This is a genomic window from Ruegeria sp. BHSC026, assembly GCF_059613065.1.
In genome coordinates, this window is record NZ_JBXWRV010000006.1 from 54,542 (window position 1) to 167,914 (window position 113,373).

General features: G+C 63.7%; 106 protein-coding genes and 1 riboswitch (2 of these 107 only partly in view). Of the genes, 60 read left to right on the plus strand and 46 right to left on the minus strand.

Annotation, left to right across the window (positions count from 1 at the left end; translation table 11 throughout):
• The 4 genes from pcaF to AC2FME_RS09600 form a co-directional block, all read right to left on the minus strand.
• On the minus strand, positions 1-466 hold the start of the coding sequence (gene pcaF, locus AC2FME_RS09585) for a 3-oxoadipyl-CoA thiolase (protein ID WP_496800301.1). 737 nt of this gene lie to the left of the window's left edge; 466 of the gene's 1,203 nt are visible here — the first part of the coding sequence; its start codon is at positions 464-466; its stop codon lies off the left edge, out of view.
• Positions 467-657: 191 nt separating this feature from the next.
• Positions 658-1,050, minus strand: coding sequence for a carboxymuconolactone decarboxylase family protein (locus AC2FME_RS09590; protein WP_170357019.1), 393 nt, complete (start codon positions 1,048-1,050; stop codon positions 658-660).
• Positions 1,034-2,158 (minus strand): aromatic ring-hydroxylating oxygenase subunit alpha, encoded by a 1,125-nt coding sequence (locus AC2FME_RS09595; protein WP_496686807.1) that lies wholly within the window; start codon positions 2,156-2,158, stop codon positions 1,034-1,036. Before AC2FME_RS09595 ends, AC2FME_RS09590 begins: the two co-directional genes overlap by 17 nt.
• Positions 2,155-3,042 carry a MurR/RpiR family transcriptional regulator gene (locus AC2FME_RS09600; RefSeq protein ID WP_496800302.1) on the minus strand — a complete coding sequence of 296 codons (888 nt, stop codon included), beginning with the start codon at positions 3,040-3,042 and terminating at the stop codon, positions 2,155-2,157. Before AC2FME_RS09600 ends, AC2FME_RS09595 begins: the two co-directional genes overlap by 4 nt.
• A 68-nt stretch (positions 3,043-3,110) precedes the next feature.
• On the opposite strand from AC2FME_RS09600, the gene AC2FME_RS09605 reads away from it, so the two are divergent.
• The 6 genes from AC2FME_RS09605 to AC2FME_RS09630 are packed head-to-tail and all read left to right on the plus strand — an operon-like array spanning position 3,111 to position 10,730.
• Positions 3,111-5,564 carry an FAD-dependent oxidoreductase gene (locus tag AC2FME_RS09605; RefSeq protein ID WP_496800303.1) on the plus strand — a complete coding sequence of 818 codons (2,454 nt, stop codon included), beginning with the start codon at positions 3,111-3,113 and terminating at the stop codon, positions 5,562-5,564.
• Complete coding sequence (locus tag AC2FME_RS09610; RefSeq protein ID WP_496800304.1) at positions 5,561-6,640, plus strand: alcohol dehydrogenase family protein; 1,080 nt, start codon at positions 5,561-5,563, stop codon at positions 6,638-6,640. Before AC2FME_RS09605 ends, AC2FME_RS09610 begins: the two co-directional genes overlap by 4 nt.
• Positions 6,637-7,215, plus strand: coding sequence for a dimethylsulfonioproprionate lyase family protein (locus AC2FME_RS09615; RefSeq protein WP_496800305.1), 579 nt, complete (start codon positions 6,637-6,639; stop codon positions 7,213-7,215). The genes AC2FME_RS09610 and AC2FME_RS09615 overlap by 4 nt, the downstream gene beginning before the upstream one ends.
• Complete coding sequence (locus AC2FME_RS09620) at positions 7,212-8,318, plus strand: mandelate racemase/muconate lactonizing enzyme family protein (protein WP_496800306.1); 1,107 nt, start codon at positions 7,212-7,214, stop codon at positions 8,316-8,318. The genes AC2FME_RS09615 and AC2FME_RS09620 overlap by 4 nt, the downstream gene beginning before the upstream one ends.
• Entirely contained in the window at positions 8,315-9,421 is a 1,107-nt protein-coding gene (locus AC2FME_RS09625; RefSeq protein WP_496800307.1) for a mandelate racemase/muconate lactonizing enzyme family protein, read from the plus strand. Before AC2FME_RS09620 ends, AC2FME_RS09625 begins: the two co-directional genes overlap by 4 nt.
• A gap of 10 nt (positions 9,422-9,431) precedes the next feature.
• Positions 9,432-10,730, plus strand: a complete 1,299-nt coding sequence (locus tag AC2FME_RS09630; RefSeq protein WP_496800308.1) for an aspartate aminotransferase family protein — start codon at positions 9,432-9,434, stop codon at positions 10,728-10,730.
• On the opposite strand, the gene AC2FME_RS09635 is transcribed toward AC2FME_RS09630, so the two are convergent.
• From AC2FME_RS09635 to AC2FME_RS09645, 3 genes are all read right to left on the minus strand, one after another.
• Positions 10,727-10,942, minus strand: coding sequence for a DUF1127 domain-containing protein (locus tag AC2FME_RS09635; protein WP_496679012.1), 216 nt, complete (start codon positions 10,940-10,942; stop codon positions 10,727-10,729). The genes AC2FME_RS09630 and AC2FME_RS09635 overlap by 4 nt on opposite strands.
• A 124-nt stretch (positions 10,943-11,066) precedes the next feature.
• Positions 11,067-11,462 carry a carboxymuconolactone decarboxylase family protein gene (locus AC2FME_RS09640; RefSeq protein ID WP_496686819.1) on the minus strand — a complete coding sequence of 132 codons (396 nt, stop codon included), beginning with the start codon at positions 11,460-11,462 and terminating at the stop codon, positions 11,067-11,069.
• 2 nt (positions 11,463-11,464) lie between these two features.
• Complete coding sequence (locus tag AC2FME_RS09645; protein ID WP_496798877.1) at positions 11,465-12,283, minus strand: cyclase family protein; 819 nt, start codon at positions 12,281-12,283, stop codon at positions 11,465-11,467.
• Between the two features lie 251 nt (positions 12,284-12,534).
• Between AC2FME_RS09645 and AC2FME_RS09650 the strand changes: the two genes are divergently transcribed.
• From AC2FME_RS09650 to AC2FME_RS09675, 6 genes are all read left to right on the plus strand, one after another.
• Positions 12,535-14,631 carry a 3-hydroxyacyl-CoA dehydrogenase NAD-binding domain-containing protein gene (locus AC2FME_RS09650; protein ID WP_496800309.1) on the plus strand — a complete coding sequence of 699 codons (2,097 nt, stop codon included), beginning with the start codon at positions 12,535-12,537 and terminating at the stop codon, positions 14,629-14,631.
• Positions 14,631-15,806: an acetyl-CoA C-acyltransferase gene (locus AC2FME_RS09655; RefSeq protein WP_496800310.1), complete on the plus strand. Its 1,176-nt coding sequence runs from the start codon at positions 14,631-14,633 to the stop codon at positions 15,804-15,806. Before AC2FME_RS09650 ends, AC2FME_RS09655 begins: the two co-directional genes overlap by 1 nt.
• A gap of 103 nt (positions 15,807-15,909) precedes the next feature.
• Positions 15,910-17,100, plus strand: a complete 1,191-nt coding sequence (locus AC2FME_RS09660; RefSeq protein WP_496800311.1) for an acyl-CoA dehydrogenase family protein — start codon at positions 15,910-15,912, stop codon at positions 17,098-17,100.
• Between the two features lies 1 nt (position 17,101).
• Positions 17,102-18,229, plus strand: coding sequence for an acyl-CoA dehydrogenase family protein (locus AC2FME_RS09665; protein WP_496800312.1), 1,128 nt, complete (start codon positions 17,102-17,104; stop codon positions 18,227-18,229).
• Complete coding sequence (locus tag AC2FME_RS09670; RefSeq protein ID WP_170444354.1) at positions 18,210-18,629, plus strand: PaaI family thioesterase; 420 nt, start codon at positions 18,210-18,212, stop codon at positions 18,627-18,629. The genes AC2FME_RS09665 and AC2FME_RS09670 overlap by 20 nt, the downstream gene beginning before the upstream one ends.
• 39 nt (positions 18,630-18,668) lie before the next feature.
• Positions 18,669-20,159, plus strand: coding sequence for a class I adenylate-forming enzyme family protein (locus AC2FME_RS09675; RefSeq protein ID WP_496800313.1), 1,491 nt, complete (start codon positions 18,669-18,671; stop codon positions 20,157-20,159).
• A gap of 108 nt (positions 20,160-20,267) precedes the next feature.
• Here AC2FME_RS09675 and rpe read toward each other — a convergent pair whose 3' ends face one another.
• Positions 20,268-20,957, minus strand: a complete 690-nt coding sequence (gene rpe / locus AC2FME_RS09680; protein ID WP_496678997.1) for a ribulose-phosphate 3-epimerase — start codon at positions 20,955-20,957, stop codon at positions 20,268-20,270.
• A gap of 183 nt (positions 20,958-21,140) precedes the next feature.
• Between rpe and phnC the strand changes: the two genes are divergently transcribed.
• From phnC to AC2FME_RS09705, 5 genes are all read left to right on the plus strand, one after another.
• Positions 21,141-21,962, plus strand: coding sequence for a phosphonate ABC transporter ATP-binding protein (gene phnC / locus AC2FME_RS09685; RefSeq protein WP_496800314.1), 822 nt, complete (start codon positions 21,141-21,143; stop codon positions 21,960-21,962).
• A gap of 68 nt (positions 21,963-22,030) precedes the next feature.
• Positions 22,031-22,933, plus strand: a complete 903-nt coding sequence (phnD, locus tag AC2FME_RS09690) for a phosphonate ABC transporter substrate-binding protein (RefSeq protein WP_496800315.1) — start codon at positions 22,031-22,033, stop codon at positions 22,931-22,933.
• Positions 22,934-22,999: 66 nt separating this feature from the next.
• Entirely contained in the window at positions 23,000-23,881 is an 882-nt protein-coding gene (gene phnE / locus AC2FME_RS09695; RefSeq protein ID WP_496800316.1) for a phosphonate ABC transporter, permease protein PhnE, read from the plus strand.
• Positions 23,878-25,245: a phosphonate ABC transporter, permease protein PhnE gene (gene phnE / locus AC2FME_RS09700; protein ID WP_496800317.1), complete on the plus strand. Its 1,368-nt coding sequence runs from the start codon at positions 23,878-23,880 to the stop codon at positions 25,243-25,245. Before phnE (AC2FME_RS09695) ends, phnE (AC2FME_RS09700) begins: the two co-directional genes overlap by 4 nt.
• Positions 25,246-25,269: 24 nt before the next feature.
• The gene (locus AC2FME_RS09705) at positions 25,270-25,887 is read left to right on the plus strand and encodes an LbetaH domain-containing protein (protein ID WP_496795503.1); all 618 of its coding nucleotides are present in this window, start codon (positions 25,270-25,272) and stop codon (positions 25,885-25,887) included.
• A 6-nt stretch (positions 25,888-25,893) separates the two neighbouring features.
• Here AC2FME_RS09705 and phnF read toward each other — a convergent pair whose 3' ends face one another.
• Positions 25,894-26,610: a phosphonate metabolism transcriptional regulator PhnF gene (phnF, locus tag AC2FME_RS09710; RefSeq protein WP_496800318.1), complete on the minus strand. Its 717-nt coding sequence runs from the start codon at positions 26,608-26,610 to the stop codon at positions 25,894-25,896.
• Between the two features lie 102 nt (positions 26,611-26,712).
• Between phnF and phnG the strand changes: the two genes are divergently transcribed.
• From phnG to AC2FME_RS09745, 7 genes are all read left to right on the plus strand, one after another.
• Positions 26,713-27,174 (plus strand): phosphonate C-P lyase system protein PhnG, encoded by a 462-nt coding sequence (phnG, locus tag AC2FME_RS09715; RefSeq protein ID WP_496800319.1) that lies wholly within the window; start codon positions 26,713-26,715, stop codon positions 27,172-27,174.
• The gene (gene phnH, locus AC2FME_RS09720; protein WP_496800320.1) at positions 27,171-27,746 is read left to right on the plus strand and encodes a phosphonate C-P lyase system protein PhnH; all 576 of its coding nucleotides are present in this window, start codon (positions 27,171-27,173) and stop codon (positions 27,744-27,746) included. Before phnG ends, phnH begins: the two co-directional genes overlap by 4 nt.
• Positions 27,747-27,749: 3 nt before the next feature.
• Positions 27,750-28,841 (plus strand): carbon-phosphorus lyase complex subunit, encoded by a 1,092-nt coding sequence (locus AC2FME_RS09725; protein ID WP_496678983.1) that lies wholly within the window; start codon positions 27,750-27,752, stop codon positions 28,839-28,841.
• Between the two features lie 238 nt (positions 28,842-29,079).
• Complete coding sequence (locus tag AC2FME_RS09730; protein WP_496795507.1) at positions 29,080-29,940, plus strand: alpha-D-ribose 1-methylphosphonate 5-phosphate C-P-lyase PhnJ; 861 nt, start codon at positions 29,080-29,082, stop codon at positions 29,938-29,940.
• Positions 29,937-30,707: a phosphonate C-P lyase system protein PhnK gene (gene phnK / locus AC2FME_RS09735; RefSeq protein ID WP_490360369.1), complete on the plus strand. Its 771-nt coding sequence runs from the start codon at positions 29,937-29,939 to the stop codon at positions 30,705-30,707. Before AC2FME_RS09730 ends, phnK begins: the two co-directional genes overlap by 4 nt.
• A 24-nt stretch (positions 30,708-30,731) precedes the next feature.
• On the plus strand, positions 30,732-31,415 hold the full coding sequence (phnL, locus tag AC2FME_RS09740; protein WP_496800321.1) for a phosphonate C-P lyase system protein PhnL: 684 nt from the start codon (positions 30,732-30,734) through the stop codon (positions 31,413-31,415).
• On the plus strand, positions 31,412-31,960 hold the full coding sequence (locus AC2FME_RS09745; protein WP_496800322.1) for a ribose 1,5-bisphosphate phosphokinase PhnN: 549 nt from the start codon (positions 31,412-31,414) through the stop codon (positions 31,958-31,960). Before phnL ends, AC2FME_RS09745 begins: the two co-directional genes overlap by 4 nt.
• Here the strand turns inward: AC2FME_RS09745 and AC2FME_RS09750 are convergent.
• Positions 31,942-32,625 (minus strand): DUF1045 domain-containing protein, encoded by a 684-nt coding sequence (locus AC2FME_RS09750; RefSeq protein WP_496800323.1) that lies wholly within the window; start codon positions 32,623-32,625, stop codon positions 31,942-31,944. The two genes, AC2FME_RS09745 and AC2FME_RS09750, sit on opposite strands and share 19 nt — an antisense overlap.
• Before the next feature lie 52 nt (positions 32,626-32,677).
• On the opposite strand from AC2FME_RS09750, the gene AC2FME_RS09755 reads away from it, so the two are divergent.
• Positions 32,678-33,820 carry an alpha-D-ribose 1-methylphosphonate 5-triphosphate diphosphatase gene (locus AC2FME_RS09755; RefSeq protein WP_496800324.1) on the plus strand — a complete coding sequence of 381 codons (1,143 nt, stop codon included), beginning with the start codon at positions 32,678-32,680 and terminating at the stop codon, positions 33,818-33,820.
• Here the strand turns inward: AC2FME_RS09755 and AC2FME_RS09760 are convergent, their stop codons facing one another.
• The 7 genes from AC2FME_RS09760 to AC2FME_RS09790 are packed head-to-tail and all read right to left on the minus strand — an operon-like array spanning position 33,821 to position 40,320.
• A complete protein-coding gene (locus AC2FME_RS09760; protein WP_496686850.1) occupies positions 33,821-34,297 on the minus strand; it encodes a class I SAM-dependent methyltransferase in 477 nt (158 codons plus the stop codon).
• Positions 34,298-34,316: 19 nt separating this feature from the next.
• Positions 34,317-35,069, minus strand: a complete 753-nt coding sequence (locus AC2FME_RS09765; protein ID WP_496800325.1) for a polysaccharide deacetylase family protein — start codon at positions 35,067-35,069, stop codon at positions 34,317-34,319.
• Positions 35,066-36,208 carry a glycosyltransferase family protein gene (locus AC2FME_RS09770; RefSeq protein ID WP_496800326.1) on the minus strand — a complete coding sequence of 381 codons (1,143 nt, stop codon included), beginning with the start codon at positions 36,206-36,208 and terminating at the stop codon, positions 35,066-35,068. The genes AC2FME_RS09765 and AC2FME_RS09770 overlap by 4 nt, the downstream gene beginning before the upstream one ends.
• Positions 36,205-36,789: a histidine phosphatase family protein gene (locus tag AC2FME_RS09775; RefSeq protein ID WP_496800327.1), complete on the minus strand. Its 585-nt coding sequence runs from the start codon at positions 36,787-36,789 to the stop codon at positions 36,205-36,207. The genes AC2FME_RS09770 and AC2FME_RS09775 overlap by 4 nt, the downstream gene beginning before the upstream one ends.
• Positions 36,786-37,862: a glycosyltransferase family 4 protein gene (locus tag AC2FME_RS09780; protein WP_496800328.1), complete on the minus strand. Its 1,077-nt coding sequence runs from the start codon at positions 37,860-37,862 to the stop codon at positions 36,786-36,788. Before AC2FME_RS09780 ends, AC2FME_RS09775 begins: the two co-directional genes overlap by 4 nt.
• Positions 37,862-39,109, minus strand: a complete 1,248-nt coding sequence (locus tag AC2FME_RS09785; RefSeq protein WP_496800329.1) for a glycosyltransferase — start codon at positions 39,107-39,109, stop codon at positions 37,862-37,864. Before AC2FME_RS09785 ends, AC2FME_RS09780 begins: the two co-directional genes overlap by 1 nt.
• Entirely contained in the window at positions 39,106-40,320 is a 1,215-nt protein-coding gene (locus tag AC2FME_RS09790) for a glycosyltransferase family protein (protein ID WP_496686956.1), read from the minus strand. Before AC2FME_RS09790 ends, AC2FME_RS09785 begins: the two co-directional genes overlap by 4 nt.
• Positions 40,321-40,683: 363 nt before the next feature.
• On the opposite strand from AC2FME_RS09790, the gene AC2FME_RS09795 reads away from it, so the two are divergent.
• Entirely contained in the window at positions 40,684-43,059 is a 2,376-nt protein-coding gene (locus AC2FME_RS09795) for a mechanosensitive ion channel domain-containing protein (RefSeq protein ID WP_496800330.1), read from the plus strand.
• Between the two features lie 23 nt (positions 43,060-43,082).
• Here AC2FME_RS09795 and AC2FME_RS09800 read toward each other — a convergent pair whose 3' ends face one another.
• The 5 genes from AC2FME_RS09800 to AC2FME_RS09820 are packed head-to-tail and all read right to left on the minus strand — an operon-like array spanning position 43,083 to position 50,300.
• A complete protein-coding gene (locus AC2FME_RS09800; protein WP_496800331.1) occupies positions 43,083-44,432 on the minus strand; it encodes a CoA transferase in 1,350 nt (449 codons plus the stop codon).
• The gene (locus AC2FME_RS09805) at positions 44,429-45,583 is read right to left on the minus strand and encodes an ABC transporter permease (protein ID WP_496678964.1); all 1,155 of its coding nucleotides are present in this window, start codon (positions 45,581-45,583) and stop codon (positions 44,429-44,431) included. Before AC2FME_RS09805 ends, AC2FME_RS09800 begins: the two co-directional genes overlap by 4 nt.
• Positions 45,580-46,608: an ABC transporter permease gene (locus tag AC2FME_RS09810; RefSeq protein ID WP_496678962.1), complete on the minus strand. Its 1,029-nt coding sequence runs from the start codon at positions 46,606-46,608 to the stop codon at positions 45,580-45,582. The genes AC2FME_RS09805 and AC2FME_RS09810 overlap by 4 nt, the downstream gene beginning before the upstream one ends.
• 13 nt (positions 46,609-46,621) lie before the next feature.
• Positions 46,622-48,535: an ABC transporter substrate-binding protein gene (locus AC2FME_RS09815; protein ID WP_496711835.1), complete on the minus strand. Its 1,914-nt coding sequence runs from the start codon at positions 48,533-48,535 to the stop codon at positions 46,622-46,624.
• The gene (locus AC2FME_RS09820; RefSeq protein WP_496742368.1) at positions 48,528-50,300 is read right to left on the minus strand and encodes an ABC transporter ATP-binding protein; all 1,773 of its coding nucleotides are present in this window, start codon (positions 50,298-50,300) and stop codon (positions 48,528-48,530) included. Before AC2FME_RS09820 ends, AC2FME_RS09815 begins: the two co-directional genes overlap by 8 nt.
• Before the next feature lie 234 nt (positions 50,301-50,534).
• On the opposite strand from AC2FME_RS09820, the gene AC2FME_RS09825 reads away from it, so the two are divergent.
• From AC2FME_RS09825 to AC2FME_RS09855, 7 genes are all read left to right on the plus strand, one after another.
• Entirely contained in the window at positions 50,535-51,032 is a 498-nt protein-coding gene (locus tag AC2FME_RS09825; RefSeq protein WP_496686866.1) for a class I SAM-dependent methyltransferase, read from the plus strand.
• Positions 51,033-51,124: 92 nt separating this feature from the next.
• Positions 51,125-51,754, plus strand: a complete 630-nt coding sequence (locus AC2FME_RS09830) for a glutathione S-transferase family protein (protein WP_496800332.1) — start codon at positions 51,125-51,127, stop codon at positions 51,752-51,754.
• A 78-nt stretch (positions 51,755-51,832) separates the two neighbouring features.
• Positions 51,833-54,235, plus strand: a complete 2,403-nt coding sequence (locus tag AC2FME_RS09835; RefSeq protein ID WP_496800333.1) for a GcvT family protein — start codon at positions 51,833-51,835, stop codon at positions 54,233-54,235.
• A 2-nt stretch (positions 54,236-54,237) separates the two neighbouring features.
• Positions 54,238-55,782 carry a trimethylamine methyltransferase family protein gene (locus AC2FME_RS09840; protein WP_496800334.1) on the plus strand — a complete coding sequence of 515 codons (1,545 nt, stop codon included), beginning with the start codon at positions 54,238-54,240 and terminating at the stop codon, positions 55,780-55,782.
• 1 nt (position 55,783) lies between these two features.
• Positions 55,784-56,470, plus strand: a complete 687-nt coding sequence (locus AC2FME_RS09845; protein WP_496711830.1) for a TetR/AcrR family transcriptional regulator — start codon at positions 55,784-55,786, stop codon at positions 56,468-56,470.
• A complete protein-coding gene (locus AC2FME_RS09850) occupies positions 56,457-57,761 on the plus strand; it encodes an NAD(P)/FAD-dependent oxidoreductase (protein WP_496800335.1) in 1,305 nt (434 codons plus the stop codon). The genes AC2FME_RS09845 and AC2FME_RS09850 overlap by 14 nt, the downstream gene beginning before the upstream one ends.
• Positions 57,762-57,815: 54 nt before the next feature.
• On the plus strand, positions 57,816-58,547 hold the full coding sequence (locus AC2FME_RS09855) for a hypothetical protein (RefSeq protein ID WP_496686874.1): 732 nt from the start codon (positions 57,816-57,818) through the stop codon (positions 58,545-58,547).
• On the opposite strand, the gene AC2FME_RS09860 is transcribed toward AC2FME_RS09855, so the two are convergent.
• Positions 58,535-61,963, minus strand: a complete 3,429-nt coding sequence (locus AC2FME_RS09860; RefSeq protein WP_496800336.1) for an indolepyruvate ferredoxin oxidoreductase family protein — start codon at positions 61,961-61,963, stop codon at positions 58,535-58,537. The two genes, AC2FME_RS09855 and AC2FME_RS09860, sit on opposite strands and share 13 nt — an antisense overlap.
• A 139-nt stretch (positions 61,964-62,102) precedes the next feature.
• Here AC2FME_RS09860 and AC2FME_RS09865 point away from each other — a divergent pair, with 139 nt between their 5' ends.
• Positions 62,103-62,564, plus strand: coding sequence for an Lrp/AsnC family transcriptional regulator (locus AC2FME_RS09865; RefSeq protein ID WP_496682521.1), 462 nt, complete (start codon positions 62,103-62,105; stop codon positions 62,562-62,564).
• Here the strand turns inward: AC2FME_RS09865 and AC2FME_RS09870 are convergent, their stop codons facing one another.
• The gene (locus AC2FME_RS09870) at positions 62,565-62,957 is read right to left on the minus strand and encodes a DUF3307 domain-containing protein (RefSeq protein WP_496711826.1); all 393 of its coding nucleotides are present in this window, start codon (positions 62,955-62,957) and stop codon (positions 62,565-62,567) included.
• Between the two features lie 125 nt (positions 62,958-63,082).
• On the opposite strand from AC2FME_RS09870, the gene AC2FME_RS09875 reads away from it, so the two are divergent.
• A complete protein-coding gene (locus tag AC2FME_RS09875) occupies positions 63,083-66,169 on the plus strand; it encodes a cyclic nucleotide-binding domain-containing protein (protein WP_496800337.1) in 3,087 nt (1,028 codons plus the stop codon).
• Between the two features lie 6 nt (positions 66,170-66,175).
• On the opposite strand, the gene AC2FME_RS09880 is transcribed toward AC2FME_RS09875, so the two are convergent.
• The 9 genes from AC2FME_RS09880 to AC2FME_RS09920 form a co-directional block, all read right to left on the minus strand.
• The gene (locus tag AC2FME_RS09880; RefSeq protein ID WP_496682527.1) at positions 66,176-66,463 is read right to left on the minus strand and encodes an ArsR/SmtB family transcription factor; all 288 of its coding nucleotides are present in this window, start codon (positions 66,461-66,463) and stop codon (positions 66,176-66,178) included.
• A gap of 115 nt (positions 66,464-66,578) precedes the next feature.
• A complete protein-coding gene (locus AC2FME_RS09885) occupies positions 66,579-67,811 on the minus strand; it encodes a mandelate racemase/muconate lactonizing enzyme family protein (RefSeq protein WP_496682528.1) in 1,233 nt (410 codons plus the stop codon).
• A 31-nt stretch (positions 67,812-67,842) separates the two neighbouring features.
• On the minus strand, positions 67,843-68,937 hold the full coding sequence (locus AC2FME_RS09890; protein ID WP_496800338.1) for a Zn-dependent alcohol dehydrogenase: 1,095 nt from the start codon (positions 68,935-68,937) through the stop codon (positions 67,843-67,845).
• Between the two features lie 80 nt (positions 68,938-69,017).
• The gene (locus AC2FME_RS09895; protein WP_496711821.1) at positions 69,018-70,217 is read right to left on the minus strand and encodes a TCR/Tet family MFS transporter; all 1,200 of its coding nucleotides are present in this window, start codon (positions 70,215-70,217) and stop codon (positions 69,018-69,020) included.
• A gap of 117 nt (positions 70,218-70,334) precedes the next feature.
• A complete protein-coding gene (locus AC2FME_RS09900) occupies positions 70,335-71,048 on the minus strand; it encodes an alpha/beta fold hydrolase (protein WP_496743104.1) in 714 nt (237 codons plus the stop codon).
• A 13-nt stretch (positions 71,049-71,061) separates the two neighbouring features.
• Positions 71,062-71,850 carry a 3-oxoadipate enol-lactonase gene (gene pcaD, locus AC2FME_RS09905; RefSeq protein WP_496800339.1) on the minus strand — a complete coding sequence of 263 codons (789 nt, stop codon included), beginning with the start codon at positions 71,848-71,850 and terminating at the stop codon, positions 71,062-71,064.
• Between the two features lie 73 nt (positions 71,851-71,923).
• The gene (locus AC2FME_RS09910; protein WP_496686885.1) at positions 71,924-72,898 is read right to left on the minus strand and encodes a threonine ammonia-lyase; all 975 of its coding nucleotides are present in this window, start codon (positions 72,896-72,898) and stop codon (positions 71,924-71,926) included.
• Entirely contained in the window at positions 72,895-73,722 is an 828-nt protein-coding gene (locus AC2FME_RS09915; protein WP_496800340.1) for an alpha/beta fold hydrolase, read from the minus strand. Before AC2FME_RS09915 ends, AC2FME_RS09910 begins: the two co-directional genes overlap by 4 nt.
• Positions 73,722-74,408: a haloacid dehalogenase type II gene (locus AC2FME_RS09920; RefSeq protein WP_496711817.1), complete on the minus strand. Its 687-nt coding sequence runs from the start codon at positions 74,406-74,408 to the stop codon at positions 73,722-73,724. Before AC2FME_RS09920 ends, AC2FME_RS09915 begins: the two co-directional genes overlap by 1 nt.
• A 128-nt stretch (positions 74,409-74,536) precedes the next feature.
• Here AC2FME_RS09920 and AC2FME_RS09925 point away from each other — a divergent pair, with 128 nt between their 5' ends.
• Positions 74,537-74,965, plus strand: coding sequence for an FKBP-type peptidyl-prolyl cis-trans isomerase (locus AC2FME_RS09925; RefSeq protein WP_149775631.1), 429 nt, complete (start codon positions 74,537-74,539; stop codon positions 74,963-74,965).
• Positions 74,966-74,976: 11 nt separating this feature from the next.
• Here AC2FME_RS09925 and AC2FME_RS09930 read toward each other — a convergent pair whose 3' ends face one another.
• From AC2FME_RS09930 to fabA, 4 genes are read right to left on the minus strand one after another with little or no spacing between them, the layout of a single operon-like run.
• Positions 74,977-75,171, minus strand: coding sequence for a hypothetical protein (locus AC2FME_RS09930; RefSeq protein ID WP_496686888.1), 195 nt, complete (start codon positions 75,169-75,171; stop codon positions 74,977-74,979).
• A gap of 59 nt (positions 75,172-75,230) precedes the next feature.
• Positions 75,231-76,022, minus strand: a complete 792-nt coding sequence (locus AC2FME_RS09935; protein ID WP_005978083.1) for an enoyl-ACP reductase FabI — start codon at positions 76,020-76,022, stop codon at positions 75,231-75,233.
• A 5-nt stretch (positions 76,023-76,027) separates the two neighbouring features.
• Entirely contained in the window at positions 76,028-77,257 is a 1,230-nt protein-coding gene (fabB, locus tag AC2FME_RS09940) for a beta-ketoacyl-ACP synthase I (protein WP_496686890.1), read from the minus strand.
• Between the two features lie 48 nt (positions 77,258-77,305).
• Complete coding sequence (gene fabA, locus AC2FME_RS09945) at positions 77,306-77,815, minus strand: bifunctional 3-hydroxydecanoyl-ACP dehydratase/trans-2-decenoyl-ACP isomerase (protein WP_149775635.1); 510 nt, start codon at positions 77,813-77,815, stop codon at positions 77,306-77,308.
• Between the two features lie 187 nt (positions 77,816-78,002).
• On the opposite strand from fabA, the gene irrA reads away from it, so the two are divergent.
• Positions 78,003-78,422 carry an iron response transcriptional regulator IrrA gene (irrA, locus tag AC2FME_RS09950; RefSeq protein ID WP_490360294.1) on the plus strand — a complete coding sequence of 140 codons (420 nt, stop codon included), beginning with the start codon at positions 78,003-78,005 and terminating at the stop codon, positions 78,420-78,422.
• A gap of 111 nt (positions 78,423-78,533) precedes the next feature.
• Positions 78,534-79,331 (plus strand): phytanoyl-CoA dioxygenase family protein, encoded by a 798-nt coding sequence (locus AC2FME_RS09955; RefSeq protein WP_496800341.1) that lies wholly within the window; start codon positions 78,534-78,536, stop codon positions 79,329-79,331.
• A 10-nt stretch (positions 79,332-79,341) separates the two neighbouring features.
• Here the strand turns inward: AC2FME_RS09955 and AC2FME_RS09960 are convergent, their stop codons facing one another.
• Entirely contained in the window at positions 79,342-80,205 is an 864-nt protein-coding gene (locus AC2FME_RS09960; RefSeq protein ID WP_496800342.1) for a hypothetical protein, read from the minus strand.
• Between the two features lie 122 nt (positions 80,206-80,327).
• On the opposite strand from AC2FME_RS09960, the gene miaB reads away from it, so the two are divergent.
• From miaB to AC2FME_RS10040, 16 genes are all read left to right on the plus strand, one after another.
• Entirely contained in the window at positions 80,328-81,647 is a 1,320-nt protein-coding gene (miaB, locus tag AC2FME_RS09965; protein ID WP_496795536.1) for a tRNA (N6-isopentenyl adenosine(37)-C2)-methylthiotransferase MiaB, read from the plus strand.
• Positions 81,648-81,921: 274 nt separating this feature from the next.
• Positions 81,922-82,587 carry an outer membrane protein gene (locus AC2FME_RS09970; RefSeq protein ID WP_496800343.1) on the plus strand — a complete coding sequence of 222 codons (666 nt, stop codon included), beginning with the start codon at positions 81,922-81,924 and terminating at the stop codon, positions 82,585-82,587.
• A gap of 139 nt (positions 82,588-82,726) precedes the next feature.
• Positions 82,727-83,749, plus strand: coding sequence for a PhoH family protein (locus AC2FME_RS09975; RefSeq protein ID WP_496682556.1), 1,023 nt, complete (start codon positions 82,727-82,729; stop codon positions 83,747-83,749).
• Between the two features lie 35 nt (positions 83,750-83,784).
• Positions 83,785-84,279 (plus strand): rRNA maturation RNase YbeY, encoded by a 495-nt coding sequence (ybeY, locus tag AC2FME_RS09980; protein ID WP_496682558.1) that lies wholly within the window; start codon positions 83,785-83,787, stop codon positions 84,277-84,279.
• Positions 84,280-84,315: 36 nt separating this feature from the next.
• Positions 84,316-85,200, plus strand: a complete 885-nt coding sequence (locus AC2FME_RS09985) for a hemolysin family protein (protein ID WP_496682560.1) — start codon at positions 84,316-84,318, stop codon at positions 85,198-85,200.
• Positions 85,197-86,702, plus strand: a complete 1,506-nt coding sequence (lnt, locus tag AC2FME_RS09990; protein WP_496800344.1) for an apolipoprotein N-acyltransferase — start codon at positions 85,197-85,199, stop codon at positions 86,700-86,702. The genes AC2FME_RS09985 and lnt overlap by 4 nt, the downstream gene beginning before the upstream one ends.
• Positions 86,703-86,744: 42 nt before the next feature.
• A riboswitch (SAM-SAH riboswitch) is annotated at positions 86,745-86,794 on the plus strand.
• Positions 86,795-86,799: 5 nt separating this feature from the next.
• On the plus strand, positions 86,800-87,981 hold the full coding sequence (metK, locus tag AC2FME_RS09995) for a methionine adenosyltransferase (protein ID WP_496800345.1): 1,182 nt from the start codon (positions 86,800-86,802) through the stop codon (positions 87,979-87,981).
• 127 nt (positions 87,982-88,108) lie between these two features.
• Positions 88,109-88,819, plus strand: a complete 711-nt coding sequence (trmB, locus tag AC2FME_RS10000) for a tRNA (guanosine(46)-N7)-methyltransferase TrmB (protein ID WP_496682565.1) — start codon at positions 88,109-88,111, stop codon at positions 88,817-88,819.
• A 68-nt stretch (positions 88,820-88,887) separates the two neighbouring features.
• The gene (gene aroA / locus AC2FME_RS10005) at positions 88,888-90,234 is read left to right on the plus strand and encodes a 3-phosphoshikimate 1-carboxyvinyltransferase (RefSeq protein WP_005978051.1); all 1,347 of its coding nucleotides are present in this window, start codon (positions 88,888-88,890) and stop codon (positions 90,232-90,234) included.
• Complete coding sequence (gene cmk / locus AC2FME_RS10010) at positions 90,231-90,848, plus strand: (d)CMP kinase (protein ID WP_496800346.1); 618 nt, start codon at positions 90,231-90,233, stop codon at positions 90,846-90,848. The genes aroA and cmk overlap by 4 nt, the downstream gene beginning before the upstream one ends.
• 320 nt (positions 90,849-91,168) lie before the next feature.
• Positions 91,169-92,845: a 30S ribosomal protein S1 gene (rpsA, locus tag AC2FME_RS10015; protein WP_496682571.1), complete on the plus strand. Its 1,677-nt coding sequence runs from the start codon at positions 91,169-91,171 to the stop codon at positions 92,843-92,845.
• Between the two features lie 273 nt (positions 92,846-93,118).
• The gene (gene ihfB / locus AC2FME_RS10020; RefSeq protein WP_149775649.1) at positions 93,119-93,403 is read left to right on the plus strand and encodes an integration host factor subunit beta; all 285 of its coding nucleotides are present in this window, start codon (positions 93,119-93,121) and stop codon (positions 93,401-93,403) included.
• Positions 93,404-93,410: 7 nt separating this feature from the next.
• On the plus strand, positions 93,411-93,761 hold the full coding sequence (locus AC2FME_RS10025; protein ID WP_496682576.1) for a lipopolysaccharide assembly protein LapA domain-containing protein: 351 nt from the start codon (positions 93,411-93,413) through the stop codon (positions 93,759-93,761).
• 8 nt (positions 93,762-93,769) lie between these two features.
• Positions 93,770-94,414 (plus strand): phosphoribosylanthranilate isomerase, encoded by a 645-nt coding sequence (locus AC2FME_RS10030; protein WP_496800347.1) that lies wholly within the window; start codon positions 93,770-93,772, stop codon positions 94,412-94,414.
• Between the two features lie 118 nt (positions 94,415-94,532).
• Positions 94,533-95,780: a tryptophan synthase subunit beta gene (gene trpB / locus AC2FME_RS10035; protein ID WP_496682055.1), complete on the plus strand. Its 1,248-nt coding sequence runs from the start codon at positions 94,533-94,535 to the stop codon at positions 95,778-95,780.
• A 456-nt stretch (positions 95,781-96,236) separates the two neighbouring features.
• Positions 96,237-97,892 carry an autotransporter domain-containing protein gene (locus AC2FME_RS10040; protein ID WP_496800348.1) on the plus strand — a complete coding sequence of 552 codons (1,656 nt, stop codon included), beginning with the start codon at positions 96,237-96,239 and terminating at the stop codon, positions 97,890-97,892.
• A 27-nt stretch (positions 97,893-97,919) separates the two neighbouring features.
• Here AC2FME_RS10040 and AC2FME_RS10045 read toward each other — a convergent pair whose 3' ends face one another.
• The 7 genes from AC2FME_RS10045 to AC2FME_RS10075 form a co-directional block, all read right to left on the minus strand.
• On the minus strand, positions 97,920-98,297 hold the full coding sequence (locus AC2FME_RS10045) for a DUF2237 family protein (protein ID WP_496681978.1): 378 nt from the start codon (positions 98,295-98,297) through the stop codon (positions 97,920-97,922).
• 9 nt (positions 98,298-98,306) lie between these two features.
• Positions 98,307-99,470 (minus strand): serine hydrolase domain-containing protein, encoded by a 1,164-nt coding sequence (locus tag AC2FME_RS10050; RefSeq protein WP_496681980.1) that lies wholly within the window; start codon positions 99,468-99,470, stop codon positions 98,307-98,309.
• 78 nt (positions 99,471-99,548) lie between these two features.
• Positions 99,549-100,229, minus strand: coding sequence for an aminoacyl-tRNA hydrolase (pth, locus tag AC2FME_RS10055; protein WP_496686909.1), 681 nt, complete (start codon positions 100,227-100,229; stop codon positions 99,549-99,551).
• Between the two features lie 129 nt (positions 100,230-100,358).
• Complete coding sequence (locus tag AC2FME_RS10060; RefSeq protein ID WP_496681983.1) at positions 100,359-101,006, minus strand: 50S ribosomal protein L25/general stress protein Ctc; 648 nt, start codon at positions 101,004-101,006, stop codon at positions 100,359-100,361.
• Positions 101,007-101,116: 110 nt separating this feature from the next.
• Complete coding sequence (locus tag AC2FME_RS10065) at positions 101,117-102,283, minus strand: alpha-hydroxy acid oxidase (RefSeq protein WP_496711324.1); 1,167 nt, start codon at positions 102,281-102,283, stop codon at positions 101,117-101,119.
• Between the two features lie 158 nt (positions 102,284-102,441).
• Positions 102,442-103,233, minus strand: coding sequence for a tryptophan synthase subunit alpha (trpA, locus tag AC2FME_RS10070; protein ID WP_496681988.1), 792 nt, complete (start codon positions 103,231-103,233; stop codon positions 102,442-102,444).
• 78 nt (positions 103,234-103,311) lie between these two features.
• Positions 103,312-103,797 (minus strand): acyloxyacyl hydrolase, encoded by a 486-nt coding sequence (locus tag AC2FME_RS10075; protein ID WP_496681990.1) that lies wholly within the window; start codon positions 103,795-103,797, stop codon positions 103,312-103,314.
• A gap of 194 nt (positions 103,798-103,991) precedes the next feature.
• On the opposite strand from AC2FME_RS10075, the gene ychF reads away from it, so the two are divergent.
• The 6 genes from ychF (at position 103,992) to AC2FME_RS10105 (ending at position 112,052) form a co-directional block, all read left to right on the plus strand.
• Positions 103,992-105,089 carry a redox-regulated ATPase YchF gene (gene ychF, locus AC2FME_RS10080; RefSeq protein WP_005978002.1) on the plus strand — a complete coding sequence of 366 codons (1,098 nt, stop codon included), beginning with the start codon at positions 103,992-103,994 and terminating at the stop codon, positions 105,087-105,089.
• Positions 105,090-105,161: 72 nt separating this feature from the next.
• Positions 105,162-106,043, plus strand: coding sequence for a LysR family transcriptional regulator (locus AC2FME_RS10085; protein ID WP_496795544.1), 882 nt, complete (start codon positions 105,162-105,164; stop codon positions 106,041-106,043).
• Positions 106,044-106,129: 86 nt separating this feature from the next.
• Positions 106,130-107,833: an NAD(P)H-dependent oxidoreductase subunit E gene (locus tag AC2FME_RS10090; RefSeq protein ID WP_496800349.1), complete on the plus strand. Its 1,704-nt coding sequence runs from the start codon at positions 106,130-106,132 to the stop codon at positions 107,831-107,833.
• 11 nt (positions 107,834-107,844) lie between these two features.
• A complete protein-coding gene (gene fdhF, locus AC2FME_RS10095; RefSeq protein ID WP_496800350.1) occupies positions 107,845-110,628 on the plus strand; it encodes a formate dehydrogenase subunit alpha in 2,784 nt (927 codons plus the stop codon).
• Positions 110,629-110,745: 117 nt separating this feature from the next.
• Positions 110,746-111,534, plus strand: a complete 789-nt coding sequence (locus AC2FME_RS10100; protein ID WP_496682002.1) for a cyclase family protein — start codon at positions 110,746-110,748, stop codon at positions 111,532-111,534.
• Entirely contained in the window at positions 111,531-112,052 is a 522-nt protein-coding gene (locus AC2FME_RS10105) for a thioesterase family protein (RefSeq protein WP_496800351.1), read from the plus strand. Before AC2FME_RS10100 ends, AC2FME_RS10105 begins: the two co-directional genes overlap by 4 nt.
• A 21-nt stretch (positions 112,053-112,073) precedes the next feature.
• Here AC2FME_RS10105 and AC2FME_RS10110 read toward each other — a convergent pair whose 3' ends face one another.
• Positions 112,074-113,373 carry the 3' portion of a translocation/assembly module TamB domain-containing protein gene (locus AC2FME_RS10110; protein WP_496800352.1) on the minus strand. It continues 2,792 nt past the right edge of the window, so 1,300 of the gene's 4,092 nt are visible here — the last part of the coding sequence; its start codon lies off the right edge, out of view — the gene reads right to left on this strand; the stop codon is at positions 112,074-112,076.

A 113,373-nucleotide genomic window follows, 5' to 3' on the forward strand; every position in this document is an offset into this window, starting at 1 on the left:
TTTTTTCCATCTTCGGGTTCACGAAGCGCCAGCCGATGGTGGTGTCATAGACCGAATTGGCGCGGGAAAAGGCGCTGGTGGCCTTGGGCATCACGAAGGGCGCGCGCGACATGCTTTCGACGCCACCGGCAATCGCCATGTCATAATCGCCCGCCTTGATGGCCCGCGCGGCCATGCCGACCGCATCCATGCCGCTGGCGCACAGGCGGTTGATCGTGGTGCCGGGCACCTGAACCGGGAAACCGGCCAGCAGGGCGGCCATGCGGGCCACGTTCCGGTTGCTTTCGCCGGCCTGGTTGGCATCGCCCAGGATCACGTCATCCAGGCTAGCCCAGTCCACCTGCGGGTTCCGCTCTTTCAACGCGGCCAACGGGATCGCGGCCAGATCGTCGGTGCGAACCTGGGACAAGGCCCCGCCATAGCGTCCGATCGGGGTGCGCTGTGCGTCGCAGATGAAAGCGTCCATGCGTCAGAACCTCGTGTCTTGAGCTCAGGTCATTAGGTGACCGCTTGGTCGGGTAATACGCCCGGAAGCGATTCGCAGCAAGGAAAATGTAACGCAACTGTGCATCAAATCGAAATTCAGTAACATATTCGTGCTGAAACGAGGAAACCCGCGCGGGGCGGGTGATCTCGATCTGCGGCGGTGGGGGGTGGCTAAAGCTGACCGGCCTCGGTCAGAACCTTGCGCGCCACGCGAAAGCATTCCAGCGCCTGCGGGACGCCACAATAGATGCCGACGACGTGGATGATCGCCCGGATTTCCTCCTTGCTGACGCCGTTGTTCAGGGCTCCGCGACAGTGGATCTCCCACTCGTGCATCTTGCCCAGGGCGCCGATCATCGACAGGTTCATCATCGAACGGGTCTTGGGATCGATCACCTCGTCCCCCCAACCAAAGCCCCAGCACCAGGCTGTCATGGCCTCCTGAAACGGGCGGGTGAAATCATCCGCCGCAGCCAGGTTCTTTTCCACGTATTCGTCGCCCAGCGTCGCCTTGCGCTGTGCCAGTCCTTTCAGGAACAGGTCTTCGTCAAAGATGTCGGCCATCGTCTACTCCGCTTGCATCTGTATCCACCGCCTCGCGCATCCATTGCTGCAAGCGGGCGATCGAATGTTCCGACAATACGCCGCAAGCCGGGTCCAGCACCAGCGGGCCGGGGCGATAGCCGCGCGATTTCAGGCCGCGATGCACGCTTTCAACCAGCTGGATGTCTTCTTCGACCGTGGTTTCCCGGTCCTGCACCGCCAGTTGGCGGATCACCGCGCTTTCGGACCCGCCCTCGGTGTACCATCCGCGCCAGACGGTACAGTGATCGGCATCATGCGCGCGCCAGTGATAGGTGTTCAGGACATTGCCGGGATAGCACTGGAACGAGAACATCGGCCATAGAAACCATGACCGATAGTCGCCCGCATGGGGCACCGAAAGGTCGATGGGATAGGTCATCTTGTCGAGGCTCTGACACTCGGTCGTATGGCGCAGAACGTATCCGCCGCCTGCATCGGGTTGAATGTCATAGGTTTCGGGTTTGACCACACCGGTGGCAAAGGTCGGGTGATTGGTCGGGCAGTGATAGCATTCCGAGTAGTTCTCGATACTGACCTTCCAGTTGCAGTTTTCGGGTATCTCGACCCATTCCAGCGGTTCAAGATCGTCAATGTGTGGAACGAATGCACGGATTTCCGCTCTCACCCCGGGGTACCAATCGTCCATCGGGGCGGCGTCATCGTCGAGGTTGACGAAGATGAAGCCGTTGAACAGCTCGGTCCTCACCGGGGTCAAGCAGATCGCGCTGCGGTCGAAGCCCGGAACCGACTTGATGTTGGGTCCGGCGCGCAGGTGCCCGGTGAGCTCATAGGTCCACGCGTGATAGGGGCAGACGACGACGCGGGTGTTGCCGGCCCCGGTCACCATTTCATGCGCGCGGTGCTGGCAGACGTTGTAGAAGGTGCGGATTTCGCCATCGCGCCCGCGGATGCAGAACAGGTTCTGACCTGCGATTTCAAAGGCGAAATAGTCGCCCGGTTCGCGCACCTGCGCCACATGGCCGGCAAATTGCCAGGTGCGGGCCAGAAGGCCCTGTTTCTCCTGCTCGAATATCGCCGGGTCGGTGTAATAGCGGGCTTCCAGCGAGCGGGTCAGCGGTGCGGTCATTCAGGCTCCTCCGCATATAGGCCAAGTTGGTGCCGGCGGCGGTGAAACCGCTCGACACGCTCGACGATTTCATCGCTGGACAGGGCGACCACGAAAGACAGAAGCGTCTCTAGCAGCGCAATGGTCGAAACCGATGACGGAAAGAACTGGGGCGTGTCGGCGGCGACGACAAACCCATGTTGCGCGTTCAGAATGACCGGGCTGGCGGGGCTGTCGGAAATGCCGACCACGGTCATGCCCTGTTCGCGGGCCAGCTTTACCGCCTCGACCACCTCGGTCCGGTAGGGGTGGCAGGTCATCGCGATCAGCACGTCCTGTTCGTCGGCCCAGGCCAGATCGTCCACCGGGGTCGAGCCGGGCCGGGGAATGGCGTGGAACTGCTTCATCCCGGTCGAGGCCAAATAGGTAAAGTTGCGCGCGTTCGCGTTGTTGACGCCGACGCCCAGCGTGAAAATCTGCCGGGATGTCCAGATCGCCTCGGCTGCAGCCTGCAACCGGGTGGCGTCGATCCCGGCGAAGGTTTCCTCGATATTTCGGATCGCGGCTCCGACCATGTCGGCATAGAGCCCGCCCAGTTCGCCGGATTTGCCGATCTCCTGCAGCCAGCGGGCGCGGTCCGGGAACGACACGGTGCCACGCCGGATGGCGTCGCGGAACGGCGCGCGGAAATCCTCGTACCCCTCAAACCCCACCTGCCGCGCCATGCGGACGAAGGTGTTGGGTTTCACGTTCGCGGCCTCGGCGATCTCGCGCACGGTCGAAACGCCCACATCCGCCGGATTTTCCAGCACATAGCGGGCGGCTTTCTGCGCCTCGGGCGTTAGTGCGTCCCATTCACGGGTCAGCCGGTCAAGAACGGCATTTGATACATTTGTGTCATTCATGATTGACGATGGTACAAATGTGGCCTTAGCCTGTCGAGAAGAAATGCGACTCGGTGAGAGGAAAAATCATGTCCGGGAAGGAACTGCCGTCACAGGCCCGCGTGGTGATCGTGGGCGGAGGTGTCATGGGCGTGGGTCTGGCCTATCACCTGGCGCACGAGGGCTGGACGGATGTCGTTCTGCTGGAAAAGGCCGAGCTGACCAGCGGCAGCACCTGGCATGCGGCCGGGCAGATCACCCACTCGACCAGTTCCTTTGGTCTGGGCAAATGCGTGGACTACAACATCGCGCTTTATTCCGGAGCGCTTGAGGCCGAAACCGGGCAGGCGGTGACATGGCATGGCTGCGGCTCGTTCCGGCTGGCCTATACCGAGGACGAGATGGACTGGCTGCGCCACACCCTGTCGGTGGGCCGGTCACTGGGCTTCAACATCGAGCTGGTGGGCCCCAACCGCGTGGCCGAACTGCACCCGTTCTACAACCTCGACGGGGTTCTGGGCGCGCTGCACACGCCGGATGACGGGCATGTGGACCCGACGAACGTGACCATGGCCATGGCGGCGGGGGCGCGTCAGCTCGGCGCGCGGATCATCCGCCGCTGCCGGGCCACCAACATCACCCAGGCGGCCAATGGCGAATGGGTGGTCGAGACCGAACGGGGCACGATCCGCTGCGAACACGTGGTGAATGCGGGTGGCACTTATGCCCGGCAGATGGGCGAATGGTCGGGCCTGCAACTGCCGATGACCTCGATGACCCACCACTATTTCGTGACCGAACCGGTGCCACAGTTCCAGGACCTCGATCACGAGTTGCCGGTGATCCGCGATGACCGCAAGGTCTCGGGCTATATCCGCATGGAGCAGAAGCGCGGGCTGATCGGGATCTACGAAAAGGAAAATTCGAACTCGGTCTGGCATGACCACTGCCCGTGGGACTACGAAAACTGGCTGTTCGATGCCGATTACGACCGGGTCATGCCGTGGCTCGAAGAGAGCCTGAACCGGATGCCGATTTTCGCCGATCTGGGCATCCAGCGCGAGGTTCACGGGGCGATCTCGCACCCGCCCGACGGCCATCCGCTGATCGGCCCGGCGCCGGGGGTGCGAAACTATTGGTGCTGCTGCGGCACGCAGATCGGCATCGGCTGGGGCCCGGGCCTGACGCGCGAACTGGCGCGGTGGATGGTGCATGGCGCGGCCGACATTTCGATGCGCGACTATGATCCGCGCCGGTTCGGGGCATATGCCACCAAAGACTGGCAGGTCACCAAGGCGCATGAGGATTACAAACTGCGCCACGAAATTCCGTTTCCGCATTTCAACCGTCTTGCCGGGCGGCCGATCAAGCCGTCCCCGCTGTATGACCGGCTGAAAGCCAAGGGGGCGGTGTTCGAAGAGGTCTATGGCCACGAGCGCCCCCGCTGGTTCGCAAAGGATGGCGTTGAACAGCGCGACCATTATTCTTTCCGCCGCAATGTGGTGCATGACATGGTCGCCGTTGAATGCAGGGCCGTGCGCGAGGCGGTCGGCATTATGGATATCTCGGCCTTCACCAAGGTCGAGGTCAGCGGCCCGGATGCCCGGGTCCTGCTGGACCGGTTGGTTGCCAACCGCCTGCCGCAAAAGGTGGGCGGCATCGCGCTGACCCATATGCTCAACCGCCGTGGACGGATCGAGCTGGAGACCACGGTCGTGAAACTGGCCGAAGGCCGGTACTACCTCGTCTGTGCTGCCTTCTTCGAGCAGCGCCTACTGGACCACCTGACCCAGCATCGCGCCGAAGAAAACGTCGATATCATCCTGCGATCCGACGACTGGGCCGCGCTCAGCCTCAATGGCCCCCGGGCGCGCGAGGTTCTGGCCGCCTGCACCGATGCCGACCTGAGCAATACCGGTTTCAAATGGCTGACCGCGCAGGAAATCGACGTGGCGGGTCACCGGCTCTGGGCTTTCCGCATGTCCTATGCCGGTGAATTGGGATGGGAACTGCACATGCCGCGTGACAGCGCCTTGGCCGTCTACGATGCGCTCTGGGCCGCGGGCGCGCCGCATGGAATCGCCGATTACGGGTCGTTCGCGATGAACGCGCTGCGGATGGAGAAGGCCTTCAAGGGCGCGGGTGAGTTGACCAACGAGGTCACCCTGGCCGAAGCCGACGTGCTGCGCTTTGCCCGCACGGACAAGGAATACCTGGGCAAGGACCGGACTCTGAACCCCGATCTGCGCTGGGTCTGCGCCTATCTGGAGATCGAACCGGATGGCCAGAACGATGGGCATGGCGGCGAGGCGGTCCTGCTGAACGGCAAGGTCGTGGGTTCCACCGCCTCGGTGGCCTACGGGCATACGGTCGGCAAGATCCTTGCCTTTGCCTATGTCAAACCGCAGGCCAATGTGCCGGGAACCGAAGTGCAGGTGGTGATTGCGGGCGCGCCGCGTCGCGGGCGGATCCTGGGCGCGCCCGCCTATGACCCGCAAAGCCTCCGGCCCCGCACCGATACCGCGATGGAGGCTGCGGAATGATCCCGAAAACCATGAAGGCCATGGTCCTGACCGGGCATGGCGATCTGGACAAATACGAATGGCACGAGGACTGGCCCACGCCCACACCCGGCCCGATGGAGGTGCTGATCAAGGTGGGCGCCTGCGGGTTGAACAACACGGATGTGAACACCCGCACGGGCTGGTATTCCAAGGCGGTGGACGAGGCGACCACCGGCGGCGCCTATTCCGAGGTGGATGACGACGACAGCACCTGGGGCGGCGCGCCCCTGACCTTCCCGCGTATTCAGGGCGCGGATGCGGTCGGAACGGTCGTGGCCGTGGGCGAGGGGGCCGATCCCGCGATCATCGGCCGGCGGGTGATCGTGGCGGGCTGGCTGCGCGACTGGTCCGATCCGATGAACCGCGACAAGGCCGGATATTTCGGCTCGGAATGTGACGGCGGCTTTGCTGAATACACCAAGGCCGACATCCGCGGCGTGGCGCCGGTCGACTCCGACCTGAGCGATGCCGAACTGGCGACCTTCAGCTGTTCCTATGTCACGGCCGAGGGCATGTTGGACAGGGCGCAGGTCGGCGAGGGCGACACGGTTCTGATCCCCGGCGCCTCGGGCGGTGTGGGCGGGGCGCTGATCCAGTTGTCCAAGCTGCGCGGCGCCCATGTGATCGCCATGGCCAGCGCGGCCAAGCACCCCGAGGTCGCCAAACTGGGCCCGGATCGTATTCTGCCGCGCAACCCCAGGAACCTGCGGGCCGAGTTGAAAGGCGAACGGATCACCGTCGTCGCCGACGTCGTGGGCGGAGAGATGTGGCCCAAACTGATCGACATGCTGGAGCGTGGCGGGCGCTATACCTGTTCGGGCGCGATTGCCGGTCCGATCGTGCAGTTCGACCTGCGCACCTTCTATCTGCGCGATCTGACCTTCACCGGGTCGACCGTGAACACGCCGCAGAACTTCTTTGATGTCGTGAAATACATAGAAAATGGGCAAATCAAGCCAGCTTTGGCCGCCACTTACCCGTTGACTGAGCTGCGAGAGGCCCAGCAGGCCTTCATCGACAAGCATCATACCGGCAATATCGTGGTGATCCCATGACCCTGGAAAACGTTCTCGAAGCTGCGCGGCACCTGCATCAGACCCTGCCGGCGCTGTCCGAATTCGGCACCTGGCCCACCGACCTGACCGCAACCGGTTTGCAACCGCGAGCGATCCCCGCCACGGCACTGGTGCAGGCGCTGGATCAACCCGGATCACCCCGGACAACGGGGTTGGTTCAGGCGATCCGGTCGGCGGCGCATCTTGCCCACTGGAAACGCACCTATACCGAGGCAGAGGTCGGTGCCGATTTCCGCAATCGGTACGGGTATTTCGAGCTGTTCGGGCCAACCGGTCATTTCCATTCGACCCAGCTGCGGGGCTATGTCGCCTATTGGGGCGCCGGGCTGGACTATGACTGGCACAGCCATCAGGCCGAGGAGCTTTACCTGACGCTGGCGGGTGGCGCGGTCTTCAAGGTTGAAGGAGATCGGGCCTTTGTTGGCGCTGAGGGCACGCGGTTGCACGCCAGTTGGCAAAGCCATGCCATGTCCACGGGGGATCAGCCGATCCTGACATTCGTACTGTGGCGGGGCGAGGGATTGAACGACCTGCCCAGGATGGACGCCGCATGAAGATCACCCGCATCTCGGTCTTTCACGTCGATCTGCCGCTTGAACATCCCTATTGGCTGTCCGGCGGACGTCTGAAATTCGAGGTGCTGGATGCCACTTTCGTCAAGATCGAAACCGATGCCGGGCTGACCGGCTGGGGCGAGGGCACGCCATGGGGCCACACCTATGTGCCCGCGCACGGGCCGGGCATCCGGGCGGGGATCGAGACCATGGCGCCCTTCGTACTGGGGCTGGACCCGCGCCGGGTTCTGGAGGTCGTGCGGGCGATGGACCACGCGCTGCCCGGGCACCTTTACGCCAAATCGCCGATTGACATGGCCTGCTGGGACATCGCCGGGCAGGCGACCGGGCTGCCGATTGCCGATCTGATGGGTGGCGGGTCACGCAGCCCTGCGCCGATCGCGTCCTCGGTCGGGGCCAAGACCGTCGAGGAAACCCGCGCGGTGATGGATCGCTATCGCGGCCGCGGCTATTGGGTGCATTCGGTCAAAGTGGGCGGCGACGTGGATCGCGACATAGAACGCATACGCGATGTCGAGGCGCATCGCCCGGCGGGTGAGCGCATCCTCTATGACGTCAACCGCGCCTGGACGCGGCAGCAGGCGCTGCGGGTGATGAAGGCCACCGAGGATCTGGGCGTGATGTTCGAACAACCGGGCGAGACGCTGGACGACATCGCCGCCATCCGGGCCCTGCATTCCGCGCCGGTCAGCGTGGATGAAAGCCTGGTCACCCTGCAGGACGCCGCGCGCATTGCCCGCGACGGGCTGGCCGAGGTCTTCGGGATCAAGCTCAACCGTGTCGGCGGCCTGACCAAGGCTGCTCGGATGCGGGACATCGCGCTGGCGCATGGCATCGACATGTATGTAATGGCCACCGGCGGCTCGGTTCTGGCCGACACCGAGGCGCTGCATCTGGCCGCCACCATCCCCGACCACAACCGTCTGGGCGTCTGGGCCTGTCAGGACATGCTAACGCTGGACGTTGCGGGCGGGCGCGGCCCGCGCAACCGTCAGGGTCATCTGGAACTGCCCGAGGCCCCCGGCCTTGGCCTGGCCCCGGATGAAGATGCACTGGGCGATCCCAAGGCCGTGTACCAATGACTCGCATCACCCGCATTTCGCTCTGGCATGTGCCGCTGACCAGCCACCAGGCCTATTACATGGCTGACGGCAAGGCCTGCGACACGGTTGAAACGGTGGTTCTGGCGCTGGACACCGATGACGATCTGACCGGCTGGGGCGAGGTCTGCCCGATTCCGCATTACCTGCCCGCCTATGCGCGCGGCGTGGCCCCGGCGGTTCAGGACATGGCCGAGGTTCTGCTGGGCGCCGACCCGATCGGACCCGAGGCGTTGATGGCGCGGCTGGACCGGCACCTGCCGGGGCATGTCTATGCCAAATCGGCGATTGACATCGCGCTGTGGGATCTGACGGGGCAGGTGGCAGGGCTGCCGCTGCACGCGCTGCTGGGCGGTCGGCGGGCGCAGACGATGCCGCTCTATCACTCGATCACCTGTATCGCCCCGGCCGAGATGGCCCGCATCGCCCGCGAGGCGCAGGCGCAGGGCATCACCCAGTTCCAGGTCAAGCTGGGCGCGGATGCCGATTGGCAGGCCGATGTCGAACGCCTGCGTCTGGTGCGCGAGGCGGTGGGCGACGGGCCGCTGGTCTATGGCGATTGGAACTGCGGCGCCACGTCTCTGGACGCCAGCCGGGTGGGGCGGGCGGTTGCGGATCTGGATGTGATGCTGGAACAACCCTGTGCCACGATTGAAGATTGCGCCCGCGTGCGCGCTGCCACCGGTCTGCCAATGAAGCTGGACGAATGCGCACACGACACCGCTAGCCTGCTGGCCGCGCATGCGCTGGGCTGCATGGATGCGGTCGCGGTAAAGCTGTCGAAATTCGGCGGGCTGTCGGCTGCGCGCCGGGCGCGTGATCTGTGCCTGCATCTGGGCGCGAAGATGTGCGTCGAAGACACCTGGGGGTCTGACATCACCACAGCCGCCCTGCTGCATCTGGGCGCGGCCACCGAACCCGCGCGCTTGATGAACGTGTGCGACCTGTCGGGCTATGTCGCGCCGCGGCTGGCGCCGGATGGCCCGGCCCGCAAGGGCGGTCGGATCGCGCCGCCCGACGGGATCGGCCTCGGTGTCTCGCCAGACCGCGAATACCTGGGCGCGCCGGACGTGATACTGGATTAGGGAGGCGACCATGCCGCGACATCTCAGCCAATCCGACTGGGGCCAGCGCGCCCGCGCGGTGCTGCCCGGCGGCGGCTTTGGCAATTTCGACCCGTCGGTCTTCATCCGCGAGGGCCGGGGCAGCCGCGTCTGGGACGAAGACGGGAAGGAATATGTCGACCTGCTGATCGGCTCGGGGCCGATGCTGCTGGGCCACGGCCACCCCGAGATCTTGGAGGCCGTCGCCGAACAGATGCCCAAGGGCATGACGTTCTTCGCCAACAACGCGCGCGCGGTCGAACTGGCCGAAGAAATCTGCGCTGCCGTGCCCTGCGCTGATCAGATCCGCTATGTCTCGTCCGGCGGTGAGGCTGACATGTACGCGATCCGGCTGGCCCGCGCCTTTACTGGCCGCGACAAGATCGTGAAGTTCGAAGGCGGCTATCACGGCATGAGCGCCGAAGCACAGATGAGCCTGGCCCCGTCACGAACGGTGAATTTCCCGCAGGCGGTTCCCGACAGCGCGGGCATACCGGCCAGCGTTCAGGCCGATATGCTGATCGCGCCGTTCAACGACCCGGATTACATCCGCTCGCTGCTGGCCGAGCACGGCAACCAGGTCGCGGGCATCATCGTCGAGCCGCTGCAACGCATCATCCCGCCCGAACCCGGCTTCTTGCAGCTACTGCGAGACGAGGCCGACAAGTACGGCATCGTGCTGATCTTTGACGAGGTGGTGACCGGGTTTCGTTTCGCCTATGGCGGCGCGCAGGAGCTGTATGGCGTGACCCCCGACATCGCCACGCTGGGCAAGATCATCGGCGGCGGCTTTCCCCTGGCCGCGATCGCCGGGCGGGCCGAGATCATGGCCCATTTCGACAAACCCGCCGTTGGGCCTGAGAAATGGCTGATGCAGCTGGGGACTCTGTCAGGCAATCCGGTGGCAGCGGTGGCCGGGCTCAAGACGATGGAGGTGTTGCGCCGTCCCGGTCAGTACGACCGGCTGCGCGCCAATGGTCAGCGTCTGATGGATATGGCCTCGTCCGCGCTGACCAAGCAGGGGGTCGCCCATCGTATTATTGGCGATTCGACCCTGTTCGAGATCGTGTTCACGGACGGAAAAGTGCGGGATTACAGGGATGTAGTCCGCGCGGATACGGCCAAGGCCACCCGGTTCAATGCGGTTCTAATGCAGAACGGGATGTTCAAGTCACCGGGCAAGACCTATCCGTCCCTGGCGCTGACCGAAGCGGACTTTGACCTGTGCAAAGCCGCCTATGCCAAGGCCGCGCAGGCCGTGGTCGAGATGCAGGATGCGGGCGTGTCTTAGTAGACGCCCGCCATCACCAAACGCACGATGTCTTCGCGCTTCATGCCACGCGCGGCCAGTTCTTCGTCGGTCAGCGCGTGCAGTTGCTTGATCTTGACGACTTTGGCGTTGGCCTCGCCCATGCGGATCAGCGCCTCGTAGATGCCGTAGAACACATCGGCCACTGTCGACAGCAGGTTGAAGACCGCCGGGCGGCGCGTCGTATGTGCCATGAGCAGAACTCCTCTGGTCTGAAGTTGACCCCGCGTAGTTAGACCCGATGCTGCGGTGCAGCTAGGGTTCTGCCCGAATACCCGCCGTGCGTCTGATGCAAATCTGCGGGCAGAATGCAGGATTTCAGGCTTTGAACCGGTCATCCACCGGCACCTGCAAGGCTGTGGCCAGAGCGTTGGTCTGGCTAGCCATCGCGATCACCGCCAGCAGCTCGGCCTGCATTTGGTCGGTCATGCCCTTGGCGCGGGCCGCGGCCGAATGGGAGTGCACGCAGTATTCGCAATTGTTGGCGATCGAAACCGCCACATACAGCATTTCCTTCATCAACGGGTCCAGCGCGCCGGGGGCCATGACGGTCTTGAGCCGCTCCCACGTCGCTTTCAGCAACACCGGGTCATGGGCCAGAGCGCGCCAGAAATTGTTGATGTAATCAGTGTTGCGGGTGGCGCGGATGTCATCGAAGACGGCCAGCGCCTCGGCGCTGACCTCTTCGTCCGTCAACAGGCGAACCGTTGCCATGCTCAGACCATCGCGAAGATGCGCGCCGGGCCGCCCGACCCGCCACGATGGGCCGGCGCGCCGACCACCAGCGTTGCTCCGCTGGCGGGCACCTTGTCGAGATTGGCCAGGTTCTCGATGCCGTAGCGGTTGGTGGGCAACCACGCGTAATGCGTCACGAAATCGGCCGATGGCCCGTGGTCCAGCGACAGTGTGTCAACGGCCAGCGCAACGGCGCCGGTTCCTTCGATCAACATCTGCGCCGCTTCGACGTGGAAGCCAGGGAAATGCATCTTGCCTTCGCCGTCGGCGTTGCGGAACTCGGGCGTGGCGGTTTTGGCGGCCCATCCCGAATGCATGGCGACGCAGGCGCCATCGGGGATGTCGCCATTTGCAGCGATCCACGCTTTCAGATCGTCGGGGGTCACCTGCGCATCCGGGTCCTCGGCCGCGCGGGCGGCAATGTCCACCACGCACAGAGGGCAGACGAGGTTCGCGACCGGGATTTCGTCCACCGACTGCCCATCCGCCGAGAAATGCAGTGGGGCATCGACATGCGTGCCGGTGTGTTCGTTGACGGTCAGGTTGAACAGGTTGAAGCCATGTTCCTTGAAATTGAAGGCTTGGGTCGCCTCGATCCCCGGTTGGCCGAAATAAGTGGGGAAATCGGCATCGTAGACATGGGTCATGTCCAGCACCTCGCCATGACCCGCGGCCAGTGCAGGGGGTGCTGCCACCGTTCCGAGCGCCGTGCCTGCCGCCATCGCCGCGCCAGCCTTGAAAAAGGAACGGCGGGACAGCATCCGGTCTTTCACCGCGTTCATTACGCAAACGTCACACATTTCAAAACTCCCTGTTCTGCAATCTGTTTTCGTTCCCGGCCGAATTCATTGGCCGGGTGGGCAAAGCCTAGCACGGTTTTCCGCGATCCGGTTCACAAGTTGTTTTGACCCCGCTCGCCGACAACAAATGCGGCCCGGAGGCGTAGTCGGGTATAAGGGGTTGAACCCGCGCGCGGACGGGTTCAATCTGTTGCGGAATATTGTTCCGCAATGCGGAACAAGCTCTGGTTGGCAAGAGGAGACCAAGTCTGATGTCCGAGGCGGTGGAATACGAACGGATTGGCGATATCGCGGTGCTGGCGGCGAACAACCCGCCGGTCAATGCGCTGGGCGTGGACGTGCGCCGGGGCCTGCTGGCCGGAATTGAACGGGCCGAGGCCGAGGGCGCAAAGGCGGTGTTGATCTACGGCAAGGGGCGGACCTATTTCGCAGGGGCCGATATCCGCGAGTTCGGCAAACCCCCGCGAGAGCCCTGGCTGCCGGGCCTGTGCGACCGGATCGAAGCCTCGCCCCTGCTGGTGGTTTCGGCGCTGCACGGCACGGCGCTCGGTGGCGGGCTCGAGGTTGCGTTGTCCAGCCACTACCGCATCGCGCTCCCCTCAGCCAAGGTCGGCCTGCCCGAGGTCAATCTGGGCATCCTGCCCGGTGCCGGCGGTACTCAGCGTCTGCCGCGCGTGGCCGGGGTCGAGGCCGCGCTGGATATGATCACAACCGGCCGCCATGTCCAGGCCGACGAGGCGCTGAAGCTGGGCGTGATCGACAAGGTGCAGGATGGCGACCCGCGCGAGATCGGGCTGGCCTATGCGCAGGAGCTGCTTGACTCGAGCGCGCCCCGTCGCGCAGTCGGAGAGATGCCTGCGCCGGACTCTGTCGATTTCGATGAGGTCTACGAGGCCGTTCTGAAGAAGGGCCGGGGCCAGCTGTCCCCAGCTGTCGCCGTGCGTGCCGTGCAAGCCGCCTGCGAGGCGGCCAGCTTTGCCGAGGGCATGGCGCGCGAGCGGGAACTGTTCATGCAGTTGATGGAGTCGGATCAGCGCAAGGGCCTGATCCACGCCTTCTTCGCCGAACGCGCCGTGGGCAAACTGCCCGAACTGAAGGGTGTCGAGCCGCGTCCGGTGCATCAGATCGGGGTCATCGGCGGCGGCACGATGGGCGCGGGGATCGCCACCGCCGCCCTGCTGGCGGGTCTGCCCGTGACCTTGCTGGAGATGACGCAGGAGGCCGCCCATGCCGCCAAGGACCGGATCGCCGGAAACCTGTCAGGTGCTCTGAAGCGCGGCAAGATCAGCCAACAACAGCATGACGCGATCCTGTCGGACCAGTTGCAGCTTGCCACCGGCTATGATGCGCTGAGCGCCGTCGATTTGGTGATCGAGGCCGTGTTCGAGGATATGGACGTCAAGAAACAGGTCTTTGCCCAGCTGGATGCGGTCTGCAAACCGGGGGCGGTTCTGGCGACCAACACCTCGTATCTGGACGTCAACGAAATTGCAGCCGCCACTACGCGCCCGCATGACGTGATCGGGCTGCATTTCTTCTCGCCTGCCCATGTGATGAAGCTGCTCGAGATCGTTGTGGCCGACAAGACCGCGCCCGAGGTGGTCGCCACCGGCTTTGCGCTGGGGCATCGGCTGAAAAAGGTCTCGGTGCGGGCGGGGGTGTGCGACGGGTTCATCGGCAACCGCATCCTCAGCACCTATCGCACCTGCGCCGACCACATGGTCCTGGACGGGGCAAGCCCGTTCCAGATCGACAAGGCGCTGACCGATTTCGGCTTTGCCATGGGGCCGTTCGCAGTGTCCGATCTGGCCGGGCTGGATATCGGCTGGGCGGTGCGCAAACGCAAACGCGCCGAGGGGCTGGACCCGCGTGCCCGCGACAGCAGCTATGCCGACAAACTGTGTGAGGCCGGGCATTTCGGACAGAAGACCGGTAAGGGCTTCTATGTCTATGAAAAGGGCAAGCGCGGGGGCTCGCCCAACCCCGAGGTTCTGGACCTGATCGCGGCCGACCGCGCGGCGCAGGGCATCAACCCGCGCAAATTCACGGATGACGAGATCGTGCGGCGATATATGGTGGCGATGGTCAATGAGGCCGCCAAGGTGGTGGGCGAGGGCATCGCGCGCCGCCCCTTGGACGTGGATGTGGTGCTGCTCTATGGCTATGGGTTCCCGCGTTATCGCGGCGGGCCGCTGAAATGGGCGGATCTGCAGGGTCTGCCGGGTATTCTGGAGGATATCCGCGCCTGGTCGGCCGAGGACGACTATTTCTGGCAGCCCGCGCCACTGCTGGAAAAACTGGTGGCCGAGGGCCGCAGCTTTGATGATCTGAACAAGGGCGCCGAGTGATGAAACAAGCCGTAATCGTATCCGCCGCGCGCACCGGGCTGGCCAAGTCGTTCCGGGGCTCGTTCAACATGACCCACGGCGCCACGATGGGCGGCCACGCGGTTCAGGCCGCGGTCGAACGGTCGGGGCTGGATGGCGCCGAGATCGAGGATTGCATCATCGGCTGTGGTTTCCCCGAAGGCGAGACCGGTGGCAACATCGCCCGCCAGATCGCCATCCGGGCCGGTCTGCCGGTCAGCGTTTCGGGAATGACGGTGAACCGGTTCTGCTCGTCGGGGCTGCAGACCGTGGCGCTGGCGGCGCAGGCCATCACCGAGGGCGGCGCGGGCCCCATCGTGGCCGGTGGGGTCGAGAGCATCTCGCTGGTCCAGCCGAAAACCCGCCCAGTGCCTGAGGCGTGGATTCAGGAGCACAAGCCCGCAATCTACATGACGATGATCGAGACCGCCGACATCGTGGCCGAGCGCTATGGTATCAGCCGCGAAGAACAGGACGCCTATGGCCTGCGGTCGCAGCAGCGCATCGCGGCGGCGCAGGCGGCCGGCAAATTCGATGAGGAAATCGTGTCGATGCAGACGATTATGGCGGTCAAGGACAAAGAGACCGGCGAGATCTCGCACCGGAAGGTCACCGTGGACCGGGATGAATGCAACCGGCCGAACACGACGCTGGAGGGTCTGGCCGGTCTGGAGCCTGTGCGTGGCCCCGGAAACTACATCACTGCGGGCAATGCCAGCCAGCTGTCGGACGGCGCAGCCGCCGTTGTCGTGATGGACAGCGCCGAGGCAGAGCGCCGGGGTCTGGAGCCCATGGGCGCGTTCAAGGGGTTCTGCGTGGCGGGGTGTGAGCCCGACGAGATGGGTATCGGCCCGGTCTTTGCTGTGCCGCGCCTGCTGGAACGGCATGGTCTGAGCGTTGATGACATCGACCTGTGGGAGCTGAACGAGGCCTTCGCCTCGCAGGCGCTGTACTGCCGCAACCGTCTGGGGATCGATGACGAGAAATGCAACGTGAACGGCGGCTCGATCGCCATCGGGCATCCATTCGGCATGACCGGCGCGCGGATGGTCGGCCATCTGCTGCGCGAAGGGCGGCGGCGCGGGGCAAAGCTGGGTGTCGTGACCATGTGCATCGGCGGCGGTATGGGCGCGGCCGGTCTGTTCGAGATCTATTGAAGAAAAGGGGCGCCGGGCCAGCCCATCGAGGGCCGGCCCGGCGCAGCCCGGCCCATAGGGCCGAGCAGGCAAGGTTCCGATCGCGTCGAGGAGGAGGGCGGCTGTGGACTTGAATTATACGGACGAGGAGAAGGCCTTTCGCGACGAGGTTCGCGCCTTTTTGGCCGAGAAACTGCCCAAGGAGATCTCGGACAAGATCCGGGCTGGCCGGAACATTGGCAAGGAAGGGTATGAGTGGTGGCATGCCACTCTGAACGAGCGCGGCTGGTTGAATTTCAACTGGCCGAAGGAGTTTGGCGGCGCCGAGTGGAACGCGGTTCAGCGCCATATCTTCGAGGAGGAATGCGCCGCCGCCTATGCGCCGCGCATCGTGCCGTTTGGCCTGTCGATGCTGGGCCCGGTGCTGCAGAAATTCGGGTCGAAGGCGCAGCAGGATTATTTTCTGCCGCGCATCCTGAATGGTGAACACTGGTGGTGCCAAGGCTATTCCGAGCCAGGCGCCGGGTCGGACCTGGCCTCGCTGAAGACCCGGGCGGTGCGCGATGGCGACCACTATGTCGTCACTGGCCAGAAGACCTGGACCACGTTAGCGCAATACGCCAACTGGATCTTCTGCCTGGTGCGCACCGACCCCGATGCCAAGGCGCAGGAGGGGATCTCGTTCCTGCTGATCGACATGAATACGCCGGGGATCGAAGTGCGCCCCATCGTCCTGCTGGACGGAACGCCCGAGGTGAACGAGGTGTTCTTTGACGATGTGCGCGTCCCGGTCGAAAATCTGGTGGGCGAGGAGAACAAGGGCTGGACCTATGCCAAGTATCTGCTGACGCATGAACGCACCAACATCGCCGGGGTTGGCTTCAGCCAGGCGGGGCTGGACATGGTCAAGCGGATTGCCCGGATCGAAACCGCGAATGGCCGCCCCCTGATCGAGAACCCGCATTTCGCCGCCCGGCTGGCACGGGTCGAGATCGACCTGATGGCCATGGCCACCACCAACATGCGCATCATCAGCCAGGCTTCGGCCGGACAGGCACCGGGGGTGGAAAGCTCGATGCTGAAGGTCAAGGGTACAATCATCCGGCAAGAGATCAACGACCTGGCCCGCCGCGCGGTGGGGCCTTATGCGATGCCTTTCGCCTCCGAGGCGGTGGCAGGCGACAACGACCCGATCGGGCCGGACTATGCCGCGCCGGTCGCCGCCCAGTATTTCAACAACCGGAAACTGTCGATCTTCGGCGGGTCGAACGAGATCCAGCGCGGTATCATCGCCAAGGTCAAGATGGGGGGCTGAGATGGATTTCAACCTGACCGAAGAACGGCAGATGCTGCAGGACACTCTGCGGCGCTATTTGGCCGACCGCTACACTACTCCGGTGCGTAACGACATTCTGGACAGCGCGGCGGGGTTCAGCGCCGACATCTGGCGCGAACTGGCCGATCTGGGCGTTCTGGGCGCGCTGTTCGACGAAGCGGATGGCGGGTTCGGCGGGGCGGGCTTTGACATCGCCACCGTGTTCGAGGAACTGGGCCGGGCCGGGGTGGTCGAGCCGGTTCTGGACAGCTGCATTCTGGGCGGTCGGCTGATCGCGCAGGCGGGCACCCCCGATCAGCGAGTGTTGCTGGATCAGGTGATCTCGGGCGCGCTGCATCTGGCGCTGGCGCATGGTGAGCCTGCCAGCCGGTATGACCTGAGCCGGGTCGAGACCACCGTGCGGACCGACGGCACGGATCTGATCCTGAACGGGCGCAAGGCCGTGGTCGTGAATGCCGAGGCCGCCGGGCAGCTGATCGTATCCGCGCGCGAAACGGGCGGGCCGTTCGATCTGGATGGCATTTCGCTGTTTTTGGTGCCTGCTGGCACACCGGGTCTGGGCTTGCGCGGGTATCCGATGCTGGCCGGAGGCCGCGCGGCCGAGGTCACTCTGGACGATGTGCGCCTGCCGGAAGCCGCGCGTCTGGGTGCCGCGAGGCAGGGGTTCGAACCGCTGATGAAAGTTGTGGCCGCAGCCAATGTCGCGCTGGTCGCCGAGGTTCTGGGCGCGGTGGAACGCGCGGTGGAACTGACGCGGCAATACCTGATGACGCGCAAGCAGTTCGGCCGCCCGATCGGGACCTTTCAGGCCCTGCAGCACCGGTTCGCGGATATGCTGATCGAGCTGGAGCAGGCGCGCTCGGCGGTGATCAACGCGGCCGGTCAGCTTGAAGCCCCCGATCGCGACCGGCAGATCGCCGCGGCCCGCAACCTCGTGTCGCGGGTGGGCCGGCTGGTGGCCGAGGAAACGATCCAGATGCATGGCGGCATCGCCATGACGCAGGAATACGAACTGGCGCATATTGCCAAGCGGATCGTCATGTCGGATCACAGGTTCGGCGACGCGGATTATCACTTGGAGAGGTTCATTGCACTCGGCGCGGCCTGAAGACGACCCAAGGGTCCGGCGATCGGGCTGTCAGAACGCGATCGGGTTCGAGGTGGATCTGTCCGACCCCGACGGCCGTGCCCGGTGTCATTTGACCATCCGGGCGGATCACTTGAACAGCCAGGGCATCCTGCATGGCGGCATCATCGCCATGCTGCTGGACGTGGCTTGCGGTAACACCGCCTCGGCCTGGTTCGACCGGGACGAACATCCGCTGGTTCTGACCCTGTCGCTGAACACAAGCTATGTGGCGGCGGTGCGTCAGGGGCGCGTGACGGCCACGGGGCGCGCAACGGGTGGCGGGCGCACGCTGGCCTATGTGACCGGAGAGTTGCACAGCGACGACGGAACCCTGATCGCAACGGCGGCGGGAGTGTTCAAGCGCACCATGAAACGCTGAGCGCAAAACCGGTTCCGGCGCAGGGGAGGGCGAAGGAGCATGAACAAATGGCATGACTATCCGGATGCCCAGATCCGGACCCGCCCGCGGGCCCGCGCCTTTGCCGACGGGTTCGGCGCCGATTGGAGCTTTGCTGACCTCGACTGCGCGATTTCCGAGCTGTCAGACATCCTGCTGGCCTCGGGGGTGCGCCCGTGCGATCGGGTCATGCTGGTGCTCGAGAATTGCTGTGCGGCGGTGGCCGCGTTGTTTGCCTGTTCCCGAATCGGCGCCTGCGTGGTGCCGGTGAACGCCCGTCAGACCGCGGCTGAGTTGGCATGCATTGTGGATCACGTCACTCCGTCAGTGATCCTGTTCACATCGGCGGCGTCTTCGGAGGCGCGACGCCATGCGCACAGGGCCGGGGCCCAGCCTGTTTCCGGGGCCTTCGGGCAGTTGCACCTGGCCGCGCCGTACCCGAGCGCGCCCGACCCCGATCTGGCGGATGTCGCGGCGATGCTGTTCACCACCGGCACGACCGGAACGCCCAAGGGCGTGATGCTGACCCATGAAAACCTGCGGTTCGGCGGGCTGACATCGGCAAATTTTCGAGGACTGACGCAGGATGACGTGGTCTATGGGGTACTGCCGATTTCGCACATCTTCGGGCTGGCCTCGATCGTCACCGGATCGGCGCTGGCCGGGGCCTTCGTCCAACTGGATGCCCGGTTCGCGGCGGACCGCGCCTTTGCCGCGTTGAACGCGGGCGTCACGGTGTTTTCGGGTGTGCCGCAGATGCATGCCCTGCTGATGCAATATGCCCAGGAACAGGGGTTGGAGCGGTTGCCGTCGGACGCCCTGCGCTATACCTCGTCCGGGGCCGCCCCGCTGGACCCGGCGTGGAAACGCAAGGCCGAGGCCTTCTATGGCGTCGCGCTGCAGAATGGCTATGGCATGACCGAAAGCACGGCGGGGATCTGCGCCTCGCACAACCGGATCGGGGATCCAGATATCTCGGTCGGCCCGCCTTTGCCGGGGGTCGAACTGCGCATTGACGAAACCATACCAGGCGGCGGAGATGGCGTGGGCGAGATCCTGACGCGCGGCCCCCATGTGATGAAGGGGTACTATCGCAACGGCGAGGAAACGGGCCGGGTGCTTGCCCAGGGGTGGCTGCGCACGGGCGACCTCGGCCGTCTCGACGCGCAGGGAAATCTACACGTCGTTGGCCGCGCCAAGGAACTGATCATTCACGGCGGCTTCAACGTCTATCCGCCTGAGGTCGAGGCCGCGCTGAACGACCACCCGCTGGTGATCCAGTCTGCGGTGATCGGGCATCGGGTGGGCGGCGACGAACAGGTGCTGGCCTTTGTTCAAGTGCCTGAAATCGGCGCTGTGTCCGAGGCAGAGTTGGCGGAGTTCGTGGCCGCACGTCTTGCGGGCTACAAACGGCCCAGCCGGATCGTGCTGGCCACGTCACTGCCCGCCGCGCCCACGGGCAAGATCCTCAAGCACAAGCTGCTGACGCATTTCGCGGATCAACTGGCCTAGGGGCAGGGCCGGGAAAACGCTTTCGCGCCCGCGCGACATCTGCTGCGCCGGGCCCAACAGGAGGAGGCGTTTTGTCAAAAAAACGTCGACGATTGGCGGGGGCCGCCGTCAGACCGCGTGGTCTTCGGCTGCGGCGCGAATGGCGCGGATGTTCTGGCCATAAACGTCCGGGTTCGCAACCGACCCGCCCTTGAAGACCGCTGAACCGGCAACAAGAACGTCGGCACCGGCCGCTGCGACCAGCGGGGCGGTCGATGGGTCGACGCCCCCGTCGATTTCGATATGCACCGGGCGGTCGCCGATCATCTCGCGCAGGCGGCGCACCTTCGCGGTCATGTCGATGAATTTCTGCCCGCCAAAGCCGGGGTTCACCGTCATCACGCAGACCAGATCGGCCAGATCCAGCAGATGCTCGACTGCTTCGGCCGGAGTGCCCGGGTTAAGCGCCACGCCTGCCTTCATCCCGGCCGCTCGGATCGCTTGCAGTGTGCGGTGCGTATGTGGGCCGGCTTCGACATGGGCTGTCAGAAAATCCGCGCCGGCATCGGCATAGGCCTGGATGTAGGGGTCGACCGGCGTGATCATCAGATGCACGTCCATCACCGTCTTGACATGCGGCCGGAACGCTTTGACCGCCGGCGGGCCGAAGGTGAGATTTGGCACGAAATGCCCGTCCATCACGTCAACATGGACCCAGTCAGCGCCTTGGGCCTCGATGGCTTGGATCTCCTGTCCGAAATTGGCGAAATCGGCGGATAGGATCGACGGTGCGATCTTGATCTTGCGGTCAAAGCTCATGGCGGCCTCATGTGACAGATCTGACGTTTCAGGTGTTGGGCCCGCGTATAGACGGGACGAGCGGCATTGCCCAGCCCCACCGTACCGCGTCAATGTCGCGCCTTTGCAAAAGTTTTACCAGACCGACACACAGACGTTGAACAGGGTCAGTAGCTGACCACCATCAACAACTGGGGGTGGCCCGTGCTGCGCATCGAAAACCTGACCAAGCGCTTCGGCGACATTACCGCCGTCGACACCGCAACGCTGGACGTCGACAAGCCATGCATGATCGGGATCATCGGGCGGTCGGGTGCCGGCAAGTCCACCCTGCTCCGCATGATCAACCGCCTGACCGATGCCAGCGCCGGGCAGATCCTGTTTCACGGGCGCGACGTGACCACCCTGAAGGGGCGCGACAAACGCGCCTGGCAGGCGGATTGCGCGATGATCTTCCAGCAATTCAACCTTGTGCCCCGCATGGACGTGGTTTCGAACGTGTTGCATGGAACGCTGAACCGGCACTCGACGCTGGCGACCCTGTTCAACCTGTTCCCGACCGCGGACATCCACCGCGCCATCGACATTCTGGACCGTCTGGGCATCGCCGAACATGCCCCCAAAAGAGCCGAGGCGCTGTCGGGCGGGCAGCAGCAACGCGTCGCCATCGCGCGGGCGCTGATGCAGGACCCCAAGATCATCCTGGCCGATGAGCCCATCGCCTCGCTGGACCCGATGAATGCGCAGGTCGTGATGCAGGCCCTGCGCCGCATCCACGAAGAGGATGGCCGCACCGTGATCGCCAATCTGCACACGCTGGACACCGCGCGCCGCTATTGCGACCGCGTGGTAGGCATGCGCGACGGACGCATCGTGTTCGACGGCCTGCCCGAGCAGCTGACCACCGGCGTCGCCCGCGAGATCTACGGAGCTGATGCCAGCTTCTCCGAGGCCGCGACCTCGACCGAGATCGAAACGCTGGATGCCACCCGGAAGGCTCTGATGGAAGCCGAGGCCACGATCTGAGCCCCAACTACCTCATTCATCGCCCGGCCCGATGAACGGGGTGGGCCAATCAACCCGGAGAGAGACAGATGAAGAAACTTGTTGCCGCCCTGGTCGCGACCACTGCCCTGAGCGCGCCTGCCATGGCCGAGGAGATCGGGGAATTCCGTATCGGCATCCTGGGCGGAGAAAACGCACAGGACCGGCTGAACAACAACGAATGTCTGCGTGAGTACACCGAGGACGCTCTGGGCGTCGAAACCAAGCTTTTCGCCCCGGCGGACTACAACGGCGTGATCCAGGGACTGCTGGGCGGCACGATCGATATGGCCTGGCTGGGGGCCTCGGCCTATGCCAAGACCTATCTGAGCGACCCCGAGGCGGTCGAGCCGGTTTTGGTCAAGGTCAACACCGACGGCGGGTTCGGGTATCATTCCATCGGTTTCGCCCGCAAGGACAGCGGCATCGCGTCGCTGGCCGACATGAAGGGCAAGGTTTTCGGCTTCGGCGATCCCAACTCGACCTCGGGCTACCTGATCCCGTCGATCGAGATCCCTCAGGCCATCGGCGCCACGATGGAGGCGGGTGACTATTTCGGCCAAGTCAAGTTCACCGGTGGGCACGAACAGACCATCGTGGCCGTCAGCAATGGCGACGTGGATGCCGGCGTGACCTGGGCCGACGGTCTGGGTGAATGGGAAGACGGATACAACTCGGGTGCCCTGCGCAAGGCGGTCGATGCCGGTCTGGTGGACATGAACGATCTGGTCGAGATTTGGCGGTCCAAGCCCATCCCCGAAGGCCCGGTCGTGCTGCGCAAGGCGCTGCCGGCCGAGATCAAGGCGAAGATGACGGCGCTGATGGCCGGATTGGCCGAAAAGGACCGTGACTGTTTCTATGGCGTGGCGGCGGGAGAAGCCAAAGGGTTCGAACCGATCACCCATGCGGCCTATGAAAGCATCATCGAGGCCCGCAAGCTGAAGTCGAACTGACGCCAAGCCTTGCCGCCCCGGGGTCCGGCCTGAGGCCGGGCCTCGCCGTCCATCCGGGAGAATTCCATGACAGATCTGACCGGCAGCGCCCGAAGCGTAGACGATGTCCGCGACGACTATGTCGCGATGACCCGCCGAAAGCGGGTCTATGGCGGAATTCTTCTGATCCTGTTCGTGGCCTTGATGGCTGCGGGGTTCCGCACCGCCGACAGGCGCAATGCCGGCAGTTTCACCGACGGCCTGCACCGCGTTCTGGACTATCCGGCCGAGGTGCTGTCCGAGGCGTGGGACAAGATTGCGGACATGCCCGCGAACCTTGTCGCGTATTTTCCGGCCCTGGTCGAAACGTTGAACATCGCGGCAGCGGCCACACTGGTCGGCACGCTGGCAGGAGCATTTCTGGCGCTGGTCTCGACACGGGGGCTGGCGCCCTGGCCTCGGCTGATCCCCCTGTTTCGCCGCCTCGCCGATGTCTGCAGGGCCGTCCCCGAGATCGTGATCGCGCTGGTTCTGATCTTCGTGCTGGGTGGCGGTCCGGTTCCGGCCATGATCGCAATCGCCATCCATACCGCCGGTGCGCTGGGCAAGTTGTTTTCGGAGGTCAACGAAAACGCGTCGCTGAAACCGGTCGAGGGGTTGCAGTCGGTCGGTGCCACCTGGACGCAGCGGATGGTTCTGGGCGTGATCCCACAAGTCGGCCCGAACTATGTCAGCTATGCCCTGCTGCGGTTCGAGATCAACATCCGCGCCTCGGCCATCCTGGGGTTCGTCGGCGCGGGGGGCCTTGGTTATGAGCTGCGCAACGCGATGTCGTGGGGGCAGGGACGGTATGACGACGCGGCGGCGATCTTTCTTCTGCTGTTCGTCACGATCGTGATCGTCGACCAGGTTTCGGGGTCGGTGCGAACCCACCTGACCGAGGGCGCGCAGAAAGGAACCGCCGCATGACGACTTTTGCCACCGATCTGCCCCGCGAGGCGCTGAAGGCCCGGGCCGACCGCCTGTTCGCGCGCAAACGCCTGACCAGTCTCGCGCTGCCCGGTCTGGTTCTGGTCTACCTGATCTATGTGTTCTTTGCCTTCGACATGCCCGGTCTTGCCGGACGGGCGAACTGGGAAAACGGCCGGATTCTGATTTCTGACAGCTTCAGCTACAAGACCCATGTGACCCGCGACAACCGCACTGGCGACGTCTCGGTCGCAATCGAGGGCGAGCGCAAGGGCGCCTATCCCGAGGGTCAGGCGCCCGACTGGGTGACCCTCGGCGAAACCACGGTGATCGACCTTGAGGGCGGCCATGTCGTTCGCTTCGGTCCTGACTCTGTCGAATATGAAATCCCCGGCTATGGAACGGTGCGCGCCACGCCCAGCCGATCGGCGGGAGTGCAGGCCCAGCTGCCTTCGGGCGCGGTGCCCGAATGGATCAGCCTGTCGCGAAACCGGCTGGCGATCACCACCGAAGCCGGGCGCCTGACCGTGACGCGCAAGCGGGCCGAGGTGTTCCGATACTTCGCTGGCTGGGAGCTGTTCTGGTTCACGCTGGACAGCCCCTATCATGGCAAGTCCTTTGCCCAGTTGGTCGGGCTGGCCGCCAGCGGTCAGGCAGGGGCCATATTCAACGATTTCTGGACCAACAAGATGTGGCGCCATCAGGACGTGGCCTGGGCGATTTTCGAAACCATCCTGATGGCCTTTCTGGGAACATTCGGCGCCGCGCTGATCGCCCTGCCGCTGGCCTTCGCGGCGACGCGGAACTTCAACCCTTTGCGCTCAGCCCGGTTCATCGTGCGGCGCGTCTTCGATTTTCTGCGCGGGGTGGATGGCCTGATCTGGACGGTGGTGCTGGCGCGCGCCTTCGGGCCCGGGCCGCTGACCGGGGCGCTGGCCATCCTGGTCACCGATACCGGCACCTTCGGCAAGATCTTTTCCGAGGCGCTGGAAAACGTCGACCAAAAGCAGATCGAAGGCGTAGAGTCCACCGGGGCCAATGCGCCGCAGAAATATCGTTTCGGGGTAATCCCGCAGATCACGCCGGTACTGCTCAGCCAGGTCCTGTACTTCCTGGAATCCAACACCCGCAGCGCGACCGTGATCGGGGCGATCACCGGCGGTGGGATCGGTCTGTTGCTGACACAGGCGATCATCACCCAGAAAGACTGGGAGGAGGTGGCCTATTACATCGTGCTGGTCATCCTGATGGTCATGCTGATGGACTGGTTCTCGGGCTGGCTGCGCAGGCGGCTGATCCAGGGCGGGCCACCCAAGGCGCGAAAACCGTGCGACCCGCAGGCCAAGCCCCTGATGTTGCCCTGAATCGCATACGAGGACTTGCAGACCATGGCGCGCTTGCGACCGGACCAGCCCGTCATCCACCCGGATTGCCAGATAACCGGCAGCAGCTTTGGCGCCTTTGTCGAAATCGGTGCCGGAACGCGGGTGACGAATTCGGTTATCGGGGACTACTCCTATTGCGACCGGACCTGCGACATCGCCAATGCCCGGATTGGAAAATTCGCCAATATCGCCAGTTTCACCCGGATCGGGGCCACCGACCATCCGATCGAGAAAGCGTCTCTGCATCACTTCCACTATCGCTCGGCCGACTATTGGGACGATGCCGAGGATGATGCGGACTGGTTCGCCCTGCGCGCGGGGCGGCTGGCGCATATCGGGCACGACACCTGGATCGGCCACGCGGCCATCATCAAGCCCGAGGTGACGATCGGGCACGGGGCAGTCGTCGCCTCCGGGGCGATCGTGACCAAGGACGTGCCGCCTTATACCATCGTCGGCGGTGTCACTGCCCAACCCATCCGACGCCGGTTCCCGGAGCGGGTGGCCGAGCGGATGATGGCTCTGGCCTGGTGGGACTGGGACAATGCCCGCCTGCGCGCGGCGCTGCCCGATTTCCGCGCGTTGCCCGCCGAGGCGTTCCTGGAAAAATACGAAGATTGACCGGCATCACCCGTGGTCGTCATCCAGCGTCAGGGTGACCCGCTCACCGGCAAAGACGGTCTTGCCGTATTCAACCGGATGCCCCTGCGGATCGGCATTGATGCCGACCGAATGCAGAACCGGCGCGCCCTCGATCAGTTGCAGGTGCCGGGCCTGAACCGCGTCTGCCGCGCGGGCGGTCAGGCGGGTCGAGATACGGGTATAATCCGCCACGCCGCAGTGCCGTAGCGCCCGCGTGACCGAGCCGTTCTCGGCCAGCGCCTCGGGCAGGTCCGGCAGGCGGGCGGCAGGAAAGACGCTTTGGAACACCGCGATCGGTTGTCCATCGGCCAGCGACAACCCGTCATAGACATGCACCGGGTCGCCGGGGGTCAGCTTCAGCGCCTCGGCCTCGGTCTTGTCGGCGGCGCGGGTGATCAGCGACAGTACCCGCTTGCCCGGAATCTTGCCGCTGGCCGAGATGTTCTGGTGGTACCGGACCCGTTTGCCGATCGGGTAATCGGTCGCTGCTGCCGAAACGAACACGCCGGCCCCGCGGCGTGGATGCACCAGGCCTTGCTTGGCCAGTTCGGCCAGGGCCCGGCGCACCGTGTGGCGGTTCACGCCGTGGGTTGCGGCCAGCTGCGCCTCGGTCGGCAGGCGGTCGCCGGTGGCAAAGCGGCCCTCGGCAATGTCGGCGGTCAGCGCCAGCGCGATGGTCTTCCAGATCGGTGTTTGGCTCATGTCATCAAAACTTCACAGCATATTCGTTGCGAGTCACCCATTGCCTCGTTATGATTTGTCTAGTTGTATAGTAGTTGTAGACAACTTGGCCAAGAGGCTTTGATGGCGGAACAGACAAAAATTGCGACAGGTGATCGACGGGCCTGGCTGGGCCTTCTGGCACGTGCGCCGGCCGAGAAGCTGGCGGCCTTGTGGTCCGGCTATGGCGCGCGTCCCGAATTCCAATGGCTGCGCGCGCCTGAGATCGGCGGTGTCATGGTGCAGGGGCGGACAGGCGGCACGGGCGCGCCGTTCAACCTGGGCGAGATGACGGTCACGCGCTGCGCTCTGGTCTTGGCTGACGGAACCGAGGGCCACGGATATGTGCAGGGGCGCGACAAGACCCATGCCGAAACCGCCGCTCTGATCGACGCGCTGATGCAGACCGGGGACGCGGACGCCGTGCGGGCGAAAATCCTGGAGCCGCTGACCCGCCAGGTCCAGGCGGCCAAATCGGCCCGGGCCGCGAAGGCCGCGGCCACCAAGGTCGAGTTTTTCACGATGGTTCGGGGAGAGGATCAATGACCCCACAGACCCGTTTTTCAGGCGGTTTCACCGATGCGCCGGTTCAGGCGGCCCACGCCTTTCGTGCGGCCATGACCGTGATGGCCCGGCCGGGCGAGTTGCGGCAGCTGGTCGGCGCGACCCCGCCCGACGGCCTGTCGGTCGCCGCGGGAACGCTTCTGCTGACGCTATGCGATCCGGATACAGGCGTTTATCTGGCGGGCGGGGCCGATAGTTCGGCCATTCGCCAATGGCTGACCTTCCATACCGGTGCGCCCCTCGTGCCCGCCGAGCAGGCGGATTTCGCCGTAGGCTGCTGGCCGGACCTGGTGCCGTTGGACCAATACCGGATCGGCACACCGGAATATCCGGACCGATCCGCCACCCTGATCGTGGAGTGCGACGCGCTGGACCTTTCCGGTGCAGTCCTGCGAGGTCCGGGCATCCGCGACACCGCACGCCTTTCCGTGCCCGACGTTGCGGCGCTGCAGTCCAATTCGGACCTGTATCCGTTGGGGTGCGATTTCTTCTTCACCTGCGGGGATACGGTCGCGGCCCTGCCGCGCAGCACCCGCATCCAGCCCGAGGGTTAGGCCATGTACGTAGCCGTCAAAGGGGGCGAAAAAGCGATCGAAAACGCCCATGCTTGGCTGGCCGAAGAACGCCGGGGCGATCCCAGCGTGGCTGAATTGTCCTTGGCGCAGATCCGCGAACAACTAAGCCTTGCGGTGAACCGCGTGATGGCCGAGGGCTCTCTGTACGACCCCGATCTGGCCGCACTTGCGATCAAGCAGGCGCGCGGTGATCTGATCGAGGCGATCTTCCTGATCCGCGCCTACCGTACCACCCTGCCGCGGTTCGGCTATTCGACCCCGGTCGATACCGGCGGCATGGCCTGCGATCGCCGGATCTCGGCCACGTTCAAGGACGCACCGGGCGGGCAGGTTCTGGGCCCGACCTTCGACTACACGCACCGTCTGCTGGATTTCAAACTGGCCGCCGATGGCGCGGTGCCTGCAGCCCCCACCGCCGCGCCGCGCCATGAGCCGACCCCGCGCATCACCGAATTCCTCAAGGACGAAGGCCTAATTCAAGATGAACCCGCCAGCGATGAACCGCCGGGCGACCTTACGCGCGAACCGATGGAGTTCCCGGCCGACCGCCCCCTGCGCCTGCAATCGCTGACGCGTGGGGACGAGGGGTTCGTGCTGGGCATGGCCTATTCGACCCAGCGCGGCTATGCCCGCAACCACGCTTTCGTGGGCGAGTTGCGCATCGGCACCGTCGCGGTCGAGATGGAAATCCCCGAACTGGGTTTCGCGATCGAAATCGGCGAGATCGCCCTGACCGAATGCGAAACGGTGAACCAGTTCAAGGGATCAAAAACCGAGCCGCCGCAGTTTACGCGCGGCTATGGGCTGGTCTTCGGCCAGTCCGAGCGCAAAGCCATCGCCATGGCGCTGGTGGACCGCGCCTTGCGCTGGGAGGAATTGGGCGAAGACGATCTGGGTGCCCCGGCGCAGGATCAGGAATTCGTCCTAAGCCATGCCGACAACATTCAGGCGACCGGCTTTCTGGAGCATATCAAGCTGCCGCACTACGTCGATTTCCAGTCCGAACTGGAACTGGTGCGCAAATTGCGCCGCGAGGCCCAAGAACGCGTGGCATCACCGGAGGCGGCAGAATGACTTCCGTGATCTGCCTGCATCCTGTCCGCTTGATGGGTTGTCTTGTCGGCAGCAAACGGCCGTGTGGCGGTTTCCGAGCCGATCGCGGCCCATTCGCCATGTTGGTCGCGTCGCATGGCCCGGCGCCGTCGCCGGGAGTGTATCCTGCGCCAGAGAAAGTACACCATGACGACCGCGAAGGCCGAGGCAACCAGATAACCGTCCACAACAACACCAAAAACCGAAAGTGATACATCAAATGAATGAGTATAACTTTGCATATTTGGACGAACAAACCAAGCGGATGATCCGTCGGGCCATTCTCAAGGCTTTGGCGGTGCCTGGCTATCAGGTGCCTTTTGCAAGCCGCGAGATGCCCATGCCCTATGGCTGGGGCACGGGCGGGGTTCAGGTCTCGGCCGCGACGCTGACCCCCGACGATACGTTCAAGGTCATCGATCAGGGTGCCGATGACACGACCAATGCCGTGTCGATCCGAAAGTTCTTTGAAAAGACGGCGGGCGTGGTCACGACCGAAGAGACCGGGAAGGCGACCATCATCCAGACCCGCCACCGTATCCCCGAGGCCCGGCTGCGCGCCGATCAGATCCTGGTCTATCAGGTCCCGATCCCCGAACCACTGCGGTTTCTGGAACCGCGCGAAACCGAGACACGCAAGATGCACAGCCTGCAGGAATACGGGTTGATGCATGTGAAACTCTACGAAGACATCAGCCAGCACGGCGCGATTTCCACGGCCTATGCCTATCCGGTCCGGGTGGCTGAGCGCTATGTGATGGACCCGTCTCCGATCCCGAAATTCGACAATCCGAAACTGGAAATGGACGCGATCCAGCTGTTCGGGGCCGGGCGCGAGCAGCGGATCTATGCGGTGCCGCCGCATACGCGGGTGGTCAGCCTCGATTTCGAGGACTACCCGTTCGAGGCCACCAAGGCCGATCATGCCTGCGATCTGTGTGGGGCCGAAGACAGCTATCTGGACGAGGTGATCACGGACGATGCAGGCAACCGGATGTTCGTGTGCTCGGACACCGATTACTGCCGGTCCCGCCGCGACGCCGGACACCAAGGGCGTTTGACGCAGGAGGGCGCAGCATGACCCCGCTGTTGCAGGTCAAAGGCATCGAGAAACGCTATGGCGCGCGGATCGGGTGCCGGGATGTCAGTTTCGACCTCTACCCCGGCGAGGTGATGGGGATCGTCGGCGAAAGCGGGTCGGGCAAGTCGACCCTGCTGAACTGTCTGGCCGGGCATCTGAAACCGGATGCCGGGCAGGTAATCTTCGACACCCGCACCGATGGGCCGGTGGACACGGTCACGATGTCGGAACCGGCCCGCCGGATGCTGGGGCGCACCGACTGGGCCTTTGTGCATCAGCATGCCCGCGACGGGCTGCGCATGTCGGTCAGCGCCGGTGGCAATATCGGCGAGCGGCTGATGGCCGTAGGGAGCCGGCATTATGGTCAGATCCGCGGGCAGGCGCTGGATTGGCTGGGCCGGGTCGAGATTGCAGAATCTCGTGTGGACGACCGACCCAGCGCGTTTTCGGGCGGCATGCAGCAACGGTTGCAGATCGCGCGCAACCTGGTGACCGGTCCGCGGCTGGTCTTCATGGATGAACCGACCGGCGGGCTGGATGTCTCGGTGCAGGCGCGGCTGCTGGACCTGCTGCGCGGTCTGGTGCGCGAGATGGGGCTGAGCGCCATCATCGTCACCCATGATCTCGCCGTGGTCCGGCTGCTGGCGGACCGGTTGATGGTGATGAAGGATGGCGAGGTGGTCGAGGCGGGGCTGACCGATCAGGTGCTGGACGACCCGCAGCATGCCTATACGCAACTGCTTGTGTCCAGCGTTCTGCAGGTCTGACACCGTGCGAAAGGGTGAACCGCGATGATCGAACTGACAGATGTGAGCAAGAGTTTCGTCCTCCACAATCAGGGCGACGCCGTGATCCCGGTGATGGCTGGCGCGTCGCTGCGGGTCGGGGCCGGAGAATGCGTGGCCCTGACCGGGGCCAGCGGGGCCGGGAAGTCCACGCTGATGCGGGTGATCTACGGTAATTACCTGGCGGCCTCGGGTCAGGTGCGGGTGGGTGGCCTGGACGTCGCACGGGCCCAACCGCGCGAGATCTTGCAACTGCGCCGCGAAACTCTGGGCTATGTCAGTCAGTTTCTGCGCGTGGTGCCGCGGGTGCCGACGCTGGACGTCGTGGCCGAGCCGTTGCTGGCTCTGGGCGTGGACCGGCAGGCCGCACGCGGCAGGGCCAGCGCACTGCTGCGCCGGCTCAACATCCCGGAACACCTTTGGGGGCTGAGCCCGACGACCTTTTCGGGTGGCGAGCAACAGCGCGTGAACATCGCCCGTGGCTTCGTGCATGACTATCCGGCGCTGCTGCTGGACGAGCCGACCGCCAGCCTGGATGCTGAGAATCGCGAAACCGTGTTGTCGCTGATCGACGAGGCCAAGGCGCGCGGGGCCGCCATTGTGGGCATATTCCACGACGCCGAGGCGCGCGATCGGGTCTGTGACAGGGCGGTGGATGTTTCGGACTTCGCGCCGGAGCGGTTGATATGAGTCTGGCACCGGTCATTGCCGTGGTGGGGCCGTCTGGCGTGGGCAAGGACAGCGTGATCCAGGCGCTTCTGGACCGAGAACCGGGATATTGCCGCGTTCGGCGGGTGATCACCCGACCCATGGGCGAACAAGGCGAGGATTTCGAACGCGTGACCGAGGCGCAGTTCCATCTGCTGGCGTCCAATGGTGCCTTTGCGCTGCACTGGCCCGCGCATGGGTTGCTCTACGGAATCCCGGCCTCGATCCTGGACCAGCGGCGCGCGGCCCGTGGCATTCTGGTCAACCTGTCCCGTTCGGTCCTGCTGCCGGCGCAGGAAGTGTTCGGAGATCTGGTTGTCGTCTCGTTGACTGCCTCCCCCGAGGTTCTGGCGCGACGGCTCAGAGATCGCGGGCGGGAAAGCACGTCCGCGCAGGCCAATCGGTTGGGGCGGGCCAAGACCCCGCTGCCGAACGGTTTGCGGCGGGTAATCACCGTGGACAATTCTGGCCCGCTCGCGCGGACCGTCGATCAGATCCTGCGGCAGCTTCAGGGCGAAAGGGCATAGCGATGGATCACGTGAAACCGCCCGTCCTCGGCCTCGCCGACCAGCGCCAGATCCGCAATGTGGAACGGGGCAGGCAACAAGGGGGCAAGGTGATACTCCAGAACCGCCTGGGTTCGGCCGAGGGTGTCTTTGTCCAGCTTGCCCGACAGGGTGATGTGAAATCGAAAGGCGTCCAGCACGTAAGGATAACCCCAGGCCGCCAGGTTGGCCTCTTGCGCGGGCGTCAGGCGGGCCGCGCGCCGGCGGGCCAGATCCGCATCGGTCAAGGGTGCCCGAAACCCGTCCAGCTCGCGGACGCAGGCCGCGGCCAGCGCGTTCAGCGCGTCGGTATCACCCAAGGGGCGCAGGGCCAGGAACCGGCCCAGCCGGGCGATTTCCAACCCGTCCAGTGTCAGCGCGCTCTGTACCGCCGCGAGGCGCGCACAGGCCGCCTCGAGTGCAGGCAGTGTCTGCCCGGCGCGCAGGCGAAAGGGCGGCTTCAACGTCGCGTGCAGGCCGTATTTGCGCGGAACCTCGGTGATGCTGGCAATATCGAGGCCATCGACCGCAGGATGCCCAACCTCGGTCCCGGTCTCGGCGTCCCAGCCCAGCCAGGCCGTTGCGAATGCGGCCCAATCCGCGCTGTGGGGGGGAACGAAATAGATCGCGTAGCGCCTGTATGTCACCTTGGCCTCCTGTTGCGTGGCCTCTTGTTAGAACAAACCGTGTGAAATTCCGATGACAGATGAACTGATCCTTGCCAATGCCGCACTGGTTCTGCCCGACGAGATCGTACGCGGCTGTGTCCGGGTCGCCGGCGGAACCATCGCCGCGGTCGATCCCGGCCCTCGGGTTCCAAGGGGTGCGATCGATTGCGAGGGAGATTTCGTCGGCCCCGGTCTGGTCGAACTGCACACCGACAATCTCGAGCGTCACATCCAGCCGCGGCCGGGCGTCGACTGGCCCCACGCCGCCGCGATCATCGCGCATGACGCGGAACTGGCCGGTACCGGCATCACCACGGTGTTCGATGCGATGCGGGTCGGGTCGATCCCGTCGGGTGCGCGGCGGTATCTGCCCTACGCGCGCGGGCTCTCGCGCGAACTGTGGGACTTGCGGGCGCAGGACGCGCTGAAGATCAGCCACTTCCTGCATTTGCGGGCCGAGCTCTGCTCGGAAACCCTGATCGAGGAGTTGGCCGACTTCGGCCCCGAGGACCGGGTCGGCATCGTTTCGCTGATGGATCACACGCCGGGGCAGCGCCAGTTCCGCGACCTGTCCAAGTTAGAGGCCTATCTGAAGGGCAAATACGCGATGAACGACGACATGTTTCTGCAACATGTTGCCCAATTGAAGGCCTTGCGGGACCGCAACGGAGACCGGCACGAACACGAAGCCGTGCGGGCCGCGCGTCGGTTTGGGGCGGTTCTGGCCAGCCATGACGACACCACGCCCGAGCAGGTGCGGGTGTCGGCGGGTCACGGCATTCGCCTGGCCGAGTTTCCCACCACCGTCGAGGCCGCCCGGGCCTGCCATGACCTCGGCATACAAGTGATGATGGGGGCGCCCAACGTGATCCGAGGCGGATCGCATTCCGGCAACGTGGCGGCGCGCGACCTGGCCCGACACGGATACCTGGACATCCTGTCGTCCGACTATGTGCCTTCGGCCTTGCTGTTGTCTGCCGTACAACTGGGCCGAATGTGGGGGGACATGGCGCGCGGATTGAAGACCGTGACCTTGGCCCCGGCGCGGGCCGCCGGACTGATGGATCGGGGCGCGATTGAAGCCGGAATGCGCGGCGATCTGATCCGGTTCCGGATGCGGGACGCGGTGCCGGCCCTACGCGCGGTGTGGTCACGCGGGCGCCGCGTGGCTTGATCAGGCGCGATAGAAAAGATAGCGGTCGGGCGCGATGCTGTCGGGGCCGCGTATCTGTTCGAACCCCACCAGCGGCTGACCCGAGATCAGGAAGCCGCCGGGTACCATGACCCGGGCGATCAACGGGCTGAGCCGGGCGGCTTCGGCCACGTCTTCGTGCTTGATGCCGCGTCCGAAATCGTAATGCGCCAGCGCCACGCACGGGCCGCGATCGGCCAGTCTGGCCAGCATCGGCTCGGCCTCGCCCTGCAGGAAATCCTCGGCGGGGGGTGTGCTGTCGGGGTGGCATTGCAGCACCCGGTCCATCACCCAGATGCGCCTTTGGGGCAGGATTTCGCGCAGATGATCATAGGTGCGGCCGTTTCCCAGACCCATGTCCAGCACGTCGCCGTCCAGGCCCGCGATCTGCGCCGCAGCCCAGTTCAGCCCGTCGCGCTGGGCGGTCAGACGGCGCAGCATGGAATCCAGTCGGCTCATCGGGGTCTCCCTTGGTCGTTCAGTGCGCGGGTACTGTCCAGATGCGGACCGGACCCTGCAGCAGGTGCGTCAGCAGTGCTTCGGTGAAATCCCAGATCTGTTGATCATGGACCAGATGGTGGGTCAACACGCCAAAAGGCTCCTGGGGGTCCGCGCGGCCCAGCCGGCGGTCGCGCAGCAACGCCGTGGTTTGGGCGATCAGCCCATCGGGGTCGGCTAGCCCGCGCGTGCCACGCCAATCAATCGGGTCCAGATGGGTATTCACCTGCTCAAGCCCCGGCGCCGCCAGCCTTTGAGTGCGCGGCGTTGCCGTCGACAGGAACCGATAGCCCAGTTCGGGCAGCGTCGCGGCGAATTCTGGCGCGATCCGGTTCCAGGGCGGCACGAACATCGGGCGCAGCCGGTCCCGGAAATGGTCGCGCAATTGCGCAAGGCCGCGGCGGGCATCGTCCTTGATGGCCTCAAGTGGCCGATGCAGGCGGAATTCGGCCTTCTTCTCACCGGCGGGCGCGTGGTTGTGGTGGGCCCAGCCATGAACCACCGGAATCAGCTCGGGCGTCCGGGCGATCAGGGTGGCAAGATCCGGCTGGGCCGCCTGCGGAATGACGGCCAGATGAACCGGCAGGCCCAGCCGCCGCGACAGGTCCGCCAGGCGTTCGAGTTGCGGCGTCGCCGCCACGGCATCATCATCGCGCCACCACAGCGGCAATGTCTGCCCGGCCTGGGACCAGGTACGCAGTTCGTCCGCCAACGGGGTCCAGTCCCAGGTCATCCGCGCGCCCCCCGCAGCTGCAGGGCGATTTCGACCGTCCGATGCGCACCGTCAAAGCCTTGCGTGGCCGGAATGCGGGGGCCCTGTTCCATGACTGCTGCGACCGAACGGGCCAAAGCGTCTCCGGTCAGCTCCGCCGAGGACAAAACGCGCATCGCCGGCAAATGGGCGAGGCTAAGGGCTCGCAGGGTCTGCTCCACCTCCTTGCCGTCATCAAACGGGATCAGGACGCCCGGTGTACCCGCTTGCAACAGGTCCATTGCGGTGTTGTACCCGCACATGCTGACGGACGCCCCCGCCAGAGGCAGCATGTTGCGAAAATCCGGGCGGACCGGCTCGATCGTGATCGGCCAGCCTTGGGCCAGTGTGCGCAGTTCATCCATGCGGGTTTGGGCGTCGCCGCCGCCGACCAGCAGCCGCCAGCGGCTGTCTGGCATCTTTCGGGCGGCCTCGATGGCCGCGCGAAAGATCGGCTGCCCCACCGAACCGCCGCCAGCGCTCACCAGAACCTCGCCTGTCCCGATGCCGTCGCAATGGGGCAGCGGCGCCGGCGGTGCGACGAAACCGGTGTAGTGCAGGCGGCTTTCCAACCGCTCAGACACCGGCCAGCTGACGCTAAGGGGTGTGACTTGTGGGTCGGAATGCACCAGCACGCCGTCGAAGAATTCGGCCACGATCTCGTCGGCCCGTTCGGCCTTCGCGGGCTTGGAAGGGGGTGCCAGGATGTCGCGGATCGAACTCAGCACAACCGGTCGCGCCGGTAGGTCCTTTGCCGCCGACAGCAGGGCAAGAAACTCGGCGCTCAGGCTGCGGCGGCCGAAGGGGAACAACTCGGTAATCAGAATGTCGGGCTGACCGGTTTGCACCGCGTCCGCTAGCATTGCGGACCGTTTCGCCAGATAGTCGGGGTCAGCGGGCTGGCCGCTTTCGGTCAGCAACCGCGTGAAATCGGTGCCGTCCGAGCGCAGCGGCGGCAGTTGAACGAGGCTCAGGCCGGCACGATCCAGTTGCGGCGCGGGTATCCCGCCCGAGACGACCGTGACCGCGTGCTCGGCCTGGGCAAAAGCCCGCCCCAGCGTCAGGGCCCGGCTGAGATGCCCGGTTCCCAACAGATGGGTGACGGCGATCATGACCTTCATGACATGTCCTCGCGCGGGGTCAGGCTGACCGGTTCGGGTTCGGGCTGCATCCGGTCCAGATCGACAACATACAGGCGGTTGCGTTTGATACGGAATGGCGCAGGGCCGGCAAACCCCCACCCCCAGGCCCGGGCCAGAATGACGCGCATGATCCCGATATGGCAAACGGCGACCGCATCGGTTTGCAGACCGGCCAGCCAGGGCTCGAGCCGGGCCCAGAGCTCAGCCGGGCTTTCGCCGCCGAGGGGGCGGTAATCCCAGCCCCAATCCTCAATATGGCGGTAGCCGCTGTCGGGGTCGGCGATCAGGTCCCGCCCGCGCTTTCCTTCCCAGTCGCCCCAGTCCATCTCGGTCAGGGCCGGATCGGTGCGCGGCGCGCGCCCGGTGACCAATTGTGCCGTTTCGGTCGCGCGGCTCAGCGGGCTGGACCACAACTCCGCCTCGTTCCAAGGGGGCGGCAGGCGCAGGCCGGACAACTGGGCGCGGGCTTCGTCGTCCAGAGGAATGTCGCTGCGGCCCTGAATGCGTCCGGCGCGGTTCCAGGTGGTATGACCGTGTCGCAGCAGGGCCAGACGTGTCATGTGCGGTCCTCCAGCAGGGGTGCGACGCCAGCCCAGAACTGGTCCGAGGCCGCAGGCATCAGGTGGCGTTCGGCGATATGAATGCGGGCCTTCCCGCCTTCGGTTCGTCGCAGGTCGGTATCGGCCAGAAAGTTGTCGATACGGGCGGCCAGCGCCTGCGGCCCTTCCTCCGGCTTGGGATAGCACGAGGGCGCCAGCACGTCCCGCACTCCGGGGCGATCCTGCGCCACCACCGGCACTCCGGCGGCCTGCGCCTCGAGATAGGTCATGCCATAGGCCTCGTTCACGCCCGGCCAGACCAAGAGCGCGGCGCGCGTATAGGCATCCTGCATCGCGGGGGCGTCCAATTGCCCAAGAAAGCGCACCCGCGCGCCGAAAGGGGCCATCAGAGCCTGAACCTGCGCCCGGGCCGGGCCGTCGCCGGCGATGTCCAGCGACCAGTCCCCTTGCAGCAGGGCCAGCGTCTCGGCCAGGATCGTATACGACGCCAGTTTGTCGCCGGGCCGCATCATGCCCACGGCCAGCATCGGTCCGTCGCAGCGCGACCGGGGCGGCAGATCCGTACGCGGCAGGAACGGCGGCAGCTCGATCAGCGCCTGATCGCCATACCGTTCCCGCTTCAGCGTGATAAGGTCATTCGCCGTGTGATAGAAGATCACCCGGGCCGCATCGCACGCGTCATGGGCAGCGCGGGCGAACCCGGCCCATGGCCCGGTCAGGCGCGACAGGGCGCGGGTGCTTTCAAGTTGCACGTAAGGAAGGCCGCGGGCCTTGGCCACAACCGGCCCCAGCAGATCGGGCGCCTTGTAATAGTTGTGGTAGGTTACCCAAAGCCCGGTATCGCCGGGAAGGTCGGCGATCAGCCGTTCGGCCTCGGACCGGGCGGCCCGACGCAGCGCGGCCTGGACCGATGCGTCCCCCGTCTTGTCATAGATGCGCAGGCGCGAGACCAGATCGACCGGGGTTCCATTGGCCCCGATTGCGGCCATCAGGTTACGAGCCATCTGCCGGTCGCCCGACGGTATCGGACTGTCCGGCGCTTTCATCGGCGCGTAGAAGGCCACCCGCGTCATCACCCCTGATCCGCGCACAAGGCCCGCAGCCGGGCCGACAACCGTGCGATGCCGGGTTCCATGCGGAATTCGGAAATTAACCGGTCATGGGCCGCGTCGGCCATAGCCGCGGCTTTCGCGGGTTCTGCCGCCAGGGCCGAGATCGCACCCGCCAGTGCGTCAGGCTTGTCGGCGGACAGAACCCCGTGCACCCCATTTTCGATGAATTCGGGGATGGCCGAAACCGGCGTGGACAGGATCGGCAGCTTCTGAGAAGCGGCCTCCATCAACACATTGGGCAAACCATCCCGGTCGCCATCCGCCGCGATGCGGCTGGGCAGAACGAACAGGTCGGCTGCGCGCATGGCCGCGATCACCTCGGGCTGGTGGCAGGCACCCCGCCAGGTGATGCGGCCCGACAGACCCAGGGTTGTGGCCAGGTCTCGCAGGCCGTCCGACAAGGCACCGCCGCCGATATGGGTCCAGTGCCAGTCGAGCTGCGCGGGCAAAAGCGCCAGCGCCTTCAACAGACGGTCAAAGCCTTTCTTTTCGACCAGCCGGCCCACCGAGAGCATGCGGAACGGCGCGCCGACCTTTCGCAATGGGCGGTCTGGCGCGTGCGGGAATCTGGACAGGTCCAGCCCGTGATAGATCAGCTCGACCCGGGCCGGATCGTCGGCCAGCTCGCGCAGGTGGCGCGCGCCGACCGCAGTGCAGGTGGCGCCGAAGGCCGCGCCATGGGTGCCGGCCTGCAGCTTTTCGCGCTTTTCCCAGTCGGGCGAGGTCCAGATGTCTTTGGCATGGGCCGAAAAGCTCCACGGCAGACCCCGCATAATCGCGGCATAGCGCGCGACCGAGGACGGCGTATGCATGAAATGCGCATACAGTGCGCGGGTTTCGGCGGGCAGTTCGGCGGCCAGAACGCAGGCCTGACCGAACCGGCGGATGCGGTTGTGCGTGGGGTCGCGCCGCAGATCCTGCCGCCACTGCCGATAGGCGCGGTCGTATCCCGGCAAGGCTTGCGCGGCCCGGCGCCCCGCCCAGACCCGTTCGGGTTCTTCAAACAGGTATTCCGGCAGGTAATGGACCGTGCCGGCGAACCGGTCGTGCAGCGGGTGGCGCTTGGTGTCTGTCGGGTGGCGCAGCGACCAGATGTCGAAGTCGTGGCCCGCCTCTTGCAGGGCAACCAGTTCCTGGGCGATGAACGTCTCGGACAGGCGTGGCCAGCCCTTGACCAACACCGCCAGCCTAGGCGCGGTTCTGCTCATCCGGTGGCGCGCTCCCGTTCCTGCGACAGCAGGGCATCGACGCGGCCGGTAACATAGTCGAGCCCGTCCAGCAGGCCGGCGCGGATCGCCTGCGACGGCAGTGGCTGGTTCGGCAGGTTGCGGATGGCAGCAATCATCGCCTGTGGCGTCAACCCATCGCGGGTTTCGTCCAGCATGCGGACGAGGCCCAGGTCTTCGGCGCGCGAGGCGCGGATCCATTGTTCCAGTCGCGGCGTGGTGCGCGGCACGATCACGGCACGTTTGTCAAACGACAACACCTCGCAGAAGGTGTTGTAGCCGCCCATGCACACAACTCCCGCCGCACCCGCGAACAGGGTCTCGATCTGCGATTCGAACCCCACCGCGGTCACCCGCCCGTTCAGGGCCGCGACACGGGCTTCGAACTCGTCGCGCAATTCGCCCGACAGGAAGGGGCCATAGACCAGAACGGCGCGCGGCGACAGGTCCGGGTCCTGCTCGTAGGCCGACAGCACAAGGTTGACCATGGCCTTGCCATCCCCGCCGCCGCCGGGCGTGATCAGGATGTACGGCTGTTCCGGCGGAGTGCCGACCGGGCCCAGGTCGCGGCGCAGATAGCCGGTCCAGTGAATGCGGGCCTGGGTCGCGGGGCTGAGAGGCAGGCCCCGGGTCGGGTCATAGACCGAACGCAGACCATAGACCCAGATTTCGTGGTAGAATTTTTCGGTGGCGGTAACCGCATCCTTGCGGGCCCATTCGGCGGCCAGAACTTCGGGTTCATCGAGCACGTCGCGCAGGCCCAGAACCAGCTTGGCATGGCCCGTTTCGTGCAACTGCTCGAGCGTCGGCAGCAGTTCGCCACGGAACCCAGTGGGCTCTTTGTCGACGATCAGAACATCGGGGGCGAACTGGCGTACGGCGGTCTGGATCAGGCCTGACCGCAATTCGGTCACTTCGTCGATCCCCATGCCGATGGTCTGCGCCGCATAGGAGCCATCCGCGCGTTTGGTCACGCCGGGCAGGCGCACATGGTCGACGCGTCGTGGAAAGGTGAACCGACCGGCGACCGGGGATCCGGTCAGGATCAGCGCCGAGGCCTGCGCGTTGGCCTGCGTGATCGCGGACGCCAGCGCGCGTGATCGTCTGAGGTGGCCCAGACCGAACGTGTCGTGGCTGTAGAACAGGATGCGCGGCGCGCGGCCGGTGATTTGGTCTTTTGTGCCTAGGCCCATGCCTTCGCCCGTTTCATTGGTCTCGGTGCATTTTCCGCGCGTTCGCACCTGATAGCGTATCTTTTCCGGGTCCGCTTGCCAAAGGCGCTGTTTCAGCGCCGCAAATGCGTCAGGCATTGCGATTCGGCAACAGCCCTAGGGCATTTGCCGACGTGGACCCGAAACGGGTTTGCTGGCGCGGGATGGCCGGTCTCGGATGTGTTACTCGGAAATCAGGCATTTGAAAATATGCCGGCCGTCAGGAATGTTGGAAAAAAACACGCCACTACACGTTGTCGGGAAATCCCGGCCGGACGGTTTGAACAGGGCCGCGCGCGCCTGTAGGCTGGCGGACAGCCGATATGAAATTGGGTGCCAAGCTTTATGAATCTGACAATTCTTGTCCGCGTGATGTGCCTGTGTTGGGCGATGATGGTCGCAGGTGCGATGCAGGCGCCGGCCCAGACCTCGCTGATTCCGGGGTATCCGACGGGGTCGGACGACCAGGTCGGGACGAGCAGCGACTCGGATATTGCCGCCGCCATACGCGCGGCAACCGAGGCAGGGGCCAGCGTCATCGTGATCGACAGTGCCGGAAATGTGGTGCCCTCGGGTGCCGGGTCCACCGCTCTGGCTGAGGACGCGCCGCATGATCCGATGTCGGAAAGCTCGCAGTTGATGAAGGCGCAGGAGCGCGTTGCCAAATTCAGCGAGGCCGTCCGTTCGCGGTTCGAGGCGTTGCCCTATTCGATCTTCGAGGTGCGATACATTCTGGAACAGACCAGCCCCGATGGTCGGATCATGACCTATCTCGAGGTTCTGGGCTGGAACATCCTGTTCCTGCTGCTGGGTCGGTGGCTGTCGATCGAGCTGTACGGCAAGCGTTTTGCCCGACGGTGGGTCGTCGCCCGGATCAAGGAAAACCCGCAAGGGTATCGAGAAAAGATGCCATTCCTCGTGTTCCGGTTCCTGATGGGAATCGGGGCCACCGTCTTTGCCATGCTGATGGCGCTGTTGGTGGGCTATCTGTTCTTCGGCCAGTCTGAGGACGTCTCGATCCAGTTCACGGTGACCGCCATCTTCACGGCCTTTTTCCTGTCGCGTACGGTTTCGGACCTGTGGCGCATGGTGCTGTCACCCTATCTCAGTCAATATCGCCTGCCGCCGTTTTCGGACCGGGACGCCAAGCGGCTTTACATCTGGGCCTCAGCGCTGGCGACTTACGACATCACCGCGGTTCTGTTTTCGACCTGGGTGGCGGATTTTGGCCTCAACTACAACGTTTATGCCATGGTATATGGCAGCCTGACCCTGATCGGGCTGGTCGGAAACATCCTGATGATCCTGTTCAACGCGCGGGCGATCTCGAACGCAATCCGGGGCGGGCGCAGGCCGGATCAGGTGTCGTGGCTGCTGCGCTTCGTATCCTTCGGATGGGCGCCGGTGCTGATCGTCTACCTGGTGTTTAGTTGGTTCAAGTTGGCGGTGGATCTGGTTCTCGAAACCGAGGATTCGATTCCGATCGTGGCCAGCAGCTATCTGATCTTCATGTCCGTGGTCATCGCCTACGGAGCCATGAACTATGTTCTGGAACGGTATTTCGACCGCAATCGCCAGATCGAGGCGATAAACGCCGAGGCAGACACGGATTACGAGGCGCGCGAGACTTCGGAAACGCCCGAGGCCGAGCAGCGGCGCCACACGATGGTCACCTACGAGGATCTGGCCCGGCGGGTGGCCGGCATTCTGGCCTTCGTGGTCGGCATCTATGCGCTGGTGGTCATCTGGAATCCCGAAGCCAGTTGGAGCGAGGATCTGCCCGTCGGGCGCGCGCTGGACGTGATGGTGATCCTGTTCATCGGGTATATCCTGTTCCATTTCTTCCGGATCTGGATCGATATGAAAATCGCCGAAGAAGTCGAGGATGGTGGCGGTCAGGCCGAATTGGGCGACGAGGGCGGCGAAGCCAGCCAGAGCCGGTTGGCAACACTGCTTCCGCTGTTCCGCGGCGCCATTCTGGCCATCGTGGTGGTCTCGATCGGGTTGATCGCCCTGATGGAGGTTGGCATCAATGTCAGCCCGCTGTTTGCCGGCGCCGGTGTCGTCGGCCTGGCGGTGGGCTTTGGGGCGCAGACGCTGGTGCGGGATATCTTTTCGGGCGCGTTCTTTCTGTTGGACGATGCGTTCCGCAAGGGCGAATATGTCGATATCGGCGACGTGAAGGGGACGGTCGAAAAGATCTCGGTCCGGTCGATGCAGCTGCGCCACCATCTGGGGGCGCTGAACACCATACCCTTCGGCGAGATCAAGGTGCTGACCAACTATTCCCGCGACTGGGTCATCATGAAGCTTCCTCTGCGGGTGACCTATGACACCGATGTCGAAAAGGTGCGCAAGCTGATCAAGAAGCTGGGGCAGGAATTGCTGAGCGATCCGGTGATCGGCGACAATTTCATCCAGCCTCTCAAATCGCAGGGCGTGATCGAGATGCAGGATTCCGCGATGATCATCCGGGTCAAGTTTATGACCAAGCCGGGCGATCAATGGCTGGTGCGCAAGCGGGTCTATCAGGAGATCAGGGAACTGTTTGCGCGCGAAGGCATCCAGTTCGCCCACCGTGAAGTGACTGTGCGACTGGCCGACGGCAAGGAGGCCGGCGACCTGACGCCGCAGCAGCGCGAGGCGGTGACCGGTGCGGTTCAGGCCGCGATCGACGAAGACTATCTGGACGATATCGGGCCGGGCGGCGATGACCGCTGACCGAGCGGCGGTGGCGCGTGGGGTCAGGACGGCTCCCACACGGGGGAGGAGGTGCCCAGCCGGGACGCGTGCAGGGGCCAGTGCATGCCGGCCGGCCCGACGTTCAGTGCGGGCTTCAGACGATGACCCGGCCCCCACCCCGATTGCTCGGTGTCGTGGGCATAGTCCGCAGGGGTCGGCTTGGTGATGTCTTCGGTGGTCTCGGTCTTGGCGAGGCTGGCCAGAAGCTCGGCCGTGCGGGCCAGCGACAGCCGGGCATCCATGACGGAACGGCCCAAGGTGGCCTCGGTCAGGGCCGAGAGGACGGCGGCGGCCATCAGGTAGCCGGTCGCGTGGTCCAAAGCCTGAACCGGCAGCGGGGTCGGCTTTTCGGCCTTGGCCCACAGACGGCCGGCATCGGCGATGCCTGCGCTCATCTGTACCAAGCTGTCGAATCCGCGCCGAGCCGCCCAAGGCCCCTGCCAGCCATAGGCGTCCAGCGTGACCTCGATGCGGTTGGGTGCAATCTCGTCGCGTTTGGCCTTGTCGAGGCCCAGTGCGTCCAGCGCCCCTGGGCGATAGCCGTGCACGAACACATCGGCTTGGGCCAACAGCTCCTGCAGTCGGTCCATTCCTGCCGGCGATTTCAAATCCAGATAGGCACAGCGCTTGCCCAGTGAAATGTCGGGGATCACCCCGGGCTCGTCCCAGTCCGGAGGGTCGATTCGCAACACCTGCGCCCCGAAACCCGCCAGTGTCCGGGTCGAGACTGGCCCGGCCAGAACGCGGGTCAGGTCCAGCACCCGCAGCCCCGACAAGGGGCGGGCAGCGGTTGCCCGGGGCCGGTCGCGCAGCGTGATCCGGCGCGGACCGTGCCAGCCGATCAAGGGGTCGCGGGCGACGGCGCGGCCTTGCGGGTGGTCGAGCCACTCGGTGCGGCTGCGCATGGCTGCCGCAACGCCGCCTTCGGCCACGATCCGGGTCTCCAGATCCGAGATCGACCAGTTGCGGATGGCCTGCGTCACCGCAGTGCGGTCGGCCGGGGTGTCCAGCACCCTGAGCGCGGCCGCCCGATGGTGGGGCAGGTTGGTGTGCAACCGGATCCAGCCGTCGGCAGCCTGATAGTCGCCGGCGATCGGATCCCAGAGGTTCGGCATTTCCCACCCGTCGGGCTTTAAGGAATACCCGAACCAGAGGGACGCCAGACGACGATCGACCGACACGGCCGGCGTCGCTGCGGCAAGGTTGGCCGCCTGCATGAACCGGGCAAGTTCGAACCCGACGGCGGCGAAACTGGCGGTGGCCAGGTCCGAGACGGCAAAGGCGCTTGGCAGCGCACCGGACCCGCTGACCCGATAGGCTCCGGCCGGCGGAAGCGCCGCCAGCAGGCTCATTGCTGATAGGGGTCCAGACTGTCGCGCAGCCCGTCACCCAGGAAATTGAAAGCCAACACCACCACGATGATCGGCAGCATCGGGATGGCGGTCCAAGGGTAGATCTCGATCGAGGCGAGGTTCTGCGCGTCGTTCAGCATCACGCCCCAGCTGACCGCCGGTGCCCGCAGGCCGAGGCCCAGGAAGCTGAGCGCCGTTTCCCCCAGGATCATGGCCGGTATCGACAGCGTGGCCGAGGCAATCAGATGCGACATGAAGTTGGGCAGCAGATGCTTGCGGATCACCCGGCCGGAACTGGCGCCCATCATCTCGGCAGCGCGGACATATTCCTCTTCGCGCAGCGACAGGAATTTGGCACGCACGGAACGGGCCAGGCCGGGCCAGTCGAGGATGCCGAGGATGATCGAGATGATGAAGAACACAGCCACCGGTGACCAGTTCGATGGCACTGCCGCCGACAGCGCCAGCCACAGGGGCAGTTCGGGCAGCGACCGCAGGATCTCGATCACGCGGTTGATGACCCAGTCGATCCGCCCGCCGAAATAGCCGGCTAGTGATCCGAACAGGATACCCAGGAAGAACGAGACCGAAATGCCGATCAGGCCCACCGTCAGCGACAGCTGCGCGCCGTAGAGGATGCGGCTGAACACGTCGCGGCCCAGCCGGTCGGACCCCCACAGGAACAGGGTCGTGCCCTCGGGCGGGCAGAACAGGTGCGTGTTGGAAGGGATCAACCCAGCCAGTTTGTATTCCGAACCCTCGCAGAAGAACCGGATCTTGCGCGGGTCGTCCGTGTCGGTCACGAATTTCCACTGGAAGGTCTCAAGATCGGCCTCGGCCACGGTCGGATAGACGAAGGGCCCGATGAACTCTCCGTCGTGAAACCAGTTCACCGATTGAGGCGGGGCGTACAGGTGCTCTCCGTTGCGGTCATTCGGCCCGTAGGGCGCAATGAACCCGGCAAAGGGCAGCATCAGATAGCACAACAGCAGGAAGATGCCCGAGATCAGGCCCAGCCTGTGTGTCTTGAACTTGCGCCAGACCAGCACCCAGTTGGGAGCGTCTAGGTCCTTGCGCTCCAGCTCCTGCAGGGCGGCCTGCGGGTCGAACGGGGCGTCATCGACATAGCGGCCATCGGGAAGTCTACTCATGCCTCACGCCCCTCGTAGCGGATGCGCGGGTCAAGCATGACCAGCAGGATGTCGGAAATCATGGTGCCGATCAGGGTCAGCAGGGCCACGAACATCAGGATGAAGGCCGACAGGAACTGATCCTGTGTTTTAAGCGCCGTCAGCAGAGTGGGGCCGATGGTCTGCAAACCCAGCACCACCGACACCAGAACCGAGCCCGACACCATCGAGGGCAGCAGGTTGCCGATATCGGCCACGAAGGGGTTGAATGCCACGCGCAGCGGGTATTTCGTCAGCATCCGCGACGGCGCCATCCCCTTGGCGATGGCGGTTTCGACATAGGGCTTGCCCAGTTCGTCCAGCATGTTGGCACGCAGGCGCTGCATCATCGCCGAGGCGCCCGAGGTACCGATCACGAAGGTGGGTACGATCAGATGCACCAGGATCGACTTCATCTTGTCCCAGCTCATCGGCTGGCCTTCGTAGATCGGGTCCATCAACCCGCCGATGGGCAGGTTGAAATAGCGGTGGCCGTAGTAGAACAGGATCAGCGCCAGCAGAAAGTTGGGTGTGGCCAGCCCCAGATAGCCCACGAAAGCGGTCGTGTAATCGACCCAGGTCCGGGATTTGGCCGCCGCCATCACGCCCAACGGCAGGGCCACGGCATAGACGAACAGGATGGCCGCCAGGTTGACCACGACCGTCAGCCACAGCGTGTCGCCCACGATCTCGGCCACGGGGCGGTCGAATTCGAAAGACCAGCCATAGTTGCCCTGCAGCAGCCCCTCGAACCCGTGGGGGCCGGGGATAAACCCCATCCAAATCAGGTATTGTTGCCACATCGGCCGGTCCAGCGCATATTCCTTGCGCAGGAACTCGGCCTTGGCCACGCCCGCCGACTGCCCCGAGGCCTGCAATTCCGCGATCTGGTTGCTGAGATAGTCGCCGGGCGGCAGGTTGATGATCACGAAGATCATCACCGACACCACCAGAAGCGTCAGCAGCATCGTGAAAAAGCGATACACCGCATAGCGGAGCATGATCATCGGTCAGCCCTCGTCAGTCCGCCAAGAAGAATTCGTCGGGCCGGTGCACTCCGAAATGTGCGCCGGGTTCCCATGCCCACATGGCTTGTTCCGGCACGTTGCGCAGGCGGTTGGATAACACGATCGGTTGCGGCGCTCCGTTCAGGATGCCGATGGCATAGACCTGTTCGGCGTGGATTTTGAGCATGGCTTCCCAAGCCGCGCGGCGCTGGTCGTCGTCGGTGGCGACCTGCCAGTCATGGGCCAGTTCCAGAAGGCGCTGCGCCTCGGGCAGATCGGGCGGCTCGCCGGAACCGCCGCCGGTTTGATAGTGCTGACCCCATTTCGGCCAGGACAGGAACACCTGGTCGGTGGGCGCCACGTACAGCGGCGAAGTATAGACCTGCGGGATCCCGTTGTCCCATCCGTACCAGACCGAGGCCATCGTGTTTCCGGCAAACACCCGGTTGCGCAGAATGTCCCGGTCAAGCGGGCGCATCACCAGCTTGACGCCAATCTCGCGCCAGGTGTCGGTGACGATCTGCAGCGCGTTCTCGACTTCTTGCCTTTCGCCGGCGGTTTCGATCACCAACTCCATCGAGCGGCCGTCGGGCAGCAGACGGATGCCGTTCCTGTCCCGCTTGTCCAAGCCGGCTTCGTCCAGCAGGGCATTGGCCTGGTCGACATCGAACTGCGCCCAGGCCTGCGCGTTCTCCTCACTGTAGAAGGGCGAGGCCGGCAGGACCGACATGGCCGCCGGATGCGCCAGTTTGAAATACAGGGCCTGATTGATGGTCTGCCGGTCGATCGCCAGCGACAGCGCCCGGCGGACGCGCACATCGCGCAGCACATTGCGCCAGACCTCGTCTTCATAGTTCAGATTGGGATATATCGCGATCTGCGAGGCGACACCGGTCTTCCACAGCAAGGTCTTGTAGTTGCCCTGCGCCTCGCCCTTTTTCAGGATCGAGGCATCGCGGAAGTCAAGCCCGCGGCCCTGCAGATCGGTCTCGCCGGCATTGGCCTTGGCGGCGACCAGGCCGGGCGCGACGATCTCCATCTCGACCACGTCGATATAGGGCAGTTGCACGCCCTTGGCGTCGATGCGGTGATAGTAGGGATTGCGTACGAAATTGTGCCGGATCTTCTTGCCCGAGCTGGCATTCAACCAAGGCTGAAGAGTCGGCAGTTCGTGGTTGTCGTACTTGTAGAGGTTGTCCAGCTTGTTGTGCAGCGCGGCCCAGCTTTTGACGCGGGCATCGTCAACCTGGAATGCAAGCTCTTCCTTGTCGGCGTATTTCTCGTGATAGCGTTTTAGGAATTCGGCCGGCCGATAGATGAAGGGCGGGCGCGCCTGCGCCAGCGACTGAAGGAAGTTCGGGTTGGGATCTTCCCATTCATAGATCACGGTCGTTTCATCGGGAAACGAGACCTTGGGAAACTTGCCCTCGATCCGCAGGAAATCGGGTGGGCCCGAGGGGCTGAGCAATTCGTTGTTGGCGACGTCCTCCCACCAGTACCGGAAATCTTCCGACGTGAAGGGCTCGCCGTTGGACCATTTGTGGCCTTTGCGCAGATGCAGCGTGAACTTGCGGTTATCCTCGTTCTCGTAGCTGGCCAACAGGTCGGGAACCAGGTTGTAATCGGCATCATAGCCCACCAGCCGCGCATAGCCATAGACGACCATCTGGCGGATGTCCTTGGACCGGGTGACCATGGTGCGCAGGGTGCCCCCCTGTTTGCCAAAGGCGCGGCCCTTGGCCTCCAGATCCACGATCAGCGGCTCTTGCGGGATACGGTCCTGTATCGGTGGCAGGTTCCCGGCATCGACCTCGGTTTTCCAGAATGTGCTTTCCTGCAGATCGGGCGGGGTGTCCGCCTGTGCGGCAAGCCCGAAGGCAGAGGCCAGAACGGTGGCCAGCGTCAGTAATCGAGGGGTCTTAAACATGGCAACGTACCTTATGGCCGGGCTCCATCTCTACCAGTGAAGGTATCACGGTGTCCGAGAAACGAAAGGCGTCATCCCAACTGTCCGGTGATCCGGCGCCTAGGGCGACGAGCTTCAGGTCGATAGGGCGGTTGATGTCGGGCTCGGGCTGGGCCGCGATCAGCGCCTTTGTGTAGGGGTGGCGGGGATTGTAGAACAGCGTCTCGGGCGGGGCCTGTTCGACCACCAGCCCCTGCCGCATCACGGCGACCTCGTCCGCGATTCGGGCCACCACTGCTAGGTCGTGCGAGATGAAGAAATAGGACAGGTTCAGGCTGTCCTGCAGTTCCTCAAGTAGTGTCAGGATCTGTTCCTGCACCGAAACATCCAGCGCCGAGGTCGGTTCGTCGCAGATGATCAGCGTGGGGTCCAACATCATCGCGCGGGCAATCGACAGTCGCTGGCGCTGGCCACCGGAAAAGGCATGCGGATAGCGTTTCAACATGTCGGCGTTCAGCCCGACGCGCTTGAGCATCTCGGCCGCCTTTTCGCGTTGCTCCGCCGAGGTGCCGATCCCGTGAATCTCGAGCGGTTCGGTCATCGCGTCTTGAATGCGCATCCGCGGGCTGAGCGAGCTGTAAGGGTCCTGAAACACCATCTGCGCTTTGCGCTGGAACACGGTACGTTCGGCGCGCGTCATCTGATGCACCTGGATCGGATCGTCCTGCGGCGTAGCGCGAAACAGAACCTCGCCGCCGGGATCTGGCAGTTCTGCGCCCAACGCGATGCGCGCGGCTGTGGTCTTGCCCGACCCGCTTTCGCCGACCACGGCCAGCGTTTTGCCCCTTGCCAGCTTCAGGTCGATGCCACGACAGGCGTGGATCAGCTTGTCGGCCTTCCACCCGCGGCCCGCCCGCATCGTGTAGGTCTTGGAAACGCCCTTCATCTCGAGGATCAGATCCTCGTCCGGCATGGGGATGCCCACGGCGTCCTCGTCTGGGATTTCCGGCGCGGCCTCGAACAATTGCTGCGTGTAGGGATGCGCCGGTTCGCTCAGGATCAGCGCGGCGGGACCCGCCTCCATCACGCGGCCCTTGTGCATCACGACCACCTGTTCGGCCATGTTGGCCACCACGCCCAGGTCATGCGTCACAAGGATCAGCGCCATCCCGGTTTCCTGCTGCAGGTCCTTGATCAGCCCCAAAACCTGCGCCTGCGTCGTCACGTCCAGCGCGGTGGTGGGCTCGTCGGCGATCAGCAGGTCGGGCTTGGCCACCATGGCCATGGCAATCATCGCCCGCTGTCGCATCCCGCCCGACATTTCAAAAGGATACGAGTCATAGGCCCGCACGGGATCGGGAAAGCCGACACGTTCGAACTGTTTCAGCACTTCCTTGCGGGCCTCGGATTCCGAGGCCCCGCGATGCAGCCACAAGACTTCGCTGACCTGGTTGCCGATCTTGTGCAGCGGCGACAGCGACCGCATCGGCTCTTGAAAGATCATCGAGATCCGGTTCCCCCGGATGTCGCGCATCCTGCGCTCGCCGAGCGTGGCAAGATCAAGCTGATCCTGCCCGGTGCCGAAGGTGATCGTGCCCTTCCGTATCTGCGCCGCGCGGGGCAGGATACGCAGCACCGCCCGGCATGATATGGTCTTGCCCGACCCGGACTCTCCGACCAAAGCCAGCGTTTGTCCGGCCTCGACATCGAAGCTCACATCTTTGACGACGGAGTCTCCGTCCCCGAAACCAATGCTTAGGTCTCGGACAGACAGCAAGGCCGTCATGCGGAGGTTCCGCCCGTTTGGCCGCCGGTGGGCATGGATTTGATCAACTCCCTGTTTTTTGGACGCAGTTTCGCGCGCCCGGGGGCAACTAGTCAAACACCTTCTTGGGGGAAAACGTCGCGGACTCGCGTCCCTTGGTGCATTGTCCCTACACAAAGCCTTGAGTTTTTGTCATCCAAGGCCCGACCGGTCCGCGCCAACGGGCCTGCAAAGGTATCACGGAGAGATCAGATCGTGCCACATCAACAAAGCCGCTTGGACCTGTTCATCGACCGCATGGTTTCGCAGCGGGCCTGCCTGGATGCCGCCATCGCCCAGACGTCCGGCATGGCCGGTCCGGTGTTCGAACTGGGGCTGGGCAACGGGCGGACCTATCATCACATGATCCAGCGCATCCAGGATCGTCCGGTCTATGTGTTCGAGCGCGCGGTGGCCTCGCACCCGGATTCAACCCCGTCCGAAGATCGTCTGATCTTGGGCGACGTGCGCGAGACGCTGCCCGCCGCGCTGGATCGGTTCGGCGCAACCGCCAGCCTGATTCACGCCGATCTGGGCGGCCACAACAGGGAAAAGAACGATGCCTTCGCCCGCTTCGTGTCGCCGCTGATAGAACCACTACTGGCCGAAGGCGGTTTGATGGTCTCGAGCGACCGGATGTATTTCGAAACGCTGGCGGAACAGCCCCTCCCCGAAGGCGCGGTTCCGGGTCGCTGCTTCATCTACCGGCGCTGAGCAGCGTTCCGCAGGGTCATTTTGCGCAGGGACTCGATCCCGGCACGGCGGGCGGTCTAACCTTCGCGTGACGTTCACGCAAAGGACCGCCCATGCTGTTTTACGATTGCTCTACCGCTCCGAACCCGCGCCGCGCCCGCATGTTCATCGCCGAAAAAGGGCTGCAGATCGAAACCCGCGACATCTCGATCGCCAAGGGCGAGCAACTGAGCGAGGCGTTTCGCAAGATGAACCCCCGCGCCACCATTCCGGTGCTGGTTACCGACGAGGGCGCCGTTCTGACCGAGAACCTCGGTATCGCCGCCTATCTCGAGGCGCGCTTCCCCGAGCCCCCTTTGATGGGGCGGACACCGGACGAGAAAGGGCTGGTGCTGATGTGGAACGCGATCGTCGAACAACAGGGCGGGGCGCCCATCGCCGACGCGCTGCGCAACACGCATCCGGCCTTCAAGGACCGCGCCATTCCCGGCCCGCAGAACCACGCGCAGATCCCTGAACTGGCCGAACGCGGCATCGCGCGCGTCGGGGCGTTCTTCGACCTGCTCGAAGAACGCTTGCAAGACAGCCCCTTCATCGCGGGCGAGGCGTTCTCGCTGGCCGATATCTCGACCTTCGTTTTCGTGGATTTCGCCCGTGTCATCAAGATGCGCATCCCAGAGGGCAACACGGCAACCCGAGCCTGGTTCGACAGCGTGCAGGCGCGGCCCAGCGCCAGTGCCTGACAGCACTGTACAGAAATGTCTAGACAGAAGTGAACAGTGCCCCTAGCGTCCTTTGGGAATCGTCCAGGGGAGGTCGGGATGAAATCGCAGTATCGCGTTGTGGTCATCGGGGGTGGCGTCGTCGGCGCCTCGGTTCTGTATCATCTGGCCAAGTTCGGTTGGTCGGATGTGGTCATGCTGGAACGACGGCGTCTGGCGTCGGGGTCGTCATGGCATGCCGCGGGGGGCATCCACGCGCTGAACGCCGATCCGAACATGGCGGCGCTGCAGGCCTATACGATCGACCTTCTGAGCGAGATCGAGAAGGAATCGGGTCAGAATATCGGCCTGCACATGACCGGTGGTCTGACGTTGGCCGGAACCCCCGAACGGTGGGAGTGGTTGCAGGCGAATTACCGCATCTTCCAGTCCATCGGCATAGACGATTGCGAATTGCTGAGCCCGGAAGAGGCGCAGAAACGCTGCCCGATCATGTCCACCGACGGCATTCTGGGCGCGATGTGGGCCGACCGCGAAGGCTATATTGATACCACGGGCACCGTTCAGGCCTATGCTACCGCAGCCAAAAAGCGCGGGGCAGAATACTATGAGGAAACCAAGGTTGAGGAATTGATCCAAACCGCCGATGGCTGGCAGGTGGTGACCGACCGGGGCACGATCACCTGCGAACATGTGGTCAACGCTGCCGGCCTGTGGGCAAAGCAGGTGGGGCGCATGGCCGGGGTCGAGCTGCCGGTCTCTCCGCTGAAACACCACTATCTGATCACCGACACGGTGCCCGAGGTCGCTGCGGCCGATTTCGAGATGCCGATGACCGTGGATCTAGAGGGCTTCACCTACATGCGGCAGGACCAGAAGGGCGTTCTGGTTGGCATCTACGAGGTCGATCACGAGCACTGGGCCATGGACGGCGCGCCATGGAACTATGGCGAGGAGCTGTTCCAGGAGCAGCTGGACCGCATCGAGAACGAACTGATGCTAGGCTTTCAGCGCTACCCGGCGATCCAGAATGTGGGCATCAAGACATGGGTGAACGGCGCCTTCACCTTCTCGCCGGACGGCAACCCTCTGGTCGGTCCGGTGCCGGGCAAGCGCGGCTATTGGACTGCCTGCGCGGTGATGGCCGGGTTCCTGCAGGGCGGCGGTGTCGGCAAGACGCTGGCCGAATGGATGATCCATGGCGAGCCCGAGGCTGACGCCTGGCCGATGGATGTGGCGCGCTATGGCGACTTTGCCCAGAACAAGCGCTACATCCGCGAAACCACCGGCCAATTCTATTCCCGACGCTTCGTGATGACCTATCCGAACGAGCAACTGCCCGCCGGACGCCCGTTGAAGATGTCGCCGGCCCATGACGCAATGACCGAGGCGGGTTGCAAATGGGGGGTCAGCTGGGATCTCGAGGTGCCGCTTTATTTCGCGCCCAAGGGGTTCGAGGAAACGCCGACGCTCAAACGCTCGAATGCCTTCGACATCGTGGCCGAGGAATGCCGCACCATCCGCGAAGGCGTAGGCCTGATGGACATCACCGGGTTTTCACGGTTCGAGGTTTCGGGGCCGAATGCGGAAATCTGGCTTAACAAGGTGATGGCCTCGAACCTGCCGGGACCGGGCCGCGCGAAACTGGCGCCGATGCTGGGCGAGAACGGGCGGCTCAAGGGCGACCTGACGGTTCTGAACTGGGGCGACGGCACTTGGTGGATCATGGGCAGCTATTACCTGCGGGCCTGGCACATGCGCTGGTTCGACGATCATATGATCGATGGGGTCACCGTGCGCGACCTGGGCGAGGAATATTGCGGCTTTGCCGTGGTTGGCCCGAAATCGCAGGCGGTGGTCGAGAAACTGGCCGAGCAGGATATCTCAACCCTGAAATTCATGGGCTGCGGTGACTACGACATCGGCCTCGTGCGCGCCCGCGTCGCCCGCATGTCGGTCACCGGCGAAAAGGGCTATGAGATCAACTGCCGCTGTGGCGACCACATCGCCCTGCGCCGCGCGCTGCTTGAGGCCGGAGCCAGCGAAGGCATCCGCGAATGCGGCTTCAACGCGATGCTGTCCACGCGGCTTGAGAAGAGCTTTGGCATCTGGTCGGCCGAGTTCACCCAGGCCTACACACCCGGCATGACCGGCTTGGACCGCTGGATTGACTGGGACAAGGATTTCGTCGGTAAGGACGCAGCTCTGGCCGAGCGTGAGGGCAACGGCCCGGCGCAGGTTCAGGTGACGCTCGAGGTGGACGCGCTGGATGCGGATGCCAGCGGGTACGAGCCGGTCTGGGCGGGCGACCAGCGCGTGGGTTTCGTGACCTCGGGCGGGTATGGCCACTATATCGGCAAGTCGCTGGCGATGGCGCTGGTGGACCGGGACAAGGCACAGCCGGGAACCGAACTGTCGGTGCACGTGGTCGGGGTCGAGCGTCCCGCGCGGGTGATCGCGCCGTCGCCTTATGACCCCGAGGGCAAGGCGATGCGGGGCTGATCGTGGCGGCGCGGGGCAGGGATCGCCGTCGGCGGGGCCGGGGCGCTGAGGCCGCACCCGCGACCCATCGGGATGTTAACTATCGCCAGTTGCGCAACCCGTTTCCGGTGATGGAGGTCTTTCCCGCCGACCAGATCGCCGACATGCACGAAACCGCTCTCCGCACGCTGGAGGAACTGGGCGTCAAGGTCCTGCTGCCCGAGGCGCGGCGCCTGTTCGCCGCCGCGGGGGCGCGGGTGGATGAAGACAGCGAAATGGTGTTCATCGGTCGCGATCTGGTCGAGGCTGCGGTAGACTCGGCCCCGAAATCCATCGCCTGCCGGGCAGGGGCGCGGCATCGCGACTTCACGCTGGAGCTGGGCAGCCTGGTGTTTCAACCCGGCGCAGGCGCGCCCAATGCCACCGATCTGGAACGCGGCCGCCGCCCGGCCAGCGGGCAGGATTACCTCGAGTTCCTGAAGCTCACCCATCATTTCGACGTGTTCCAGATGATTTCGCCGCAGGTCGAGCCGCAGGACGTGCCGACTCACCTGCGCCACTATTTCACCACGCAGGCGCAGATGGAGTTGACCGACAAGTTTCCGTTCTTCTTCTCGCGCGGGACGCCGCAGGTGATGGATTGTTTCCAGATGCTGACCGTCGCGCGGGGCCTGCCGGATGACGAGTTTCGCGCCCGGCCGCATTGCTACACCATCATCAACACCAACAGCCCGCGCACGCTGGACATTCCGATGGCGCAGGGGCTGATCGACTTTGCCCGTCACGGGCAGATGTCGATCATCACGCCGTTCACGCTGATGGGAGCGATGGCGCCGATCACGGTCGCGGGCGCGATCACCCTGTCCCATGCCGAGGCGCTGGCCGCCCTGACCCTTACCCAACTGGCCAATCCCGGCGCGCCGGTCTGCTATGGCACCTTCACCAGTAACGTGGACATGAAATCAGGCGCCCCGGCCTTTGGCACGCCCTCGCATTTCCAGGCCTCACTGGCAGCGGGGCAACTGGCGCGGCATCTGGGCCTGCCGTGGCGGTCGGCGGCCGGGTCGGCCTCTAACGCCAATGACGTGCAGGCCGCCAATGAAAACCAGTTCGGGCTGTGGGGTTGCCTGATGGCGGGGGCCACGGTGATCATCCATTCGGCCGGCTGGCTGGAAGGGGGGCTGACCGTGTCCTTTGAAAAGCTGGTCTGCGATGCCGAGGTGCTGAACATGGTGGCCGAGCTGTGTGCTGGGGCTCAGGCAGGCCAAGCCGAGATCGGGTTCGACACTGCCTTGCGCGAGGTCGAGCCCGGCAGCCATTTCTTTGCCGCCAGCCAGACGATGGAGCGCTACACCACCGAATTCTATGAACCTCACCTGCATGATTATGCCAATTTCGGCACCTGGACCGAACGCGGATCGGTCGATGCGAACCACCGGGCCACTGCGGTTTGGCGCGACATTCTGAAAAATTTCGAACCACCCGCGCAGGACCAGCCGGGGCTGGACGCCATGCGCGACTTCATCGCGCGCCGAACCGCCGAGGGCGGCGCACCCCCGGAGAGTTGAGATGAACAGCAAACCCATCCTGCATCGTGACGACCCCAAGGCCGAGCCGCTTGTCGGCAACGTCAAGGTCACGCGCGATGACTGGTTGAACGTGGCGATGGATGTCTTGATCTCGGATGGGGTCGAGCAGGTCAAGGTGTTGAACCTGGCTGACCGCATGGCGGTGTCGCGGTCCTCGTTCTACTGGTACTTCAAGTCCCGGCAGCACCTGCTGGATGCGCTGCTGGATCGCTGGCAGGCCACCAACACCGCCGCCCTGATCGCGCAGGCCGAAGCCCCGGCCGAGACCATCACCGCCGCCGTCTGCAATGTGCATCGCTGCGTGGTCAACACCGCCTTGTTCGACACGGCGCTGGATTTTGCCGTGCGCGACTGGGCGCGGCGGTCGGGCAAGGTGCGGCGGATGCTGGACCAGTCCGATGCGCGCCGCCTGGCCGCGCTGCGCGCCATGTTTGCCCGCTATGGCTATGAGGCGGTCGAGGCCGAGACCCGCGCGCGCGTGCTGTACTACATGCAGATCGGCTATGATCTGGCCCAGTTGAACGAGCCGTTGGCGACGCGCCTGTCGTTGGTGCCGCATTACCTGTACGTCTTTACCGGGGTCGAACCGCGGCCCGAGGAAATCGAGGAATTCAGCGCCTATGCCAAGCGCTGCTGGGAGGGAGGATCAAGCCATGAGCCAGCCTGACGCAATCATCATCGGAACCGGCGTGATCGGCGCGGCCATCGCGTTCGAGATGGCCAAGGCCGGGTGGAAGACCCTCTCGCTGGACCGCAACGCGCAGGTGGGGCATGGCTCGACCGCCGGGTCCTGCGCGATCATCCGGATGCACTATTCCACCTTCGACGGCACAGCCTTTGCGTGGGAGGGCTATCACTACTGGCGCGACTGGGCCGACTATCTGGGCCTGCCCGACGGGGCCGATCTGGCGCAGTTCCGCGAGACCGGGTGCCTGGTCATGAAGACCGAGGCCAACGGCCACTTGGAAAAACACAAGAAATACAGCGCCGAGTTGGATTGCCCCTTCGAAGAATGGTCAGCCGAACAGATTCTCGACCGCCTGCCGATCTACTCTCTTGAAAGTTTTGCCCCGGCCAAGCGGATGGACGACCCGGAATTCGGCCAGCCGAACGGGGCGCGGATGGGCGGCGGGGTATTTTGGCCTAAGGCGGGTTATGTAACCGACCCGGCCTTGTCGGCGCAGAACCTTCTGGATGCTGCCAAGCAACACGGCGCGCAGGTACGGACCGGGGTCGAGGTCGTAGAAATCTTGCAGGAAGGTGGCAGGGTCAAAGGCGTCCGGCTGGCCTCGGGCGAAGAGATTCACGCGCCCGTGGTGATCAACGTGGCCGGGCCGGGATCGTCGATCATCAACCGCATGGCGGGTGTGCTGGACGACATGACCATCGAAACCCGCCCGCTGCGGCAGGAGGTGGTGCATGCGCCGGCGCCCGAAGGGTTCGATTTCGAGCGTCAGGGAACCATCGTATCGGACAGCGATATCGCCTGCTACTGCCGGCCAGAACACGGCAACCACATCCTGATCGGATCCGAGGACCCGGACTGCGACCCGCATCAGTGGTGCGAGGATGACGTGCACTACAACCACGACTTCACGGACCAGTGGACGACGCAGGCGATGCGATACGCGCAGCGCGTTCCCAACCTGGGCATCCCCTCGCGGATGCGGGGGGTCGTGGATCTTTATGACGCCTCGACTGACTGGATCCCGATCTATGACAAATCCAGCCTGCCGGGCTTTTACATGGCCTGCGGCACCAGCGGGAACCAGTACAAGAACGCGCCGATCGCGGGCAAGATGATGGCCGCGCTGGTGGAGTATTGTGAGGGCGGTGCGGATCACGACGCCCAGCCCCTGCAATTCGAGCTGCCCTATATCAAACGTACCATCGACGTGGGTTTCTATTCCCGCAAGCGGCCCATCAACGAGGAAAGCAGCTTTTCGGTCCTTGGCTAGCCATGCCGGACAAATGCGCTAGCTCTCGGGAAACACTGAGAGAGGGCGTGTTCGATGGCGGAGAATGATACCAGAGTTCTTATCTTGGGAAGTGCGCCCGCAGCACTGGCGGCGCGGGATTGGGCGCGCGGGGCGTTCACTCATATCGTGGCCATCAACAACGCCTGGCGCATCCGCGAAGATTGGGATTTCCTGATCCATCCCGAGGATTTTCCGGCCGAGAACCGCCCCGACTGTCTGACAGCGACGCAGCGCATCGTGACGGCGCAGGATTATGTCCCGATCCAGAACGCGTATGGCGGCTTCGTCTATGCCGGTGGCACCATGGCCTTTACCGCCGGGTACTGGGCGCTGGGCGATCTCAAACCATCGGTACTGGCCTACTTTGGCTGCGACATGGTCTATCCGCGCTCGGGCAATACCCATTTCTACGGCCAGGGAACGGCCGATCCCTTGCGCGCCGACGTCACCTTGCGCTCGCTCGAGGCGAAATCGGCACGGCTGGCGCTGCTGGCGGCGCGTCAGGATTGCAATGTGGTGCGGTTGTCCTCCGGACCCAGCCGGCTGGTCTATCCATCCGTTTCGCATACAGAAGTGATCCCCGAGGCCCTGCCGAGCACCGAACACGTCGATGCTCTGCTGCAGGCCGAGTGTGAGGTCGGTTACGTGGTGCCATCCGGCCGGTATTGGGAGGTCGAAGACCGGTTCGATCCAGCCGTTGTCGACCGGCTGGATGCGGCTTGGCTCGCAGCTTACAAGGCCTCGGTGCTGGATCAGGCGGCCTGAGCGCGCGGCGCGCGCAACAAGTCTTCGACCTTTCGTCTGGCAGTCTCGGCCGCTTGTATCCGAACCGGGCCATAACCGCGGATCTCGTCAGCGCAGGCCAGGATGCTTTGCCACGTTTCGGCATCCCGATCGCCGTACTCGGCCACAACGCGGTCCAACAGCCCCTGATACCAATTCAGCAGATCGCGGTGGAGGCGCGCTTCGGCGTGATAGCCAAACGGATTGAGAGCTGTTCCGCGCAGCGCCCGCATCTTTGACAGGCCCCGCAGAACCGGCTGCATCCAAGGTCCGAACGCCTTTTTCAGCGGTCGGCCCCGTGCGTCCGTTTTGCGGCTCAGCAGGGGCGGAGCCATGTGAAAGCGGACCGCAAAATCGCCCTCGAACTGGTTGGCCAGGTCCTGGGCGAAATGGTCCGAAGTCATCAGCCGCGCGACTTCGAACTCATCCTTGTAGGCCATGAAGCGGAACAGGTTGCGAGCGACGCTGCGCAGCAGGGTCTCGTCAGCCTGCGGCAGCGCCGAGCGGAGGGCGGCGAAACGATCGGCATAGGCCTGCGCGTATTTTGCGTTTTGATACTCGGTCAGGTAGGCGGTGCGGCGCGCAATCATCTGATCCAGTGTTTCGTCCGAACCAAAGTCGTCGGAAGGCAGCGCCAGAACGTCCGGACGAACCGCCATGTTGCGCCCGATTGCAAAAGCCAGACGGTTCTTCTCGACAGCGACACCGTTCAGCAGGATCGCCTGACCCAGCGCGACATGCGATACCGGCACAAGACCGTGCTGCCACGCAAAACCCAGCATGATCACATTGGCAAACACGGCATCACCCAGCAGGTTTTCCGCCACCGCGTTGGCGTCGAAACCGAACAGGTTTTCCGCCCCAACCACGTTCTGAATTGCCTGTTCACGGGCTTTTACCTGCAACTGAGCGTCGCGGCGCAGAACGATATCGCCGGTCGGCATTTCCGCCCGGTTCAGGACCACGCGCGTACCCTTGCGGTAATGCGCCGAGGCTTTGGGGGCCGAACTGACGACGACGTCGCAACCAATCACCGCATCGGCCGCGCCCTGATCAATGCGGACCTGGTTCAGCGCGTTTGGAGTGTCTCCCAAACGGATATAGCTGAGAACGGTTCCGAATTTCTGAGCAAAGCCTGTGAAATCCAGGACCGAGGCGCCTTTCCCCTCGAGATGGGCCGCCATCGTGATCAGCGCACCAACTGTCACCACGCCTGTGCCGCCCACGCCGGTGACCAGCAGCTCGAACGGTTTGTCCAGGCGGGGCAGGGTAGGGTCGGGGAGCCCGTCCTCGAGTTTTGCCAGATCCAGCTTTGCCATGCGTTTGCGGCGTTCGCCGCCTTCGATGGTCACGAAGCTGGGGCAGAATCCGTTGAGACACGAGAAGTCCTTGTTGCACGAGCTCAAATTGATCTTGCGCTTGCGGCCGAGCGGGGTTTCGCGCGGCTCGACGCTCAGGCAGTTGGATTCGACCGAGCAGTCGCCACAGCCTTCGCAGACCAGGTCGTTGATCCAGACGAACCGCTTGGGGTCCTCCATCGTGCCGCGCTTGCGGCGACGGCGCTTTTCGGTGGCGCAGGTCTGTTCATAGATCAGGACGGTCACGCCCGGCGTCTCGCGCAGCTCGCGTTGCAAGGTGTCCAGTTCGGCGCGGTCGTGGAAGGTTGTTTGCGCCGGGAAATCGGCGTGGTGGAATTTAGAGATGTCGTCCGAAACGATGGCGATCCGCTCAACGCCCTCGGCGCGGCAGGTCTGGGCGATGCCGGCCACGCTGACCGGCCCGTCCACCGGCTGGCCACCGGTCATGGCCACGGCGTCGTTGTAGAGGATCTTGTAGGTGATGTTGGTCCCGGCCGCGACCGCCTGCCGGATCGCCAGCGAGCCCGAGTGATACCAGGTGCCCTCGCCGAGATTCTGGAAGATGTGCTTGCCGCCGTTGAACTTGGACGCCACCACATGCGGCACGCCTTCGCCGCCCATCTGGGCATAGCCGACGGTATGGCGATCCATCCACGAGGCCATGACGTGGCAGCCGATGCCACTTGCCGCGATCGAGCCGTCGGGCACTTTGGTCGAGGTGTTGTGCGGACAGCCCGAGCAGAAATAGGGCGTGCGGGTCGCGCCAGGCACGTTGATCAGTTGCGGTGGATGGTCGGTCAGCGCCTTGGCCTTGGCCAGCAGGTCCTCCTCGGGGAAGAACCGGTGCAGGCGGTCGGCCACGATGGGCACCAGCATCAACGGGCTGAGCTCGCCCGTCCAGGGGATCAGCGGTTCGCCGTGGCTGTCGTATTTGCCCACCATCTTGTGCGGCTTGTCGCCCGGCCAGTCATAGAAATATTCCTTGAACTGGCTTTCGATGATGCCGCGCTTTTCCTCGACGACCAGCACCTCGGCCTTGCCCTTCACGAAGCGCAGCGCGTTGCGCCGCGCCAGCGGCCAGACCATGCCGACCTTGTAGATGTCGATGCCCAGACGGCGGCAGGCGGCCTCGTCCAGTCCCAGCAGGCGCAAGGCCTCCATCAGGTCCAAATGCGCCTTGCCAGTGGTGACAAAGCCGAACTTGGCGTTGTCGATATCATAGACGCGCCGGTCGATCGGGTTGGCCTCGGCAAAGGCGCGCACGGCGCGCAGCTTGTGCTGGATGCGGGTCTCGATCTCGGGCGAGGGCAGGTCGGCGGCGCGCACATGCAACCCGCCGGGGGGCAGGTCGATCTCGGGCAGGATGAACTGTCGGTCGGGGCGCAGCTCGACCGAACGGGCGCTTTCGACGGTTTCCGAAATCGCCTTGAACCCCACCCAAGTGCCGGAGTACCGCGACAGAGCAAAGCCGTATTCGCCGAATTCCAGATACTCCTCGACCGAGGCCGGGTTCAGCGTGGGCATGAACCATGCCATGAAGGCCACGTCGGACTGGTGTGGCATGGATGAGCTGACGCAGCCATGGTCGTCGCCGGCCACGACCAGCACGCCGCCCTTGGGGGCCGAGCCATAGGCGTTGCCGTGTTTCAATGCGTCGCCTGAGCGGTCGACGCCCGGCCCCTTGCCGTACCACATCGAGAAGATACCTTCGAATTCGCATTGCGGGTCCAGGGTCGCCTGCTGCGCGCCCAGAACGGCGGTTGCGCCCAGATCTTCGTTCACGGCGGGCATGAAGGTGATGTTGTCGGATTTCAGCCGTTCGCGCGCGCGCCACAGTTCCAGATCCAGCCCGCCCAAGGGCGAGCCGCGATAGCCCGAGACGAACCCGCCCGTGTTCAGCCCGGCATCGCGGTCGCGCCGAGCCTGATCCATCAGGATGCGTGCCAGCGCCTGCGTGCCGGTCAGGAATACCCGGCCGGTGGTCTGTTCATAGCGGTCTGCAAGTTGATAGGTCCGAAGTGCGCTGTCGTGGTGGCTCATGGTTGGGGTCCGCGCGTAGTTTTGAACCCGAGAATTCTGGACCGATCTGCGTGAAAAATCGTTCCAATTTCTCCGAGAAAATAGGTATTATCCGAAAAATTTGTTCACAAATATGCGATTTTTGAAATAATCTGGGCGCATGTTGGAGCTGGACGACAGAGATCGCCGCATCCTGGCGCTTTTGCAGAAGAACAGTCGCATGTCGAATGCCGATCTGGCGGATGCGGTGGGTATGTCGGCTTCGGCCCTTTGGCGGCGCGTGCGCGCGCTGGAAGAGGCCGGTGTCATCGAACGCTATGGCGCGGTCGTGAACCCGGCCGCGATGGGGTTGGCGTTCGAGGCGATCGTGCATGTGCATCTGACCCGCCACGACCCGGACCGGATCGTGGAATTCATCCGCGCGATCGAGACATGCAAAGAAGTGCAGGAGTGCTATTCCACCACCGGCCAGGCCGACTACCACCTGCGGGTCCTGTGCCGGGATCTGGCTGCCTACAATGAGTTTCTCGAGAATTTCCTGTTTCGACTGCCGGCAGTTGCCAGCGCGCAGACGAATGTCGTCCTGCGTCCGGTCAAGCGCAACCGGCCGGTCGAGCTGTGATCATCTGGGCACGAACTCGACCCATGCCCAGGCCATGCCGACATAGGTCAGGTTGTGTAAAAACTGATCCAGCCCCGCCGCGCGCCAATACGCCGCCTGGTTCGGTTGCAACTGCTTTTTGTCGGAATAGCTGGCCTTGGCGAAGTCGATGTTGAAGTGGATGATCCACTCCAGCGCCACGATCATCAGAATGAAGGACAATGGGGCGCCGAAGATCACGAATACGATGACCGAGCCGATGACATGCACCAGCGCATGCTGGGCGCGCCCAGCATGGAAATACACCCCGCGCCCCGACAACATCTTGGGGGTCTGGAGATAGAAGTCGGCAAACATGTGCTTGACTTGAAGCAACGCAACCAAAAGCAGCACTGTGCCCAGTGTGGCAGGCAAATGAACCCTCCCGATATCATCCCCAGCACAGATTAGGTGCAAATTCCCGCGTTCGCAAATGAACTAGTTCACACAAGCCGAATTAGTTTCCCGCCACCTGAATCCGTTTGCGTCGCCGATTGCGAATGCTGTACCGTCGGCCTGCTTTGTTCATTCGAACGTTGCCAGTTTTGAGATTTGGTTCATCAGCAGGGGCAGGCGCCATAGAACGTTCGATTTTCGGGTTTATCTGGAAGTACTCAAAACGCGATCAGCTGATCCTGTTGGCCGTGACGGCGACCCTTTTCCCACTGCTGTATCTGACGCTGGAACTGCCCAAGCGCATCATCAACGATGCGATCGGCGCCTCGAGCGAGGTGGTCGATGTCTGGGGCTTTGCCCTGGAACAAACGACATTCCTAATCATTCTTTGTTTTGCGTTTTTGGCCGCCGTCCTGGCGCATGGCTTGATGAAAATGCGCATCAACACCATGAAGGGCGTTCTGAGCGAACGCATGCTGCGTCGGTTCCGCTATCAGCTGATCCGGCGGGCGGTGCGGTTCCCGCAGCCCTATTTCGAACGGGTCAGCCAAGGCGAGCTGGTTTCGATGATCACCGCCGAAAGCGAGCCGATGGGCGGCCTGATGGGCGACGCGATCAGCCAGCCGGTTCTGCAGGCCGGGCAGATGCTGACCATCCTGTCCTTCCTGTTCCTGCAAAGCGTCTGGTTCGGCCTGGCCGCTGTGGCGCTGATACCAGTGCAGGCCTGGCTGATTCCGCGGCTGCAACGGCAGATCAACCTGCTCAACAAGCGTCGCATTCAAGAGGTCCGCGTTCTGGCCGCCCAGATCGGCGAAAACGCGGCCGGCGCGGCCACCCTGCGCCAGAACGGCGGATGGCGCTATCGTCTGGCGTTGATCTCGGCGCAGCTGGGCCGATTGTTCGGCATCCGGTTCGAGATCTACCAGAAGAAATTCTTCATGAAGTTCATCAACAACTTCATCACCCAATTGACGCCGTTCATGTTCTACCTGGTGGGCGGTCTGTTGGTGCTGCAGGGGTCGGTGTCATTGGGGGCGCTGGTGGCCGCCCTGGCCGCGTACAAGGATCTCAGCTCGCCCTGGAAGGAACTGTTGACCTACTATAACCAGACCCAGGACATGTCGCTGCGGTGGGAGGTGGTGATCGAACGCTTCGCCCCCCAGGGAATGCTGGATGAAAGGCTGTTCGACGGCACGCCCGAGGACGTTCCGCACCTGAAGGGCGACATCGTGCTGGATCAAGTGACGGTGCGCGATCTGGACGGGAACCAGATTCTGGACGATCTGAACCTGACCTTCGGTGCCGGCCGGACCATCGGCATCGCCGCCCCCAGCGAGGAAGACCGCCGCGCGCTAGCCGATCTGCTGACGCGCGAGATCCTGCCCGGATCGGGCAAGGTCGAGGTCGCCGGGCAGGATCTGTCGGGCCTGCATCAGGCGGTGATCGCCGCCCGGATCGGGCATGCGACCTCGCGCCCGGTGATGTTTCAGGGAACCATCGGCGACAACGTGATGATGCCGCTGCGGCAGCGCCCGTTGACCCCACCGCCCGACGATCCGGACTTTCAGGAAACGCTGCGCGCTGGCAACAGCGCCGATCCGCTCGACGCCGAATGGCTGGAACCGTCGCTGGCCGGGTTTGAAACCACCCAGGACCTGCGGGACTGGTGGCTGAAGCTGATCGAGGGGATGGGTTCGGGACCGACCCTGTTTCAGCGCGGGGCCGAGCAGGTGTTCGATCAGGACCTGCACCCCGAACTGGCCGCCCGATTGATCGAACTGCGGCCGGTGGTGCAGGATGCCATTCGGACGGCCGGTCTTGAACAGCAGGCGCTGCTGTTTGACCGTGCGTCCTACAATCCGGCGCTGCCTGTGGCCGAAAATCTGTTGTTTGCGGTTCCGCGCGTTCCGGTGACCCAGCAGTTGCTGGCGCGGCAGACCGTTTTTCTAGGTCAGTTGCGTGAGCTGGGGCTGGACGAGACGCTGGTGGCGTTGACGCGCGACGTGATCGAAATGTTGCGGCAGATCTTCGGGCTGGATGGAACCGACCACCCGCTGTTCCGGAAACTGGGGCTCGAGGCCGCAACCTACGAGGCGGCGGTCGAACTGGTCGAGCGGACGCGCGAGACCGGGGCTGCCGGGCTGGATGACGAGCAACTGGCCAGCTTGCTGGCGGTGCCGTTCGTGATCTCGGCCGAGCAGATCGGGCCGGCCTTTTCCGACGAGTTGAAGAACCGCATTCTGGAATTGCGCCACAGCCATTCTCACAAGCTGATGGAGCGGCTGAACGACGTATTCGCGCCGCTGGATCCCAACCAATTCGCCCCGGGCCTGACGGTGTTGGAGAACGCGCTGTTCGGCAAGGTCAGCCAGATCGGCGGCGCCCGCTCGGACGAGGTGCGCAAACTGGTCGCCGATGTGCTGGCCGAGAACGGCGCGCGCCCGATGGTGATCGAACTGATCTACGACATCCCGGTCGCGCTGGGCGGGCAGAACCTGCCGGCGGCCCTGTCCGAGCCGCTGGCCTTCACCCGCGCCACGATCAAGAAGCCCGACATTCTGATCCTGGAAAACGCGCTTGCCAGCTATGGCATGGAAACCCAGATCGCGGTGTTCCGGAACCTGCGGGCGCTGCTGCCCGACACCACGATCATCTATCTGAACGATCAGTTCCAGACTCCGGGCGTGTTCGACATGTATGTCGAAATCCGGCAAGGTCGGGTCGTGTCAGATCAAATCGCATCCGAATCCGAAGGCGAAGGCGCAGCCTCGGCCGATCTGGTCCGCAAGCTGCGCGCACTTGAACAGACGCCGTTGTTTTCGGGGTTGGACCGGCGGCAGTTGCGCCTGCTGGCCTTCGGGGCGCAATGGTATCGCGCCAGCGCCGGAGAGGTCGTTTTCCTGAAAGACGATCAGCCCACCGACGGGGCCTATATGATCATCGAGGGCGAGGCGGGATTGTACCTGCCGCAAGAGAGCGGCCCCGACCAATTGGTGACCCGCGTCGGGCCGGGCACCCTGGTCGGCGAATTGGGGCTGATCCGCAAGGAGCCCCGCGCGCTGAGCATGGTGGCCGAAACCGATTTGACCTGTCTGCGCATCGGCGAAGAAGAGTTCCTGGCCGTGGTCGAAAACGACGCGGCGACGGCGTTCAAGTTGATGCAGGTGATCGCGGGGTATGTCTCGCGCTGATCCGGGTCAGCTTTGCGGCTTGCAGTACAGCGAATACAGCAGATCGATGACCTGCGCCGTGTTCCCGTCCGCAAGCGAATAAAAGACCGCCTTGCCCTCGCGTCTGGTCGAAACCAGCCCTTCAGCCCGCAGCCGCGCCAACATCTGGCTGACTGCGGCCTGGCGCAGATTCAGCAGTTTCTCCAGCTCTCTCACCGACTTTTCGCCGGCGCTCAGGTGGCACAGGATCATCAGCCGCCCTTCATGGGCGAGGGTCTTGAGGAACGCGGCGGCTTGGGTCGCGCTTGCGGCCATGTCCAACGTTGGTTTGGCGGGCTGAAATGTTCGGTCAGTGTCTGGACGGGTCAAGATACACCTTGCAGCGCTGAAGATCGGGCCGGGCCTGTATGCACCAAGCCGCCCGGCCTTGTCACCCCTCGGTGGCAGGGGCGCCGCCTTGGAAGGCATTGCCGTTGACATAATCGCAGGGGTCTTCCTGCATCTGCAGGTGCAGACCGTCGCCGGAATAGGGATGGGCGCGGGCCAGATCCTCATCGACCTCAATACCCAGACCAGGGGCCAAAGGCGGTTCGACAAAGCCGTTCTCGACCCGGATCGAGCCCTTGATCAGCCGGTCATGAAACGGCGTTTCGATGGTCTCCAACAGCAGCAGGTTCGGGATCGAGGCCGCGAGATGGATGTTTGCGGCCCATTCCACCGGCCCGGCGTAGAGATGCGGCGCCATCTGCGCGTTGAAGACCTCGGCCATGGCGGCGACCTTCTTCATCTCCCAGATACCACCAGCCCGCCCCAAAGCGGGTTGCAGGATCTCGGCCGCACCGGAGCGCAGGACCGCGCCGAATTCGGCCTTGGTGGTCATCCGCTCGCCTGTGGCCACGGGAATGCGGACATTGCGCGCGACGCGGGCCATGTCCTCGATCATGTCCGGAGGGGTGGGCTCTTCGAACCACAGCGGCGAGTAAGGTTCGATTGCCTGCCCAAGGCGGATGGCGCCCGCGGTGTTGAACTGGCCATGGGTGCCGAACAGCAGGTCGGCCTTGTCGCCCACGGCCTGGCGGATCGCCTTGCAGAAGGCCACCGACATCGAGATGTCGGACATGGCCGGCATATGCCCGCCGCGCATCGTGTACGGACCGGCCGGGTCGAACTTGACCGCGGTGAAGCCGCGCCGGACCATTTCGGCGGCGCTTTCCCCGGCCTGTTCGGGCGAGGTCCAGAAATCGGTCAGATTGTGCTGCGGCAGCGGGTACAGATAGGTGTAGGCGCGGATGCGATCGTTCATCCGGCCGCCGATCAGAGCGTATACCGGGCGGTCCCGGTCCTTGCCCAGAATGTCCCAACACGCGATTTCCAGCCCCGAGAATGCCCCCATCACAGTCAGGTCGGGGCGCTGGGTGAAGCCGCTGGAATAGGCGCGGCGGAACATCAGCTCGATATTCTCGGGGTTTTCGCCGGCCATGTGGCGGTCGAACACGTCACGGATGACGTGTTTCATCGCCTCGGGGCCGACCGAGGAGGCATAACATTCTCCCCAGCCCGTGATGCCGGTGTCGGTGGTGACCTTCACCAGAATCCAATAGCGCCCGCCCCAGCCCGGCGCGGGCGGAGCGGTCACGATGATGTCGAGATCCTGTAGTTTCATCCGGTCTCCTCCCGCCGGTGGTCCGGGGCCGTCAGCCCCGGTCAAATACGATGACGTTGCGCTTGGCCGACCCGGTCTTGGTGTCCTCGATGGCCTCGTTGATCTGTTCCAGCGTCCAGCGACCCGAGATCAGCTCGTCCAGCTTCAGCCGCCCCTGTTCATACAGATCGATCATCCACGGAATGTCGCGTTGGATCACCACGTCGCCCATCTTCGACCCGACCATGCCCTGACCCAGTGCTGCCAGAATGACCGGCTCATAGCTGGATTGCGCGCCGGAATGCGGCATGCCGATCATCACCGCCTTGCCACCACGACCCAAATAGCGGGGCGCCTGATCATAGGCGGGGATGGCCCCAACGGTGATCAGAACCGCATCGGCCCCCCGACCGCCCAGGGCCTTGTACGCCGCTTTCCACGGTTCTTTCAGCGTGGCCAGAACCCCGTGCGTGGCGCCGAACTCCTTGGCGATCTCGAGCTTTTCTTCGGTCATGTCGACGGCCACGATCCGCCGGGCCCCGGCCAGCCGCGCGCCCTGGATGGCGTTCAGGCCCACCCCGCCCGCGCCGATGACCACGACATCCTGACCCGGGCGCAACTGCGCGGCGTTGACCGCCGCCCCCACGCCGGTGATCACCCCGCAGGACAGCAGGCTGGCCACGTCCTTGGGCATCGCGTCGGGGATCTTTACGATCTGGCGATGGCTGACCACAACTTTTTCGGCAAATGCGCCACAGGCCATCGCCTGTTCCAGCGGCCCACCGTCCGCCGTGCGCAGCGGCCCGTTCACCGTGTCATAGGGCGTTTCGCAGATCACCGGCTTGCCGCTGGCGCAGGACGGGCAAGACCCGCAAGCGCGGATCAGGGTCACCACGACCGAATCGCCAACCTTGAATCCGCCGCTGACTTCTCCGACGGCCGAGACCACACCAGCGGCCTCGTGCCCGTAGACGGCGGGCAGAAACCCTCCCCACGCGCCGCTGGCATAGGTGATGTCGGAGTGGCAGATCGCCACCGCATCCAGCGTGACCTCGACCTCGCCCATGCCGGGCGGCGCGATCTGGATGTCTTCGATGACAAGCGGTTGGTTGAAGGCGCGGCATACGGCGGCTTTGATGGTCTGCATGGATCCCTCTTTTGGTTTGGGTCACGGTGGCGTTTGAAACCGTGGGCTGCAAGACGGAAAACGTCATTCCCATGTCGTTGTTACATATCGGAAGCCCGGACCCGTAAAAACAACGCGAAGCCCGCCAGCATCAGGCCCATAGCCAGCAGGAAAGGCGCCCCCGGCAGATAGATCGCGGCATCGGGCCGGGCGAACTGCGCAAACACTGCCGTCATGACCAGTGGGGAAAGGATCATGGACAAGGCGTGCAGGGCGGCCAGCACACCTTGCAGCTCGCCCTGTTGCGAATCCGGCGTTGCGCGCGACATCTGCGCCTGCAGCGCCGGGGTGACCATCGCGCCCAAGGCGGTGATCGGGATCAGCATCAGGGCGATGGTGCCATTGGTCAGAAAGCCCAACAGCAGAAAGCTGACGATCTCAAATACCATGCCCAGCAGGATCGTTCTGCGCTCGCCCAGATGCCGGGTGGCCGGGCGGATCAGCCCGCCCTGAACGGCAGCCATGCCCAGCCCGTAAACGGCCAGAGACAGCCCGATCATCTGGGTCGACCAGCCGAACCGCTCGACCGTGAAATAAGACCAGATGGCCGGGTAGACATAGATCGACACCGAATACAGGAAATAGACCCACAGCAGCGGCCTGATACCGGGCAGGCCGGCAATCGCGCGCAGGGCGCTGTCGGGCCGGGCGCGCCGCCACTGGAACGGGCGGCGGTTTCTGTCGGTCACCGTTTCCGGCATGACCAGAAATCCAAGGCAGAAATTCAGCACCGACAGCCCCGCGGCGGCCCAGAACGGTGCGCGTGTGCCATATTCGCCCAGCAGCCCGCCCATCAACGGCCCCAGCACGAATCCGACCCCGAATGCCGCGCCCAAAAGCCCGAAATTGGCTGCCTTGTCATGGGGTTTCGACACGTCGGCGATAAAAGCCGCGGCGGTGGAATGCGTGGCCGCCGTGATGCCGCCCAGAAGGCGCCCGGCCAGCAGCAGCCAAATGCTGCCCGCAATCGCCATCACGACATAGTCCAGCGCCATCATCAGCAGCGACACCAGCAGAACGACCCGGCGCCCATAGGCATCGGACAGATTTCCCAGAACCGGCCCGAACAGGAATTGCATGGCCGCGAAGGCGGTGCTGAGAATGCCGCCCCAGATGGCGGCCGAGGCCAGAGACCCGCCCTGCACCTCGACGATCAGCTGCGGCATGATCGGCATGATCAAACCGATGCCCATTGCATCGATCATCACGGTTCCGAACGCAAAAAGAAAAGGAAGCCGCATGCCTGTGCCAACTGTTATTTTTCGGGCCGAGCCTAGCGAGGCCATGCCGGTCTATGAACCCGCTCGGGGTGGTTTGCGGCGGCAAACGGCTTGTGACGTGCGGTCACTTCCCAACCGCTAGAGCCGGGCGGCCAATCCGCTCAGTTGCTGTGCAAGATGTCCGGGTTGCGAAAAGAAGGGCGAGTGCGAACTGTCGATGGATAGGCGCAGATCCGGTGGTGCGATCTGGCTCATGTCCTCTTGGTATTCCGGGGGAATGGTCCGATCGTCTGTGGCGCGGATATAGGCCTTGGGAACGCGGGCAAAACCGCCGCTCAGGTCCAAAGGCGTGTCCTGGGGGCGGATGGCCTGGGGGCACAACCGCGCAAGGGCATAGCGCACCGTTTCAGGCGCGCAGTCATGATAGAACAGGCCCTCCACCCGTTCCGGCAGGACAGTGTAGGACAGGCCGTCGGCCGATTTTTCAACGGCATCCGCAATGAGTTGTCGCGGAGACTGCCGGCGCATGTCGATCATCGAAAGGCCGGGCCGGGGCACGTAGGCACACAGGTATATCAGCGCCCGCATCCGGTCGGGCGCATGGTCGGCCGCGGCACTGATCGGATAGCCGCCCCAGGAATGCCCGACCAGGATGGTGTCGGGTGTGGACGCCGCAAGTATCGCGTCACGGCAATCGTCAAGGGTGACGGCCGACACCGGCGTCGGGTCTGCGCCGTGGCTGGGCAGGTCGATGGCGCGCGCGCTGTGCCCCAGCGATCTGAGTTTGGGGATCAGGTCGCGCCAGCACCAGGCGCCATGGCACGACCCGTGGATCAACAGAAAATTCGCCACCGGTTCCTCCTTCTCAGACGTGCCCGGTTTCGGCCAGAAAATCCGACAGCAGCGCCGCGTAGTCGCCGGGCCGTTCGACGCAGGGCAGGTGTCCGGCCTTGCGGATCAACTCGAACCGCGAGCCGGGGATCAGATCGACCGTTTCGCGCACAAGGTCCGGGGGTGTTGATCCATCCTCGGACCCGGCGATGCCCAGCGTCGGCAGGCGCAATCCGCTGGTCGGCGTGAAGAAATCGGTTCCCGATATCGCGGCGCTACAGCCCAGGTACCCTTCCAACGGCTGCCGCACCATCATGTTGCGCCACAGGTGGACGTCCGGCGAGGACCGGAACGCCTTGGAAAACCATCGCTCCATCGTCGCGTCGGCCAGGGCTTCGATCCCGCCTTTGCGCGCGGCCGCGATCCGGTCGGCCCATATCGCCGGAGTGCCGATCTTGGCTGCCGTGTTCGACAGCACCATCGCCCTGATCTGGTCCAATCGTTTCACGGCCAGACCCTGTGCAATCATACCACCGATGGACAGTCCGACAAAGACACAGTCGCGGACCTGAAGGTAATCCAGCAATCGCTCGGCATCGCGCACCAAAGCGCCCATCGAATAGGGGCCAGGCGGCTGCGAAGACAATCCATGCCCGCGCTTGTCATAGCGGATGATGCGCAGACCGTCGGGCAGCAACGGCAGGATCGGGTCCCACAGGCGCATATCGGTCCCCAGCGAGTTTGCAAAGACAACGGGTGCCCCGTCAGGGGTTCCGTCCTCGCGATAGTGCAGCTTGACCTCTCCGAAATCCGCGATGTGCATCTGGGCGACCTTTTTCTTTTATTGGGTTTCTGCAGCGTTTGCCGCACCTTATGGCACCTAGCCCGACCGCTTGTCAGGTCAGGAATTCCAATGCCCCGGCAAAGACCTGCGGATCGACATTCCCGCCCGAGGCCACGACGATCACCGCATCGCCCGCGATCTCGTCCTTTCGGAACAGCGCCGCCGCCAGCGAAACCGCACCGCCGGGTTCCAGCACGATCTTCAGGCGCAGAAAGGCCTGGGCCATCGCCTGTAGCGCCTCGGCCTCGGAGACCGCCAGACCGGGCCCGCACAGGCGGTTGAGGATGGGAAAGGTGATCTCTCCGGGTTGCGGCGTCAGGATCGCGTCGCAGATATTGCCGGAGGTAGCCGCATTCGCCTGGATGCTGCCTGCGGCCAGCGAGCGTCTCACATCGTCGAACCCCTCGGGCTCGCAGGGGCGGGCGCGCAGGCCGGGCGCGTGGCGGTCCAGCGCCAGGGCGACGCCGGCAGTCAGACCCCCGCCGCCGCAGCATACCAGAACATCGGCAGTCTCGACACCCAGATCGCGGGCTTGCTGCGCCAGTTCCAGGCCGACGGTGCCTTGCCCGGCGATCACCTGCGGTTCGTCATAGGGGCGGATCAGGGTCAGGCCACGTTCGGCCGCCAGCGCCTCGCCGATATCCTCGCGGCTTTCGGAGGCGCGGTCATACAGCACCACCTCGGCCCCCAGAGCGCGGGTGTTCTCGATCTTCAGCCGGGGCGCGTCCGAGGGCATCACGATGACCGACCTGGTGCCATGCAGAGTTGCGGCATGGGCTACCCCTTGCGCATGATTACCCGAGGAATAGGCAATAACCCCGCGTTTGCGGGCCGCGTCGTCCAGCGCGGAAATGGCCGACCAGGCCCCGCGGAACTTGAAGCTGCCAGTGTGCTGCAGGCATTCTGGTTTCACCAGCACCCGGCGCCCCGCGATCTGGTCCAGAAAGGGCGAGGTCAGCAGCGGCGTTTTGCGCACATGGTCAGCCAGACGGTCGGCGGCGGCTTCGATCAGGTCAATGGTGCTCATGCCAGTTCCAATGTCTTGCGGATGATGTCGAGGGATTGTGGCTCGTCCAGAAACGGGACATGGCCGCGATCGGACACGTCGCCCGTGATCAGGCCGGGATGGCGCGCGCGCATGGCATCGACCGTGTCGCGGCTCAGAAGGTCCGAGTTGGCGCCGCGGATCACGCCTGTTGGCACGGCGCGCAAGGCATCGAACAGGGGCCACAGGTCCGGGGTTTCGCCGGCTTCGATCTGTTCCAGCAAGGCGGTGCGCAGGGCCGGGTCATAGCGCAGGGCCAGTCCGTCGTCGGTTTCTTCGTATTGGAACGCGGCCTGTTTGCGCCAGACCGCAAGCGGAATGTCGGGGAATTGCGGCTCCATCATCTGTTTCAAGGCCACAGCCGCCTGATCAAGCGTTTTCGACACCGGTTTGCGGCCCACATAGTCGATGATCCGGGAGATGCCCTGCGGCTCGATCACCGGGCCGACATCGTTGAGAATCACGGCGGCCAGACGGTCGGGATGCGTGGCTGCCAGCGTCATGGCGATCAGTCCGCCGCGCGAGGTACCCAGGATGCTGGCCCGGTCCAGGCGCAGATGGTCCATCAACGCGATTACGTCCTGCGCCTCTTGCGCCACGGTATAGTTGCGGTAGTCGGGATCGTGGGCCGATTGCCCCCGGCCGCGATAATCCAGCGCGATCATGCGCAGATCGGCGACATGCGGTGCCAGGAACGAGAAATCGAGACTGTTGCGGGTCAGCCCGGCCAAGCACAGAAGCGGCTGCCTCTGGCCGGTGTCCGCGTAGTAAAGGTTCAGTCCATCGGTGGTCGTGAAACGCGGCATCACAGGCCCGCCAGTTCGGGGATGCGCGTCAGGTCGGACAGCACATGGGCGGGTGCCCAAGGCAGCCGGTCCATCGGCTCACCCGCTCGGTTCACCCAGGCCGTGACGAAGCCGTATCCGCTGGCGCCGGCCGCGTCCCAGCCGTTCGAGCTGACGAACAGCACTTCGGACCGGTCGCAACCGAACCGGGCGGGGACAAGATCATAGACCTTGGCATGGGGTTTGAACACGCCGACGCTTTCGACCGACAGCACATCGTCCAGCAACGCGCCGATGCCCGCCGACCTGACGGCGGCGTCAAGCATCGGTGGCGAGCCGTTCGACAGGATCGCGGTCTGCAGACCGCCGGATTTCAAGGCCTTCAGCATCGCGGGTACTTCGGGATAGGCCTGAAGCTCCCAATACAGATCCAGCAGACGCTGGCGCAGGTTTGGGTCGCCCTGAAGGCCGGTCGCGTCGAGCGCCCAGTCAAGCCCGTCCTGCGTAACGTCCCAGAAATCGGCATGGGCGTCGGCCACGGCGCGCAGCCATGTGTATTGCAACTGTTTCAGGCGCCAGTGATTGGCAAGCTCGGGCCATTTGGCCTGCAACGCTTCAAAGCCGGGCTCGGCTGCCGCCTGCCGCGCCGCGGCGGTCACGTCGAACAGGGTGCCATATGCGTCGAAAACGCAGGTCGTGATTGCCATGTGATCCTCCGCCGTGATTGCGCGCAGGTTTGCACAACTGCCCCAGTGGGAAAAGCGCAAAAGGGTTTACAACGGCGCGGCAGGCTCTAGGTTGGGCGGCTCTTTCTACTTCAAGGCCGGAGGCCACCATGACCGCAATCAAACAAGGCGACACCGTTCGCATTCACTACACCGGCACTTTGCAGGACGGCAAAGTCTTCGACAGCTCGGAAGGGCGCGAGCCGCTGGAATTCGCGGTCGGATCCGGCCAGATCATTCCAGGGCTGGATTCGGCCCTGCCGGGGATGGAAGTCGGCGACAAGAAACGGGTCGAAGTGGCGTGCGAAGACGCCTATGGCCCGGTGAATCCTGCGATGCGTCAGGACATCCCGCGCGAAGGCATTCCGGCCGACATTCCGCTGGACCCCGGCACCCAGTTGCAGATGCAGACCCCGGACGGGCAAGCCTTGCCGGTCACCGTGGTCGAGGCCACCGACACCACTGTTACGCTGGATGCCAACCATCCGCTGGCCGGGCAGGATCTGACCTTTGATATCGAGGTCGTTTCGGTCAACTGACCGGTCCGGGCCTATAGCCCGGGCACCAGATCCAACAACGACCCAACCGCGGACCGCAGCTGCGGTTGGGTATAGAACACCCACAAGATCAACAGTGTCGTGAGGGTCAGCAGCAGTTTGCGCGCACGCTCACTGAGGAACCTTTCCTTTCGACGGGCCTGTTGCGCGCGCGGGCTGCTGGCGATTATTCGGTCAAGTTTGCTCATGTGCCGAAACCTGCCGCCGAAAATTGGTCAAATCTTGGCGGCGACAGGGAAAGATCGAGTCACATGAAATCGGGCTGAGGCATGCCCAGAACGTGGAACCCGCCATCGACCCGGATGATTTCACCGCTGGTGCAGGCGCCGGCATCCGAAGCCAGATAAACGGCGGTGCCGCCCACCGCTTCGAGCGTTGCGTTCGAGCGCAGCGGCGCGTTCTGGTCGCAGAACTTGTAGGTCTTGCGCGCACCGCCGATGGCCGCACCGGCCAGCGTCTTCATCGGGCCCGGCGAAATCGCGTTGACCCGAATACCGTCGGGCCCCAGGTCGTTGGCCAGATAGCGGGTCGCCGATTCCAGCGCCGCCTTGGCCACGCCCATCACGTTGTAGTTCGGAACCACGCGGTTCGACCCCTGATAGGTCAGGGTCAGCAGGGTGCCGCCATTGTCCTTCATCATCGGATAGGCGCGACGCGCGACTTCGATGAAGGAATAGGCCGACACATCCAGCGAGTGCTTGAAGTTGGCCCGCGTCGTGTTCAAGAACCGGCCGGTCAGTTCGGTCTTGTCCGAATAGGCGATGGCATGGACCAGAAAGTCGATCGTCGGCCAGCGCGCGGACAATTCGCCAAAGGCCCGGTCCAGCGAGGCGTCGTCGGTCACGTCGGCATCGACCATGAAGTCGCTGCCCAAGCTTTGCGCCAGCGGCTCGAGCCGCTTGCCGAAGGCCTCGCCCTGATAGGTGAAGGCCAGCTCGGCCCCGGCCTCGTGCATGGCCTTGGCGATGCCCCAGGCGATCGAGCGGTCATTGGCTACGCCCATGATCAGACCGCGTTTTCCCTTCAGACAGTTTGACATCTCGATCACCCGTTATACTTGGACAGAACCATGGAGCCATTCGTGCCGCCAAAGCCGAAGCTGTTGGTCATGACACTATCCAAGCCTGCGTTTTCAACCACTTGCGTGGCAATTTCGCCGGGCTGAATGCCTTCGGCCAATGTGTCGACGTTGATCGACGGTGCAATGAAATCATGTTCGAGCATGAGCAGGCAGAAGATCGCCTCGAGCGCGCCCGCCGCGCCCTGCGCATGGCCGGTCATCGACTTGGTCGAAGAAATCGGCGGCACGCTGCCCTCGCCGAAAATGCGGCGCACAGCCTCGACCTCGCCCACGTCTCCGACCGGGGTCGAGGTACCGTGCGCGTTGATATAAGAGACCTTCCGGCCCTCGGGCAGGGTCTGCAGCGCCAGGCGCATGGCCCGCTCGCCACCTTCGCCCGACGGGGCGACCATGTCATGGCCGTCGGACGTCGCGGCAAAGCCGGTCACCTCGGCATAAATCTTGGCGCCCCGCGCCAGCGCGTGGTCCAGATCTTCCAACACGACGATGCCCCCGCCGCCGGAAATGACAAAGCCGTCACGATCCTGATCGAACGCGCGCGAGGCTTTCTCGGGCGCGTCGTTGTACTTGGACGACATCGCGCCCATCGCGTCGAACAGGCACGATAGGGTCCAGTCCAGTTCCTCGCCGCCGCCGGCGAACATCACGTCCTGCTTGCCCATCATGATTTGCTCGGCCGCATTGCCGATGCAGTGCAGCGAGGTCGAGCAGGCCGAGGTGATCGAATAGTTGATGCCCTTGATCTTGAAGGCGGTGGCCAGGTTGGCCGAAATGGTCGAGCACATGCACTTCGGAACGGCAAACGGGCCGATCCGCTTGGTCGCGCCGGTTTTCAGAACGGTCTGATGCGCCGTCAGCATGGCGCTGGTCGACGGCCCGCCCGAACCCGCCACCAGGCCGGTGCGCGGGTTCACGACCTGATCTTCGGTCAGGCCGGCATCGGCGATCGCCTGGCTCATCGCGATATGCGCATAGGCGGCGCCGGGGCCCATGAACCGCAGTGCGCGTTTGTCCACGTGCTCGGCCACGTCGATCTTGAGTGAACCGGCCACCTGGCTGCGAAAGCCGTGTTCGACCATCTGTTCGTTGGCCTCGATGCCGGATTTACCTGCCTTGAGCGAGGCCAGAACCTCTTCGGCATTGTTCCCAATGGAGGAAACGACCCCCAATCCGGTTACGACGACGCGACGCATAAGCGTACTCCTGTATTCCGTTCTGTGCTTGTTGCCGATCAGCTGAGGTCAGCTTTCTGACAATGCAACCTTCATGTCCTTGACCTGATAGATGACTTCGCCATCCGCCTCGACCCGGCCATCTGCCACTCCCATGGTCAGACGGCGGGTTTGCACGGCCTTGGTGAAATCGACGTAATAGGTCAGCATCTTGCGGTCGGGGCGCACCATGCCGGTCAGCTTGACTTCGCCCACACCCAGCGCGTAGCCACGACCCTGCCAGCCCCGCCAGCCCAGGTTGAACCCGGTCAGCTGCCACAGGCCATCCAGGCCCAGGCAGCCGGGCATGATCGGATTGCCGGGGAAGTGGCATTCAAAGAACCACAGGTCCGGGGTGATGTCGAACTCGGCAACCACATGGCCCTTGCCGTGCGCGCCCCCGTCGGCCGAGATCTCGGTGATCCGGTCCATCATCAGCATCGGCGGCGCGGGCAGCTGGGCGTTGCCGGGGCCGAACAATTCGCCGCGGGCGCATTTCAGCAGATCGTCCTTGTCAAAGCTGCTAGGGAATTGGGCCATTCTGCCGCGTCTCCTGCCTGGGGTCTGTTGGTTCAATCTGGCCTCGTCTAGCACCCGTTTGCAAGGTCCTGCAAGAGCAGCCGAACACATCGGGCGGATGGGGCCGATCGGATTGCGAATGAATTTCAATTGAAATTGCCGGCGGACGGCACTTATATATTGGATCAGACAATCGGATTGCGAATTCATGACGGATCAAAGCCGGGACATTGCGACGAACTGGTTGGTGCACGCCGGGCTGCGCCCGACGCGTCAACGGGTTGCCTTGGCCGAACTGCTTGTCGGAGACGGGCGGCACCGCCATGTCACCGCCGAAAGCCTGTTCGAGTCGGCCAAAAAGAGAGGTGATGCCGTTTCGCTGGCCACCGTCTACAACACGCTGCGCGCCTTTTGCGATGCGGGTGTACTGCAAGAGATCACGGTGGACGGGTCCAGAAGCTATTTCGACACCAACACCCATGACCACCCCCATTTCTTCTGGGAAGACGAGGGCCGGCTGAGTGATGCGCCCTCGGATCAGCTGGTGATCCAGCGTCTGCCCCAGGCGCCCGACGGGGTCGAGATCGCATCCGTCGATGTGGTCATCCGCCTGCGCAAGAAGGCCTGACAGGCGCGGCCTTTTCCCCGTTGGTGTCTGCGGCATTTCACGTCGGAACTTCCGGTTGAACTTAGTCGTCGATCGTGCACAGATCGCCGGGCACGTCAGTCGGAGTTCATCATGCCACACCCCCTTGTCACTCCACAGATGATCGATGCCTTTCAGAAGGACGGCGTGGTTCTTGTCAAAGGCCTGTTCGCTGATCACGTTCAATCCCTGCGTGACGGGGTGGCCCTGAACATGGAACAGCCCGGCCCCTATGCCTCGGAAAACAGGAAAAAGGGCGAGACGGGCCGGTTCTTCGACGATTACTGCAACTGGTCGCGCATTCAGCAATTTCAGGAGGTCATCCAGTCTTCGCCTCTGGCCGAGGTCGCCGCCGACCTGATGCAGTCCGAAACCGTGCAGATGTTCCACGACCATGTGCTGGTAAAAGAGCCGGGCACCTCGATGGCCACGCCGTGGCATCAGGATGGGCCCTACTATTTCGTCGAGGGGCGGCAGACGATCAGTTTCTGGTCGCCGCTGGATCCGGTGCGCGAGGCCACGCTGCGGTGCGTCGCCGGCTCGCATCTGTGGGAAAAAGAGGTTCTGCCGACGCGCTGGGTCTCGGAGGAGGGGTTCTTTCCCGACGAAGGCCAGTACATCCCGGTGCCCGATCCCGAGGCCGAAGGGATGCGGATCGTCGAATTCGAGATGGAGCCGGGCGACGCGGTCGCCTTTCATTTCCGCACCCTGCACGGCGCCCGGGGCAACCGCTCGGACCGGCGTAGGCGGGCGTTTTCGGTGCGTCTGGTGGGTGACGACGCGCGCTATGTCGAGCGTCCGGGGCGGACCTCGCCGCCTTTTCCGGGCCATGACATGCGGCCGGGTCAGCGTCTGCGCGAGGACTGGTTTCCGATAATGCTGCGGCGCTGAAGGCGCGGCTTCAGAACCACTGGCCCGGCTCGATCAGGCCCAGTTCGAGCAGTTGGTTGGAATTCCACTGGAACGGAACCGAGTTGGGCCAGCGAAAGCTGGTGATCGGGTCGCCCGGCCCGGACGTGCTGCACAGCGCCTTGGCCGCGCGGAACGAACAGATGGCCGCGGTCAGGTTGTGGTGCCAGGGGCAGGCATAGGTGTTGTACTCGGGCTCGTTGAAGCTGTGGTCTGGCAGAAGCGTCAACCCTTTGCGGGTCTTGAACAGGCCGATGCGGTCGATGCGTCGCCGTTCGTAGGGGATGCGGTCCTCGAACCGCCAGCGCAGCCCGCCCGACATGTCCAGTTGGCGTTCCAGCGGGGTGCCATCCCGGTCGTGCCGGCTGTGGGCGTAGTATCCGGTGCTGTCCAGCATGGCGTGATCGGGGGCGACCCCGTTTGGATGTGCGGTCAGGTCGTCGGCATAGATGTCGATGACATGGCACAGCATCGCATCTCTGCGTTCTTCGGCGTGAAAGGTCAGCATTTCGCCAATCGATCGCGTCTCGCAGAAGGGAAAGACCAGGTATTCCGAGTTGTAGCAGTAATACATCCAGATCGACGGCGCCGCGCGGATGATGCGGTTGATGGCGTCAAAGACCGCCTCGCGCGGGGTGCAGCGCATGGACACCCGGTGGACGCGCTGGGTAAGGTCGGGCGCCATCGCGAAATCCGGCGGCATGAAAGCGATCACCGATTTGAATCCGAGGTCGAGGTGATGGCGCAGCGTGCCGTCGATTTCCACGTCGTCCTCGGCAAAGATCAGGGCCACCGGCCCTTTGGACAGGGCCGCCCGCCCGGATCTGAGGAAATCATCGAGAGAATCGTGCTGCATCGCCTGTTTGCTGCCTGCCTCGCTGGAATTCTCGGTCAAATTCGGGTAATTGCGCCGGCATTGCAAGCGGCGTTCGATGCGTATAGACGACGCCGGTCCAGCGAACGTAGAAGGCCCAGCCCATGTCCGAACCGAAAAAGCTGTATATCAAGACCTATGGCTGTCAGATGAACGTCTATGACAGCGAACGCATGTCCGAGGCGCTGGGCGGGCAGGGCTATGTGGAAACGCAGTCGCCCGAAGATGCGGACATGATCCTGCTGAACACCTGCCACATCCGCGAAAAGGCGGCCGAGAAGGTGTATTCCGAACTGGGCCGCTTCAAGGGGTTGAAGGCCGAAAAACCCGATCTGAAGATCGGCGTGGCGGGCTGTGTGGCGCAGGCCGAGGGCGAAGAGATCATGCGCCGGCAGCCGCTGGTCGATCTGGTTGTCGGACCGCAGAGCTATCACCGCCTGCCCGAACTGGAAGCCAAGGCGCGTGCGGGCGAAAAGGCGCTGGATACCGATTTCCCCGAAGAGGACAAGTTCGAGAAGCTCAAGAACCGTCCGAAGGCCAAGCGCGGCCCGACGGCCTTCCTGACCGTGCAGGAAGGCTGTGACAAGTTCTGCGCCTTCTGCGTCGTGCCCTATACCCGAGGGGCCGAGGTCAGCCGTCCGGCCGACCGCATCCTGCGTGAGGCGCTGGACTTGGTCGAGCGCGGCGTGCGCGAGATCACGCTGCTTGGCCAGAACGTCAACGCCTATCACGGGGCCGGTCCCGATGGCGACATGACCCTGGCCGGGTTGATCTGGGAGTTGAACAAGATCGACGGGCTGGAACGCATCCGGTTCACCACTTCGCACCCCAACGACATGACCGACGATCTGATCGAGGCGCACGGCACCTGCGAAAAGCTGATGCCCTATCTGCACCTGCCGGTGCAGTCGGGGTCGGACAAGATCCTCAAGCGGATGAACCGCAGCCACACCGCCGAAAGCTATCTGCGTCTGATCGAGCGGATTCGGGAAGCGCGCCCCGATATCCTGATGTCGGGCGATTTCATTGTGGGCTTCCCGGAAGAAACCGAAGAGGATTTTCAGGCCACGTTGGATCTGGTCGAGCAGGTTCGCTATGGCTATGCGTATTCGTTCAAGTATTCGACCCGGCCGGGCACGCCCGCAGCCGAGCGCCCGCAGGTCGATCCGCAGGAGGCGGATGATCGCCTGCAGCGTCTGCAGGCCCTGATCACGCGGCATCAGCGCGAAGTTCAGGACGCCATGGTCGGTCGCACCGTGAACGTCCTGTTCGAGAAACCCGGCCGGCTGCCGGGGCAGATGGTTGGGAAATCCGAGTACCTGCACGCGGTGCATGTCAGCGGAGCTGAGCTGTCCGCCGGCGATCTCCGGCCAGTCCGGATCACGGCGTCGGGGGCGAACTCGCTTGCGGGGGAGCTGCTCTGATTCGCTTTGGATGGTTGTCGCGCCCCACGAATTGACGCGCAGTCTCCAAATTTACCCTTGATTTAGTGTTTGCTCCTATGGTCCGAGGGGCCCAGTCGAGTTTTGGGCTGGCATGGCCCGGTTTGGGATCAGGCGCTCTCGGATGGTGTCCGTCACGGGGCGAAGGAGGTGACGAGTGAAACGAGTATGGGGTGCGCACGCGCGACAGGTGCGGATGACTCTTGCAGGCGCGGCTGTGGCGGCAATGGCTGGAACATCGACAACGGCGAGTGACTTGGGTGGAAATGTTAGCGATCCTCAGGTGGTCGGGCCTCAGCGGTACACGGATGATGTCAGCGCCTTCTATGTCGGGATCAGCGGGGCCTATGGGTCTGGTGGTTCCGATCGATTCGGTCTGACCACGCCCATCCGCACCTTCCCCATCGGAGAACTGGATCTGAAAGGGTACTATGGCGGGGTCCGCGGCGGTTGGCGCGGTGTCGTTCCCGCCACGGGGGGCCGAGATTATGTCTACGGTTTCGAATTGGGGTACGACTGGTCCGGTCTGGACGATGACGTGGTGACCGATATTGCGGGCACGGTGGTTCGCGGCGGCTCTGAAATCAACAACGTGATGTCTGTTCGTTTCAAGAACGGCCTGACCAATCCCAGTGGTACGGTGCTTTACTTCCTGACGCTTGGGCTGGTCTATGGCGATATCACCACCACCAATAGCATCACCAGCGGTGGAACCACGCAATCATTCGACAACGACGACAGCCGCAACGGTTTCACGGCCAGCATCGGGGCCGAACACCAGTTGGGCAACAACTGGTCCATCACCGGTGAGTTCGAGTATGTTCAATTCCAGTCGGAAGTCATCGATTTCGGTTCGGGTTTCTCGACGAAATCCACACCCAGCTACAAGGGGCTGAGGTTTGGTTTGAACTATCGGTTCTGAAACCGCGTTGGGCATTGTGCCCGCGCATTTGGTATTGGCGGATTTGTTCACACCCAAGCAAATTCCTGAAACTGTGGCTTGCGCCCACCGATCCTTGTTGTCTACGCTTGGGATGACAACGCCAAGACAGGAGAACGGATTGGCCATCGGTGCCCTGACCCCACCGCAAAACGAAATGCCCCACGGCGAGGCGTTTCTGGAATTTCCCGACAACCGGCTGTTGATTGACCTTTGCGGTGAATATGACCGCAACCTGGCCGACATCGAAAGCAAGCTGACTGTTCAGATCGTCCGCCGCGGCAATCAGTTGGTTGTGATGGGCGACGAGGAGGCGCAGAAACAGGCGATTGAGGTTCTGCAGGCCCTTTACGCCCGGTTGGAAGGTGGCCGCGATGTCGCAGCCGCCGATGTGGATCGCGAATTGCGGATGGGCAACTCCGAGGCCGGCACCGGCTCGCGTGATGGCGATCAGCTCGAGATGTTCAAGGGCGGACCGGTCGAAATCAAGACCCGCAAGAAGCTGGTCGAACCCCGGACCGACGCGCAGAAGGCCTATGTTCAGTCCCTGTTCCAAAACGAGCTTGCCTTTGGCATCGGGCCGGCCGGGACGGGCAAGACCTATCTGGCCGTGGCGGTCGGTGTTTCGATGTTCATCGGCGGGCATGTGGACCGGATCATCCTCAGCCGCCCGGCCGTCGAGGCGGGCGAAAAGCTGGGCTATCTGCCGGGCGACATGAAGGACAAGGTCGATCCCTACATGCAGCCACTTTATGATGCGCTGAACGACTTTCTGCCGGGCAAGCAACTGGCCAAGTTGATCGAAGAAAAGCGGATCGAAATCGCGCCGCTGGCCTTCATGCGCGGGCGGACCCTTTCGAATGCCTTCGTCGTTCTGGACGAGGCGCAGAATGCCACGACCATGCAGATGAAGATGTTCCTGACCCGCTTGGGCGAAGGCAGCCGGATGGTCATCACGGGGGATCGGTCGCAGGTCGATCTGCCGCGGGGCGTCGCTTCGGGGCTTGCCGATGCGGAACGGTTGCTGAAGACGATCCCGAACATCGGTTTCAACTACTTCACATCCAAGGACGTCGTGCGCCACCCGCTTGTCGCCGCGATCATCGAGGCGTATGAGGCCGATTCAGGCCGGGAGGCCGGCTGAAATCCGACAGCCCGTCGGCCGTGGAGCAGTGCGACATGAACCTGGAGATCTCCATCGAGGATGCCCGCTGGCAGCGGTTGGAGGCGCTGTCCCGCAAGGCGGTTTCGGCAACGCTTGCGCATCTGGGGCTGGACCCCGACTTGTGCGAGGTCAGCATACTGGGCTGCGACGATGCCCGAATCGCCGAGCTGAACGCCGAATTCCGAGGCAAGCCCGCACCCACAAACGTGCTGAGCTGGCCGGCCGAGGATCTGGCCCCCGAAGATCCCGGTGCTACGCCGCCCTTACCGGAACCGGATTTCACCGGCGAGATCGCGTTGGGCGACATCGCGATCTCGTTCGATACCTGCCGGCGCGAGGCGGAGGAGGTCGGAAAACCGATGGACGACCATGTCACGCATCTGATCGTTCACGGAATGTTGCATTTGTTGGGCTATGACCACGTTCGTGACCAGGACGCCACTGTGATGGAGCGGTGCGAAATCGAAATACTTGGCAAAATGGGTATCGGTAACCCATATAATGCGTGACATGGGGCCTTGTGCCCGATCAACTGGAACAGGAAAATGGGCGACATAGACGGCAGTTCTGGGGCAGCGCAAAGCGCGCATTCACGGAACGGCGACGAAACCAAAGAGAAAAGCGGGCTTTTCTCGCGCTTGCTGGAAGCGTTCTCTCCAAACAGCGAAGACACGGGCGGCGCGGTCAACGGGCATGCGGCCGAAACAGTGCAGCCTCGTGGCATGATCAACCTGCGGCGGATGCGGGTGGAGGACGTGGCCATACCGTCGGCAGATATCGTCTCGGTTCCAGTAACGATCGGCAAGGATGAGCTGGCGCAGGTCTTCCGCGAGAGCGGCCTGTCGCGCATTCCGGTCTATGAGGGCACGTTGGACACGCCGCTTGGCTTCGTCCACCTGAAGGATTTTGCGCTGACCCACGGGTTCAATGGCAGTACCAAGCCGTTCGACCTGCGCTCGATGCTTCGGCCGCTTCTGTTCGTGCCACCGTCCATGCCGATTGGCGTTTTGCTGGCCAAGATGCAGACCGAGCGGCGCCACATGGCGCTGGTGATCGACGAATATGGCGGTGTTGACGGTCTGGTGACCATCGAAGACCTGATCGAACAGGTGGTCGGCGAGATCGAAGACGAGCATGACGCCGACGAAGACCAGATGTGGGTCCAGGAGCGGCCCGGCTGCTACATCGTACAGGCCAAGGCGCCGCTTCAGGATTTCGAGGCCGAGATCGGCAGGTCTCTGACCAATCACGAGGACGTGGACGAGGAAGAAATCGAAACTCTGGGCGGTCTGGTCTTCATGCTTTCAGGGCGCGTGCCGGCGCGAGGCGAGGTGGTCCAACATCCCGACGGGCCGGAATTCGAGGTGATCGATGCCGACCCGCGCCGGATCAAGCGTTTGCGCGTGATGGTGCCGGATATGGCTGCATGAACCCAGCGAAGCGGTGGTCGCGCGCTGTGCGGTACCTGGCGGCCGCCGGGCTGGGTGTGGTTGCGGCATTTGGTCTGGCGCCATTTGGGTATTGGTGGGCCACTGCTGTATCGTTGGTTCTGTTGACGCCGCTGTTCTTGGCCAGCGAGACCCGCACGGGCGTGGCCGCAGTCGGCTGGTTTTTTGCGACCGGCTATTTCTCGCATGCGCTCTCGTGGATCATCGAGCCGTTTCTGGTTGAGCCCGAACGCCATGGCTGGATGGCGCCGTTTGCGCTCGTGTTCATGGCGGGCGGGCTGGCCCTGTTCTGGGCGGTGGCGTTTGGGCTGGTGCATCGGGTGCGGGGAACGGCGATCCGCCGGGCCATGTTGCTGGCGCTGGCCGTGTCCCTGGCCGAGTTTGCGCGCGGATATGCTCTGACGGGGTTCCCTTGGGCGGGTCTGGCGCAGATCTGGGTGGATACGTATGTCGCGCAGGTATTGGCCCTGGTCGGCCCCTATGGTCTGGGTGCGCTGACCCTGTTTTTGTTTCTGCCGCTGGGCGCTGCTTTGGTTGGCGATCGTCCGGCGCGGCATGCGGTGGGGCCTTTGGTCGCGATTGCGGTCTGTGCCGGGCTGGCTACGGCCTATGCCGCCATGCGGCCACCGGTTGCGCAGACCGGAAAGATCGTGCGCCTCAACCAGCCAAATGCCCCCCAGCACCAGAAATGGGACCCGGCCTTCACGCCCGTGTTCTTTGCGCGCCAGATCGAGTTCACGGCCGCCGAACCCAGGCCCCACCTGATCGTCTGGCCCGAAACCTCGGTGCCGGCGTGGCTGGACAGCGCGCAGCCCTATCTCGACGCCATTGCCGATGCCGCGCAGGGCACCCCGATGGTTCTGGGAATTCAGCGGGCCGAGGGGCTGCGCATCTACAACTCGGTGGTGTATCTGGATGAATCCGGAAAGCGGGCAGGCCTGTATGACAAACATCATCTGGTGCCGTTCGGCGAATACATCCCCTTGGGCGATCTGCTGGAGCGGTTCGGGCTGAGCGGCCTGGCCGCCACGACCGGAAGCGGATTCAGCGCCGGTCCCGGTCCGCGCCTGTTGCGGGCCGGAGATCTGGGGAGCGTTCTGCCGCTGATCTGCTACGAGGCCATTTTCCCGCAGATTGCCGCCGCCGGACCTGAACGGCCCAGCCTGCTGTTGCAGGTCACCAACGATGCCTGGTTCGGGACTCGGTCGGGCCCGTACCAGCACTTGGCCCAGGCCAGAATGCGTGCGATCGAACAGGGGCTGCCGCTGGCCCGGTCTGCCAATACCGGCGTTTCGGCGATGATCGACCCGCTGGGCAACGTGACCGCTGCGCTGCCGCTGGGCCAGGCGGGGCATGTCGATGCCGGCCTGCCGCTGCCATTGCCGCCGACCCCTTATTCGCGGTTCGGGGATTTTCCGGTGTTTGTGCTTCTGGTGGGCCTGTTCGTGCTGCTTGGGCGCAACGTTCGGCCTGTTGGCGAATAAATACCGATTGACCGTCTGTTTCTGGGGGCGTATCCCGTCGGATGCCCGTCACAACGGCTTCCTGGCGTGACGGGGGAAATCTTAATGGAGCGCTTTCATGTCCCGACAGAACTACACCTTTACTTCGGAATCCGTTTCCGAAGGGCATCCCGATAAGGTCTGTGACCGTATTTCCGATGCAGTCCTCGATGCCTTTCTGAGCGAAGAACCCGAAGCGCGCGTAGCGTGTGAGACCTTTGCCACTACCGATCGTGTGGTGATCGGGGGTGAGGTCGGGCTGTCGGATCAGGAGCGGCTCCATGACTACATGGGCCGGATCGAAGAGATCGCGCGCGCCTGTATCAAGGATATCGGGTACGAGCAGGACAAGTTCCACCACGAAACGGTCGAGGTGACGAACCTGCTTCACGAGCAATCCGCGCATATCGCACAGGGGGTGAATGCGTCGGGCGACAAAGACGAAGGCGCAGGCGATCAGGGCATCATGTTCGGTTACGCCACAACGGAAACCCCGGCCCTGATGCCGGCGCCGATCCAGTATGCGCATGCAATCCTGCGCCGCCTGGCCGAGGTTCGCAAAAGCGGCGCCGAGCCTGCGCTGGGACCCGATGCCAAGTCGCAGTTGTCGGTGATCTACCGCAACGGCAAGCCGGTGGGCGTCAGCTCGATCGTGCTGTCCACGCAGCATCTGGACGAAGCGTTGACGTCGGACGACATCCGCCAGATCGTCGAACCCTATGTGCGAGAGATCCTGCCCGAAGGCTGGCTGACCGACCAGACCGACTGGCATGTGAACCCCACCGGCAAGTTCGTCATCGGCGGCCCCGACGGCGATGCCGGCCTTACCGGGCGCAAGATCATCGTCGATACCTATGGCGGTGCGGCCCCGCATGGGGGTGGGGCGTTTTCGGGCAAGGACCCGACCAAGGTCGACCGGTCGGCGGCCTATGCCGCGCGGTATCTGGCCAAGAACGTCGTGGCCGCCGGCATGGCCGAGCGTTGTACGATCCAGCTGAGCTATGCGATCGGCGTGTCCAAGCCGCTTTCGATCTACGCCGACACCCACGGCACCGGACAGGTTGACGACGCCTCGATTGAACGGGCCGTCGGGCAGGTAATGGACCTGACCCCGCGCGGCATCCGCGAGCATCTGCAACTGAACAGGCCGATCTATCAGCGCACCGCGGCCTATGGGCATTTCGGGCGTGAACCGGATGCCGACGGCGGCTTCAGCTGGGAGCGGACCGATCTGGTCGAGGACTTGAAAAAGGCTGTCTGAGCCGGCATCGGGAAACAAAACACGGCATGGCGCGTCCGATGTGGCGCGCCGTTTCCGTTTCGAAGGGCGCCCCTCCGGCGCGGCCCGACCCTTGCAACGCAAACGCCGCCGCAGTAAGGGCACCGGCATGAGCACCCAGTCACCCGAACGCCCCCGCAGAAACTTCTACGGCCGCTTCAAGGGCAAGACCCTGAAGCCCAGCCAAAAGACCTATCTGTCCGAGGACCTGGCCGCCCTGTCGCCGGGCGCGGTGGATTGGGACAGCAACCCCGACCGCACCCCTATCGACCTAGACGCGCTGTTCGGCGGCAAGCCGGTATGGCTTGAGGTCGGGTTCGGCGGTGGTGAGCATCTGGTGCACCAGGCGCAGCAGAACCCCGATATCGGCATCATCGGCGCCGAGCCGTTCATCAACGGCGTGGCCATGCTGCTGGGCAAGATCCGCCGGGCCGAAGTGACCAACCTGGCGGTGCATCCCGGCGATGTGCGCGACCTGTTCGACGTGCTGCCCGATGCCAGCATTTCGCGCGCGTTTCTGCTCTATCCCGATCCGTGGCCCAAAAAGCGGCACCACCGCCGCCGCTTCGTGACCCCCGAGCATCTGGAGCCGCTGGCACGTGTGCTGAAACCCGGCGCGATCTTCCGCGTGGCGACCGACATCCCGGACTACGTCCGACAGACGCTCGAGGAGGTGCCCCGTGCCGGTTTCGAATGGCTGGCCGAGGGGCCCGAAGATTGGCGCAAGCCGTGGGACGACTGGATTTCCACCCGCTACGAGCAGAAAGCCCTGCGTGAAGGCCGCACGCCGCACTACCTGACCTTCCGCCGCAACGGGTGATTGCGGCTGGACGCTGCGGCGCCAATTCGCTAATCGGCAGGGGCACTGATAGCGCAAAAGGAGCCCTCATGTCCGGACACGGCACGCCCATCCCGATGACCTCGCATCCCTGCGGCCCGCTGACCGGCACGGCCGAAGTGCCGGGCGACAAGTCGATCTCGCACCGCTCTCTGATCCTTGGGGCGATGGCCGTGGGCGAGACCCGGATCTCGGGCCTGCTGGAAGGCGAAGACGTTCTGGACACCGCCAAGGCGATGCGCGCCTTCGGGGCCGAGGTGATCTCGCACGGGAATGGCGAATGGACGGTGCATGGCGTCGGCGTGGGCGGCTTTGCCGAGCCGGATCAGGTGATCGACTGCGGCAACTCGGGCACGGGCGTGCGCCTGATCATGGGCGCGATGGCGACCAGCCCGATCAGCGCGACCTTCACCGGCGATGCCAGCCTGAACAAACGCCCGATGGCGCGGGTGACCGATCCGCTGGCCCTGTTCGGGGCGCAGGCCGTGGGCCGCTCGGGCGGGCGCCTGCCCATGACGATCGTCGGCGCGGCCGATCCGGTGCCGGTCCGGTACGAAGTGCCGGTGCCCTCGGCCCAGGTGAAATCCGCCGTTCTGCTGGCCGGCCTGAATGCGCCCGGCAAGACCGTGGTGATCGAGAAGGAAGCCACCCGTGACCATTCCGAGCGGATGCTGGCGGGGTTCGGCGCCGAAATCACCGTCGAGGATACCGACGAAGGCCGGGTCATCACCCTGACCGGCCGGCCTGAGTTGAAACCGCAGGTGATTGCCGTACCGCGCGATCCCTCCAGCGCGGCCTTCCCGGTCTGTGCGGCCCTGATTACGCCGGGCTCGGACGTTCTGGTGCCGGGTATCGGCCTGAACCCCACGCGCGCGGGCCTGTTCACCACGCTGCGCGAGATGGGTGCGGATCTGACTTATGAAAACATGCGCGAGGAAGGCGGCGAGCCGGTCGCCGATCTGCGCGCACGCTATTCGCCCGACATGAAGGGCATCGACGTTCCGCCCGAACGCGCGGCCTCGATGATCGACGAATATCCGGTGCTGTCGGTGGTTGCGGCCAACGCCACCGGCAAGACGATGATGGGCGGCGTCAAGGAACTGCGCGTCAAGGAAAGCGACCGCATCGACGCCATGGCGCGTGGCTTGCGGGCCAACGGTGTCACGGTTGACGAGGGCGATGACTGGTGGTCGGTCGACGGGCTGGGCATCGGCGGCGTGCCCGGTGGCGGCACCTGCGAAAGCTTTCTGGACCACCGCATCGCCATGTCGTTCATGGTGATGGGCATGGGCGCGCAACAGGCGGTCTCGGTCGATGACGGCAGCCCGATCGCGACCTCGTTCCCGATCTTCGAGCCTTTGATGAACGGCTTGGGCGCCAAGGTCGAGCGCACATGAGCTTTACCGTCGCCATCGACGGTCCGGCAGCGGCGGGCAAGGGCACGATCTCCAAGGCCGTTGCCGCGCATTTCGGGCTGGCGCATCTGGACACCGGGCTGCTGTACCGCGCGGTCGGCCGACGCACGCTGGACGGCACCGACCCGGTCGAGGCGGCGCGGTCCCTGACGGCCGAGGAGTTGGAGCAGGGCGACCTGCGCACCGCCGAGATCGCGCAGGCGGCGTCGAAAGTGGCCGTGATTCCCGAGGTGCGCGCGGCCTTGATCGATTTCCAGCGCAGCTTTGCACGGCGGGCCGGCGGCGCGGTGCTGGACGGGCGGGATATCGGCACGGTGATCTGCCCCGAGGCCGAGGTGAAGCTGTTCGTCACCGCCAGCCCCGAAGTGCGGGCCGAACGGCGTTATCTGGAACTGGTGGCGAAGGGCGCGGATGTGACCCGCGCGCAGGTTCTGGCCGATGTCCGCGAGCGCGACGCGCGGGATGCCGAGCGCAGCACGGCCCCGATGAAACCGGCCGACGATGCCGTTCTTTTGGACACCACGGACCTGAGCATCGAGGCCGCTTTGGAAAAGGCGATCACCGTCATTCAGGAAAAGCTGTCCTCGGGCATGTGAGGCCGCGGACAAACCGTTTGAAAATGCCGGGCCGCGAACAGCAGGGTGGCCGCCCGGGCGCTGGAGTGACCGCCCGAGCCTGCATGGCATCGCCGAATGCGCCGGAATCGTCCGGAAACCCTTGCGGTGCGGCCGCCAAGTTGCTACAGAGCGCCCGTCGACAAGGCAATTTGAGCCATAAAACAATGAGACGAGCAGGGTCGGACACAACCGGCCCTCTTTGTTTTGTGGCACTGTTTCAGGTTGCCGGACCAACTCCAAGACCGGCGGAGACAACCGCTCGGCCAGAAAAAACGTTATGCAAAGGAAAACAACGCCACATGGCTAACGCAACCATGGAGGAATTCGAAGCCCTCCTGAACGAAAGCTTCGAAATGGACACCCCCGAAGAGGGTTCGGTTGTCAAAGGCAAGGTCATCGCGATCGAAGCGGGCCAGGCCATCATCGACGTAGGCTACAAGATGGAAGGCCGGGTCGATCTGAAAGAATTCGCAAATCCCGGCGAAGCCCCCGAAATCGCTGTTGGCGACGAGGTCGAAGTGTACCTGCGCGCCGCGGAAAACGCCCGTGGCGAAGCCGTCATCTCGCGCGAGATGGCCCGCCGTGAAGAGGCCTGGGATCGTCTGGAAAAAGCCTATGCCGACGACGAGCGCGTAGAAGGTGCCATCTTCGGCCGCGTCAAGGGCGGCTTCACCGTGGATCTGGGTGGCGCAGTTGCGTTCCTGCCCGGCAGCCAGGTTGACGTGCGTCCCGTGCGCGACGCTGGCCCGCTGATGGGTCTGAAGCAGCCGTTCCAGATCCTGAAGATGGACCGCCGCCGTGGCAACATCGTCGTGTCGCGCCGCGCCATCCTGGAGGAATCGCGTGCCGAACAGCGCGCCGAAGTCATCGGCAACCTGTCCGAGGGCCAGACCGTCGAGGGTGTCGTCAAGAACATCACCGAATACGGTGCCTTTGTTGACCTGGGTGGCGTTGACGGCCTGCTGCACGTCACCGACATGGCATGGCGCCGTGTGAACCACCCGTCGGAAATCCTGTCGATCGGCGAGACCATCAAGGTTCAGGTCATCAAGATCAACAAGGAAACCCACCGCATCAGCCTGGGCATGAAGCAGCTGCAGGAAGATCCGTGGGATCTGGTTGCCGCCAAATACCCGCTGGGTTCGGTGCACAAGGGTCGCGTCACCAATATCACCGACTACGGTGCGTTCGTCGAGCTCGAGCCCGGTGTCGAAGGTCTGGTGCACGTGTCCGAAATGTCCTGGACCAAGAAGAACGTCCACCCCGGCAAGATCGTTTCGACCAGTCAGGAAGTCGACGTCATGGTTCTGGAAATCGACGGCGCCAAGCGTCGCGTGTCTCTGGGCCTTAAGCAGACCCAGCGCAACCCGTGGGAAGTGTTTGCAGAAACGCACCCCGAGGGCACTCAGGTCGAAGGCGAAGTCAAGAACATCACCGAATTCGGTCTGTTCATCGGCTTGGAAGGCGACATCGACGGCATGGTGCACCTGTCCGACCTGTCGTGGGACGAGCGTGGCGAAGATGCCATCCAGAACTACCGCAAGGGCGACGTCGTTCAGGCGGTCGTTTCGGAAGTTGATGTTGAAAAAGAGCGGATCTCGCTGTCGATCAAAGCCCTGGGCGGTGACAAGTTCGCCGAAGCCGTGGGCGGCGTGAAGCGTGGCTCGGTCATCACCGTCGAAGTGACCGCGATCGAAGATGGCGGCATCGAGGTGGAATACGAAGGCATGAAGTCCTTCATCCGCCGTTCGGACCTGAGCCGCGACCGTGCCGAACAGCGCCCCGAGCGTTTCTCGGTCGGTGACAAGGTCGATGTCCGCGTGACCAACGTCGACAGCAAGACCCGCCGTCTGGGCCTGTCGATCAAGGCGCGCGAAATCGCCGAAGAGAAAGAAGCCGTTCAACAGTACGGCTCGTCGGACTCGGGTGCATCGCTGGGCGACATTCTGGGCGCCGCGCTGAAGTCGGGCGACTAAGCCCGGCCCAACGGCATAAACCCGAATTGGCGGCCCCGTACATCCGTGCGGGGCCGTTTCTTTTTCGAATCAACGCGTTCTGAAAATCCGGGTTAATCGGCATTAGGTTCATGCTTGTTTCCCTGAAATTACACGTCGCTGCGCGAATTTCGCGTTCTTTTCTGCAAATTGCGCCCCGGACGGCCAGAGTTTACGTTCCCCATGCCAGCGTTTTTTCCTATACTGTCCAAACCAGTAGACGAGACGACACGGTGACCTGGGAGGGTAGCACGCATGATCCGTTCAGAACTGATTCAGAAGATTGCCGATGAAAACCCGCATCTGTACCAGCGCGATGTTGAGCGGATCGTGAATACCGTTTTCGAAGAAATCACTGACGCCATGTCACGTGGCGACCGTGTCGAGCTGCGCGGTTTTGGCGCATTTTCGGTGAAAAAACGGGATGCACGCGTTGGCCGCAACCCGCGCACCGGTGAAACAGTTCAGGTCGAGGAAAAATGCGTGCCGTTTTTCAAAACAGGGAAGTTGCTTAGGGACCGTTTGAACGGTAAGGCGTGATCTCATGATGCGCTACATTCGATACGGGTTCCTGGCGGCGCTGGGAATCGTCCTGGTCTCAGTCTCCTTGGCCAACCGGCAAATGGTACAGTTAAAGCTGATGCCAGATGCCTTGGCCGAGTTGCTGGGCTTCAATCTTTCGACAAATCTGCCCCTGTTTCTTGTGGTCCTGGGCGGCGTGGTCGCCGGTCTTGTCATCGGTTTTCTGTGGGAGTGGTTGCGCGAGCACAAGCATCGCCGCGATGCGTCGGTGAAATCCACCGAGGTGCGCAAGCTTGAGCGCGAGGTCAAAAAGCTGAAGAAAAAACAGAGCGAGGGTGAGGACGATGTGCTTGCCCTGCTGGACGAGGCCAGCTGAGCGTACTGATGCCCGGCGAAATCAGCGTCAAGATCTGCGGCCTGACCGCACCGGATGCGTTGCGTGCCGCCGTTGATGCGGGCGCGCGCTATGTGGGGTTCGTGTTTTTTCCGAAATCTCCGCGGCATCTGGAACCCGCCGCAGCGCGCGACCTGACAAGCCATGTCCCCGTGGGGGTGGCCAAGGTCGCTTTGACGGTCGATGCCACCGATGCCGAGCTGGACCGGCTGTTGGACATGGTTCCGCTGGACATGCTTCAGCTTCACGGCAAGGAGAACCCCGCGCGCGTTTCCGAGATTCGTAGCCGTTTCGGCCTGCCGGTGATGAAGGCCATTGGCGTTGCGGACGAGGCGGACCTGGCAGCGATCGACCTCTATTCCGACGTGGCCGACCAGTTGCTGATCGACGCCAAGCCTCCCAAGAACGCCGATCTTCCGGGGGGCAATGGGTTGGCCTTCGATTGGCGGCTGCTGGCCGGGCGTAAATATTGGCGCCGGCCTTGGATGCTGGCCGGAGGGTTGACGCCTGACAACGTGGCCGAAGCAGTGCGGATGACCGGCGCACGGCAGGTCGATGTCTCGTCGGGCGTGGAATCGGCGCCGGGCGTCAAGGACCCGGCTCTGGTCGACGCCTTCATTCGCGCGACGCGATGACCGCCCAGGGCTGTTGGTGCCGGGCTGAACGGTTTGCCTCGCCCCGATTGCCGCGATTTGCGATGGCAAATCCCGCCGCCAGCACCTATGAACGTTGGGCAAGATGATGGAGACCACCATGGCCAATGATCTGTTCAATTCCTTCATGTCCGGCCCGGATGAAAACGGCCGCTTTGGCATCTTCGGCGGACGGTTCGTCAGCGAAACGCTGATGCCGCTGATCCTGTCGCTGGAGGAGGAGTACGAGAAGGCCAAGACCGACCCGAGTTTCTGGGCTGAGATGGATGATCTGTGGGCCAATTATGTTGGCCGTCCGTCGCCCCTTTATCATGCCGAACGCCTGACCGAGCATCTGGGCGGTGCCAAGATCTATATGAAGCGCGACGAGCTGAACCACACCGGCGCGCACAAGATCAACAACGTGCTGGGTCAGATCATCCTGGCGCGTCGCATGGGAAAGACCCGGATCATCGCCGAAACCGGGGCCGGGCAGCACGGTGTCGCCACCGCGACGGTCTGCGCCAAGTTTGGTCTGAAATGCGTGGTCTACATGGGTGCGCATGATGTCCAGCGGCAGGCGCCCAACGTGTTCCGCATGCGTTTGCTGGGGGCTGAGGTGATTCCGGTGACCTCGGGCCGCGGTACCCTGAAGGACGCGATGAACGACGCGCTGCGCGACTGGGTGACCAATGTGCGCGACACGTTCTATTGCATCGGTACGGTCGCCGGGCCGCACCCGTACCCGGCGATGGTGCGCGACTTCCAGTCGATCATCGGCAAGGAAGCCAAGGAGCAGATGATGAAGGCCGAGGGTCGTCTGCCGGACACGATCATCGCGGCGATCGGCGGCGGCTCGAACGCCATGGGGCTGTTTTATCCGTTCCTGGATGATCCTTCGGTCAACATCATCGGCGTCGAAGCGGGCGGCAAGGGCGTCAACCAAAAGATGGAGCATTGCGCCTCGCTCACGGGCGGTCGGCCCGGCGTGCTGCATGGCAACCGGACTTATCTGCTGCAGGATGACGACGGCCAGATCCTCGAGGGGTATTCGATCTCGGCCGGGCTCGACTATCCGGGCATCGGCCCTGAACATTCATGGCTGCACGATATCGGGCGCGCGCAATATGTGTCGATCACCGACAAAGAGGCTCTTGAGGCGTTCCAGCTGTGCTGCGCGACCGAGGGCATCATTCCCGCGCTCGAACCCAGCCACGCACTGGCGCATGTCATGAAGATCGCGCCGGAGCTGCCCAAGGATCACATCATCTGCATGAACATGTGCGGACGCGGCGACAAGGACGTGCAAACAGTCGCCAAGTATCTGAACTTCGATATGTCCGACACCGAAGGGCGCGACGCGGGGTGACCGGCCTCCTAGCGTTGGAAGATTGCGTTCTCGGGGCCTTGCAGCCCCGGAACCGCAGCCTTTGGCCGACCTTGTTTCCGGTGCGGGTGGAGTGCGCATTAGTCGTTCAAATTGTTGACAGCTCAGGCCTAAGCCGATGGTCGGCCAACACCAGGGTGGTCGCGTATCCGGGCAACGGCGTTGGGATGCCGGTTGCCATAGAAACTACATTTTTCAATATCCTAGCCGGTCCATCGATCCCGCGCGCCCGTGTGTGGAAATCAACCCTTGTGTCGCGGAGGCAGCAGACGAATGGTGACTCGCTTGCGGAATCTGTACAGCGGATTTCGGTTCAATTAGCCTCAAGTCAAGAATGTATGTGGGTGCGGTGGGAACAGACCCCCAAGCATGATTGACGATTGCACGGCGCGGCTTGGCAAACCTTGGCCGCCCGCGGTGGTGACTTAGGAGATTGGGATGGTTTGGTCGGTCTTGCGCAAGTCTTTGGTTCTGCTGTTGGCGGCCATGTTCGTGTTAATTGGCGAGTGGCGGCAGGCCCGGGCCTTCGGTCCGCCACAGTTCATCGGATCGACAGTGACGACGCCGAATGGCGGCAACATCTTCTTTACTAATCTTCAGGGAACTTCGACAGCTTTCGTCTCGCTTGGCGGTTCGGGCGAGGTGCCGGGTGGGGCCATCTACAGCGGGGGTTTCATCTTTCCTTTGCCGGCGGTAACGCCTGCCGGCTTGACAGCTTTGGGCTGGGTGGACGTGACCATCCTCAGCCAGAACGGAGCCGATGCGACCTATTCCACCGATGGCTACATGGGGGTGGTATTCACCGCCCGCGAAACACCAGGCGGCCAACTCTACCGATACGAGATCGCGCTGTCTGGCGTCACCACCACGCAGATCATCAACACCCGAACTGCCGTGGACACCACACGCCCGACAGTGACGATCAGCCCCTTGTCGGCGACTTCCGGCGGGCAGTATCAGGCGACGATCACGCTCAGCGAGCCCAGCACGAATTTCGTGGTGGGCGATCTGTCGGCTACCAATGCCACCGCCGCGATGACGGGTTCAGGAGCAAATTACGTGGCGACGCTGACGCCGCAAAGCAACGGGCCGATCGAATTGTTCGTGCCTGCAAACGTGTTTACCGATGCAGCCGGAAACCCGAACTTAGCTTCGAACCGGGTCAGCTCGGTCCAGCCCGTGGTGAATACCCAACGGTTGATTCAGGCCTTTCAGAATGCGCGGGCTAACAGCCTGGTTTCCAATCAGCCCAAGCTGACGCCGTTCCTCTCGGAACCCGGAGGCGGCGTTCTGGATGCCGCGGCGACGCAAGGGGCGGGATATCTGAACTTTGCCAGCAGCCGGGCCTATCCGATCTGGTTCAACCTGACCGGAAACTGGAGTTCACAGGACGATTTCGACAGCTCTTATGCGCTGGCGGTCATGGGCGCGCACCGGCAGATCAATCCGAATTTGCTTGTTGGGGGCATGGTGCAGATCGACTATGCCAAGACCGAGGACGGTGTGGGCGATGTCGATGGGACGGGCTGGCTGATCGGCCCCTACGTCGTGGCCAAGATGCCCGGGCAGCCGGTGTTCTTCGAAGGCCGTGCGCTGTATGGGCAAGCCAGCAACGAAATTTCGCCGTTCGGCACCTACACGGACAAGTTCGACAGCGATCGCTGGCTGGTGCAATCGCGCGTGACCGGTCAGATGCAGTATGGGGACCTGACCCTGATGCCGCTTCTGGACGTCAGCTATGCCTCCGATGACCAGAAGGCTTATACCGACGGGTTGGGAAACCGGATCCCGGATCAGGACTTCAGCCTGACGACGGCCAGGCTGGGTCTGGATTTCAGTCGCCCCATTGTGGTGTCGCGTGGCGAGATGACGCTGACCGGCGGCCTGTCGGGGGTCTGGAGCAGCACCTCGGGCGCCGGGACCGCCGTCGGAGTGGCTCCGATCGGGGATACCACACGCGGCCGGGCCGATCTTGGGCTCGACTACCGGTTGGAAAACAGCAGCACACTGTCAGCCGGGATCTATTATGACGGTATCGGCGAAAGCGGTTTCGAAAGCTATGCGGTCAACGTGATGTGGCGAATGGCGTTCTGACGCATCTGGTCAGGCATCGCTTCGCTGTCAGTCGGCTGGCGCCCGGTAGGATGCAAGCACGCTCAGCGGCACGATTTCGAGCGCGCGCTGATGGGTCGCTTCGAGATGCACGAGGGGCGCGCAGCCCTCGTCATGCGCCTGCAGGAACCGGCCGGCACAAAGGCACCAGCGGTCGCCGGGCTTTAGACCGGGAAAGTCGAACTCGGGCCGCGGCGTGCTGAGGTCGTTGCCGACATATTTCGAATAGGCCAAAAACTCGGCCGTCATCACCGCGCAGACCGTGTGGCTGCCACGATCTTCGGGGCAGGTATTGCAGGCCCCGTCACGGAAGAACCCTGTCAGCGGTTTCCGCGAACACGGGGCCAGAACCCCGCCCAATACGTTGATGCTGTCCTGTTTCTGCATGACCCCATCTTACAGGCTTTGGGCGATCTTGCGGAACATTTCGATGTTCTGTTCGTTGACGCCGGACTCGCGGAACTTTCGATCAGCCCCCGTGGCCACGATCAGGACGCCGCGAGGTTGGTCGAAATACATGTACTGCCCATAGACGCCGCGGGCCAGAAACTCGCCTTCATGTGCCCCAACCGGGATCCACCATTGATAGCCATAGCCGATTTTTCCCGGTTCGGTTGGAGCGGTGGGCCAGGTCGATTCCGCGATCCAGTCGGCCGGCACCATCTGGCGGCCGTCGTGTACACCGTTCTGCAGGATCATCTGCCCAAACCGCGCATAGTCGCGGGTGGTGAAGTTCAGCCCGCCCAGCACGAAGGCCACGCCAGCCCCGTCGGTGACATAGTAGCCATCGCGCGCCAATCCCAGCGGCTGTACGATTTTCTCCGTAAGCAGGTCGGGAATACTGCGGCCGGTGGCGCCGCGGATAACCATCCCCACGACATGGGTGTCGATCGAGACATATTGCCAGACTTCGCCGGGGGTGGCGAAACTCTCGGTAAGCGCGGCAGTGAAATCGTCCAATTCTCGACCCAGGGCCACCACGCGCCCCATCCGGTTGATGTCGGAATTGGGGTCCAGGTAGTCTTCGTCAAAGGTCACGCCGCTGGCCATGTTCAGCACATTGCGGATCGTGGCGGGTTCGTAGGCGCTGCCTTTTAGCTTGGGGGCATATTTGACGACCGGATCGTCCAGTGACTCGATGGCCCCTTCGTTCATGACGATGCCAAACAGCGCCGACAGATAGCTTTTAGCCATCGACCAGGAAATGCGCCGGTCATCCGGCCCGGTGCCCAGATAGTATTCCTCGAACCGGATCTGGCCATCCTGCATCACCAGCAGGGATGTCACTGCCCTCTCCTCGATCCAGTCCTGGCTGCCCTCAGGCAGGTCAAACTCGGGGCCGTAGGGCAACTCCCAGGTCGGGCCATCTCCGCGGGGCAGGGGGGTCGTCAGAAAAGCCTGATCCATGTGCGAGAAGTTGTGGACGATCTTTTCCTCGGAAAACAGAGAGTTCACGGCCAGCAACCGCTGGATCTCTTCCCGTTTCCAGACGCCGACGACGACGGCGGCCAGCGCCAGCATCAGCACGATGCGCAGCAGCCATTTCAGGACCGTTTTCATGTTTCCCTCCGCTGTTGACGGCATTGGAGCGCGATGCCGTTCAATCCGCAATCGCTACGTTGCGGCAGGCTTCGGGGCCTATTTGAACTTGTCCAGCAGCTTCTGCATCGCCGAACGCGTGTCGGCCTCGGGCGCGGTGGGGTGGGTAGCCGGTTTGGGCGCGGGCTTGGTTGCCGTGGTCGAGCTGCGCGGCGGCGCGGTGCGCAGGGCGACGGCATTCATGAATTTGGCCGTATCGCCCTCGGCCAGATGCACGGCGCCATCGGAAACCCCGCGCAGAACGTCCTCCAGCCACTGAGAATCAGCCTTGGCGAAGTCGCCCAGTACGTAGGCCGAGACCAGTTCCTTGCGGCCGGGATGCCCGATGCCCAGACGCACCCGGTCATAGGCCGCCCCGATGTGGTCATGGATCGACCGCAGGCCGTTATGCCCCGCATGTCCGCCGCCCGATTTGGCACGCACCTTGCCGGGGGCAAGGTCCAGCTCGTCGTGGAACACGGTCACGTCGGTCGAGTCGAGCTTGTAGAACCGCATCGCCTCACCCACGGACTGGCCCGACCGGTTCATGAAGGTCATCGGCTTGAGCAGCAGAACCTTTTCGCGGCCCAGCCGGCCTTCGGAAACCTCGCCCTGGAATTTGGACCGCCAGGGGCCAAAGCCATGCGCGTCGGCGATGGCGTCCACGGCCATGAAGCCGATATTGTGCCGGTTCCTCGCGTATTTCGCGCCCGGGTTGCCCAGTCCGACGAACAGTTTCATCCTTGGTTCCTTGCGTTGCACGGCATGTTGGTTGCACCGATCAGGTAAACAAGCGCGGTCCGCGGTTCAAACGAAAAACGGGGCGCCTTGCGACACCCCGTTTGAATTCGGAACAATCCGGGACTGGATTTATTCCTGATCCTCGCCGACGACTTCGACTGCATCGGCAGCTACTTCTTCTTCGCCGTCCTCGTCATCGGTGACCAAGCCGGTCGGGGCCGAGATGTTGGCGATCACGAAGTCACGATCGATGGTCGGCTTGGTGCCGTTGGGCAGATCGACCGACGAGATGGTCACGACGTCGTTGATGTTCAGGCCGGTCAGATCGACGGTGATCTTTTCGGGAATGTCACCGGCGGTGCAGACCAGTTCGACCTCGGGGCGGACGACGGTCAGAACGCCGCCCTTCTTGATGCCGGGGGCCGCGTCTTCGTTGATGAACTCGACCGGGATGTACAGCGCGATCTTGCTGGTGCGGCGCAGACGCATCAGGTCCAGGTGGGTCGGCAGGTCCTTGACCACGTCACGCTGCACGTCGCGGCAGATGACGCGGACGTCTTCGTGGCCCTCGACCTTCAGGTTCCACAGAGTCGACTTGAAGCGGCCTGCCTTCAGGCGCTTGAACAGTTCGTTGAACGGAATCTGGATCGGCAGCGGGTCTTTGTCGCCACCAAATACGATGCCCGGAACCATGCCGTCGCGGCGTGCCTGACGAGCGGCGCCCTTGCCCGTCCCCGTCCGTTCCAGAGCTACGAGATCAGGAATCTCACCAGCCATGATAAATCTCCAATGTTAGGGCAGGGTGCCTCCAAGGCTGTCACCCCGCGTGAAGCGGCGTCCTTAGACCGAATCCGGCCATTTGGAAAGGGGTAAAAACGATTTCCGCGTCATTCCTGCCAGCGGCCGCAGAAATCCTGCGGGACAAGCAGGTTGTGCGGCCCCAGATCGGCCACGTTGCGCTCGCCGCACAGGGCCATGGTGGTGTCCAGTTCCTTCTGGATCACTTCCAGCGCTGTGGTCACGCCCTTTTGGCCCATCGCGCCCAGCCCGTAGACGAAAGCGCGCCCGATATAGGTGCCTTTGGCCCCCAACGCCAGCGCCTTGAGCACGTCCTGCCCCGAGCGGATACCGCTGTCGAGATGCACTTCGACATCGCCGCCCACCGCATCCATGATCCGCGGCAGCATCCGGATTGAGCTGAGTGCGCCGTCCAATTGCCTCCCGCCGTGGTTCGAGACCACGATGGCGTCGGCGCCCAACTTGGCCGCCATCTTGGCGTCTTCGGGGTCAAGGATACCCTTCAGGATCACCTTGCCGCCCCATTGCTCCATCAGTTTCTCGATCTTTTTCCAGTCGAGGCTGGGATCGAACTGTTCAGCGGTCCACGCACCCAGCGACGAGGCGTCCGAGATGCCTTGAACATGACCCACGATATTGCCGAACTCGCGCCGTTTCGCGCCCAGCATCTCGATGCCCCAGGCCCATTTCGTCATCAGGTTGGCGATGGTCTTGGCGGTCAGTTTCGGCGGGGCGGACAGGCCGTTCTTCAAGTCCTTGTGCCGTTGGCCGAGGATTTGCAGATCAAGGGTGATGACCAGGGCCGAGCATTTGGCATCCTTGGCGCGCTGGATCAGGCGGCGGACATAGTCCTCGTCCTTCATGGTGTACAGCTGGAACCAGAACGGCGCACCGGTATGTTCGGCCACATCCTCGATCGAGTTGATCGACATGGTCGACAGCGTGAAGGGCACGCCGAAATCCAGCGCGGCCTTGGCGGCCTTCATTTCACCATCCGCATGCTGCATCCCGGTCAGGCCCACGGGCGCAAGGGCCACCGGCATGGCCACGTCCTGTCCTATCATCTGCGACGCAGTCGAACGGCCGGACATGTCCACCGCAACCTTCTGGCGCAAGCGAATGTCGTGGAAATCCGCGCTGTTGTCGCGAAAGGTCTGCTCGGTCCAGCTGCCGCTTTCGGCATAGTCATAGAACATCCGGGGCACCCGGCGTTCATAGATGCGTTTGAGGTCGTCGATATTGGTAATGACAGGCATGGCCGCGCCCTTCTGCAGATTGGTTAGGTTTCTTTACCAATTCTTCCGCCAAGGCGCAACGGCCAGTTGCGCATGTGGTCAGATGGGTCAAAGACGCAAAGATAAACCGCCGCAGGCGTGCGGCCTGCAGCGGCTGAAATCCGTTTCGGATTTTGCCGTCAGGCGCTGTGGGCGCCGTCTGACAGCGATTTCACGAAGTCCAGAACCTCGGCCACCGGTTTTCCGGCGGCGATCTGGCTGACGATGGCCGAGCCGACCACCGCCCCGTCGGCAACGCTGGCGATGGCGCGTGATTTCTCGGGCGTGTTGATGCCGAACCCCACGATCACCGGAAGATCGGTCGCCGCCTTGATGCGCGCGACCTCGGGGCCGACATCGGTGGCCTCGGCCTCGGCCGCACCGGTGATGCCGGTGATCGAGACGTAATAGACAAAGCCCGAGGTATTCTGCAGCACCCGCGGCAGGCGCTTGTCATCGGTGGTGGGTGTGGCCAGCCGGATGAAGTTCAGCCCGGCCGCCTGCGCGGGCAGGCACAGCTCGTCGTCTTCCTCGGGCGGCAGGTCAACGACGATCAGTCCGTCGATGCCGGCCTCTTTGGCGTCGGCTAGGAACTTGTCCACGCCGCGGCTGTAGATCGGGTTGTAATAGCCCATCAGCACGATCGGCGTGGTGTCGTCGGTTTCCCGGAACGCCTTGGCCAGATCCAGCGTGCGCTGCAGCGTCATGCCGCCGTCCAGTGCCCTTTGACCGGCGGCCTGAATTGTCGGGCCGTCAGCCATCGGATCGGTGAAGGGCAGACCCAGTTCGATCACGTCGACGCCTGCCCCCGGCAGGCCGCGGACGATTTCAAGCGAGGTGTCATAGTCGGGATCCCCGGCCATGACATAGGCGACAAAGGCCTTCTTACCCTCGGCCTTCAGGGCGGCGAACTTGGCGTCGATACGGGTCATGGACGATCCTTGCATACAGGTTTGGACCCGATGTGCAGAAAGTTTGGCCGAAAATCAATCCCGTCCTGACCGCCGGGGTCAGAAGTTCAGATGATACCGCAGCATAAGGGCGTTCATGCCGGGGTTTTTTTCTTGTGTGCTTGCGTTCGATTTGTGGGTGATCGCAAGCGATACGTCGTTGCCGCCGTTCAGCGTATAGCCGACGCCCAGCAGGCTGCGGATCTGAAAGCTGCCGCCCAGGTCATTCAGCGCCAGCGACTCGTTGTAATAGCCGGGCATCACGCTGCCTTCGATGAACCATCGGTTGGCAAACTGGTAGGTTCCGATCAGTCCGGCCCCGATATGGCTGTCGCCGTCCTTGTCCGACGAAATCGCCGCACCCCAGGTCGCACTGAACCGTTCGGCCTGATGGAACGGCCGGTGCTGATATTCCAGCGAGAAAATCGCTTGATCTGCAGACAGGCTGTCCGAGAAATCGGCATAACCGGCCCCAAAAATGATGGTTTGCGCCGGTGCTATGGTCGCAAAGGCTGAAAGCGCGGCTGAGGCAAGAAGGTTTTTCATGTCAAATCATAACCTTTGAAGAACTCGGATCGTAAATCGGAACCGTATGTCGGTAAGTTCAACACGGGAAGGCGCACGATTCCGCGACTTTTCGTGATGTTGCCGATGGGACTCAGTCTGGCGGCAGACCAGCGCCTTGCGGATTCCCCGTGAGATGCATAGAAGCAGCCGTCGAATGGCATCAGGAGGCCGCAATGGGCTTTAAAATGGGTATCGTGGGTCTGCCGAATGTCGGCAAGTCGACCCTGTTCAACGCGCTGACCAAGACCGCGGCCGCGCAGGCGGCGAATTTCCCGTTCTGCACGATCGAACCCAATGTGGGTGACGTTGCGGTGCCGGATGCGCGCCTGGACAAGCTGGCCGCCATTGCCAAATCCAAGCAGATCATCCCGACCCGGATGACCTTCGTCGACATCGCCGGCCTGGTCAAAGGCGCCTCGAAGGGCGAAGGGCTGGGCAACCAATTCCTGGCCAACATCCGCGAGGTGGACGCCATCGCCCATGTGCTGCGCTGTTTCGAAGACGGCGACGTGACCCATGTCGAGGGCCGCGTCGATCCGGTTGCCGATGCCGAGACGATCGAGACCGAGCTGATGCTGGCCGATCTGGAAAGCATTGAAAAGCGACGCGCCAACCTGGTGCGCAAGCTCAAGGGCAACGACAAGGAGGCCCAGCAGCAGGACCGCCTGTTGGCCGCCGCACAACAGATGCTGGAGGACGGCAAGCCCGCCCGCTTGGTCGAGGTCAGCGACGAGGATGCGAAGGCCTGGAAAAATCTGCAACTGCTGACGACCAAGCCGGTTCTCTATGTCTGCAACGTATCCGAGGAAGATGCGGCCACCGGCAATGAGTATTCCGAACGCGTGGCCAAGATGGCGGCCGAGCAGGGCAATGCCCACGTCATTATCAGCGCCAAGATCGAAGAAGAGATCAGCCTGCTGGAGCCGGACGAGGCACAGATGTTCCTGCAGGAGATGGGGCTGGAAGAACCCGGCCTCGATCGCCTGATCCGCGCGGGTTATGACCTGCTCAAGCTGGAAACCTATTTCACCGTCGGTCCGAAAGAGGCGCGTGCCTGGACCATCCGTCGCGGCACGCTGGCCCCGCAGGCCGCGGGCGTGATCCACGGCGATTTCGAAAAGGGCTTCATCCGCGCCGAGACCATCGCCTATGACGACTTTGTCGCCTGCAACGGCGAACAGGGCGCGAAGGAGGCCGGCAAGATGCGGGCCGAAGGCAAAAGCTATGTCGTCAAGGATGGCGACGTGCTGCACTTCCTGTTCAACACCTGATCGCGAAACGTCTTTTCCCGGCGGGCAAACCCGGTATCCTGCGGGCATCCTCCGCAACCCCGAGGCCCGCCCGTGTTCGACCTTCGCGACCTGCACCTGCTGTCCGCGCTTGCGCGCCATCGCCATTTCGCCAAGGCGGCCGAGGAGTGCGGCATCTCGCAACCCGCGTTCTCGATGCGCATCCGCAACCTCGAGGATCGGCTGGGCGTGTCGATCGTGCGCCGGGCCAACCGGTTTCAGGGCCTGACCGAAGAGGGCGAGATGATCGTCCGCCGCGCCCGCCGTATCTTGGATGACGCCAAGGCGCTGGAGCAGGAGGTGCAGGCGATCAAGGGCGAGATCACCGGCACCCTGATCCTTGGCGTGATCCCGACCGCCATCGCTTTTACCGGACGCCTGATCAAACGGCTGCAGGCGGCGCATCCCCGCATCCTGTCGCGGATCGAAACCATGTCGGCCACAGCGATCCAGTACCGGCTGGACGAGGGCAGCATCGATGCCGGGATCACCTATGGCGACAGCATCGGCACCGACCTGCGCCATGTTCATCCCCTATATGAAGAAACCTATGTGCTGCTTGTCCCTCAGCACATGACGCAGGAAACCGGCCCGATCCCTTGGGCACGCGTGGCCGAGTTCCCGCTCAGCCTGCTGGAGCCGCAGATGCAGAACCGGCGCATTCTTGACAGGATTTTCGCCGAACAAAGTCTACATCCTCATGTAGTGGCCGAAACCAGCGGATTCACTGCCTCGATGGTCATGGCGCGCGAAGGGCTGGCGGCGACGGTTGTGCCGCGCGTTCTGGTACGGGCGCTGGGCGATCTTGAGGGGACGCGGGTCCTGCCTTTGGTCGATCCGGTGGTCAGCAAGCCGATCTGTCTGGCGACGCTGGCGCGCGACCCGGAACTGCCGACGGTCGATGCCTTGCGACGGGTGGTGACGTCTTTGCGGTGATAAACCGTCGTTATCGTGCCATTCGGTTTTGCGATTTGACGATATGAATTGCTGATGAGACACGGGACCTCAATTCGGAGGGCATCATGGCACCATTGGACACCAAGCCATCAGGCGCGCCCAAGGGCGTCTGGAAGTCAGGTAAAGGCAAGGGGCGGCACACGCCCAAGGGCCGACAGTTCACGGACGAAGCGCAGGCCGAGATTCAGCGCCTGCTGGGCGATCGCCCGCGCCGCCGCGACCTGCTGATCGAGTTTCTGCATCTGATCCAGGACACGCACGGCCATATCAGCGCCGACCACATTGCCGCGCTGGCCGTTGAGGTGCGGGTCGGTCAGGCCGAGATCTACGAGACCGCGACTTTCTATGCTCATTTCGACGTGGTCAAAGAAGGTGAAACGCCGCCCCCCGCGCTGACCATCCGCGTTTGTGATTCCCTGTCCTGCGAATTGGCCGGCGCACAACAGCTGAAGAAGGCGCTGGAAGATGGGCTGGACCCGTCTGAAGTGCGCGTTCTGCGCGCGCCCTGCATGGGGCGCTGCGACACCGCGCCGGTGCTGGAAATCGGGCACAACCACATCGACCACGCGACCCCCGAAAAGGTGCAGGCCGCCATCGCGGCGGGCGACACCCACGCCCATCTGCCCGACTATGAGACCTTCGCGACCTATGTCGAAAACGGCGGTTACGCCAAGCTGAAAGAACTGCGTGAAGGCGGCGACTGGGAAGCGGTTCAGGAACAGGTTTTGGCCTCGGGCCTGCGCGGTTTGGGCGGTGCCGGTTTCCCGTCGGGCAAGAAATGGGGCTTTGTCCGCATGAACGACGGCCCGCGTTACCTGGCTGTCAACGGTGACGAGGGCGAGCCCGGCACCTTCAAGGACCGCTACTATCTTGAACGCACGCCGCATGTTTTCCTCGAAGGGATGCTGATCGCCGCATGGGCAGTCGAGGCTGAGACCTGCTTCATCTACATGCGCGACGAATACCCGGCGGTGCTGGAAATCCTTCGGCGCGAGATTGCAGCGTTGGAACAGGCCGGGATCGTCGAGAAAGGCTATATCGACCTGCGCCGCGGTGCGGGCGCCTATATCTGCGGCGAAGAATCCGCGATGATCGAGTCGATCGAGGGCAAGAAGGGCCTGCCGCGCCACCGCCCGCCCTTTGTGGCGCAGGTCGGCGTGTTTGGCCGCCCGACGCTGGTGCACAATGTCGAGACGCTCTACTGGGTGTCCAAGATCTGCCGGGAAGGCCCGGAAATCCTCAATTCGGTTGAAAAGAATGGCCGCAAGGGTCTGCGCAGCTATTCGGTCTCGGGCCGGGTGGCGAAACCCGGCGTTTACCTGCTGCCGGCAGGCTCGACCATTCTTGACGTGATTGATGCCGCCGGGGGCATGGCCGAGGGCCACGTTTTCAAAGCGTATCAACCGGGCGGGCCGTCCTCGGGCCTGTTGCCCGCGTCTATGGACGACATCCCGTTGGACTTCGACACTCTGCAACCGCATGGCACCTTCATCGGGTCCGCCGCCGTAGTGGTCCTGTCCGATCAGGACACCGCGCGCGACGCGGCGCTGAACATGCTGCGGTTCTTCGAGGACGAAAGCTGTGGCCAGTGCACGCCCTGCCGCGCGGGTTGCGAAAAGGCGGTGAAGCTGATGCAGGCCGAGAAATGGGACACCGACCTGCTGGAAGACCTGTGCCAGGTGATGGGTGATGCCTCGATCTGCGGTCTCGGGCAGGCGGCTCCGAACCCGATCCGCCTGGTCATGAAACATTTCGCCAATGAGATCTGAGGGAGACAGCTATGCTTGACGCAAGCGAAACCAAGACCGTCACCTTCAACCTGAACGGCGAAGACGTGACGGTACCCGAGGGCACCACGATCTGGGAAGCGGCCAACGGCAAGGGTCTGGTCATCCCGCATCTGTGCCACAAGCCCGCGCCGGGCTATCGCCCTGACGGCAACTGCCGCGCCTGTATGGTCGAGGTCGAGGGCGAGCGGACGCTGGTCGCCTCGTGCATCCGACCGGCGGCTGAAGGGATGGTGGTCAAAACCGACACCGACCGCGCCGAGAAATCGCGCGCGCTGGTGATGGAATTGTTGGTGGCCGACCAGCCAGAGCAGCCGCATGATGCCTCCAGCCATTTCTGGGACATGGCCAGGCTGAACGATGTCAGCGACAGCCGCTTTCCGGCGAAAGAGCCCGAGAAGATCCCGCTTCTGGATGACAGCCATGTGGCGATGCGGGTCAATCTGGATGCCTGCATCAACTGCAACCTCTGCGTCCGCGCCTGCCGCGAGGTGCAGGTGAATGACGTGATCGGCATGGCCGGTCGCGGGCATACCGCGCAGGTGGTGTTCGACCAGAACGACCCGATGGGCGAGTCGACCTGCGTGGCCTGCGGCGAATGCGTTCAGGCCTGCCCGACCGGCGCGCTGATGCCCGCCACCGTGCTGGACGACCAGCAGCGCGGCGACAGCAAGGATTACGACTCCGAGACCGAAAGCGTCTGCCCCTTCTGCGGCGTGGGCTGCAAGGTCAGCCTCAAGGTCAAGGACGGCAAGGTCAAATATGTCGAGGGCATCAACGGTCCCGCCAACGAAGGCCGCCTGTGCGTCAAGGGCCGGTTCGGGTTCGACTACATCCACCACCCGCACCGCCTGACCAAGCCGCTGATCCGGCGCGAGGATGCGCCGCCCAAGGGGTTGAACGTCGATCCCGCCGACTGGAGCACCCATTTCCGCGAGGCGACCTGGGACGAAGCGCTGGACCTGACCGCCAAGGGGCTGATGAAGCTGCGGGATGAGGATCCGCGCAGCGTGGCGGGCTTTGGCTCGGCCAAATGCACCAACGAAGAGGCCTATCTGTTCCAGAAGTTCATCCGGCAGGGCTTTGGCCACAACAACGTGGACCACTGCACGCGGCTGTGCCACGCCTCGTCGGTGGCGGCGCTGATCGAGAACGTGGGCTCGGGCGCAGTGACCGCGACCTTCAACGAGATCGAAAATGCCGATGTGGCGATCATCATCGGCGCCAACCCGATCGAGAATCACCCCGTCGCGGCGACCTATTTCAAGCAGTTCGCCAAACGCGGCGGCAAGCTGATCGTGATGGACCCGCGCGGCGTGGGTATGCGCAAATTCGCGACCGAGATGCTGCAGTTCCGGCCCGGTGCCGATGTCTCGATGCTGAACGCGATCATGAACGTGATCGTCGAGGAAGAGCTGTATGACAGCCAGTACATCCATCGCTGGACCGAGAACTGGGAGGCCGAGAAGGAGCACCTGCGCCAGTTCACGCCCGAGAAGATGGCGCCGATCTGCGGCATCGAGCCCGATCAACTGCGCCGCGTGGCCCGGATTTTCGCCAATGCGAATGCGGGCCTGATCTTCTGGGGCATGGGCGTCAGCCAGCATATCCACGGCACCGACAACTCGCGCTGCCTGATCTCGCTGGCGCTGATGACGGGCAATGTGGGCAAGCCCGGTGCGGGTCTGCACCCGCTGCGCGGACAGAACAACGTACAGGGGGCCTCGGATGCCGGCCTGATCCCGATGTTCCTGCCCGACTACCAGTCGGTCACCGACGACGCCGTTCGAGCCAAGTTCAGTCAGGTCTGGAATTCGGGCGATTTCTCGAACGAGAAGGGCCTGACCGTGACCGAGATCATCGACCACGCCTATGTGGGGAAGATTAAGGGCATGTACATCCTGGGCGAAAACCCGGCCATGTCCGACCCCGACGTGAACCACGCCCGCGAGGCGCTGGCCAAGCTGGACCTGATGATCGTGCAGGACATCTTTTTGACCGAAACGGCGAACTATGCCGACATCATCCTGCCGGCCTCGGCGCTGTATGAAAAGAACGGCACGGTGTCGAACACCAACCGCCAAGTGCAGCGCGTGCGCCCCGCGGTGCCGCCGCCGGGCGATGCGCGCGAGGACTGGGCGATCACCGTCGATCTGGCAAAGCGCATCGGGCTGAACTGGGATTACACGGATGTCTCGCAGGTCTTTGCCGAGATGAAGCTGACCATGGCGTCGCTGGACAACATCACATGGGAGCGGCTCGAGACCGAGAGCATCACCTATCCGTCGCTGTCCGAGACCGATCCGGGCCAGTCCATCGTGTTCGGCGACGGCTTCCCGCGCCCCGATGGCCGTGCGAAATTCACTCCGGCCAGCATCATCCCCCCGGATGAGGCCCCGGACGAGGAATTCCCGATGATCGCCACCACAGGGCGGCAGCTGGAACACTGGCACACCGGGTCCATGACCCGTCGCGCCAAGGTTCTGGACGCAGTCGAGCCCGAGGCGAACTGTTCGATGAACCCGCGAACGCTCAAGCTGATGGGGATCGAGCCGGGCGAGATGGTGCGTCTCACCACCCGGCGCGGCTCGATCGAGATCATGGTGCGCGCCGACCGGGCGATCGCCGAGGACATGGTGTTCATCCCCTTCGCCTATGTCGAGGCGGCGGCCAATATCCTGACCAACTCGGCAATCGACCCCTATGGCAAGATCCCCGAGTTCAAGTTCTCGGCCATCCGTGTCGAAAAGATCGAGGACGCCATCGCGGCCGAGTAGAGCCTGCAACCACTCACCAAAACCCTGAAAAGGCGGGCCAGCGTGCCCGCCTTTTTCTTGGCTTGACAGATGCTTGCAGCCAGCCAACCCTTGAGCCGCGCAATCCCGGAGGAGTTCATGGCCCGCCGTTTCGTCGATCTGTCCGTCCCGCTGGAAACCGGCATCGTGTCGGACCCACCGATCATGCTGCCGCAGATCGAATACATGAGCCACGACGAGACGGCCGAGCAGGTGATGGCATTTTTCCCCGGCCTGAAGAAAGAGGACCTGCCCGGCGGCGAGGGCTGGGCCATCGAACGGCTGCAGATCGCCACCCACAACGGCACCCATCTGGATGCGCCGTACCACCACCACTCGACCATGAACCGGGGCGAGCGGGCGATCACCATCGACGAGGTGCCGCTGGAGTGGTGTATGAACCCGGGCGTGAAGCTGGATTTCCGGCATTTCGAGGATGGCTACGTCGTCACCGCCGCCGATGTCGAGGCCGAACTGAAGCGGATAGGGCATGACCTGCAACCGCTGGATATCGTCGTGGTCAACACCTCCGCCGGCACCTGCTATGGCCAGCCGGATTACCTGATGAAAGGCTGCGGAATGGGGCGTGAGGCCACGCTATACCTGACCGAGCGCGGCGTACGGGTGACCGGCACCGACGCCTGGAGCTGGGACGCGCCCTTTCCGCTGACCGCGCAGGAATACGCGGAAACCCATGATCCCTCGATCATCTGGGAGGGGCATCGCGCGTCGATGGAGATCGGCTATTGCCACATGGAGAAGATGACCAATCTGGAAAGCCTGCCGCCCACGGGGTTCGAGATCTCTTGCTTTCCGTTCAAGATTAAGGGCGCCTCGGCCGGGTTCGTCCGCGCGGTGGCGATCTTCGAGGAGGACAGCGCGCAATGACCCCGCAATCCGAGCCTTTGGGCGGCCATGACGGCCCGTACCCCGCACCAGTCGAAATCACCGGTTTTTCGGTCCGGCCCGACTGGATCGACTATAACGGCCACATGAATGTGGGGTATTTCGGCGTGGTGTTCGATCTGGCCTTCGAACGTCTGCTGGTCGATCATCTGGGCCTGGGCGAACCGCAGGTCGCGGCGCTGGGGCAGGGGCCGTACATCCTGCAGTCGCATCTGCATTTCCTGCGCGAGGTTCGCGAGGGAGAGGCACTGGTGTTCCGGTTTCGGATGCTGGACGCCGATTACAAGCGTGGTCACTATTTTGCAAAGATGGTGTCGGCCGAGGATGGCGTGGTCTGTGCCACCCAAGAGGCCCTGTTCATGAATGTCAGCCACACAACAGGTCGGTCGGAACCCTACCCGGACTGGGCCGTAGCGCGTCTGGCCCGGATGGTGGCCGATCACGCGGGTCTGGAGGCCGCGCCGCAAATCGGGCAGCCGATCGGCATCCGAAGATCCTGACGGGCCCCGCGATACTGGCCTTCAGTAATCGCGATCGAAAAAGATGCCGATCCCGGTTTCCCCTTTGCCATCCACCGTGCCGCGCACGGTGATATTGTCGGTGACGTCCAGGTTGAGGTTCACCTCGGTATCGCCCTCGGTGTTCACGGTGAAATCGGTATAGAGGTTGTCGCTCAGATAGGCGCCGGCACCCAGCCGCCCGCCACCGCCTTCGGTCGCGCCGACATCGACGGTATCAACCCCTGTCGCGTCGCGCACGCCTTTGGTGGCATCGCCGCCCGCACCGCTGAGCTGCGCCAGCGAGGCCGCCATCTGCGCGATCACGAAGGGCGAAAGCTCGGAAAACCGGTTGCCGAACAGCAACATGGCCAGCGCCTCTTCGGCCGGGCGTTCGGGGTCGGAAAACACGTCGACGGCGGGGGCGTCCAGCGGCCCGGCGATCTCGATGGTCGCGGTTCCGTCCGAGGTGCTGGCCGAGGACACGAATTCGATATACGGCTTCAGGTCGCCCTGCAGGCTGACGATCCCTTTGGTCAAGGCCAGCCGACGCCCGAGAATGTCCAGATTGCCCCGGATCAGGTCGATCTGGCCCGAAGGCACAACGGAGGCGGTGGTGCCCCTGATGAAAATCGCACCGCCAAGTTCCGCGTTGACGCCACGCCCGCGCACGAAGACGCTTTTGGGCGCAAGCAGGCTGATGTCCAGCGCGATTCGGGACTCGCCTTTCTGGGTGCGCTCGGTTTCGACCAATTGGGCATGCTGGCGCGTGACGAGGCTGGCGGCGCTTTCACCCACATGCTCGATCACCGGGATGGGTGCGGCGCCGACGGCCCCCGAGGCGGCTGCCAGGTTGATGTTGGTTTCCCCGAAGGTGATCTGCCCGGCCAGCGTGCTGTTGCGGGCCAGCGCACCGGTCATAGCGATCTGTCCGTTCAACGTGGTTTCGTACAGCAGGTTGTCGGTCACCACCAGGTTGTTGATCGCGGTGGTGATCTGCGCATTGAAGGGCGGTGTCAGATCGACGGGGCCGCTGACGGTGAACCCGCCGCCTGCCCGCATGCCGCCGTTCAACGCGATCGTCGCGCGGCTTTGGGCAAGGTCGATCCGGCCGGTGATGCCGGTAATGGTTTGACCGGCGGTTGGTATGGCCAACGAAGTCTCCGAGGTCGTGACCGAGCCGCTGAGCGCGTCCAGCGAGGGTTGGCCATTGAGGGCCAGATCGAACTGGGCTGAGCCCTCGATCTTGTTCGGGGTAATGAACGCATTGGCGATGCCAAGATTTACGCCGCCCTGCGCGGTGATGTCGGCCGTGCCTGCTGCC

Excerpts from the sequence above, each read along its gene's own strand:
- AC2FME_RS09590 (WP_170357019.1), bottom strand. The coding sequence starts at position 1,050 with ATGGCCGACATCTTTGACGAAGACCTGTTCCTGAAAGGACTGGCACAG.
- AC2FME_RS09595 (WP_496686807.1), bottom strand. The coding sequence starts at position 2,158 with ATGACCGCACCGCTGACCCGCTCGCTGGAAGCCCGCTATTACACCGAC.
- AC2FME_RS09600 (WP_496800302.1), bottom strand. The coding sequence starts at position 3,042 with ATGAATGACACAAATGTATCAAATGCCGTTCTTGACCGGCTGACCCGT.
- AC2FME_RS09605 (WP_496800303.1), top strand. The coding sequence starts at position 3,111 with ATGTCCGGGAAGGAACTGCCGTCACAGGCCCGCGTGGTGATCGTGGGC.
- AC2FME_RS09610 (WP_496800304.1), top strand. The coding sequence starts at position 5,561 with ATGATCCCGAAAACCATGAAGGCCATGGTCCTGACCGGGCATGGCGAT.
- AC2FME_RS09615 (WP_496800305.1), top strand. The coding sequence starts at position 6,637 with ATGACCCTGGAAAACGTTCTCGAAGCTGCGCGGCACCTGCATCAGACC.
- AC2FME_RS09620 (WP_496800306.1), top strand. The coding sequence starts at position 7,212 with ATGAAGATCACCCGCATCTCGGTCTTTCACGTCGATCTGCCGCTTGAA.
- AC2FME_RS09625 (WP_496800307.1), top strand. The coding sequence starts at position 8,315 with ATGACTCGCATCACCCGCATTTCGCTCTGGCATGTGCCGCTGACCAGC.
- AC2FME_RS09630 (WP_496800308.1), top strand. The coding sequence starts at position 9,432 with ATGCCGCGACATCTCAGCCAATCCGACTGGGGCCAGCGCGCCCGCGCG.
- AC2FME_RS09635 (WP_496679012.1), bottom strand. The coding sequence starts at position 10,942 with ATGGCACATACGACGCGCCGCCCGGCGGTCTTCAACCTGCTGTCGACA.
- AC2FME_RS09640 (WP_496686819.1), bottom strand. The coding sequence starts at position 11,462 with ATGGCAACGGTTCGCCTGTTGACGGACGAAGAGGTCAGCGCCGAGGCG.
- AC2FME_RS09645 (WP_496798877.1), bottom strand. The coding sequence starts at position 12,283 with ATGTGTGACGTTTGCGTAATGAACGCGGTGAAAGACCGGATGCTGTCC.
- AC2FME_RS09650 (WP_496800309.1), top strand. The coding sequence starts at position 12,535 with ATGTCCGAGGCGGTGGAATACGAACGGATTGGCGATATCGCGGTGCTG.
- AC2FME_RS09655 (WP_496800310.1), top strand. The coding sequence starts at position 14,631 with ATGAAACAAGCCGTAATCGTATCCGCCGCGCGCACCGGGCTGGCCAAG.
- AC2FME_RS09665 (WP_496800312.1), top strand. The coding sequence starts at position 17,102 with ATGGATTTCAACCTGACCGAAGAACGGCAGATGCTGCAGGACACTCTG.
- AC2FME_RS09675 (WP_496800313.1), top strand. The coding sequence starts at position 18,669 with ATGAACAAATGGCATGACTATCCGGATGCCCAGATCCGGACCCGCCCG.
- rpe (WP_496678997.1), bottom strand. The coding sequence starts at position 20,957 with ATGAGCTTTGACCGCAAGATCAAGATCGCACCGTCGATCCTATCCGCC.
- phnD (WP_496800315.1), top strand. The coding sequence starts at position 22,031 with ATGAAGAAACTTGTTGCCGCCCTGGTCGCGACCACTGCCCTGAGCGCG.
- phnE (WP_496800316.1), top strand. The coding sequence starts at position 23,000 with ATGACAGATCTGACCGGCAGCGCCCGAAGCGTAGACGATGTCCGCGAC.
- phnE (WP_496800317.1), top strand. The coding sequence starts at position 23,878 with ATGACGACTTTTGCCACCGATCTGCCCCGCGAGGCGCTGAAGGCCCGG.
- AC2FME_RS09705 (WP_496795503.1), top strand. The coding sequence starts at position 25,270 with ATGGCGCGCTTGCGACCGGACCAGCCCGTCATCCACCCGGATTGCCAG.
- phnF (WP_496800318.1), bottom strand. The coding sequence starts at position 26,610 with ATGAGCCAAACACCGATCTGGAAGACCATCGCGCTGGCGCTGACCGCC.
- phnG (WP_496800319.1), top strand. The coding sequence starts at position 26,713 with ATGGCGGAACAGACAAAAATTGCGACAGGTGATCGACGGGCCTGGCTG.
- phnH (WP_496800320.1), top strand. The coding sequence starts at position 27,171 with ATGACCCCACAGACCCGTTTTTCAGGCGGTTTCACCGATGCGCCGGTT.
- AC2FME_RS09725 (WP_496678983.1), top strand. The coding sequence starts at position 27,750 with ATGTACGTAGCCGTCAAAGGGGGCGAAAAAGCGATCGAAAACGCCCAT.
- AC2FME_RS09730 (WP_496795507.1), top strand. The coding sequence starts at position 29,080 with ATGAATGAGTATAACTTTGCATATTTGGACGAACAAACCAAGCGGATG.
- phnK (WP_490360369.1), top strand. The coding sequence starts at position 29,937 with ATGACCCCGCTGTTGCAGGTCAAAGGCATCGAGAAACGCTATGGCGCG.
- phnL (WP_496800321.1), top strand. The coding sequence starts at position 30,732 with ATGATCGAACTGACAGATGTGAGCAAGAGTTTCGTCCTCCACAATCAG.
- AC2FME_RS09745 (WP_496800322.1), top strand. The coding sequence starts at position 31,412 with ATGAGTCTGGCACCGGTCATTGCCGTGGTGGGGCCGTCTGGCGTGGGC.
- AC2FME_RS09755 (WP_496800324.1), top strand. The coding sequence starts at position 32,678 with ATGACAGATGAACTGATCCTTGCCAATGCCGCACTGGTTCTGCCCGAC.
- AC2FME_RS09760 (WP_496686850.1), bottom strand. The coding sequence starts at position 34,297 with ATGAGCCGACTGGATTCCATGCTGCGCCGTCTGACCGCCCAGCGCGAC.
- AC2FME_RS09765 (WP_496800325.1), bottom strand. The coding sequence starts at position 35,069 with ATGACCTGGGACTGGACCCCGTTGGCGGACGAACTGCGTACCTGGTCC.
- AC2FME_RS09770 (WP_496800326.1), bottom strand. The coding sequence starts at position 36,208 with ATGAAGGTCATGATCGCCGTCACCCATCTGTTGGGAACCGGGCATCTC.
- AC2FME_RS09775 (WP_496800327.1), bottom strand. The coding sequence starts at position 36,789 with ATGACACGTCTGGCCCTGCTGCGACACGGTCATACCACCTGGAACCGC.
- AC2FME_RS09780 (WP_496800328.1), bottom strand. The coding sequence starts at position 37,862 with ATGACGCGGGTGGCCTTCTACGCGCCGATGAAAGCGCCGGACAGTCCG.
- AC2FME_RS09785 (WP_496800329.1), bottom strand. The coding sequence starts at position 39,109 with ATGAGCAGAACCGCGCCTAGGCTGGCGGTGTTGGTCAAGGGCTGGCCA.
- AC2FME_RS09790 (WP_496686956.1), bottom strand. The coding sequence starts at position 40,320 with ATGGGCCTAGGCACAAAAGACCAAATCACCGGCCGCGCGCCGCGCATC.
- AC2FME_RS09795 (WP_496800330.1), top strand. The coding sequence starts at position 40,684 with ATGAATCTGACAATTCTTGTCCGCGTGATGTGCCTGTGTTGGGCGATG.
- AC2FME_RS09800 (WP_496800331.1), bottom strand. The coding sequence starts at position 44,432 with ATGAGCCTGCTGGCGGCGCTTCCGCCGGCCGGAGCCTATCGGGTCAGC.
- AC2FME_RS09805 (WP_496678964.1), bottom strand. The coding sequence starts at position 45,583 with ATGAGTAGACTTCCCGATGGCCGCTATGTCGATGACGCCCCGTTCGAC.
- AC2FME_RS09810 (WP_496678962.1), bottom strand. The coding sequence starts at position 46,608 with ATGATCATGCTCCGCTATGCGGTGTATCGCTTTTTCACGATGCTGCTG.
- AC2FME_RS09815 (WP_496711835.1), bottom strand. The coding sequence starts at position 48,535 with ATGTTTAAGACCCCTCGATTACTGACGCTGGCCACCGTTCTGGCCTCT.
- AC2FME_RS09820 (WP_496742368.1), bottom strand. The coding sequence starts at position 50,300 with ATGACGGCCTTGCTGTCTGTCCGAGACCTAAGCATTGGTTTCGGGGAC.
- AC2FME_RS09830 (WP_496800332.1), top strand. The coding sequence starts at position 51,125 with ATGCTGTTTTACGATTGCTCTACCGCTCCGAACCCGCGCCGCGCCCGC.
- AC2FME_RS09835 (WP_496800333.1), top strand. The coding sequence starts at position 51,833 with ATGAAATCGCAGTATCGCGTTGTGGTCATCGGGGGTGGCGTCGTCGGC.
- AC2FME_RS09845 (WP_496711830.1), top strand. The coding sequence starts at position 55,784 with ATGAACAGCAAACCCATCCTGCATCGTGACGACCCCAAGGCCGAGCCG.
- AC2FME_RS09850 (WP_496800335.1), top strand. The coding sequence starts at position 56,457 with ATGAGCCAGCCTGACGCAATCATCATCGGAACCGGCGTGATCGGCGCG.
- AC2FME_RS09855 (WP_496686874.1), top strand. The coding sequence starts at position 57,816 with ATGGCGGAGAATGATACCAGAGTTCTTATCTTGGGAAGTGCGCCCGCA.
- AC2FME_RS09860 (WP_496800336.1), bottom strand. The coding sequence starts at position 61,963 with ATGAGCCACCACGACAGCGCACTTCGGACCTATCAACTTGCAGACCGC.
- AC2FME_RS09865 (WP_496682521.1), top strand. The coding sequence starts at position 62,103 with ATGTTGGAGCTGGACGACAGAGATCGCCGCATCCTGGCGCTTTTGCAG.
- AC2FME_RS09875 (WP_496800337.1), top strand. The coding sequence starts at position 63,083 with ATGCTGTACCGTCGGCCTGCTTTGTTCATTCGAACGTTGCCAGTTTTG.
- AC2FME_RS09880 (WP_496682527.1), bottom strand. The coding sequence starts at position 66,463 with ATGGCCGCAAGCGCGACCCAAGCCGCCGCGTTCCTCAAGACCCTCGCC.
- AC2FME_RS09885 (WP_496682528.1), bottom strand. The coding sequence starts at position 67,811 with ATGAAACTACAGGATCTCGACATCATCGTGACCGCTCCGCCCGCGCCG.
- AC2FME_RS09890 (WP_496800338.1), bottom strand. The coding sequence starts at position 68,937 with ATGCAGACCATCAAAGCCGCCGTATGCCGCGCCTTCAACCAACCGCTT.
- AC2FME_RS09895 (WP_496711821.1), bottom strand. The coding sequence starts at position 70,217 with ATGCGGCTTCCTTTTCTTTTTGCGTTCGGAACCGTGATGATCGATGCA.
- pcaD (WP_496800339.1), bottom strand. The coding sequence starts at position 71,850 with ATGCACATCGCGGATTTCGGAGAGGTCAAGCTGCACTATCGCGAGGAC.
- AC2FME_RS09910 (WP_496686885.1), bottom strand. The coding sequence starts at position 72,898 with ATGAGCACCATTGACCTGATCGAAGCCGCCGCCGACCGTCTGGCTGAC.
- AC2FME_RS09915 (WP_496800340.1), bottom strand. The coding sequence starts at position 73,722 with ATGCCGCGTTTCACGACCACCGATGGACTGAACCTTTACTACGCGGAC.
- AC2FME_RS09920 (WP_496711817.1), bottom strand. The coding sequence starts at position 74,408 with ATGGCAATCACGACCTGCGTTTTCGACGCATATGGCACCCTGTTCGAC.
- AC2FME_RS09925 (WP_149775631.1), top strand. The coding sequence starts at position 74,537 with ATGACCGCAATCAAACAAGGCGACACCGTTCGCATTCACTACACCGGC.
- AC2FME_RS09930 (WP_496686888.1), bottom strand. The coding sequence starts at position 75,171 with ATGAGCAAACTTGACCGAATAATCGCCAGCAGCCCGCGCGCGCAACAG.
- AC2FME_RS09935 (WP_005978083.1), bottom strand. The coding sequence starts at position 76,022 with ATGTCAAACTGTCTGAAGGGAAAACGCGGTCTGATCATGGGCGTAGCC.
- fabB (WP_496686890.1), bottom strand. The coding sequence starts at position 77,257 with ATGCGTCGCGTCGTCGTAACCGGATTGGGGGTCGTTTCCTCCATTGGG.
- fabA (WP_149775635.1), bottom strand. The coding sequence starts at position 77,815 with ATGGCCCAATTCCCTAGCAGCTTTGACAAGGACGATCTGCTGAAATGC.
- irrA (WP_490360294.1), top strand. The coding sequence starts at position 78,003 with ATGACGGATCAAAGCCGGGACATTGCGACGAACTGGTTGGTGCACGCC.
- AC2FME_RS09955 (WP_496800341.1), top strand. The coding sequence starts at position 78,534 with ATGCCACACCCCCTTGTCACTCCACAGATGATCGATGCCTTTCAGAAG.
- AC2FME_RS09960 (WP_496800342.1), bottom strand. The coding sequence starts at position 80,205 with ATGCAGCACGATTCTCTCGATGATTTCCTCAGATCCGGGCGGGCGGCC.
- miaB (WP_496795536.1), top strand. The coding sequence starts at position 80,328 with ATGTCCGAACCGAAAAAGCTGTATATCAAGACCTATGGCTGTCAGATG.
- ybeY (WP_496682558.1), top strand. The coding sequence starts at position 83,785 with ATGAACCTGGAGATCTCCATCGAGGATGCCCGCTGGCAGCGGTTGGAG.
- AC2FME_RS09985 (WP_496682560.1), top strand. The coding sequence starts at position 84,316 with ATGGGCGACATAGACGGCAGTTCTGGGGCAGCGCAAAGCGCGCATTCA.
- lnt (WP_496800344.1), top strand. The coding sequence starts at position 85,197 with ATGAACCCAGCGAAGCGGTGGTCGCGCGCTGTGCGGTACCTGGCGGCC.
- metK (WP_496800345.1), top strand. The coding sequence starts at position 86,800 with ATGTCCCGACAGAACTACACCTTTACTTCGGAATCCGTTTCCGAAGGG.
- trmB (WP_496682565.1), top strand. The coding sequence starts at position 88,109 with ATGAGCACCCAGTCACCCGAACGCCCCCGCAGAAACTTCTACGGCCGC.
- aroA (WP_005978051.1), top strand. The coding sequence starts at position 88,888 with ATGTCCGGACACGGCACGCCCATCCCGATGACCTCGCATCCCTGCGGC.
- cmk (WP_496800346.1), top strand. The coding sequence starts at position 90,231 with ATGAGCTTTACCGTCGCCATCGACGGTCCGGCAGCGGCGGGCAAGGGC.
- rpsA (WP_496682571.1), top strand. The coding sequence starts at position 91,169 with ATGGCTAACGCAACCATGGAGGAATTCGAAGCCCTCCTGAACGAAAGC.
- ihfB (WP_149775649.1), top strand. The coding sequence starts at position 93,119 with ATGATCCGTTCAGAACTGATTCAGAAGATTGCCGATGAAAACCCGCAT.
- AC2FME_RS10025 (WP_496682576.1), top strand. The coding sequence starts at position 93,411 with ATGCGCTACATTCGATACGGGTTCCTGGCGGCGCTGGGAATCGTCCTG.
- AC2FME_RS10030 (WP_496800347.1), top strand. The coding sequence starts at position 93,770 with ATGCCCGGCGAAATCAGCGTCAAGATCTGCGGCCTGACCGCACCGGAT.
- trpB (WP_496682055.1), top strand. The coding sequence starts at position 94,533 with ATGGCCAATGATCTGTTCAATTCCTTCATGTCCGGCCCGGATGAAAAC.
- AC2FME_RS10040 (WP_496800348.1), top strand. The coding sequence starts at position 96,237 with ATGGTTTGGTCGGTCTTGCGCAAGTCTTTGGTTCTGCTGTTGGCGGCC.
- AC2FME_RS10045 (WP_496681978.1), bottom strand. The coding sequence starts at position 98,297 with ATGCAGAAACAGGACAGCATCAACGTATTGGGCGGGGTTCTGGCCCCG.
- AC2FME_RS10050 (WP_496681980.1), bottom strand. The coding sequence starts at position 99,470 with ATGAAAACGGTCCTGAAATGGCTGCTGCGCATCGTGCTGATGCTGGCG.
- pth (WP_496686909.1), bottom strand. The coding sequence starts at position 100,229 with ATGAAACTGTTCGTCGGACTGGGCAACCCGGGCGCGAAATACGCGAGG.
- AC2FME_RS10060 (WP_496681983.1), bottom strand. The coding sequence starts at position 101,006 with ATGGCTGGTGAGATTCCTGATCTCGTAGCTCTGGAACGGACGGGGACG.
- AC2FME_RS10065 (WP_496711324.1), bottom strand. The coding sequence starts at position 102,283 with ATGCCTGTCATTACCAATATCGACGACCTCAAACGCATCTATGAACGC.
- trpA (WP_496681988.1), bottom strand. The coding sequence starts at position 103,233 with ATGACCCGTATCGACGCCAAGTTCGCCGCCCTGAAGGCCGAGGGTAAG.
- AC2FME_RS10075 (WP_496681990.1), bottom strand. The coding sequence starts at position 103,797 with ATGAAAAACCTTCTTGCCTCAGCCGCGCTTTCAGCCTTTGCGACCATA.
- ychF (WP_005978002.1), top strand. The coding sequence starts at position 103,992 with ATGGGCTTTAAAATGGGTATCGTGGGTCTGCCGAATGTCGGCAAGTCG.
- AC2FME_RS10090 (WP_496800349.1), top strand. The coding sequence starts at position 106,130 with ATGGCACCATTGGACACCAAGCCATCAGGCGCGCCCAAGGGCGTCTGG.
- fdhF (WP_496800350.1), top strand. The coding sequence starts at position 107,845 with ATGCTTGACGCAAGCGAAACCAAGACCGTCACCTTCAACCTGAACGGC.
- AC2FME_RS10100 (WP_496682002.1), top strand. The coding sequence starts at position 110,746 with ATGGCCCGCCGTTTCGTCGATCTGTCCGTCCCGCTGGAAACCGGCATC.
- AC2FME_RS10105 (WP_496800351.1), top strand. The coding sequence starts at position 111,531 with ATGACCCCGCAATCCGAGCCTTTGGGCGGCCATGACGGCCCGTACCCC.